At 64.9% G+C, this 113662-nt stretch carries 104 protein-coding genes, 5 tRNA genes, 1 pseudogene and 1 riboswitch (1 of these 111 running past the window's edge); of the genes and pseudogenes, 47 read left to right on the forward strand and 63 right to left on the reverse strand.

Annotation, left to right across the window (positions count from 1 at the left end; genetic code table 11):
• Positions 1–73: 73 nt before the first annotated feature.
• Both LK540_RS05100 and LK540_RS05105 read left to right on the forward strand, forming a co-directional pair.
• A complete protein-coding gene (locus tag LK540_RS05100) occupies positions 74–2446 on the forward strand; it encodes a M28 family peptidase (RefSeq protein ID WP_229435973.1) in 2373 nt (790 codons plus the stop codon).
• A gap of 50 nt (positions 2447–2496) precedes the next feature.
• Positions 2497–4131, forward strand: a complete 1635-nt coding sequence (locus tag LK540_RS05105; RefSeq protein ID WP_229435974.1) for a M28 family peptidase — start codon at positions 2497–2499, stop codon at positions 4129–4131.
• 164 nt (positions 4132–4295) lie between these two features.
• Here the strand turns inward: LK540_RS05105 and sodC are convergent, their stop codons facing one another.
• The 7 genes and pseudogenes from sodC to LK540_RS05140 form a co-directional block, all read right to left on the reverse strand.
• Positions 4296–4823, reverse strand: a complete 528-nt coding sequence (sodC, locus tag LK540_RS05110) for a superoxide dismutase family protein (RefSeq protein ID WP_229435975.1) — start codon at positions 4821–4823, stop codon at positions 4296–4298.
• A gap of 88 nt (positions 4824–4911) precedes the next feature.
• Positions 4912–6255 (reverse strand): type II toxin-antitoxin system HipA family toxin, encoded by a 1344-nt coding sequence (locus tag LK540_RS05115; RefSeq protein ID WP_229435976.1) that lies wholly within the window; start codon positions 6253–6255, stop codon positions 4912–4914.
• Positions 6255–6479: a type II toxin-antitoxin system Y4mF family antitoxin gene (locus tag LK540_RS05120; protein ID WP_229435977.1), complete on the reverse strand. Its 225-nt coding sequence runs from the start codon at positions 6477–6479 to the stop codon at positions 6255–6257. Before LK540_RS05120 ends, LK540_RS05115 begins: the two co-directional genes overlap by 1 nt.
• 241 nt (positions 6480–6720) lie before the next feature.
• A complete protein-coding gene (locus tag LK540_RS05125; protein WP_229435978.1) occupies positions 6721–6900 on the reverse strand; it encodes a hypothetical protein in 180 nt (59 codons plus the stop codon).
• A 51-nt stretch (positions 6901–6951) separates the two neighbouring features.
• The gene (locus LK540_RS05130; RefSeq protein WP_229435979.1) at positions 6952–7134 is read right to left on the reverse strand and encodes a hypothetical protein; all 183 of its coding nucleotides are present in this window, start codon (positions 7132–7134) and stop codon (positions 6952–6954) included.
• 316 nt (positions 7135–7450) lie between these two features.
• Positions 7451–8131 carry a phytanoyl-CoA dioxygenase family protein gene (locus LK540_RS05135; RefSeq protein WP_229436564.1) on the reverse strand — a complete coding sequence of 227 codons (681 nt, stop codon included), beginning with the start codon at positions 8129–8131 and terminating at the stop codon, positions 7451–7453.
• A 3-nt stretch (positions 8132–8134) separates the two neighbouring features.
• Positions 8135–8638 (reverse strand): annotated as a pseudogene (locus LK540_RS05140) (arsinothricin resistance N-acetyltransferase ArsN1 family B); the annotation flags it as partial.
• A gap of 131 nt (positions 8639–8769) precedes the next feature.
• On the opposite strand from LK540_RS05140, the gene LK540_RS05145 reads away from it, so the two are divergent.
• Positions 8770–9252, forward strand: a complete 483-nt coding sequence (locus LK540_RS05145; RefSeq protein WP_229435980.1) for a hypothetical protein — start codon at positions 8770–8772, stop codon at positions 9250–9252.
• Positions 9253–9719: 467 nt separating this feature from the next.
• On the opposite strand, the gene rpoC is transcribed toward LK540_RS05145, so the two are convergent.
• From rpoC to LK540_RS05210, 13 genes are all read right to left on the reverse strand, one after another.
• On the reverse strand, positions 9720–13964 hold the full coding sequence (rpoC, locus tag LK540_RS05150; RefSeq protein WP_229435981.1) for a DNA-directed RNA polymerase subunit beta': 4245 nt from the start codon (positions 13962–13964) through the stop codon (positions 9720–9722).
• Between the two features lie 136 nt (positions 13965–14100).
• Positions 14101–18210, reverse strand: a complete 4110-nt coding sequence (gene rpoB / locus LK540_RS05155) for a DNA-directed RNA polymerase subunit beta (RefSeq protein WP_229435982.1) — start codon at positions 18208–18210, stop codon at positions 14101–14103.
• Positions 18211–18482: 272 nt separating this feature from the next.
• Positions 18483–18857 (reverse strand): 50S ribosomal protein L7/L12, encoded by a 375-nt coding sequence (gene rplL, locus LK540_RS05160; protein ID WP_229435983.1) that lies wholly within the window; start codon positions 18855–18857, stop codon positions 18483–18485.
• A 63-nt stretch (positions 18858–18920) separates the two neighbouring features.
• The gene (gene rplJ / locus LK540_RS05165; RefSeq protein ID WP_136222033.1) at positions 18921–19451 is read right to left on the reverse strand and encodes a 50S ribosomal protein L10; all 531 of its coding nucleotides are present in this window, start codon (positions 19449–19451) and stop codon (positions 18921–18923) included.
• Positions 19452–19725: 274 nt separating this feature from the next.
• A complete protein-coding gene (gene rplA, locus LK540_RS05170) occupies positions 19726–20421 on the reverse strand; it encodes a 50S ribosomal protein L1 (protein ID WP_229435984.1) in 696 nt (231 codons plus the stop codon).
• Positions 20421–20852, reverse strand: a complete 432-nt coding sequence (gene rplK / locus LK540_RS05175; protein WP_020653552.1) for a 50S ribosomal protein L11 — start codon at positions 20850–20852, stop codon at positions 20421–20423. Before rplK ends, rplA begins: the two co-directional genes overlap by 1 nt.
• A gap of 111 nt (positions 20853–20963) precedes the next feature.
• The gene (gene nusG / locus LK540_RS05180; RefSeq protein ID WP_229435985.1) at positions 20964–21602 is read right to left on the reverse strand and encodes a transcription termination/antitermination protein NusG; all 639 of its coding nucleotides are present in this window, start codon (positions 21600–21602) and stop codon (positions 20964–20966) included.
• On the reverse strand, positions 21602–21991 hold the full coding sequence (gene secE / locus LK540_RS05185; protein WP_229435986.1) for a preprotein translocase subunit SecE: 390 nt from the start codon (positions 21989–21991) through the stop codon (positions 21602–21604). Before secE ends, nusG begins: the two co-directional genes overlap by 1 nt.
• 36 nt (positions 21992–22027) lie before the next feature.
• Positions 22028–22103, reverse strand: a tRNA-Trp gene (locus tag LK540_RS05190).
• A gap of 108 nt (positions 22104–22211) precedes the next feature.
• Complete coding sequence (tuf, locus tag LK540_RS05195) at positions 22212–23402, reverse strand: elongation factor Tu (protein ID WP_229435987.1); 1191 nt, start codon at positions 23400–23402, stop codon at positions 22212–22214.
• Positions 23403–23480: 78 nt separating this feature from the next.
• Positions 23481–23555 (reverse strand) — tRNA-Thr (locus tag LK540_RS05200).
• A 35-nt stretch (positions 23556–23590) separates the two neighbouring features.
• Positions 23591–23664: transfer RNA gene (locus LK540_RS05205), tRNA-Gly, on the reverse strand.
• Between the two features lie 39 nt (positions 23665–23703).
• A tRNA-Tyr gene (locus tag LK540_RS05210) sits at positions 23704–23788 on the reverse strand.
• 219 nt (positions 23789–24007) lie between these two features.
• On the opposite strand from LK540_RS05210, the gene LK540_RS05215 reads away from it, so the two are divergent.
• Complete coding sequence (locus LK540_RS05215) at positions 24008–27262, forward strand: EAL domain-containing protein (protein WP_229435988.1); 3255 nt, start codon at positions 24008–24010, stop codon at positions 27260–27262.
• Here the strand turns inward: LK540_RS05215 and LK540_RS05220 are convergent.
• The 4 genes from LK540_RS05220 to LK540_RS05235 all read right to left on the reverse strand — a co-directional run bounded on the left by LK540_RS05220 (position 27225) and on the right by LK540_RS05235 (position 32830).
• A complete protein-coding gene (locus LK540_RS05220; RefSeq protein WP_229435989.1) occupies positions 27225–28793 on the reverse strand; it encodes an HDOD domain-containing protein in 1569 nt (522 codons plus the stop codon). The two genes, LK540_RS05215 and LK540_RS05220, sit on opposite strands and share 38 nt — an antisense overlap.
• A gap of 6 nt (positions 28794–28799) precedes the next feature.
• The gene (locus tag LK540_RS05225; RefSeq protein WP_229435990.1) at positions 28800–30434 is read right to left on the reverse strand and encodes a response regulator; all 1635 of its coding nucleotides are present in this window, start codon (positions 30432–30434) and stop codon (positions 28800–28802) included.
• Between the two features lie 178 nt (positions 30435–30612).
• A complete protein-coding gene (locus LK540_RS05230) occupies positions 30613–31563 on the reverse strand; it encodes a J domain-containing protein (protein ID WP_229435991.1) in 951 nt (316 codons plus the stop codon).
• Positions 31564–31681: 118 nt separating this feature from the next.
• Positions 31682–32830 carry a class I SAM-dependent methyltransferase gene (locus LK540_RS05235; protein WP_229435992.1) on the reverse strand — a complete coding sequence of 383 codons (1149 nt, stop codon included), beginning with the start codon at positions 32828–32830 and terminating at the stop codon, positions 31682–31684.
• Positions 32831–32893: 63 nt separating this feature from the next.
• Between LK540_RS05235 and LK540_RS05240 the strand changes: the two genes are divergently transcribed.
• The 3 genes from LK540_RS05240 to ttcA are packed head-to-tail and all read left to right on the forward strand — an operon-like array spanning position 32894 to position 35031.
• On the forward strand, positions 32894–33679 hold the full coding sequence (locus LK540_RS05240) for an SDR family oxidoreductase (protein WP_229435993.1): 786 nt from the start codon (positions 32894–32896) through the stop codon (positions 33677–33679).
• 27 nt (positions 33680–33706) lie between these two features.
• Positions 33707–34105 carry a dihydroneopterin aldolase gene (locus LK540_RS05245; protein WP_229435994.1) on the forward strand — a complete coding sequence of 133 codons (399 nt, stop codon included), beginning with the start codon at positions 33707–33709 and terminating at the stop codon, positions 34103–34105.
• Positions 34102–35031, forward strand: coding sequence for a tRNA 2-thiocytidine(32) synthetase TtcA (ttcA, locus tag LK540_RS05250; protein WP_229435995.1), 930 nt, complete (start codon positions 34102–34104; stop codon positions 35029–35031). The genes LK540_RS05245 and ttcA overlap by 4 nt, the downstream gene beginning before the upstream one ends.
• Here the strand turns inward: ttcA and LK540_RS05255 are convergent.
• Positions 35018–36271, reverse strand: coding sequence for a YbfB/YjiJ family MFS transporter (locus LK540_RS05255; RefSeq protein ID WP_229435996.1), 1254 nt, complete (start codon positions 36269–36271; stop codon positions 35018–35020). The two genes, ttcA and LK540_RS05255, sit on opposite strands and share 14 nt — an antisense overlap.
• Before the next feature lie 80 nt (positions 36272–36351).
• On the opposite strand from LK540_RS05255, the gene LK540_RS05260 reads away from it, so the two are divergent.
• Positions 36352–36873, forward strand: coding sequence for a histidine phosphatase family protein (locus LK540_RS05260; RefSeq protein ID WP_229435997.1), 522 nt, complete (start codon positions 36352–36354; stop codon positions 36871–36873).
• A gap of 131 nt (positions 36874–37004) precedes the next feature.
• Here the strand turns inward: LK540_RS05260 and LK540_RS05265 are convergent, their stop codons facing one another.
• Positions 37005–38765: a M14 family metallopeptidase gene (locus LK540_RS05265; RefSeq protein WP_229435998.1), complete on the reverse strand. Its 1761-nt coding sequence runs from the start codon at positions 38763–38765 to the stop codon at positions 37005–37007.
• A gap of 132 nt (positions 38766–38897) precedes the next feature.
• Between LK540_RS05265 and LK540_RS05270 the strand changes: the two genes are divergently transcribed.
• A complete protein-coding gene (locus tag LK540_RS05270; RefSeq protein WP_229435999.1) occupies positions 38898–39293 on the forward strand; it encodes an MAPEG family protein in 396 nt (131 codons plus the stop codon).
• Between the two features lie 87 nt (positions 39294–39380).
• Here the strand turns inward: LK540_RS05270 and LK540_RS05275 are convergent, their stop codons facing one another.
• Positions 39381–41063 (reverse strand): S41 family peptidase, encoded by a 1683-nt coding sequence (locus tag LK540_RS05275; protein WP_229436000.1) that lies wholly within the window; start codon positions 41061–41063, stop codon positions 39381–39383.
• A gap of 200 nt (positions 41064–41263) precedes the next feature.
• On the reverse strand, positions 41264–44836 hold the full coding sequence (locus tag LK540_RS05280) for an indolepyruvate ferredoxin oxidoreductase family protein (RefSeq protein WP_229436001.1): 3573 nt from the start codon (positions 44834–44836) through the stop codon (positions 41264–41266).
• A gap of 244 nt (positions 44837–45080) precedes the next feature.
• On the opposite strand from LK540_RS05280, the gene LK540_RS05285 reads away from it, so the two are divergent.
• Entirely contained in the window at positions 45081–45596 is a 516-nt protein-coding gene (locus tag LK540_RS05285; protein ID WP_229436002.1) for an Lrp/AsnC family transcriptional regulator, read from the forward strand.
• A gap of 306 nt (positions 45597–45902) precedes the next feature.
• On the opposite strand, the gene LK540_RS05290 is transcribed toward LK540_RS05285, so the two are convergent.
• The 6 genes from LK540_RS05290 to LK540_RS05315 all read right to left on the reverse strand — a co-directional run bounded on the left by LK540_RS05290 (position 45903) and on the right by LK540_RS05315 (position 53214).
• Entirely contained in the window at positions 45903–46583 is a 681-nt protein-coding gene (locus LK540_RS05290; protein WP_229436003.1) for a GNAT family N-acetyltransferase, read from the reverse strand.
• Positions 46584–46600: 17 nt separating this feature from the next.
• A complete protein-coding gene (locus LK540_RS05295) occupies positions 46601–48142 on the reverse strand; it encodes a diguanylate cyclase (RefSeq protein ID WP_229436004.1) in 1542 nt (513 codons plus the stop codon).
• 218 nt (positions 48143–48360) lie between these two features.
• Positions 48361–49503 carry a multifunctional CCA tRNA nucleotidyl transferase/2'3'-cyclic phosphodiesterase/2'nucleotidase/phosphatase gene (locus tag LK540_RS05300; protein ID WP_229436005.1) on the reverse strand — a complete coding sequence of 381 codons (1143 nt, stop codon included), beginning with the start codon at positions 49501–49503 and terminating at the stop codon, positions 48361–48363.
• Between the two features lie 2 nt (positions 49504–49505).
• Positions 49506–50225 (reverse strand): glutathione S-transferase family protein, encoded by a 720-nt coding sequence (locus LK540_RS05305; RefSeq protein WP_229436006.1) that lies wholly within the window; start codon positions 50223–50225, stop codon positions 49506–49508.
• 25 nt (positions 50226–50250) lie between these two features.
• The gene (locus LK540_RS05310; protein ID WP_229436007.1) at positions 50251–51213 is read right to left on the reverse strand and encodes a complex I NDUFA9 subunit family protein; all 963 of its coding nucleotides are present in this window, start codon (positions 51211–51213) and stop codon (positions 50251–50253) included.
• Positions 51214–51249: 36 nt separating this feature from the next.
• The gene (locus LK540_RS05315) at positions 51250–53214 is read right to left on the reverse strand and encodes a transglycosylase SLT domain-containing protein (RefSeq protein ID WP_374041335.1); all 1965 of its coding nucleotides are present in this window, start codon (positions 53212–53214) and stop codon (positions 51250–51252) included.
• A 136-nt stretch (positions 53215–53350) separates the two neighbouring features.
• On the opposite strand from LK540_RS05315, the gene LK540_RS05320 reads away from it, so the two are divergent.
• The 3 genes from LK540_RS05320 (at position 53351) to LK540_RS05330 (ending at position 57764) form a co-directional block, all read left to right on the forward strand.
• On the forward strand, positions 53351–53944 hold the full coding sequence (locus tag LK540_RS05320) for a 5-formyltetrahydrofolate cyclo-ligase (RefSeq protein WP_229436009.1): 594 nt from the start codon (positions 53351–53353) through the stop codon (positions 53942–53944).
• Between the two features lie 192 nt (positions 53945–54136).
• Positions 54137–56593, forward strand: a complete 2457-nt coding sequence (locus LK540_RS05325; RefSeq protein WP_229436010.1) for a hypothetical protein — start codon at positions 54137–54139, stop codon at positions 56591–56593.
• A 64-nt stretch (positions 56594–56657) separates the two neighbouring features.
• Complete coding sequence (locus tag LK540_RS05330) at positions 56658–57764, forward strand: hypothetical protein (RefSeq protein ID WP_229436011.1); 1107 nt, start codon at positions 56658–56660, stop codon at positions 57762–57764.
• 105 nt (positions 57765–57869) lie between these two features.
• Here LK540_RS05330 and metF read toward each other — a convergent pair whose 3' ends face one another.
• The 4 genes from metF to metK form a co-directional block, all read right to left on the reverse strand.
• Positions 57870–58712: a methylenetetrahydrofolate reductase [NAD(P)H] gene (metF, locus tag LK540_RS05335; protein ID WP_229436012.1), complete on the reverse strand. Its 843-nt coding sequence runs from the start codon at positions 58710–58712 to the stop codon at positions 57870–57872.
• A complete protein-coding gene (locus LK540_RS05340) occupies positions 58699–59052 on the reverse strand; it encodes a phage holin family protein (protein ID WP_229436013.1) in 354 nt (117 codons plus the stop codon). The genes metF and LK540_RS05340 overlap by 14 nt, the downstream gene beginning before the upstream one ends.
• A 160-nt stretch (positions 59053–59212) precedes the next feature.
• A complete protein-coding gene (ahcY, locus tag LK540_RS05345; protein WP_229436014.1) occupies positions 59213–60625 on the reverse strand; it encodes an adenosylhomocysteinase in 1413 nt (470 codons plus the stop codon).
• 29 nt (positions 60626–60654) lie between these two features.
• Positions 60655–60726, reverse strand: a riboswitch (S-adenosyl-L-homocysteine riboswitch).
• A gap of 318 nt (positions 60727–61044) precedes the next feature.
• Entirely contained in the window at positions 61045–62211 is a 1167-nt protein-coding gene (gene metK, locus LK540_RS05350) for a methionine adenosyltransferase (RefSeq protein ID WP_229436015.1), read from the reverse strand.
• Between the two features lie 184 nt (positions 62212–62395).
• On the opposite strand from metK, the gene LK540_RS05355 reads away from it, so the two are divergent.
• From LK540_RS05355 to dapF, 3 genes are read left to right on the forward strand one after another with little or no spacing between them, the layout of a single operon-like run.
• Positions 62396–63247: a lysophospholipid acyltransferase family protein gene (locus LK540_RS05355; protein WP_229436016.1), complete on the forward strand. Its 852-nt coding sequence runs from the start codon at positions 62396–62398 to the stop codon at positions 63245–63247.
• Complete coding sequence (locus LK540_RS05360; protein ID WP_229436017.1) at positions 63244–64110, forward strand: lipid A biosynthesis acyltransferase; 867 nt, start codon at positions 63244–63246, stop codon at positions 64108–64110. The genes LK540_RS05355 and LK540_RS05360 overlap by 4 nt, the downstream gene beginning before the upstream one ends.
• Complete coding sequence (dapF, locus tag LK540_RS05365; protein WP_229436018.1) at positions 64111–64974, forward strand: diaminopimelate epimerase; 864 nt, start codon at positions 64111–64113, stop codon at positions 64972–64974.
• 49 nt (positions 64975–65023) lie between these two features.
• Here dapF and LK540_RS05370 read toward each other — a convergent pair whose 3' ends face one another.
• Entirely contained in the window at positions 65024–66637 is a 1614-nt protein-coding gene (locus LK540_RS05370) for a tetratricopeptide repeat protein (RefSeq protein WP_229436019.1), read from the reverse strand.
• Between the two features lie 467 nt (positions 66638–67104).
• Here LK540_RS05370 and LK540_RS05375 point away from each other — a divergent pair, with 467 nt between their 5' ends.
• The 10 genes from LK540_RS05375 (at position 67105) to LK540_RS05420 (ending at position 76740) form a co-directional block, all read left to right on the forward strand.
• The gene (locus tag LK540_RS05375) at positions 67105–68151 is read left to right on the forward strand and encodes a porin (protein ID WP_229436020.1); all 1047 of its coding nucleotides are present in this window, start codon (positions 67105–67107) and stop codon (positions 68149–68151) included.
• 175 nt (positions 68152–68326) lie between these two features.
• On the forward strand, positions 68327–68989 hold the full coding sequence (locus LK540_RS05380; protein ID WP_229436021.1) for a DUF484 family protein: 663 nt from the start codon (positions 68327–68329) through the stop codon (positions 68987–68989).
• Between the two features lie 2 nt (positions 68990–68991).
• The gene (locus LK540_RS05385; protein ID WP_229436022.1) at positions 68992–69918 is read left to right on the forward strand and encodes a tyrosine recombinase XerC; all 927 of its coding nucleotides are present in this window, start codon (positions 68992–68994) and stop codon (positions 69916–69918) included.
• Between the two features lie 118 nt (positions 69919–70036).
• Positions 70037–71101 (forward strand): GTP-binding protein, encoded by a 1065-nt coding sequence (locus LK540_RS05390; RefSeq protein WP_229436023.1) that lies wholly within the window; start codon positions 70037–70039, stop codon positions 71099–71101.
• 197 nt (positions 71102–71298) lie between these two features.
• Positions 71299–71751: an RNA polymerase-binding protein DksA gene (gene dksA, locus LK540_RS05395; protein ID WP_229436024.1), complete on the forward strand. Its 453-nt coding sequence runs from the start codon at positions 71299–71301 to the stop codon at positions 71749–71751.
• Positions 71752–72025: 274 nt separating this feature from the next.
• Positions 72026–73453, forward strand: a complete 1428-nt coding sequence (locus LK540_RS05400) for a hypothetical protein (protein WP_229436025.1) — start codon at positions 72026–72028, stop codon at positions 73451–73453.
• Between the two features lie 124 nt (positions 73454–73577).
• Positions 73578–74114 carry an ATP-dependent protease subunit HslV gene (gene hslV, locus LK540_RS05405; RefSeq protein WP_229436026.1) on the forward strand — a complete coding sequence of 179 codons (537 nt, stop codon included), beginning with the start codon at positions 73578–73580 and terminating at the stop codon, positions 74112–74114.
• A 14-nt stretch (positions 74115–74128) separates the two neighbouring features.
• Entirely contained in the window at positions 74129–75466 is a 1338-nt protein-coding gene (hslU, locus tag LK540_RS05410; protein WP_307729160.1) for an ATP-dependent protease ATPase subunit HslU, read from the forward strand.
• An 11-nt stretch (positions 75467–75477) separates the two neighbouring features.
• A complete protein-coding gene (locus LK540_RS05415; RefSeq protein WP_229436028.1) occupies positions 75478–75681 on the forward strand; it encodes a hypothetical protein in 204 nt (67 codons plus the stop codon).
• Between the two features lie 327 nt (positions 75682–76008).
• Positions 76009–76740, forward strand: a complete 732-nt coding sequence (locus LK540_RS05420) for a helix-turn-helix domain-containing protein (RefSeq protein WP_229436029.1) — start codon at positions 76009–76011, stop codon at positions 76738–76740.
• A 309-nt stretch (positions 76741–77049) separates the two neighbouring features.
• Here the strand turns inward: LK540_RS05420 and LK540_RS05425 are convergent, their stop codons facing one another.
• From LK540_RS05425 to gpmA, 16 genes are all read right to left on the reverse strand, one after another.
• The gene (locus LK540_RS05425) at positions 77050–77763 is read right to left on the reverse strand and encodes a type II secretion system protein N (protein ID WP_229436030.1); all 714 of its coding nucleotides are present in this window, start codon (positions 77761–77763) and stop codon (positions 77050–77052) included.
• Between the two features lie 10 nt (positions 77764–77773).
• Positions 77774–78994 (reverse strand): type II secretion system inner membrane protein GspF, encoded by a 1221-nt coding sequence (gene gspF / locus LK540_RS05430; RefSeq protein WP_229436031.1) that lies wholly within the window; start codon positions 78992–78994, stop codon positions 77774–77776.
• A gap of 4 nt (positions 78995–78998) precedes the next feature.
• A complete protein-coding gene (gene gspE / locus LK540_RS05435) occupies positions 78999–80420 on the reverse strand; it encodes a type II secretion system ATPase GspE (protein WP_229436032.1) in 1422 nt (473 codons plus the stop codon).
• 6 nt (positions 80421–80426) lie between these two features.
• Complete coding sequence (gene gspD / locus LK540_RS05440; protein WP_229436033.1) at positions 80427–82727, reverse strand: type II secretion system secretin GspD; 2301 nt, start codon at positions 82725–82727, stop codon at positions 80427–80429.
• A complete protein-coding gene (gene gspN / locus LK540_RS05445) occupies positions 82727–83500 on the reverse strand; it encodes a type II secretion system protein N (protein ID WP_229436034.1) in 774 nt (257 codons plus the stop codon). Before gspN ends, gspD begins: the two co-directional genes overlap by 1 nt.
• Positions 83497–84018, reverse strand: coding sequence for a type II secretion system protein GspM (gene gspM, locus LK540_RS05450; RefSeq protein WP_229436035.1), 522 nt, complete (start codon positions 84016–84018; stop codon positions 83497–83499). The genes gspN and gspM overlap by 4 nt, the downstream gene beginning before the upstream one ends.
• The gene (gspL, locus tag LK540_RS05455) at positions 84015–85235 is read right to left on the reverse strand and encodes a type II secretion system protein GspL (RefSeq protein ID WP_229436036.1); all 1221 of its coding nucleotides are present in this window, start codon (positions 85233–85235) and stop codon (positions 84015–84017) included. Before gspL ends, gspM begins: the two co-directional genes overlap by 4 nt.
• A 16-nt stretch (positions 85236–85251) precedes the next feature.
• Positions 85252–86400: a type II secretion system minor pseudopilin GspK gene (gene gspK, locus LK540_RS05460; protein ID WP_229436037.1), complete on the reverse strand. Its 1149-nt coding sequence runs from the start codon at positions 86398–86400 to the stop codon at positions 85252–85254.
• Positions 86400–87017 (reverse strand): type II secretion system protein J, encoded by a 618-nt coding sequence (locus LK540_RS05465; RefSeq protein ID WP_229436038.1) that lies wholly within the window; start codon positions 87015–87017, stop codon positions 86400–86402. Before LK540_RS05465 ends, gspK begins: the two co-directional genes overlap by 1 nt.
• 8 nt (positions 87018–87025) lie before the next feature.
• Entirely contained in the window at positions 87026–87397 is a 372-nt protein-coding gene (gspI, locus tag LK540_RS05470) for a type II secretion system minor pseudopilin GspI (protein ID WP_229436039.1), read from the reverse strand.
• Complete coding sequence (locus LK540_RS05475; RefSeq protein WP_229436565.1) at positions 87394–87936, reverse strand: GspH/FimT family pseudopilin; 543 nt, start codon at positions 87934–87936, stop codon at positions 87394–87396. Before LK540_RS05475 ends, gspI begins: the two co-directional genes overlap by 4 nt.
• A 9-nt stretch (positions 87937–87945) precedes the next feature.
• Positions 87946–88398: a type II secretion system major pseudopilin GspG gene (gspG, locus tag LK540_RS05480; protein WP_229436040.1), complete on the reverse strand. Its 453-nt coding sequence runs from the start codon at positions 88396–88398 to the stop codon at positions 87946–87948.
• A 132-nt stretch (positions 88399–88530) separates the two neighbouring features.
• Positions 88531–89292, reverse strand: a complete 762-nt coding sequence (locus LK540_RS05485; RefSeq protein ID WP_229436041.1) for a HesA/MoeB/ThiF family protein — start codon at positions 89290–89292, stop codon at positions 88531–88533.
• A gap of 131 nt (positions 89293–89423) precedes the next feature.
• Positions 89424–90926, reverse strand: coding sequence for a S41 family peptidase (locus LK540_RS05490; protein WP_229436042.1), 1503 nt, complete (start codon positions 90924–90926; stop codon positions 89424–89426).
• An 8-nt stretch (positions 90927–90934) separates the two neighbouring features.
• Positions 90935–92335, reverse strand: coding sequence for a murein hydrolase activator EnvC (locus LK540_RS05495; RefSeq protein WP_374041336.1), 1401 nt, complete (start codon positions 92333–92335; stop codon positions 90935–90937).
• Between the two features lie 42 nt (positions 92336–92377).
• Positions 92378–93124: a 2,3-diphosphoglycerate-dependent phosphoglycerate mutase gene (gene gpmA / locus LK540_RS05500; protein ID WP_229436043.1), complete on the reverse strand. Its 747-nt coding sequence runs from the start codon at positions 93122–93124 to the stop codon at positions 92378–92380.
• A gap of 97 nt (positions 93125–93221) precedes the next feature.
• Between gpmA and LK540_RS05505 the strand changes: the two genes are divergently transcribed.
• From LK540_RS05505 to LK540_RS05525, 5 genes are all read left to right on the forward strand, one after another.
• Complete coding sequence (locus LK540_RS05505; RefSeq protein ID WP_229436567.1) at positions 93222–93623, forward strand: rhodanese-like domain-containing protein; 402 nt, start codon at positions 93222–93224, stop codon at positions 93621–93623.
• A 22-nt stretch (positions 93624–93645) separates the two neighbouring features.
• Complete coding sequence (gene grxC / locus LK540_RS05510; RefSeq protein WP_056342617.1) at positions 93646–93909, forward strand: glutaredoxin 3; 264 nt, start codon at positions 93646–93648, stop codon at positions 93907–93909.
• Positions 93910–94131: 222 nt separating this feature from the next.
• Positions 94132–94590 carry a protein-export chaperone SecB gene (gene secB, locus LK540_RS05515; RefSeq protein WP_229436044.1) on the forward strand — a complete coding sequence of 153 codons (459 nt, stop codon included), beginning with the start codon at positions 94132–94134 and terminating at the stop codon, positions 94588–94590.
• A 122-nt stretch (positions 94591–94712) separates the two neighbouring features.
• On the forward strand, positions 94713–95156 hold the full coding sequence (locus LK540_RS05520) for an SH3 domain-containing protein (protein ID WP_229436045.1): 444 nt from the start codon (positions 94713–94715) through the stop codon (positions 95154–95156).
• Positions 95157–95183: 27 nt separating this feature from the next.
• Positions 95184–96197, forward strand: coding sequence for an NAD(P)H-dependent glycerol-3-phosphate dehydrogenase (locus tag LK540_RS05525; protein WP_229436046.1), 1014 nt, complete (start codon positions 95184–95186; stop codon positions 96195–96197).
• 355 nt (positions 96198–96552) lie between these two features.
• Here the strand turns inward: LK540_RS05525 and LK540_RS05530 are convergent, their stop codons facing one another.
• The 4 genes from LK540_RS05530 to mscL are packed head-to-tail and all read right to left on the reverse strand — an operon-like array spanning position 96553 to position 99294.
• Positions 96553–96927, reverse strand: a complete 375-nt coding sequence (locus tag LK540_RS05530; protein WP_229436047.1) for a cupin domain-containing protein — start codon at positions 96925–96927, stop codon at positions 96553–96555.
• Positions 96928–96939: 12 nt separating this feature from the next.
• Complete coding sequence (locus LK540_RS05535) at positions 96940–97626, reverse strand: DUF2461 domain-containing protein (RefSeq protein ID WP_229436048.1); 687 nt, start codon at positions 97624–97626, stop codon at positions 96940–96942.
• A 20-nt stretch (positions 97627–97646) separates the two neighbouring features.
• Positions 97647–98834 (reverse strand): Do family serine endopeptidase, encoded by a 1188-nt coding sequence (locus tag LK540_RS05540; RefSeq protein WP_229436049.1) that lies wholly within the window; start codon positions 98832–98834, stop codon positions 97647–97649.
• A 10-nt stretch (positions 98835–98844) separates the two neighbouring features.
• Positions 98845–99294, reverse strand: a complete 450-nt coding sequence (mscL, locus tag LK540_RS05545; RefSeq protein ID WP_229436568.1) for a large conductance mechanosensitive channel protein MscL — start codon at positions 99292–99294, stop codon at positions 98845–98847.
• Positions 99295–99549: 255 nt separating this feature from the next.
• Between mscL and petA the strand changes: the two genes are divergently transcribed.
• The 16 genes from petA (at position 99550) to LK540_RS05625 (ending at position 110883) form a co-directional block, all read left to right on the forward strand.
• Positions 99550–100164, forward strand: a complete 615-nt coding sequence (gene petA, locus LK540_RS05550; protein WP_229436050.1) for a ubiquinol-cytochrome c reductase iron-sulfur subunit — start codon at positions 99550–99552, stop codon at positions 100162–100164.
• A gap of 1 nt (position 100165) precedes the next feature.
• A complete protein-coding gene (locus LK540_RS05555; RefSeq protein ID WP_229436051.1) occupies positions 100166–101581 on the forward strand; it encodes a cytochrome b N-terminal domain-containing protein in 1416 nt (471 codons plus the stop codon).
• A 23-nt stretch (positions 101582–101604) separates the two neighbouring features.
• On the forward strand, positions 101605–102366 hold the full coding sequence (locus LK540_RS05560; RefSeq protein ID WP_229436052.1) for a cytochrome c1: 762 nt from the start codon (positions 101605–101607) through the stop codon (positions 102364–102366).
• A gap of 99 nt (positions 102367–102465) precedes the next feature.
• Positions 102466–103077 (forward strand): glutathione S-transferase N-terminal domain-containing protein, encoded by a 612-nt coding sequence (locus tag LK540_RS05565; RefSeq protein WP_056342583.1) that lies wholly within the window; start codon positions 102466–102468, stop codon positions 103075–103077.
• Between the two features lie 183 nt (positions 103078–103260).
• Positions 103261–103752 carry a ClpXP protease specificity-enhancing factor gene (locus LK540_RS05570; protein WP_229436053.1) on the forward strand — a complete coding sequence of 164 codons (492 nt, stop codon included), beginning with the start codon at positions 103261–103263 and terminating at the stop codon, positions 103750–103752.
• Positions 103753–103779: 27 nt separating this feature from the next.
• Positions 103780–103855 (forward strand) — tRNA-Thr (locus LK540_RS05575).
• Positions 103856–103993: 138 nt separating this feature from the next.
• Positions 103994–104542 (forward strand): DUF2939 domain-containing protein, encoded by a 549-nt coding sequence (locus LK540_RS05580; protein WP_229436054.1) that lies wholly within the window; start codon positions 103994–103996, stop codon positions 104540–104542.
• Between the two features lie 171 nt (positions 104543–104713).
• Positions 104714–105574, forward strand: coding sequence for an urease accessory protein UreD (locus tag LK540_RS05585; RefSeq protein WP_229436055.1), 861 nt, complete (start codon positions 104714–104716; stop codon positions 105572–105574).
• 9 nt (positions 105575–105583) lie between these two features.
• Positions 105584–105886 (forward strand): urease subunit gamma, encoded by a 303-nt coding sequence (gene ureA, locus LK540_RS05590; protein ID WP_229436056.1) that lies wholly within the window; start codon positions 105584–105586, stop codon positions 105884–105886.
• A gap of 9 nt (positions 105887–105895) precedes the next feature.
• Complete coding sequence (locus LK540_RS05595; protein WP_229436057.1) at positions 105896–106216, forward strand: urease subunit beta; 321 nt, start codon at positions 105896–105898, stop codon at positions 106214–106216.
• Positions 106213–107916, forward strand: coding sequence for an urease subunit alpha (gene ureC / locus LK540_RS05600; protein WP_229436058.1), 1704 nt, complete (start codon positions 106213–106215; stop codon positions 107914–107916). The genes LK540_RS05595 and ureC overlap by 4 nt, the downstream gene beginning before the upstream one ends.
• A 10-nt stretch (positions 107917–107926) precedes the next feature.
• The gene (gene ureE / locus LK540_RS05605) at positions 107927–108427 is read left to right on the forward strand and encodes an urease accessory protein UreE (protein ID WP_229436059.1); all 501 of its coding nucleotides are present in this window, start codon (positions 107927–107929) and stop codon (positions 108425–108427) included.
• Complete coding sequence (locus LK540_RS05610; protein WP_229436569.1) at positions 108427–109116, forward strand: urease accessory protein UreF; 690 nt, start codon at positions 108427–108429, stop codon at positions 109114–109116. The genes ureE and LK540_RS05610 overlap by 1 nt, the downstream gene beginning before the upstream one ends.
• 15 nt (positions 109117–109131) lie before the next feature.
• On the forward strand, positions 109132–109749 hold the full coding sequence (gene ureG / locus LK540_RS05615; protein ID WP_229436060.1) for an urease accessory protein UreG: 618 nt from the start codon (positions 109132–109134) through the stop codon (positions 109747–109749).
• 31 nt (positions 109750–109780) lie between these two features.
• On the forward strand, positions 109781–109987 hold the full coding sequence (locus LK540_RS05620; RefSeq protein ID WP_229436061.1) for a hypothetical protein: 207 nt from the start codon (positions 109781–109783) through the stop codon (positions 109985–109987).
• A 131-nt stretch (positions 109988–110118) separates the two neighbouring features.
• Positions 110119–110883 (forward strand): GIN domain-containing protein, encoded by a 765-nt coding sequence (locus tag LK540_RS05625; RefSeq protein WP_229436062.1) that lies wholly within the window; start codon positions 110119–110121, stop codon positions 110881–110883.
• A 9-nt stretch (positions 110884–110892) separates the two neighbouring features.
• Here LK540_RS05625 and LK540_RS05630 read toward each other — a convergent pair whose 3' ends face one another.
• From LK540_RS05630 to LK540_RS05645, 4 genes are all read right to left on the reverse strand, one after another.
• On the reverse strand, positions 110893–111204 hold the full coding sequence (locus tag LK540_RS05630) for a BON domain-containing protein (RefSeq protein ID WP_229436063.1): 312 nt from the start codon (positions 111202–111204) through the stop codon (positions 110893–110895).
• 96 nt (positions 111205–111300) lie between these two features.
• Entirely contained in the window at positions 111301–112401 is a 1101-nt protein-coding gene (locus LK540_RS05635) for a LytR C-terminal domain-containing protein (protein WP_229436064.1), read from the reverse strand.
• Positions 112402–112420: 19 nt separating this feature from the next.
• Positions 112421–113359: a type II secretion system F family protein gene (locus LK540_RS05640; protein ID WP_229436065.1), complete on the reverse strand. Its 939-nt coding sequence runs from the start codon at positions 113357–113359 to the stop codon at positions 112421–112423.
• 9 nt (positions 113360–113368) lie between these two features.
• Positions 113369–113662, reverse strand: the final stretch of a protein-coding gene (locus LK540_RS05645) for a type II secretion system F family protein (RefSeq protein WP_229436066.1). It continues 684 nt past the right edge of the window; 294 of the gene's 978 nt are visible here — the last part of the coding sequence; its start codon lies beyond the right edge, outside the window — the gene reads right to left on this strand; the stop codon is at positions 113369–113371.

Below are 113662 nucleotides of genomic sequence, written 5' to 3' on the forward strand. Positions count from 1 at the left end.
CCCTCTTTGCCCGCCACTCCTCAGCCTGGCGGGGTTTTTTTGCGCCTTTTTTCGCCTTTTCCTGGAAGCCTGGATGATGTCCGATCACGCATACGAGCACAAACACGAGCACGCACGCGAGCACAAACGGCGGCGCACCGGCCCCGGCGCCCTGGCCGGCCTCATCGCCTTCCTGTTCCTTGCGCTCCTGGCCTGGCTGGCGCTGCGCGACCACGGCGCGGCCGAGCGCGAGCGCCAGCAGCAGCCGCTCGCACGCGATGCGCCGGCGCAGCGCTTCTCGGCCGCGCGCGCCCTCGACCAGCTGGCCGCCATTGCGCAAACGCCGCGCCCGATCGCAAGCAGCGCCAACCGCCGCGCGCGCGAGCACATCGTGGGGCAGCTGCAGGCGCTGGGCTATGCGCCGCAGGTGCAGCGCGCCGTGGTGCAGAAGAACTACGTCGACTACAACGCCAACTACGAGGCGGTCGTCGGCGTGGTGCACAACGTGCTGGTGCGCGTCCAGGGCACAGGCGGCAGCAACGCTGGCCACCCCCGCCCTGCCCTGCTGCTGGCGGTGTACTACGACAGCGAGCGCGGCAGCCTGGGCGTGGCGCGCGGCGGCATGCCGGTGGCGGCCAGCCTGGAGATGCTGCGCGCCCTGCGCCACGGGCCGGCGCCGGCCAACGATGTGATCGTGCTGTTCGCCGATGGCGAACGCGCCGGCAGCCTGGGCATGCAGGCCTTCGCCGAACAGCACCCGTGGGCACGCGATGTGGGCCTGGCGCTGCGCTTCGATGGCGGCGGCAGCGGCGGGCCGCTCATCCTCTACAACACGCGCAATGCCAACAGCGCGGCCATCGCCGGCTGGCGCCGCGCCGTGCCCGACGTACGCGGTTCGTCGCTGATGCACGAGGTCCACCAGCTGGCGCCGGGCGCGCTGCGCATCGGCGCGCTCGACAAGCTCGGGGTGCCGGTGCTGCAGTTTGCGAATACCGGCTTGCCGCTGGACCGCGCGGGCGAACTGGATACGCTGGCGCGCCTGCAGCCGGCCACGCTGCAGCACATGGGCAGTGCGATGCTGCGGCTGGTGCATCACTTCGGGCAGGCACCGCTCGATCCACGCACCAGTGGCAGCCAGGTGTACTTCGCACTGCCCTTCGGCGCCACCGTGCACTACAGCGCCGCCCTGGCCTGGCCGCTCGCTTTTTTTAGCTGCCTGCTGCTGGCGGGTGCGGGCCGCCTGGCCTGGCGCCATGCCGGCATGCGCTACACGCCCTTCCTGCAGGCGGCGTTCGTGGTGCCGGCGCTTGCGGTGGTGCTGGGCATCGGCGCCTGGCAGCTGTGGATGCACGTGCCCGCGCTGCACCGCGCCTGGAATCCGGCCGCGCCGCTGCACGCGCTGGCCTACCTGCTGGGCGTGTGTGCGCTGGCGGCGGCCTTTTACCTGGTCGCCCAGCGCTGGCTGCAGCGCCATACCGGCGCCATGGCCGCGGCGCTGGCCGCGCTCGGCGCATTGACGGCCGTGCTGCTGCTGGCCAGCTGGCTCGCGCCCGGCGCCAGCTACCTGCTTGCCTGGCCGCTGCTGGCAGCCCTGGCCTGCTGCGCCGGCCTGCATGCGCAGCGCGTGCAAGCCTGGCCGCCGGCCGCGCGCCTGGCTTTGCTGGTGCTGGGCGTGGCGCCCGCCGTGGTGCTGGTGCCGCCGGCGCTGCGCGACAGCTTCCTGGTACTCTCGCCGCAGCGCATGAACCTGCCGGTGGCGATGCTGGCCCTGCTGCTGGGCGTGTCGACCCTGCTACTAGCGGCGCATGCGCGGCGCTACGTGGCGCGCACCCTGCTGCTGTTCGGGCTGGGCGGGCTGGCCCTGGCCGGCAGCGCCGACGAAGCGCGCGAAGCGCCCTCGATGCGCGCCAACAATCTCGTGTACTACAGGGACATGCCGAGCTGGGACGCCTACTGGCTGAAACCCGCTGGCCCGCTCGACGACTGGGAGCGCTCCTTGTTCGCCAACCTCACGCGGCCACATTATTTCGTGAGCGTGTTCGGCTGGAGCGAGCCGGAACAGTGGTATGCCTGGGCGCCGCGCAAGGGCCTCGAATTCCCGTTCATCCGCGTGCTCAGGAATGGCAAGGCGCCGGACCGCCATGCCGACTTCACGCTGGCCTCGAAGAACCGCGCACCCGAGATCACGCTGGACGTGATCAATGCCCGCGTGCTGCGCGCCACCATGAACGGGCGCACCCTGCTGGACAAGGAAGCCAAGACCCTGAAGATCATCGCGTATGGCATGGAGGACGAGACGCTGCACTTCCAGATCCGCGTGAAAGACGATCCGATCTTCGGCGTACAGGTGAAGGAGATCGTACCCGGCCTGCCCGAGCACCTGCTGCCGCCGCGGCCGGCGAACGCGCCGGCCCTGATCCCGGGCAGCGGCACCTCGGTGGCGGCGGACATGCTGTGGTTTTACTAGGGAGTGCTCTACAATGGGCGCTCCTCTATTAACTATCGCAGCAGGATTCCATGCAAAAGATCGTCTCCTCCGTTGTCGTTACCGCCCTCGCCAGCAGCCTGGCGCTCGCCTTCCCCGCCCACGCGGCCAACAAGGCGCAAGCCGCCACCGTCCAGGAAGCACCGCTGCGCGGCCACCTGGCCTTCCTCGCGTCCGACGCCATGGAAGGCCGCGGCACCGGCCAGCGCGGCGGCGAACTGACCGTCACCTATCTCGAGAGCCAGGCAATGGCTGCCGGCCTGAAGCCGGCCAACGGCAACAGCTTCCGCCAGGAGGTCAAGATCGCGGGCGTGCGTCCGCTGCCGGAAAAGAGCAACGTCGGCGTGGTCGCCGGCGGCCAGGCCCTGCCCTTGAGCTTCGGCATGGACTGGGTATGGGCGCCGGGCGATGCCAAGCCCGACCACAACATGGATGCGGAACTAGTTTTTGTGGGTTACGGCATCACCGCGCCGGAAGAAGGCTGGGACGACTTCAAGGGCCTGGACGCCAAGGGCAAGGTGCTGGTCATGATGGTCAACGACCCGGCCCCCACCGCCGCCGAGCCGAAGCGTTTCAACGGCGCCGGCCTGACCTACTACGGCCGCTGGACCTATAAACTGGCCGAAGCGGCGCGCCAGGGCGCGGCCGGCGTGATCCTGATCCACACCGACGCCTCGGCTTCCTACGGCTGGAGCGTGGTGCAGAACAGCTGGGCCGCCGCCGAGCGCTTCCAGCTGGCCGACGCCGACCTCGGCACCGGCATGCAGGGTTGGATGACCGATGCCGCCGCCCGTAAACTGTTCACGGCTGCCGGCCAGGACCTCGATAAGCTGCGCGCCGCCGCCGAGGACAAGTCCTTCAAGCCGGTCACCCTGAACGCACGCGTGAAAGGCGAAGCGCGCGCCGCCGTGCGCACGCTGAACGAATACAACGTGGCCGGCGTCGTGCCCGGCACCGATCCGAAGCTGAAGGACGAAGTCGTCATCTACAGCGCCCACTGGGACCACATGGGCAAGCAGGGTACCGAAGGCGACACCATCTTCAACGGCGCCGTCGACAATGCCTCCGGCACCGCGGGCCTCTTGGCGATGGCGCAGGAAGCCGTGCGCCATCCGGCCAAGCGTTCGCAGATGTTCCTGTGGGTGGCCGCCGAAGAGCAAGGCCTGCTGGGCAGCGCCGCCTACGCCGCCAAGCCGCTGTGGCCGGCCGATAAAACCGCCGCCAACCTGAACCTCGACAGCCTGAACTTCGTCGGCGCCGCGAAAGACATCGGCGTGCAGGGCAGCGAGCGCACCGAACTGGGCGCGATGGCCGCGGCCACCGCGAAAGCGATGGGTCTCGTGATCGCCCCGGCCAAGCCGGACCTCGCCGGCGGCTACTTCCGCAGCGACCACTTCAGCTTCGCGAAAGCCGGCATCCCGGCCTTCTCGGTCGGCGGCGGCAGCGCCTGGGTATCGAACGTGGAAGCGAACAACGCCAAGGCCAAGGCCTACCGCGCGCGCTACCACCAGGTGAGCGACGAATACGACCCGAGCTGGGACTTGGCGGGCATGGTGCAGCAGGCCCAGTTCACGCTGAACCTCGGCCGCATGATCGCCGACAGCCCGAAGATGCCGGCCTGGAAAGCCGGCGACGCCTTCGGCAAGATCCGCGCCGCCGCCAAGTAATCGCCGCGTCATAACGCAAAAGCCCGATCAACGATGATCGGGCTTTTGCTTTTGTAGGGTGGGCACCTGTGCCCACGCGGTACGGCGTATGCAAATGGCACGCTTCGCAATGCCTATCTGCGGTGAAATATTCTTTCACCCCATGCGGTAAATGAAATTTTATTTCACTCAATAATCCCGCAAACAATCCTCGCCCCGCCACCACCCAACGGCGCCGGATGATCCGCATGATTATCCCCACCCGCATGCACCATCAGCGCCTTGCCCTTCACATCGGCCAGCTTCAAGCGCGGCGCCAGCACCGGATTCATGGCCGCCCCCGAGCTCTCGACATACAGCGCCGGCAAATCGCCAATGTGCCCATCGCCCCACGGCAGCCCGTGCTTCTTGCTGCCCGTGGTATCCAGGTGCCCGCCCGCCGCGCCCGCCGGCACCGGCTTGCCATCCTTCTGGTTCGTGTCGCAGCTCTTGTTCTCGTGAACGTGGAAGCCATGCACACCCGGCGGCAGCCCATCCAGCTTCGGCGTGAACACCAGCCCGTATTTGGTTTCGCTGATGGTGACCGTGCCGGTCGACTTGCCGACACCGGCATCCGACACCGCATTCATCGTCGCGCGCATTTCGGCGGCGTGCACGGCCGCGCCGGCATAAGTGGAGCACAGCAGCGCTGCGACAATCCATTGAGCTTTCATGGCATTCCCTTTCATTGGACAGTATTTGAACGAGACAACGCGCATGAGTGTAGAGGATTCGCGCAATCGGGAGCGCTCGGCCGGAACGTCAATGCCCGGGCCGGTCGGCGCCCTGCTCCGGTGCCGCGTCAGGCTCCGGCTCTTGCCCCAGGAAGCGATTGCCAAGCCTGGTCGAGATCGACGTGATTTTGAACACCAGCCGCTCCACCATGATGCGCTCCTTGTGCGCCAGGTGCGGCTTGATCTCTTCGGCGGCCGCGGCAATGTTGGGACCGATCTGCCGTGCCATGTCGACGGCCAGCTTCTGGAGAAAACGCCTCCCAATGCCGAGCTGCCTGGCAAGTTCGACCAGATGGTCCTGCGTGAGTTTTCCGGGTTCCGATTCGCCTGCGATGTCGAATGCAAACTGTGGAGACAGCCCGGCATACACGCGAGTGCACATCATGTCGTAGAACGGCGCCAGGCGCAGCCCGCCCGGGGTCGCCAGCAAAGACAGGTTCTTTGCATGGGAATCATTGTTCCCGACGCACAAATTGAAAAACAGCCAGCGCAACAGGTTACGCCGGTCCGGTGCAGGCTGGACCGACAGGGACAGTCTTTCGTAGCAGTCCTTGAAGCTCGGTCCTCCTTCATATTCATATTTGGCTCCAGATTGCACGCCCAGCAACTGGCACAAATCGGCTTGCCACAGCCGGCGCAAGGAGCCATCCTGCTGGCGCACCCGGTCGTAACGCTCGACGAGACAGGCCTGTGCAATCGGCTGGTAATGAACGCGCGCAGTGGGCAGCCCGCACAGCGCCGCCGCGCGCATCACGATCGTTTCGTTGACGGACGAGGCGAAGGTCTTGATGTCAGGACGCCCGATGTCCGGCTTGAGGATATGGGTGGCGGGAGCATTCCCCAGGGGACGCGACGGCATGCCCTGTTCGTCCAGACAGAGCAGTATCTTGAACTGCGCGCCGGACATCGACATGCGCGGCTTGGGCATGTCTTTCACCGCTTGCTCGATGGCTTCGCGCTCGGCCGACTGGGCGCTATCGGCATGCACCAGCACCTTTACCTGTTCCCAGGTCAAGGGTTGGTAGACGGGCGGCTGCGGCGTCTCGCCTTCCGGTAGCAGCGTATAGGCGCCGGCACTCTCGCCGCCGATGCGCGCCAGCATGCCGAACACCGTGCTGACCTGTTCACGCAGGCCGATCACGGTGCGCTGCTCGCCTTCTGGCAAGAGGTTTTCAAAGAATGCGCCGATATAAGGCGTATCGATGGTTCCGGCTTGCAGCGGCACGTCGGGATGGATGGCTTCGGCTCCGCTCTTGCGCAACCATTCTTCGCTGTAGCTGAATGACAGTGGATCGGTATTGTGCAAGGTTCCGATCAAGCCATCGGGACCGTAGACCCACAAGGCAGAGGGAATGGGAAGCCGCGTTGCCATCACGATTTCCTTCTGGCCGTCAGCTCCAGTCCCAGGAGGGACAGCACATCGAACACCTTTTGTACGTGCAAAGTTTCTTTGCCTCGTTCGAGATCGATGATAAAGCGGTTGCTCAAGCCGGCCAATCCAGCAACGTCGAGTTGCGTCAGGCCTTGTTCCTTACGTACATGCCGGACCAACTGTCCAAGATGCGCCATGGTCGAGACGATTTCAGATGTGCTCATGTCGGCCTCAATGTGATACATCGCTCACATTTTAGCATTCATGCTTCTAAAAAGCTTAAAAAGTGAGTTTACGCTCACATTTTATTCTAACGGGTCGTTTGGATGACATAAAGTGAGTGATCGTACACTTTTCAGCATTGTCGATGTCTCTCGCGTCATAAAGTGAGTGATCGTACACTTTATAAGCAAAAATGGACCGGCATGTACCGGTCCATCGCGGGTCAAAGCATGAAGCAATAACTTATGGGTAATAAACCCAGCAAAGACGCTTGAAGGTCGTGCACTCGCCGGTTTCCTCGCAAATCATGCGCATGTCTTCGCACGATTCGAAGCTCGGCAAGGCAAATGCCGGCGCCATGGTCGACAGGCTGACACCCGATGCCACGGCGACGCAGAAGACTGCCTTCTTGAAGAAATTCATGATCCCTCCCCTTTTTATAGTCTGCTTGTGCGGCTGGTCTGCCTTTGCGGATTAATCCAGGCCGTAGATGCTGCACAGGCGGCGGAAGGTGCCGCAGTCGCCGCCTGCGTAGCAAGCTTCTTGCATCGCCAGGCAGGTTTCATAGGTAGGACGGGCCCAGGCTGGACCCATCGACGAGACCATGACGCCAGCGGCTACAGCAGCAGCGAAAACAGTTTTCTTCAATTTATTCATTACGCTTCTCCAGGTAGGTAGAACAGGTATGCGAATAGAATTTCATGAACTGCGCCATCAAAATAACGGCCATTGATGCTATCACTGCGGTTTTTTGATGGCAAAATATATTTTCAACCGCCTTGCATTTTGTATTTACTGATTTATGCTGAATAAATATCAGTCACGTGCCATGCATATTTTCTGGCCTATTGTCGTGTTATCGGATTAACGACACACGACAAATCACGCTGTATCCAACATGCCTTTCTTTTTCGATCCAAAGCCAGCGCGCCGAGTGCGGTGACAAACGTGTTTGCGCAATCTTGTCGCGCTATCAGTTCTCCCAACGCAAGCCATACGGCAGAGTGGCCGGTCCGAATACAAAGTGCAGTACGCGGCGCCGACCGGTGCCGGATGCTTTCGATGAGGCATGCAGGACCAGCGGACGCATGACCAGGGCGTCGCCCCGTTCGAGCACGCAGGACTCTAGCGGCTGTGCCTGACGCAATGCCGCTACCTCATCGGTTGTCAGCCTGCCCTGGAGGTGGCTACCCGCGACGAACTGCAGCGGCCCATCAGCTTCCCGGCAAGGATCGAGATGCAGCCGCACCGCCACCAGTTGCGCAAGCACCTGCGCCGGCGGCTGGACAAAGACACTGCCTTCCTTCTCCGACCATCCCTTCAAGGCAGGATGGTCGACGCGCTGCGTCACCGGGATACCGAGATCCTGGTGCATCGGCACCAGCCAGTTGCGCTCCTGCGATTTCTCGAAATAGGTGCACTGAGCAGCAACGTGGTCATCTGGCAGCAGGCTTGCAATATCGGGATGGCCGCGCAGGCGCGCAACGAGGGCCTGGCACCAGTCCTCGTGCAGGAGGCGGCGTGAACCGGCGGCATTCGGCGCCAGTTCGGCAATGGAAGACAATGCCCAGTCGCATTCGGCCGTGGTGAGGACGTCGGTCACTGCCGTGAAACCCTTGCAAGCAAATGCCTGCTTGATGCCTGGAATGCTCATGCGATCATTCAGTTTCAGCTGCCAATAACCGACATCGATCCAGCGGCCGAATTTCAGTCCGACTTCGCTGAAATGCGCAACCTTCTCGAACCCCATGCGCTCATGCAGGCGTACGCTCGCTTCGTTCGGCTGCGCGATGCCGCCAATGACGAGGTGCAGGCCGCGCTCGCGCAGTTCCGCCAGCAGTGCTCCGTATAGTTGGCGCCCTGCTCCCTGGCCCGCATGCTCCGGCGCCATATAGATTGAGCTCTCGACCGAATAACGATACGCCGCGCGGACCCGCCATTTCGTCGCGTAGGCATAGCCGGCCAGCGTGTCGCCTTCCAGCATGACCAGCCAGGGCAGCCCGGCTTCCACGACAGCGGCAATGCGTTGCGCCATCTCTGCGGCTGTCACTGGCACTTCTTCGAAGCTGATCGTGGTGGTGGCGATGTAATGGTTATAGATGGCACAGATCGCGTCGGCATCGGCAGCGCGTGCGGGACGGATGATGCGTTGTGGTGTCATGGGTCAGGAACCGTTCGGGTGGGTACACTCGGCAATTATGCCTGCTTCGGCCTTATCTCTCTGGATGGGTCTACAGCAGGTGAGAAACCGCGTCTTGCGATCTTTGCGCTCTGCCAAATCATGGAGCGAGCGTGAAAGAGAGAATCGAAAGTTGTATGCATCTCAGTGCGGGTAACGAGACCCGTATTGGGAGGCCACGACGATTACTTTTACGTCGGCATAAGGACGGCGACAAAATGAGCATACGTGTACTACTGGCATTTTGGAGCATGTGTGCCGTCACAACATCCAGCGCCCAGGACAAGGCCATTTATCCTGCACCTGCCAAACCTCTCACTGCCGAGTACACGATTTATTCAGGTGGCATTGGGGATGAGCAGCCTCCGACCATGGACGACCGCAAGCTCGCTGTCGAGGTGAAGGGCAAGGCTGCGAAAGACATCTTCGATTCGCTTTATCCGGACGTGCACGGAGTAAGTTGCGGCGATGAAAAAGGAGAGCGGCTGCGTAGGAAGAGGAAGATATGGTGTACGTATTCACCACATGGAGGTTACCGATGCTTTTTGGGTTTCAATCTGCGAACGGGTGAAAGCATTTCAGGGGGAGCTTGCTGATATTCATTCAAGCACGACCTCGGAGAACTACCCGAATGTTACGTCCGTATTACCGTTTAATATTAGCGCAGCTAGCGCTCGTCATCCTCCTGCATCCCGGTGCTGCGCTGGCCGAGGTCAGCGACAAGGAGCCGACATCCGGCCTTTTCTGGACAGTGGGGATCGGGGCAGCCATGTTATGCCTGTTGGGAACTCGCATCAAACCCTGGCTGGGAGCCGCTATCTTTGTTCTGGCTGTGCTCTGGTTCATCAGCTTGTTCGCAGAGATTCATTCTCCGGACGTTGGTCCTCATCTCCTGGGGAAACAAGGGGCTGGCTATTATTGGCAAGCGTACGCGGCATTCAGCGTAGTCGTAGGCGGATTCGTTACCGGCTATTTCTGGCATAGACGAATATCGTCCTGAATTCGAAGGGCAAAAAAAACGGCACCCGAAGGTGCCGTTCTTGTCCAGCTAGCGAAGAAGAGATTACTCCGCGTCGCCGTGATGCTCCGTGGTTTGCGCCTGAGCCTGATCTTCCATCGCCTGCAGCTCGGCAGCCATGTTGGCCTTCTCCTGCTGCAGCAGCGCCTGACGCTCTTCCGCTTCCCACACTTCCTTCTCCTTGCGGGCGCGGTGGAATGCCAGACCGGTACCGCCAGGAATCAGGCGGCCGACGATGACGTTCTCTTTCAGGCCGCGCAGACCGTCGCGCTTGCCCATGATCGCCGCTTCGGTCAGCACGCGGGTGGTTTCCTGGAACGATGCGGCCGAGATGAACGAATCGGTCGACAGCGATGCCTTGGTAATACCCAGCAGCACGTTTTCGTAGGTCGCTTGCAGTTTGCCTGCGGCTTCCATGCGGTCGTTCTCTTCCAGCAGCTCCGAACGTTCCACCTGCTCGCCGACGATGTAGTCGGTGTCGCCGGCTTCCACGATCTGCACGCGGCGCAGCATCTGACGAACAATCACTTCGATGTGCTTGTCGTTGATCTTCACGCCCTGCAGACGGTAGACGTCCTGCACTTCGTCGACGATGTAGCGGGCCAGTGCTTCGATACCCAGCAGGCGCAGGATGTCTTGCGGATCGGCCGGGCCGTCCACGATCATCTCGCCCTTGTTCACCACCTGGCCGTCGTGCACCAGCACTTGCTTGTCCTTGGTAATCAGGAACTCGTGCTTGTTGCCGTCCATGTCCGTGATTTCCAGACGCTGCTTACCTTTGGTTTCCTTACCGAAGGCAACCGTACCGGTGACTTCCGCCAGCATGCCCGCGTCTTTCGGCGAACGTGCTTCGAACAGTTCGGCAACGCGCGGCAGACCACCGGTAATGTCACGGGTCTTCTGCGATTCGGTCGGGATACGTGCCAGCACTTCACCCACCGACACCGTCTGTCCATCCTTGACCATGATCAGTGCGCCAACCTGGAAACCGATCGTCACGGCGTGTTCGGTGCCGGCGATCTTGACTTCCTGGTTTTCGTCGTTCAGCAGCTTGACCTGCGGACGCAGCACCTTGCCCGAACCGCGGCGCTTCGGATCGATCGCGACCAGGGTCGACAGACCGGTCACTTCGTCGACCTGGCGAGCGACGGTGACGCCCTCTTCCACGTTCTCGAAGCGGATCGTGCCGCCGTATTCCGTAATGATCGGACGGGTCAGCGGATCCCAGGTTGCCAGGGCGGTGCCGGCTTTCACCGTCAGGCCGTCCTTGACGATCAGGGTCGCACCGTACGGCACCTTGTGGCGCTCGCGCTCGCGGCCGTGGTCGTCCGTGATCAGCACTTCGCCGGAACGCGAAATGACGATCTGGGCGCCCTTGCCGTTGGTGACGTAACGCATGGTCGCGGTGAAGCGGACCGTGCCGTTCGACTTGGCTTCGACCGACGAGGCCACTGCCGCACGCGATGCCGCACCACCGATGTGGAAGGTACGCATGGTCAGCTGGGTACCCGGCTCACCGATCGACTGTGCCGCCACGACGCCGACTGCTTCGCCGCTGTTGACCAGCATGCCGCGGCCGAGGTCACGGCCGTAGCACTTGGCGCACAGGCCGTAGCGCGTGTCGCAGTTCAGCGGGGTGCGGACCTTGACTTCGTCGATGCCGACGCGTTCGATCTCTTCGACCATGTCTTCGTCCAGCAGCGTGCCGGCTTCGTACAGGGTTGCCTGCGTTTCCGGATTGACGACGTCGGTACCGGTCACGCGGCCGAGGATACGGTCGCGCAGCGGTTCGATGACTTCACCGCCTTCGACCATCGCCTTCATGTGCGTGCCGTTGGTGGTGCCGCAATCGTCCTCGATGACCACCAGATCCTGGGTCACGTCGACCAGGCGGCGGGTCAGGTAACCCGAGTTCGCGGTCTTCAGTGCCGTATCCGCCAGACCTTTACGAGCGCCGTGGGTCGAGATGAAGTACTGCAACACGTTCAGGCCTTCGCGGAAGTTCGCGGTAATCGGCGTTTCGATAATCGAACCGTCCGGTTTCGCCATCAGGCCACGCATACCCGCCAGCTGGCGGATCTGGGCTGCCGAACCACGGGCGCCCGAGTCGGCCATCATGTAAATCGCGTTGAACGATTCCTGGGTGCCCTCGGTGCCGTCGCGCTTGGTGACCGGCTCGACTTTCAGCTGGTCCATCATCGCCTTGCCGACTTCGTCCGAGGTCTTGCCCCAGATGTCGACGACCTTGTTGTAACGCTCGCCGGCGGTGACCAGACCCGAAGCGTACTGCTGCTCGATCTGCTTCACTTCCGCTTCGGCGGTCGCGATCATGCCCTTCTTGACGTCCGGGATCAGCATGTCGTCGACAGCGATCGAGATACCGGCGCGGGTTGCCAGGCGGAAGCCCGACTGCATCAGCTTGTCGGCGAAGACGACGGTGGCACGCAGACCGCACTTGCGGAACGACGTGTTGATCAGCTTCGAGATTTCCTTCTTCTTCAGGGCACGGTTCAGCACGCTGAACGGCAGGCCCTTCGGCAGGATTTCCGACAGGATGGCGCGGCCGACGGTCGTCTCGTAACGGGTGACCGTACGCTCGAACTCATCGGTGCCGCCCACGCGTGGGTACTCGACGATACGCACGGTGATGCGGGTCGCCAGTTCGACTTCCTTGTTGTCGTACGCGCGGATGACTTCCGACACGTCCGGGAACATCATGCCTTCGCCCTTGGCGTTGATCGCCTCGCGGGTCGCGTAGTACAGACCCAGCACGATATCCTGGGACGGCACGATCGACGGTTCGCCGTTCGACGGGAACAGGATGTTGTTCGAAGCCAGCATCAGGGTGCGGGCTTCCATCTGTGCTTCGATCGACAGCGGGACGTGGACTGCCATCTGGTCACCGTCGAAGTCGGCGTTGAACGCCGCGCAGACCAGCGGGTGCAGCTGGATTGCTTTGCCTTCGATCAGGACCGGCTCGAACGCCTGGATACCGAGACGGTGCAGGGTTGGTGCACGGTTCAGCATGACCGGGTGTTCTTTGATGACATCTTCCAGGATGTCCCAGACCACCGGTTCCTGGATTTCGACCAGTTTCTTCGCCGCCTTGATGGTCGTAGCCAGACCCATCAGTTCGAGCTTGTTGAAGATGAACGGCTTGAACAGTTCCAGGGCCATCAGCTTCGGCAGGCCGCACTGGTGCAGTTTCAGCTGTGGACCGACCACGATGACCGAACGGCCCGAGTAGTCGACGCGCTTGCCCAGCAAGTTCTGACGGAAACGACCGCCCTTACCCTTGATCATCTCGGCCAGCGACTTCAGCGGACGCTTGTTGGCGCCGGTCATCGCTTTGCCGCGACGGCCGTTGTCCAGCAGCGAGTCGACCGCTTCCTGCAGCATGCGCTTTTCGTTACGCGTAATGATTTCCGGCGCGCGCAGTTCCATCAGGCGCTTCAGGCGGTTATTACGGTTGATGACGCGGCGATACAGGTCGTTCAGGTCCGAGGTCGCGAAACGGCCGCCGTCCAGAGGGACGAGCGGACGCAGCTCCGGCGGCAGGACCGGGAGCACTTCCATGATCATCCAGTCAGGCTTGATGCCCGAACGCTGGAATGCCTCGAGCACTTTCAGGCGCTTGGCGTATTTCTTGATCTTGGCTTCGGATTTCGATTCCTTCAGTTCCACGCGCAGGGCTTCGGCATCGCGGTGGATGTCGATCGAGCGCAGCAGTTCACGGATACCTTCGGCGCCCATGTAGGCGGTGAAGTCGTCGCCGTACTCTTCGTACTTGGCGGCGTAATCGTCTTCCGACATGATCTGGCACTTCTTCAGCGGGGTCATGCCAGGATCGGTGACCACATATGCTTCGAAGTACAGCACGCGTTCGATATCGCGCAGGGTCATGTCCAGGACCATGCCCAGACGCGACGGCAGCGACTTCAGGAACCAGATGTGCGCGGTTGGCGAGGCCAGTTCGATGTGGCCCATGCGCTCGCGGCGCACTTTAGCGAGCGTGACTTCGACGCCGCACTTTTCGCAGATGACGCCGCGGTGCTTCAGGCGCTTGTACTTGCCGCACAGGCATTCGTAATCCTTGATCGGGCCAAAGATCTTGGCGCAGAACAGGCCGTCACGCTCAGGCTTGAAGGTACGGTAGTTGATGGTCTCGGGCTTCTTGACTTCACCGAACGACCACGAACGAATTTTTTCGGGCGACGCCAGGCCAATCTTGATGGCGTCGAAGCTTTCATTTTGCTGTACTTGCTTGAATAGATCGAGCAGTGCTTTCATGTATCACTCCAGAGGTGACTAAATTTCAATGCGAAACGCGCTGACTACAGCGCGTCTCAAACCAAGCGGCATTTTGAAAGGGGAACGGGAGTAGTTGGGGACTCCCGCTCGTAAAACAAGCCCTTTCGTCTGCTTCTTAGTTACGCTCGAGGTCGATATCGATACCCAGCGAGCGGATTTCCTTGACCAGCACGTTGAACGATTCAGGCATACCAGCGTCGATCACATGGTCGCCTTTGACCAGGTTTTCGTACACTTTGGTACGGCCATTCACGTCATCCGACTTCACAGTCAGCATTTCCTGCAGCACGTACGACGCGCCGTAGGCTTCCAGTGCCCACACCTCCATCTCACCGAAGCGCTGGCCACCGAACTGGGCTTTACCGCCCAGCGGCTGCTGCGTCACCAGCGAGTACGGACCGGTCGAACGGGCGTGCATCTTGTCGTCGACCAGGTGGTGCAGCTTCAGCATGTGCATGAAGCCAACCGTGACCTTGCGCTCGAACGCTTCGCCGGTGCGGCCGTCGTACATCGTGACCTGGTTCTTCGACGGCGTCATGCCCAGGTGGGCAGCGATGTCGTCCGGGAACGCCAGGTCCAGCATGCGGCGGATATCTTCCTCGTGGGCGCCGTCGAAAACCGGGGTCGCGAACGGCACGCCGTTCTTCAGGTTTTGCGCCAGGCTCAGGATTTCTTCATCGCTGAAGTTGTCCAGGTCTTCCTTGCGGCCGGTTTCGTTGTAAATCTTGCCCAGGAAGGTACGCAGGTCTTGCGCCTTCGCTTGCGCCGCCAGCATTTCGCCGATGCGCCAGCCCAGGCCCTTGGCCGCCCAACCGAGGTGGGTTTCCAGGATCTGGCCGACGTTCATACGCGATGGAACGCCCAGCGGGTTCAGCACGACGTCTGCCGGACGGCCATCGGCCATGAACGGCATGTCTTCGACCGGCACGATACGCGAGACCACACCCTTGTTACCGTGGCGGCCCGCCATCTTGTCGCCCGACTGCAGGCGGCGCTTGACGGCCAGGTAGACCTTGACCATCTTTTGCACGCCAGGCTGCAGCTCGTCGCCTTGGGTCAGCTTCTTGCGCTTTTCTTCGAAGGCCAGGTCGTACTGGTGACGCTTCTCGTTGATCGATTCCTTGATCGCTTCCAGTGCGTTCGCCGATTCGTCGTCCGCAGGGCGGATGTCGAACCAGTGGAACTTGTCCAGGTCGGCCAGGTATTCGGACGTGATGACCGCGCCCTTCGCCAGCTTCTTCGGACCGCCGTTCACGACTTTACCAACCAGCATACGCTCCAGACGCTGGAAGGCGTCGCCCTCCACGATACGCATCTGGTCGTTCAGGTCCAGGCGGAAACGCTTCAGCTCGTCGTCGATGATCTGCTGGGCGCGCTTGTCGCGCTGGATGCCTTCGCGGGTGAAGACCTGCACGTCGATCACGGTGCCGACCATGCCCGAAGGCACGCGCAGCGAGGTGTCTTTCACGTCCGACGCTTTTTCGCCGAAGATCGCGCGCAGCAGCTTCTCTTCCGGAGTCAGCTGGGTCTCGCCTTTCGGGGTGACCTTACCGACCAGCACGTCGCCGGCGGTGACTTCCGCGCCGATGTAGACGATGCCGGATTCATCCAGGCGAGCCAGCTGGTTCTCGGCCAGGTTCGAGATGTCGCGGGTGATTTCTTCCGCGCCCAGTTTCGTATCACGGGCAACCACCGACAGCTCTTCGATGTGGATCGAGGTGTAGCGGTCGTCCTTGACCACGTTTTCCGAGATCAGGATCGAGTCTTCGAAGTTCAGGCCGTTCCACGGCATGAAGGCCACCAGCATGTTCTGGCCCAGTGCCAGCTCGCCCAGGTCGGTCGATGCGCCGTCGGCAATCACGTCGCCACGGGCAACGCGGTCGCCAACCTGCACGATCGGACGCTGGTTGATGTTGGTGTTCTGGTTCGAACGGGTGTACTTGATCAGGTTGTAGATGTCGACACCGACTTCGCCGGCTTGCGCCTCGTCGTCGTTGACACGAATCACCACACGGCCGGCATCGATGTAGTCCACCACGCCGCCGCGGACGGCTTGCACGGTGGTGCCCGAGTCGACCGCCACGGTGCGCTCGATACCGGTACCGACGACAGCTTTTTCCGGACGCAGGCAAGGCACAGCCTGGCGCTGCATGTTGGCGCCCATCAGTGCACGGTTCGCGTCATCGTGCTCGAGGAACGGAATCAGCGAGGCTGCAACCGACACGATCTGGCCTGGAGCCACGTCCATGTACTGGATGCGTTCCGGCGAGACCAGGATGGTTTCGCCGGCTTCGCGTGCCGACACCAGTTCGTCGATCAGCTGGCCTTCTTCGTTGATCTTCGCGTTGGCCTGGGCAATGATGTAGCGGCCTTCTTCGATCGCCGACAGGTAGTCGATCTTGTCGGTGACCTTCGAACCTTCGACCTTGCGATACGGGGTTTCCAGGAAGCCGTATTCGTTCAGGCGGGCGTACAGAGCCAGCGAGTTGATCAGGCCGATGTTCGGGCCTTCAGGCGTTTCGATCGGGCAGACGCGGCCGTAGTGGGTCGGGTGCACGTCGCGCACCTCGAAGCCTGCGCGTTCGCGGGTCAGGCCGCCAGGGCCGAGGGCGGAAACACGGCGCTTGTGCGTGATTTCCGACAGCGGGTTGGTCTGGTCCATGAACTGCGACAGCTGCGACGAACCAAAGAATTCACGGATCGCAGCAGAAATCGGCTTGGAATTGATCAGATCGTGCGGCATCAGGTTGTCCGCTTCGGCCTGGCCGAGGCGTTCCTTGACGGCGCGTTCCACACGCACCAGGCCGGCGCGGAACTGGTTTTCGGCCAGTTCGCCGACGCAACGCACGCGGCGGTTACCCAGGTGATCGATATCGTCGACTTCGCCGCGGCCATTGCGCAGCTCGACCAGGATCTTGATCACGGACAGGATGTCTTCGTTCGACAGGGTCATGTCGCCGGTCAGTTCATCGCGGCCGATACGGCGGTTGAACTTCATGCGGCCGACAGCCGACAGGTCGTAGCGTTCCGGGCTGTAGAACAGGCCGTTGAACAGGGCTTCGACCGATTCTTCGGTTGGCGGTTCGCCAGGACGCATCATGCGGTAGATCGCCACGCGCGCGGCCATCTGGTCGGCGGTGTCGTCGGTGCGCAGGGTGGTCGAGATGTAGGCGCCCTGGTCCAGGTCGTTCGTGTACAGGGTCTGGATCGACTCGATGCTGGCGTCGCGCAGCTTGCCCAGCAGCTCGTCGGTCAGCTCGTCGTTGGCGTTGGCGATGATTTCGCCGGTGTCGCCGTCGACGACGTTGGTCGCCAGCACGCGGCCTACCAGGTAGTCTTCAGGCACCGAGATCGACTTGATGCCGGCGGCTTCGATGTCGCGCACGTGCTTGGCATTGATGCGCTTGTCCTTGGTGACGATGGTCTTGCCCGACTTCGGATCGACGATGTCGAAGCGCGCGACTTCGCCGCGCAGGCGTTCGGACACGAACTCCAGCTCGCCGCCTTCGGAGCGGAGATTGAAATTGTCGAAGACGAAGAAGTTCGCCAGGATCTGTTCCGGCGTCATGCCAATGGCTTTCAGCAGGATCGTTACCGGCATCTTGCGGCGGCGGTCGACGCGGAAGAACAGGATGTCTTTCGGGTCGAACTCGAAGTCCAGCCACGAGCCGCGGTAAGGAATGATGCGGGCCGAGAACAGCAGCTTGCCCGACGAGTGCGTCTTGCCGCGGTCGTGTTCGAAGAACACGCCCGGCGAACGGTGCAGCTGCGAGACGATCACGCGCTCGGTGCCGTTGATGACGAAGGAACCGTTGGCGGTCATGAGCGGCAGTTCGCCCATGTACACTTCCTGCTCTTTCATTTCCTTGACGACCGGCTTGGTCGGCGATTCCTTGTCCAGGATCACCAGGCGCACCTTGGCGCGCAGCGGGGAAGCGAAGGTCAGGCCACGTTGCTGGCATTCCTTGACGTCAAAGGCAGGGTCGCCCAGCACGTAGGACAGGAATTCGAGACGGGCGAAGCCGTTGTGCGACACGATCGGGAAGATCGAGCTGAAAGCCGATTGCAGGCCTTCGTTCTTGCGTGCCGACGGCACGCCGTCTGCTTGCAGGAAGTTCTCGTAGGATTCGAGCTGGGTAGCCAGAAGATATGGAACGTTGTGAACGTTGGCGCGCTTCGCGAACGACTTGCGAATGCGTTTCTTCTCAGTAAATGAGTAGTGCATGGACACTCCGTGAGTGACAGAAAGGATGAGAATTCAGGGATTGCCAGTGGCGGCGTGCCACATACAAGGCCTCAAGTCTCTTCGTGTTCCGCCGGATGAAAAGGACAGGCTACTGCTGTGTTACGATTTAAACTGTGTTGCCGATACAGCCATGCAGGTGTTGCGTTTGCCGCAGGGACGACAAAAGAGCCAAAGCCGCAACCCCACCTTGCGGCGGGGTTTGCAAGCTTTGACTCCGGCTCCGGGTACCTTGCGGTACCCATTGCTTTTTATTACTTGAGCTCGGCCTTGGCGCCAGCTTCTTCCAGCTTCTTCTTGGCAGCTTCTGCGTCGGCTTTCGGCAGGGCTTCCTTGACGGTCTTCGGTGCGCCATCGACCACGTCTTTGGCTTCTTTCAGGCCCAGACCGGTGATTTCGCGGACGGCCTTGATGACGCCGACCTTGTTCGCGCCGACTTCGGTCAGAACGACGTTGAATTCGGTCTGCTCTTCAGCAGCGGCTGCGGTTGCGCCGCCGCCAGCTGCCGGTGCTGCCATTGCAGCTGCCGACACGCCGAACTTCTCTTCGAATGCCTTGACCAGTTCGTTCAGGTCCATGACGGACATTTCGCTAACTGCGTTCAGGATATCGTCTTTGCTAATTGCCATTTGAAACTCCAGGTATGTAGTGTTTGTAGTACAGGTTTAGTTCTTGAGAAAAGAGACGTGCGCTTACGCTGCAGCGGTTTCTTCGGCTGCAGGAGCAGCTTCCGAACCTTCGCCTTTTTTCGCTGCCAGGGCAGCCAGACCACGTGCGAAGCCCGACACCGGAGCCAGCATGACGCCCAACAGCTGCGAAATGAGGACTTCACGGGAAGGAATGCTTGCCAACGCGGTAACGCCAGCTACGTCGAGCTGCTTACCTGCGTAGTTACCGGCTTTCACGACCAGCTTGTCGTTGGTTTTGGCGAAGTCGTTGATGACTTTCGCTGCTGCAACGGCGTCGTCCGAGATCGAGTAGATCAGCGGACCGGTCATGGCGTCAGCCAGAGGGGCAAACTGCGTGCCTTCGACAGAGCGGCGTGCCAGCGTGTTCTTCAGAACACGCAGGTACACACCCTGCGAACGCGCGGCTGCACGGAGTTTCGTCAAGTGACTAACCTGGATGCCACGGTACTCGGCCACGACGATCGTTTGCGCGGTTGCTACTTTTGCGCTAACTTCTTCGACGACGGCCTTTTTGTCATTCAGATTAAGACCCACGGTCAATCTCCTTAAATGATGCGAACGACATGTCCGCATCGGTTCGAACACACGGCGTCCGAAGTTAAGAAGTCAAACCAGCGTGGATGTTTTCACGCAGCATGAACTACAAAACTTGTTCGGGTACACCATCTGCGTTGGGTGGTCTATTAACCGATCGCTCAACCTCTGCTTTCGGCCCAACGGTCTTTGACTGCCTGCCGGGGCGGTGCTTTGCCCCGGCAGCCCAAAGATGCGCCTCGCTAGTGTTTTGCGAGGACTTGATTCTTGAAACTTAAGCGGCGACCGAAGCGTGGTCGACACGGACGCCGGCGCCCATGGTCGACGAGATCGCGACCTTGCGCAGGTACACGCCCTTCGAGGTGGCCGGCTTGGCCTTGTTCAGTGCGTCGATCAGTGCAGCCAGGTTGGCTTGCAGGTCGGCGTCGCTGAACGACTTGCGACCGATGGTCGCGTGGATGATGCCTGCCTTGTCGGTACGGTACTGGACCTGACCGGCTTTGGCGTTCTTGACGGCTTCAGCGACGTTCGGGGTCACGGTGCCGACTTTCGGGTTTGGCATCAGGCCACGTGGGCCCAGGATCTGGCCCAGGGTACCGACGATACGCATGGTGTCAGGCGAAGCGATGACGATGTCGAAAGGCATGTCGCCGGCTTTGACGCGCTCGGCCAGGTCTTCCATACCGACGATGTCGGCGCCGGCTGCTTTTGCAGCTTCAGCCTTGTCGCCCGAAGCGAAGACAGCGACGCGCACGGTCTTGCCGGTGCCTGCTGGCAGGACGACCGAACCACGAACGACCTGGTCCGACTTCTTCGGATCCACGCCCAGCTGAATCGACACGTCGATCGATTCGTTGAACTTGGCGGTTGCGAATTCCTTGACGATCGACACTGCGTTGTCGAAGGCGTAGACCTTGTTACGGTCGACTTTCGCTTTCATTTCTTTGACGCGCTTGGACAGCTTAGCCATTACACACCCTCCACCGTGATGCCCATCGAACGTGCCGAACCGGCGATGATACGCACTGCTGCGTCCATGTCGGCTGCGGTCAGGTCCGGCTGCTTGGTTTTTGCGATTTCTTCAGCCTGGGCGCGGGTCAGCGTACCGACTTTGTCGGTATGTGGCTTCGGCGAACCCTTGGTGATGCCAGCGGCTTTCTTGATCAGGTAGGTTGCCGGTGGGGTCTTCATCACGAAGGTGAAGGACTTGTCGGCGAACGCGGTGATCACGACAGGAATCGGCATGCCCGGCTCGAAACCCTGGGTCTGGGCGTTGAACGCCTTGCAGAATTCCATGATGTTCAGGCCGCGCTGACCCAGTGCTGGGCCGATCGGTGGGGATGGGTTTGCTTTACCAGCTGCCACTTGCAGCTTGATAAAACCAATAATCTTCTTGGCCATGGAGTGCTCCTAAATTGGCTTTGAGTAGTAGCGCCCCACCGCGACTACTCGCTCGGCGGGGCTCCTCTTACCGGATTCCGCCTGCCTGCTGCGACGCTCCGATTAAAGCGTTTAAACCTTTTCTACCTGCCCGAACTCCAGTTCCACCGGAGTTGCGCGGCCGAAGATGGTGACAGTCACACGCACCTTCGATTTTTCGTAGTTCACTTCCTCGACGTTGCCGTTGAAGTCGGTGAACGGGCCTTCCTTGATGCGGACTTGCTCGCCCACTTCGTACAGCACTTTCGGCCTTGGCTTCTCGACGCCTTCCTGGACCTGCTGCATGATCTTGTCGATCTCGCGCGTCGGAATCGGGGTTGGCTTGTTCGACTTGCCGCCGATGAAACCAGTGACCTTGCTGGTATTCTTCACCAGGTGCCAGGTTTCGTCGGTCATTTCCATCTCGACCAGCACGTAGCCAGGGAAGAAGCGGCGCTCGGTAACCGATTTGCTGCCGTTCTTGACTTCCACGACTTCTTCGGTCGGGACCAGGATCTGGCCGAATTGTTCTTGCATGCCGGCGCGCTCGACGCGCTCGGTGAGCGCACGCATGACGCTCTTTTCCATGCCGGAGTACACATGCACGACATACCAGCGCTTGTTGCTGACCGGGACACTCACGGGAGCTGCAGGCGTCGTACCGGCATCGGCTTCCGATGCGCCGATCGCCGGAATCTCTTCCGGCTGATTGTCTTGTACGTTATCGCTCATTATTGTTTCCATCCCAGGACCAGGTCGTACAGCAGGAATTCCAGCAACTTATCCGTGCCCCACAGGAAGATCGCCATCACGACGACAAAGGCAAACACGATCATGGTGATGGTGCGTGCTTCCTTGCCGGTAGGCCAGACAACCTTTTTGGTTTCGCGTACGGACTCTTTGGCGAAGTTCAGGAAATCACGGCCGGAAGTGGAGGTCCACAAAAGCAGGACAGCAAAAACTAAACCAGCCACGAGGGCGCCGGCGGCGACCAAGGCTGGTTTGTTCTGGCCTTTCAGGTAAAAGAACCCGACTACGCCTGCAATCGCGGCAACCACCGCCAGGGCCACCTTAAACTTGTCATTCGAGGTGCTAACGGTTTGCACGGATTGATTAGACATTCTTCTTTACTTTCGGTGCTGCGCACCAGAATTCGGTGGCAGGGGCGGAGGGAATCGAACCCGCGACCTTCGGTTTTGGAGACCGACGCTCTGCCAATTGAGCTACACCCCTACGAAGACTTCAGCTGAATCGCGCATTCTACACCATGTGCGCACATGGTGGGAATGTTTTTGAAGAGGTAGTTGGCACTACCCCTTCGGTACTACAACTTCTAATTACTTAGGCAATGATCTTTGCAACCACGCCGGCGCCGACGGTACGGCCACCTTCGCGGATTGCGAAGCGCAGGCCTTCTTCCATCGCGATCGGGTTGATCAGCTTGACGGTGATCGACACGTTATCGCCTGGCATGACCATTTCCTTGTCCGCTGGCAGCTCGATCGAGCCGGTCACGTCGGTGGTACGGAAGTAGAACTGCGGACGGTAGTTGTTGAAGAACGGGGTGTGACGGCCGCCTTCATCTTTCGACAGAACGTAGATCTCGCCGGTGAAGTGGTTGTGCGGCTTGATCGAGCCTGGCTTTGCCAGAACCTGACCACGTTGCACGTCTTCACGCTTGGTGCCGCGCAGCAGCAGGCCGACGTTGTCGCCAGCTTGACCCTGGTCCAGCAGCTTGCGGAACATTTCCACGCCGGTGCAGGTGGTCTTCACGGTGTCGATGATACCGACGATTTCGATCTCTTCGCCGACCTTGATGATGCCGCGCTCGACACGACCGGTCACCACGGTACCGCGGCCCGAGATCGAGAACACGTCTTCGACTGGCATCAGGAAGGCGCCGTCAACGGCACGTTCCGGGGTTGGGATGTAGGTGTCCAGGGCTTCGGCCAGACGGACGATGCACTCTTCGCCCATTTCGCCTGGCTGGCCTTCCAGCGCCATACGTGCCGAACCCTTGATGATTGGCAGGTCGTCGCCTGGGAACTCGTACTTCGACAGGAGTTCGCGGACTTCCATTTCAACCAGTTCCAGCAGTTCTGCGTCGTCGACCAGGTCGCACTTGTTCAGGAACACGATGATGTACGGAACGCCAACCTGACGCGCCAGCAGGATGTGCTCGCGGGTCTGTGGCATTGGGCCGTCGGCGGCCGAGCACACCAGGATCGCGCCGTCCATCTGCGCTGCACCGGTAATCATGTTCTTGATGTAGTCGGCGTGGCCTGGGCAGTCAACGTGAGCGTAGTGACGGTTTTCGGTTTCGTACTCGACGTGCGCGGTGTTGATGGTGATGCCGCGTGCTTTTTCTTCCGGAGCCGCATCGATCTGGTCGTATGCCTTGGCTTCGCCGCCGAATTTCTTCGACAGAACGGTTGCGATTGCAGCCGTCAGGGTGGTTTTGCCGTGATCAACGTGACCGATGGTGCCGACGTTGACGTGCGGCTTGGTCCGTTCGAATTTACCTTTTGCCATTTGAGACTCCTAACGATATTTTGAGAATTACCAGGCACACCTGACGGACGAGTACTAACGGACTGCCGCTTTAAATTCTGGTGCCCTTGACGTGGATTGAACACGTGGCCTCTCCCTTACCAAGGGAGTGCTCTACCACTGAGCTACAAGGGCTGATTGTTTGCAGTGCACAGCTGCACCACAATAACTGGAGCGGGTGAAGGGAATCGAACCCTCGTCGTAAGCTTGGAAGGCTTCAGCTCTACCATTGAGCTACACCCGCGAGGTACAACTTCAATTCGACTTCACGACTTCTTCTTTTTGGTGGTGGGGGCTGGATTCGAACCAGCGTACTCAGAGAGGGCAGATTTACAGTCTGCTGCCTTTAACCACTCGGCCACCCCACCGCGAAGAACCGCAGAGTATGAAGCAAGCTCAACGTACTGTCAACTATTTTTGCCATCACTACGAACCTGGCTCAATAGCAGCGTTGCTTCGGGGCGTGATTGTAACCGTAGCATCGGCAAACCTGCAAGGGTCTTTTTTCAAGTCGATGCGCAAGGAGTGCGCTGCGCGCTTTTGGGCTGCGGTACTGTACGCCTAAAGCATCTGTAAATACGGGGCGCATGGACACCAAGAAGCCTGCTTATCCCCGCTGGCGTTGGCGGCCGCTGCTGCTGGCCAACCTGGCGATCGTCGCAGCCTACGTGGCCACGCGGCTGGTTGCGGACGCGCTCGCGCTGCCGGCCGGCTACGCCCTGCCCCTGTTCCCGCCTGCCGGCGTGGCCCTGGCCCTGGCCACCGCCGCGGGGGTGCGCGTGCTGCCCGGCATCGCGTTCGGCATCCTGGTCGCGATCCTGCCGCGCCACCTCGACAATCCGGCCATGTCCCTGGCGCAGGCCCTGCTGGCCACCTTCGCCGAGCTGGTGGGCGCCACGCTGCAGGCCTGGCTCGGCGCACGCCAGTTCCGGCGCCGCATGCGCCCGGCCATCGACTCCGGGCGCGACGTGTTCGCCTTCCTGCTGCTCACGCCCGTGATCTGCCTGGTCAGCGCCAGCGTGGCGGTGCCCTCCCTGTACCTGCTGGGCGCGATCACCGAACCGGAACGCGTGCTGAACTGGCTGGGTTGGTGGGCCGGCGACACCATCGGCGTGCTGCTCGCCGCGCCGCTGTGCTGGATCGTCTGCGGCCAGCCGCGCCGCCTGTGGCGCCAGCGCGCACCTATTGTCGGCTTTCCCCTGCTGCTGGCCAGCGCGGCGGTGGTGACGATCTACCGCCTCACCCTCGGCTGGGAGCACGAGCAGCACCTGCAGCCCTACCGCCTGAAGGCCCAGCAGACGGCCGACGTGCTGCAGGCCGAGTTCAACGAGCACGTGCGCTTCGTCGGCACCTTTGCGCGCACCCTGGCCGACACCGAGCACATCCTGGCGCGCGACAAGTTCCTGCGCGTGGCCAGCGGCTACGTCGACGGACGCCCGGAAATCCAGGGCGTGAACTGGGCGGTGCCGGTGAAGGGCACCGAGCGCGCCGGCTTCGAGGACTGGGTGCGCAGCACGCTCGACGCTTCGTTCACCGGCATCCAGGACGTCACGCCCGGCCTGCGCCGGCAGCCGGCCGCGCAGCGCGCGCTCTACCTGCCGGTGCTCTATACCTGGCCGCCCTCGAACACCGCGCTGCGCGGCGTCGATTTCCTCACGGCGCCCGGACGCGCAGAGGTCGCGGCTCAGACGCTGACCTCGCGCACGCCGATGGCGACCGAACCCTTCCGCCTGGTGATGAGCGGGGAAATGGGCATCGGCCTGTTCCGCTCGGTGGGCGACCCGGATGCGCCGGCCACGGGCGCCGTGATGTTCGTGCTGAATGCCGAAGCCCTGCTCGAACAGGCGATCGCGCGCGCCGGCTTCGACGGCTTCCATGCTGCGCTGGTCGACGTTACCGGCGGCGCCGTGCTGCCGCTGGTCGGCAACCTGGACAGTGTCCACCCCGACGAATACCGGGTCGGCCTGTCGTTCGCCGGACGCAGCTACGTGGTCGCCTTCCACCCCACCGCCGCCTATGCCGCCAGCGAGCGCGGCGTGGCCAGCTGGACCGTGCTGTCGGCCGGCCTGCTGCTGACCGGCCTGCTGGGCGCCCTGCTGCTGCTGGTGAGCGGCGAGCGCGCCGCGGTGGAAGCCCAGGTGCAGGACCGCACCGCGCGCCTGCGCGACCGCGAGGCGCGCCTGGAGGCCATCCTCGACAACGCGGCCGACGCCATCCTCACCGTCGATGCGAACGGCATGGTGGTGTCGGCGAACGCCGCCACCGCGCGCCTGTTCGGCTACCCGGCCCAGCACCTGGTCGGCCTGTCCTTCGGCTCGCTGGTGCCGGCCGGCGTCGACGGCGACGCCAGCGCCCAGCTCACGCGCCTGTCGCAGTCCACGCCCGACGAATGCGTACTGGAAGGGCGCAATGCGCGCGCCGAGGTGTTTCCGCTGTCGATCTCGGTGGCGCCGGTCCAGCTCCAGCGCGAGCAGTTTTTCGTGTGCATCCTGCGCGACCTGACCGAACAGCAGCGCTCGCAGGAACACATCTACCGCCTGGCCCACCACGACGTGCTCACCGGCCTGGAAAACCGCGTCGCCCTGAACGTGCGCCTGGAGCAGCAGCTGGCCTCGGCGCGCCGCCACAACGAGCCGGCGGCGGTGCTGTTCATCGACCTCGACCACTTCAAGAAGATCAACGATTCGCTCGGCCACGCGGCCGGCGACAAGCTGCTGGTGGGCGCCGCCGAGCGCATGAAGGACCTGCTGCGCGACGTCGACACCCTGGCGCGCCTGGGCGGCGACGAATTCATCATCGTGCTGGCCGGCCCGCTGACGCCCGACAGCGTGACCGGCGTGGCGGTGCGCCTGGTCGAGTCGCTGTCCCAGCCCTATCAGCTGGCCGGGCATACCGCGCACAGCGGCGCCAGCGTCGGCGTGGCCCTGTTCCCCGACGACGGCGAGGATGCCGCCACCCTGATCCGCCACGCCGACATGGCCATGTACGCGGCCAAGCGCGAGGGGCGCGGCAACTTCCAGTTCTTCTCGCCGGCGATGAACGCGGCGACGCACGAGCACCTGCTGCTGGAAAACCGCATGTGGAGCGCCCTGAACGCCGAGGGCTTCAGCCTGCACCTGCAAGCCCAGGTAGCGCTCGATACGGGCCGCGTGATCGGCGCCGAGGTGCTGCTGCGCTGGCAAGACAGCGAACTGGGAAGCGTAGAGCCGAGCCGCTTCATTCCGGTGGCCGAGGAAAGCGGCATGATCGTGCCGCTGGGCGACTGGGTGCTGGCCCAGACCATGGCCCTACTGGCCGAATGGCAGCGCGAGGGCCTGGACCACCTGCGCCTGGCGGTGAATTTGTCGGCGCGCCAGTTCTCGGGCGGGGCGCTGCTCGAACGGCTCGACCAGCTGGTGGCGCGCTACGGCATCGACCCGGCCCGGCTCGAACTCGAGATCACCGAAACGGCCGCCATGCGCGACCCGGAAAACACGCGCCAGCTGCTGCGCGAACTGCGCACGCGCGGCTTCAAGCTGGCGATCGACGACTTCGGCACCGGCTACTCGTCGCTCGCCTACCTCAAGCTGTTCGCGATCGACCGCATCAAGATCGACCGTGGCTTCGTGAAAGACATCGAGCACAATCCGAACGATGCGGTGATCGTCGCCGCCACCATCGGGCTGGCGCATGCGCTGGGCCTGGCGGTGGTGGCCGAAGGGGTGGAAACCCAGGCCCAGTGGGGCTTCCTGCGCGACAAGCTGGGCGACGAAGCCCAGGGTTACCTGTTCGCGCGGCCGATGCCGGCCGGGGAATTTCGCGAATTCATCCGGCGGCAAGCGCAGCCAGTACCTGGCGCTTGAGGGCGCGGATCAGCGCCGTTTCGTCGGGCGGCACGCCTTCCGGCGCGGTGGCCGCGCGGTCGGCATAGAAGAAGCCCAGCCGGGCCTTGCCCACCACCAGCGGCAGTACGATGAAGCTCTTCGCGTCCGGCAGCAGCGTACGGTGCCAGCCCGGGAGCAGCTCGCGGATCTTGGGTGCGGCGGCGTCCGAGATCATCAGGTCGGCGTCGTTTTCCAGCGCCAGCAGGAACAAATCGCGCCCCGGTCCGGTGGCGCTCACCGGGAAGCTGAAACCGGCCTGCAGCCGCGCATGCTCCTCGCCGAACGAGACGCGGGCGCGGTACAGGTTCTGGCGCGCATCCTTCAGGCAGACGGTGGCGAAGCGGAAGCCAAGCGCGCTATACAAGGTTTCGAGCACGGCGAGGATCACGTCGTTCAGGCGCGCCGTGCCGCCGGCGCGCAATTGCGTCACGTCCTGCACGCCGGCCAACAGCAGCTCGCGCGCATTCTTCGGCTTGCCGCTCGGGTGGGCGCCCGCTTCTTCCTCGCCGGCGTCGAGGGTGGCCAGCAGCAGCACGTTCGGCAAGCCCTCGCCTGTCTCGAGCTCGGGAGCGGCCAGGGGCTGCAGGTTCATGCTCTCCATCAGTCCCTGCATGCCCTCGGCGACGTTGGCGAACAGTTTGTCCAGCGCCGCCGCATCGAGTTCGAAGGCGGCGCCATAGCGCGCCAGCAGCGCGCGTGCTTCGGGCGAGGCGCCCGGCTCCGGCACCTTTGCCAGCAGGCGCGCCACGTCCAGGCTGAACGAGGCCACCTGGCGCATCCATTCGCCGCGGTTCGCCGCCACCTTCAGGGTGCCGGCCGGGAGCGCCGCCTGGGCCCGCACGATGACGTCGGGGATCTTCCATTCGGCCAGCACGGCGGCCGACAGGGTGTCGTAGCTGCAGCCGAGGATCAGCTGCGAGGCCTGGCTGGGCGTATGCTTGCCGGCCGCGGCGATCTGGCGGATCTCGCGGTAGCGCTCGTGCTCGTGCGAGGCCACCAGCAGCGCGCCCAGGTTCTTGAACAGCGCGCCAATGGCCGCTTCCTCGGCGCCCTGGTAGAACGACAGGCGCGCCATCTCGCGCCCGACCAGGCTGGCGCACAGCGAGGCCTCCAGCTCGGCGCGCACCGCTCCCGCGTGGGCGCCGTTGTCGAGGGTGTCGACCAGCAGCATCGCCAGCGCCGTGGTCTTCACGTTGTCGAAGCCGAGCAGCGCGATCGCGCGCGAGACCGTGGTGACCACGGTGCCGGCCACGGTGCGGTACTGCACCGTGTTCGACAGGCGCAGGATGCGCTGGGTCAGCGCCAGGTCGGACAGCACGAAGTAGGCGAGATCGTGGGTGCCCTGGTCGTCCGAGGACGCCAGCTCGATCACGCGCGCCACCGCGCTGCCGAGGGCGAACATCTCTTCTTCGCCGCACACCTTCTGCATCAGGGCCGCGCGCACGCGGCGCGTGGCCTGTTCGTCCTGGACCGGGGATGCCGCCGACGCGGCTGGGGGGACTGCTGCCATGCTTTGTTACCCGGCTTTCCTGGCGCGTGCGCCCTTGTCGTATTTCTTGAGTACCGCCTGGTGCAGCGCGCTCAGCGCCGGCAGCTTGGGGTTGCGCGGGTCGAGCCGGCGCACCGCCGCCATCTGGGCCAGGGCCTGCTGCCCGAGCTTGTCGTCCCAGCTGGTGTGCTCCAGGCAGCGCAGCAGCGCCAGCGCGGCATTGAAGGCGACCTGCGGGTTGCCCGGCATGCGCAGGGCCGCTTCCTGCATCAGGCTGACGGCGCCGATGTAGTCGCCGCTCTTGGCGCGCTCGGCGCCGCCGGCCACCAGGTCGACCACGTGCTGGCGCGCTTCCTGGGCCAGGCTGGCGCCCAGTTCCGCCTGGCCGGCCTGGGCCATGACGCTCATCGCGCGGTCCATGGCGGTGGCGTCGCTGGCGTTGCGCATCACGTCGCGCACGATGCTGGCCGCGCCTTCGGCCATGTTGTGGTCGAGGCAGCTGCGCGCCAGCTCCAGCTTCAAATCCGGGGACATCGCCGGGATGTCGCGGCTGGCGGCCACGGCGGCCGTCAGGGCTTGCGCCAGGCGCTCCTCGTTGCCGGTGTATTCGTGCAGCAGGGCCGAGGAGATCGCGCTGCAGGCGTCGGCGTGCTGGCGTCCGCCCATCGAGCGGTCGAGTTCGCGGATGACCGAGGCCGCCGCCACCGGGTCGCCCTTGCGCACCAGGGTGCGCACCAGCTTCACGTGGTCTTCGGGGTCGCGGAACTCCGAGTACTTGGCTTTATGGACCACCTGCTTCAGCACCTTTTCGGCGGTGTCGTTGTCGCCCGCTTCGAAGGCCACTTCGCCCAGCGTGCGCAGGCGCCGCACCGCATGCGGCGACACCGCCACCGCTTTCGTCAGCACCTGCTGCGATTTCTCCAGTTCGCCCATCGCCGAATGGGTGCGCGCCAGCCAGTCGTAGGCGTCGACGAAATTCGTGTTGGTCTGCACCAGTTCGGTCAGCAGGCTGCCGGCTTCCTCGTATTCCTCGCGCAGGTACAGGGTTTTCGCCAGGCCCAGGCGCGCCCAGGCAATCGCGCGGCTTTCGGCCAGCTTGCGGTAGATCGGCTCGGCCTGGGCCGCTTCGCCCAGGAACAGGTGCAGTTCGGCGCGCAGGCGCAGGAAGTCGACGGCGTAGCGCGGATGCACGGTCTCGCCCTCGATGCAGGCTTCGATGGCTTCGTGCTGGGCCCCGGCTTCCATCAGGCGGTAGACCGGCAGCAGCACGTTGCGCCGCTCCAGGGCGCGCGCGATGCGGTCCAGCAGGCGGTCGGCCGTGAAGGGCTTGAGGATGTAGTCGGTGGGCGCCAGCTCGGCGGCGCTGACCACCTTGCCGTAGTCGCCCTCGGCGGTGACCATGAAGAACATGGTCGAGAGCGAGATCAGCTTGTGGTGGCGCAGGTCTTCCAGCAGCTGCTGGCCATCCTGGCCGCCTTCCAGGTCGTATTCGCACAGCACCAGGTCGAAGCTCTTCAGGCCGAGCTGCTTGACGGCCAGGTTGGCGCTGCTGGCGTGGTCGATGCGGGTCAGTCCGCACATGGCGAGCATGCTGTGGATGTTCGCACGCATCCCGGCATGGGGCTCGATCAGGAGTGCGGTGAGGCCGTCTAGTTCATTCATGAGAATTGTTTTCCGTTCGGCCCGGGGGCCTGTCTGCATGCCGGCTCGGCAGGCCGGCGCGACTACGTTGGCCGCTGCGCAACCAAGTATATTACGGCAGGGAAAAGAATTAGTTAAATCGGGTCAGGGCCTGCCATAAAAGCGGGCGGTCGATGGGGAAATGCGACAGAAGCTTGTTCTAAAGACCAGTCGCAGCTTGACGCAGAGGCGCAGCGCTGGCGCAGGCGGCGTGCGCGGCCTCGGTGACCACGTTCTGGTAGCGCACTTCGTAGCGGCCGGCGGCCAGTGCGTCGATGGTGAGGGTGGCGTGCGACTCCACGTAGGCATGGCGCACGTTCGAGCGGCGGTCCAGGTCGTGGATCTTGACGAAGACCGGCGACTCGTTGGCGCTGTTGTCGACCACCACCGACATTTCCTTGCCCTGGTTACCGACCGGATAGCCGGCGATGTAGCCGGAATCGGCCGGCCAGGGTTCGCCGTTCGGCGCGCCCGGCGTGGCGAGGTCGGTGGCGCAGTCGGGCTGGCGCGGCGGCACCACCAGCTGGGTCACGGCCAGGGCTTTCACCTGGCTGGCCGGCAGGCGCGCGCCATCCAGTCCGGCCCAGGCGTCGGGTTCGGCTTCGGAGACCGGGGCGGGGGTAGGCGCGGACGGCGCGCCCTCGATCCTGGAGGCGGCGGCCGGCTTGGCATTGAAGGCGAGGGCCGACGGCAGCACGCCCGGCGGCTGCAGCAGCAGGAAGACGGCGCCGGCGCCGGCGGTGACGCCGCCCAGGATGCCGAGCCACCATTTCGGGTCGCGCAGCAGGCTGGGACGCGGCAGGGCCGGCGCCGGCGGCGCTTCCCAGCCACCCTCGCGCGTCCGCCCGCCCTCTTCGCCGCTGCTTTCCAGCCACTCGACTTCCCACTCCTCGGCCGCGATCCACTCGTCGTGCTCCTTGCGGCGCACCGGGTCGGACAGGGTGTTGTAGGCGGTGTTGACGATCGCCATGATGCGGGCGGCCTTTTCGTCGCCCGGATTCTTGTCGGGATGGTATTTCTGGCTCAGCGCCTTGTAGGCCGCACGCACGACTTCCTGCGGCGCACCGCGCGCCACCTTCAGGTTGTCGTAATGGGTGTGGATCTTGGCCATGGTCTGCGCTGGGGTCGGTAATGCGGAAGCGTCCGTTAGTTCCGAATGATAGCCGAAACAAGGGCCGGCTCATCGGCACAGCATAGCCGGATTTGTGTCTCTAAAGCAAGATTTAGTCTTACAACCTGTGGCTGCGGTCAGCCTGCAGGAGCGCCGCCGGCAGTTCCACATCCCGGCCCACGGCCAGCACCTTGAACAGCTCGCCCATTTCGGCCGGCGACACCAGCTTCTGCACCGCCTTCGACTGCGGCAGGAAGCGCACCGCGTCTTCCGGATCGGTGCGCATCAGCAGCTCGCCGATGCCGTAGCCGAGCAGGAAGCCGGCCTGGCTCATGTAGCCCAGCACTTCCAGGCCGGCGTCCTGGGCGGCCAGCGCCATGGCCGTGAAATCGACGTGGGCGGTGATGTCCTGCAGGCCCGGCAAATAGAAGGGTTCCGGATGCGCATGGTGGCGGTAATGGCACATCAGGGTGCCGCCGCTGCGCTGGTCGACATAGTATTCGTGGGCCGGGAAGCCGTAGTCGAACAACAAGGCCGCCCCCTTGCCGCTTTCGAACATGCGCGCCAGCGAGGCCATGAAGCCGCAGGCGACCGGATGGATCTCGGTCAGGTAGCCTTCCGGCAGCGTGTCGGCGCCTGGTACCTGGCGCGCCAGCTGCTCCATCAGTGCCGCATCGAATTCGTGCTGCACGTAGGCAAAGCGCCCCCCCTCCACCGTCACCATCTGGCGCCGCCAGCCGCCGGCGGTCTTGACGACCAGCTCGATCGGCATGGCGTCGAGCACCTCGTTGGCCAGCACCACGCCGCTGAACGCATCCGGGAAGCCGTCGAGCCAGCGCACCTGCGGGAAATCCTTCAAGGCTTCCTGCTGGCGCGCACGCAGTTCGCCCGAGAGTTCGATGATGGTGTAGCTCTCCACCGCCACGCCGTCGGCTTGCAATGCCGTCAACACGTCGCGCGCCAGCTTGCCGGTGCCGGCCCCGAATTCGATGATGTTGGGCGCGCTTTGGGCGATAATAGCGGCTGCCGCGCGCGCCAGCGTCGCGCCGAACAGGGGCGTGATCTCGGGCGCGGTGGTGAAATCGCCATCGGCGCCCAGCTTGGCCGCGCCGCCGCTGTAATAGCCGAGCCGGGGCGCATACAGCGCCAGCTCCATGAAACGCGAAAAGGCAATCGCGCCGCCCTGCTGTTCGATCTCAGCGGCAATCAGTTGCTGCAAGGCGTGGGACGCGGCCAGCGCGTCGCTGTCGGGAAGGGGTAGGGACATCCCGGCATTGTAGCCAGATCGGCAGGGATCAACAATTTCAGGCACGCCACACCGCTCGTATCCATGACTATGCATGACACAACGCCGCATCACCCGACACGGACTGCGCTCGTCACCGGGGCCGGCCGGCGCATCGGCCGCGCGATCGCCCTCGGCCTGGCCGCCGCCGGCTGGGACGTCGCCGTCCATTACCGCCATTCCGAACGCGAAGCCGAGGAAGTCGCCGCGGCGATCCGCGCGCTCGGCCGGCGCGCCGCAACGCTGCAATGCGACCTGGCCGACGAAGCGGCGGTGCGCGCCCTGCCCGGCCGCGCGGCCGAGGGCCTGGGCCGCCTAAGCTGCATCGTCAACAATGCTTCGTTGTTCGAATACGACAATGCCACGACATTTTCTCCGGCTTTATTGAGCGCCCACATGAGCGCCAACCTGGCCGCGCCCCTGCTGCTGGCCCAGGCCCTGCACGCGGCCACGCCGGAAAACGAACAGGCGGTGGTAGTCAACCTGCTGGACCAGAAACTGTACAATCTCAACCCGGATTTTTTGTCGTACACGCTGTCGAAGGCGGCACTGGATACCGCCACAAAAATGCTGGCCCAGGCGCTGGCGCCGCGCCTGCGCATCGTCGGCGTGGCGCCCGGCATCACCATGGTGTCGGGCGACCAGAGCGAGGCCGGTTTCGCCCAGGCGCACACGGCCACGCCGCTGGGAAGCTCCTCGACCCCGCAGGACATTGCCGATGCCGTCGTGTACGCGGCCTCGGCGCGCGCCCTGACCGGCACCACCCTGGTGGTCGACGGCGGCCAGCACCTGGTGCCTTCGGTGCGCGACGTGATGTTCCTTACCAAATAACTTACCCAGAACTTAACAAGGCTTCTTATGCTGTCCGCCCTGACCCACCCGAGCTTGCGCGATTGCCGCCGGCTGTTCCTGCGCAATTACGAAGTGATGATCAACATCGGGGTCCACGACTTCGAGAAAAAGGGCGAACAGCGCGTGCTGATCAACGTCGACCTGTACATCCCGCTGGCCGAATCGACGCCGACGGCGGACCAGCTCGACGAAGTGGTCGACTACGATTTCATGCGCGAGACGGTGGCGAAACGCATGGCGCAGGGCCACGTGCACCTGCAGGAAACCCTGGTCGACGACCTGGTGCAGGCCCTGCTGGCCCACCCGCGCGTGCGCGCCGTGTGCCTGTCGACGATGAAGCCGGATGTGTATCCCGACTGCGAAGGCGTCGGCGTGGAAGTTTTCAAGATCAAGGATGAAGCATGAATGCAGCAGTAATGAATGAAGCGCCGGCGCAGGACGCCGCCAGCGACCCGAAACTCGACAAGGTCGCGCGCGAAAACAACAAGCTCCACAAGCGCCTGTGCCGCCTGGTCGGCCAGGCCATCGGCGACTTCAACATGATCGAGGACGGCGACAAGGTGATGGTCTGCCTGTCTGGCGGCAAGGACAGCTACGCCCTGCTCGACATCCTGATGACGCTGCGCGAGCGCGCACCGATCCACTTCGACATCGTCGCCGTGAACCTGGACCAGAAGCAGCCGAACTTCCCGGCCGACATCCTGCCGGCCTACCTCGACAAGCTGGGCGTGCCGTACCACATCGAGAACCAGGACACCTACAGCATCGTCAAGCGCCTGATCCCGGAAGGCAAGACCACCTGCTCGCTGTGCTCGCGCCTGCGGCGCGGCATCCTGTACCGCGTGGCCGATGAACTCGGCTGCAACAAGATCGCCCTCGGCCACCACCGCGACGACATCCTCGAGACCTTCTTCCTGAACATGTTCTTCGGCGGGAAGCTGAAGGGCATGCCGGCCAAGCTGGTGTCGGACGACGGCAAGCACATGGTGATCCGCCCGCTGGCCTATGTGAAGGAAGCCGATACCGAGCGCTATGCCGAGGTGAAGGGATTCCCGATCATTCCTTGCGACTTGTGCGGCTCGCAGGAAAACCTGCAGCGCAAGCAGATCAAGGCCATGCTGCGCGACTGGGAAAAGAAGCACCCGGGGCGCGTGGAGAACGTGTTCTCGTCGCTGTCGACCGTGGTGCCGTCGCACCTGCAGGACCGCAACCTGTTCGGCTTCGTCGATTTGAAGACCGATGGCGTGCCGAATCCGCTGGGCGATATCGCTTTCGACGAAGAGCCTTGCTCGACGCCGGTGGCGAACACGATTTCGCTTAGTCAGCTCTGAATGCAGCTGTCATCGATGATAGGGGCCGCTGGCGCGATGCCAGCAGTGCCCCGGCAAACAGCGCCAGCGCGGAAAACACCAGCCCGCGCTGCAAGCCGCCGGGACCGTCGGCAATCCAGCCGATGACCGACGGGCCGACGATCTGGCCCAGCGCGAACACGATCGTAAAGGCACTGATCCCGGAAGACCACGCATGCTGCGGCAGGTTGTGCCGCACCAGGGCCGTGGTCGAGGCCACCACCGACAGGAAGATCCCGCCGAACATCAGGCCCGAGACGAACATCAATGCCGGCGCGCTGGTGAGTGCAGGCAGGATCGTCGCCACGCCCAGTAAGCCATTCAGGATCGCCATCGCCTGCCCGCCCTTGAAGCGGTCGAGCATGCGCGCCCAGATGCGCGACGACGCCATCACGGCCAGGCCCAGCATGGCGTAGAACAGCGTGATGGTGGCGGCGCCCATGCCCTGCTCGCGCAGCAAAGCGATCACGAAGGTCATGTAGCCGATGTAGCCGACGCCGAACATCAGGTAGCCGGCCAAGCCGAATCCGAAAGGTTTCACACTGAAGCCGCCCTGCCCGCCCGCCTTCGAAGGCGCACCGTCGACCTGGCGCGCGGGCTTGAGCATCGCCAGCGTCGCCAGCAAGCAGAGCGCGGCGAGCCCGATCCAGGCCCATTGCCAGGCATGCGGTGCGCCCTGGGCGGCAGCCGCATCCATCGCCAGCGGCACCAGCAGCGCGGAGGCGACGATGCCCAGGCCGGTGCCGCCGTAGTAGATCCCCAGCAGCAGGCCGGAACGTTCCGGATGCAGCAATCCCAGCCTTGCTGCCAGCAGGCCGCCGGAAACGAAGATGAAGGCGCTGGCGATGCCGGCCAGGACGCGCTGGCCGATCAGCAGGCCTGCGTCCACGACAAAGCCCGAGAGCAGCATGAACAGGCTGGCCAGGATTGCTCCGCCGACAAGAGCGGCCTGTGCCCCGTAACGCCGCATCAGCGCCGGCGTGGCCAGGGCGCCGAGCAGGTAGCCGAGCGCATTCCCGGTATTCATGGCGCCGGACAGGAAATAGGACCAGCCCAGATCGGCGCGCATGGGCGGCAGAAGCAGCGCATACGAAAAGCGCGTCAGGCCCAGCGACACGGCGGCGCCGAGCGACAGGGCAAAGGCGGTGAGAAAAGGGCGCCGCGCCGCGAGCGAACGCGGGCCGGGTGGCAGGGTCGATCCGGTGTGGGCATGGCGGTCCATGCTGCGATTGTAAGTTCAAAACGCGGCGTATCGGGCGTTATCGGTATTACAATCTGCTGAATCCAACACAAGGTGAATCCATGCCCCTGCTGCCACGCCTGTCCGCCGTCTTCGCATTCGCGATTGCCATGATGTCATCCACCGCTGCCCTTGCCGACCCCGCCGCCATCTATCTGGTGCGCCACGGCGAGAAGGAAGCGGCTGGCCAGGACCCAGCCCTCACGGCGCAGGGACGGCAGCGTGCGCAGAACATCGCGGTCATGCTGCACAAGGCGGGCATACGGCACATTTTCAGCACCCCGACCGCGCGCACGCAGCAGACGGCGCAGCCGCTGGCCGAACGCAGCAAGCTGGAGGTGCAGCTCTACGACCCGCGCAAGCCGCAGGCGCTGGTGGCGCAGGTGAAGGGCTTGAATGGGCCGGTGCTCGTAGTCGGGCATTCGAACACGCTGTCGGAGCTGGTGCGGCTGTTCGGCGGCCAGCCGGGAGCGGAGATCGCGGACAACGAGTATGACCGGGTGTACCAGCTGGTGCCCGGCGCAAACGGCAGCGTCGGGACTGTGGTGTTCACCTCGCTGCCGGAGACCGGTGCGGCGCCGTAGGGTGGGTTCTCCGAACCCACCATTGTGGGAATGGTGACGGCGCCTTCCGAACCCACCATTGTGGGAATGGTGACGGCGCCAGGTGGGTTCGAGAACCCACCCTACAACGGCCGGGATGACCCGGCCTTTTTTTATGGCGCCACGTTCGCGCGCAGCACCGGATACAGATTCAGGCGCTCGTCCCACGACGCATGGCGGCGCGCGAAGAACTCCAGGCGCGCATGCGGGTTCTTGGCAAACGCCGGGTCGCTGTCGATGCGGCGCTTGAACTCGGCGGCGACGGCCGGGTCGGCCGCCATCTGCTCGCGCGCCACGTCTTCGGCCACGTACTCTTCCATGTATTCCTTGGCCTCGAAGGCATTGTTGAACATGCCCCAGGCCAGCAGCGAGTCCGGCGCCTGCGGCTCGAAGATCGCCATCACCAGGCGCGCCTTCGGTTGGGCGATCGGTACGAACAGGGCGCCGCGGCCCACGCTACGCGCTTCGGCTTTCCAGTTGCCCTCCACCGTCAAACGCTGGTGCGATTCCAGCGACCTGGCGCTGAAGGTCACCTTGTCGGCGCGGAAGGTCTCGGCCTCGAAGCGGGCTATGCCCTTGTCGAGTTTACGGAAGGCGATGCCGTGCTGGGTCAGCTTCGTCGCCACCATTGCCGCATGCGCGGCCGGCACGATGTAGCCGGCGCGCGGCGCCGCCACCTGCAGATCGGCCACCACTTCATCCCGCAGCGGCACGCGCCAGACCTGCGGCTTGGTTTCGTCGTAGCGCGTCATCAGGATGCCCGACACGTCCGACGGCGTGCGCGTGTATTCGTAGCCGTTGAAGTCGACCATCTTCGATTTTTCAAGCGTTTTCCAGGTCAGCGGCACCGGCGTGCCGGCCAGCTGCAATGCACGGGCGTCGGCGGCGCGCGCGGCCTGCTGCCATTCCTTGCCGTGCTTCGCCACCTGCTCCAGCACCGAAACGAAGCTGTTGTGGGTGATGCGCACGCGAGTCGGGTAATCCTTCCACGAATGGGTCTCGACCAGCATCGCCATGCGGTTACGCAGCTGGAAGTAGCCGGTCGAGAAGCGCGGGTCCGACACGCCGTCCATGAAGCCCGACATCGGATCGTCGGTCTTCACGAAGGACATGTAGTAGGACTGCGGGGTCGAGCCCTGCTTGGCGATGTCGGCGATCACGTTGTCGCGCAGCGCCAGGCCGGCTTTGCGGAATTCCGGGTCGCCCGAGTACACCGGCTCGACCTGGATCGACACATCGTGCTGGAACTTGGCGCCGTCGGTCACGTGCAGGTCGACGTAGGTGAGCGGGTCCCAGGCATTCACCAGCGCCAGCATGGCCTGCATCTCGGGCGCGTCGGCTTTCACGTAGTCGCGGTTCAGGTTGAAGTTCTGGGCCGTGGTGCGCCAGCCCATCTCGACCGGGCCGCGCTGGTTCGGGCGGTTCCACTGGCCGAAGCGCTCGTGGCCGTCGACGTTGAAGACCGGGACGAACAGCAGCACCTGCTTGTCGAGCGCGCCCTTCGCCAGGCGGCCTTCGAGCATTTCGCGCAGCGCCAGGAAGCCGGCGTCCTTGCCGTCGATCTCGCCGGCGTGGATGCCACCCTGGATCAGCGTGACCGGCAGGTTGGCTTTCGCCGCCGCCTGCGCGGTAAAGGCGCCGCTATGGGTCACGACCAGCGCCAGCATCGGGCGGCCTTCCGGCGTGCGGCCGAATTCGATGCACTTCACCGCCTTCGGGTAGGCCTTCTGGAAGTCGGCGCACAGCTTGACGACTTCGTCATAGCGGCCGGTGGCCTGGAAGCCCGAGCGCTCGGAGATGGTGGTCAGGTCCGGGGCGGCATGGACCAGGGGAGAAGCGGCAAGCAGGGCAAGCAGTAACGCAGAACGGATCATCGATGGGGCTCCGGCGAAAGGAAGAGTCAAGAAAGATGCAAAGAAGAAAATTATAGTCGTGTTCGCGTGCCCACAGATGCGCGGTGTGCGCTTTGCTATCGTCGGCCGTATTGACACCCACTGGAGAAAACGATGACGACCGAACTGACGATCCTGGCCTGGACCCTGGTGCTGGCGCTGGTGCAGATCCTGCTCACCGCGCAGATGCGTACGCAGGAAACCGGCTTGAGCTACAGCATGAGCGCGCGCGATGGCGAAACGCCGCCGCCGCGGCCCATCACCGCGCGCCTGCAACGCGCGCAGAGAAACCTGTTCGAGACCCTGCCGCTGTTCGCCGCCGCAGTGCTGATCGCCGATGCCGCCGCGGCCGAAGGTGCGCTGACGCTGTGGGGTTGCTGGCTCTACCTGGTTGCGCGCGTGGTCTACCTGCCCTTGTATGCGTTCGGCGTGCCGGTGCTGCGTTCGCTGGTGTGGGCCGTGTCGCTGGTGGGCCTGGTCATGGTGATCGCGGCGGTGCTGACCAATTAAGGCAGACACTGGCGAAAAAAAATGCGCCACCCGAAGGTGGCGCATCGTTGTGCCCTACCAGGAGCGCGGCAGGCGCCGCGCTCTCGATTAACGAGCCTTGTGGTAGACCGCGATCTGCGATGGCGCGGACTGGATCGGGTAGCGTGCCTTCATCGCCTGTGCCGAGCTGCGGGCCTGGGCCGGGCAGACGCCGTTGGCGCGGTAGCTCAGGGCGGTTGCCAGCATGGCTTCGTTCTGGTCGCCCAGTTCGCGGGTCAGGTCGTCGGCCACGGCGCAGGTCGGGGCGATGCCGTTCGCGTAGTCGCCGAAGCCCTTCGCGTTCACGCCCTGGAACTCGACCGAGAAGTAGGTCGTGCCGCAGTTCGGGACCGGGGTGAAGCCATACGGCTTGCCGCAGGTCTGGCCGCCGATGACGTTGACTTCGACGTCGATGCCGCGCAGGCCGTTGATCACCGCTTCGCTGGCCGAGCAGGTGCCCGGCGAGGTCAGGATGGTGACGCGGCGCAGGCCCAGGAAAGGCAGGGCCGTTCCCTTCGCCACGGTGTCCGCGCCGGCGGCGAAGCCGTACGCGGTCGGCTCGAAGCGGATGACTTCGGAAGACTGCTTGGCTTCGATCTTGTTGTTGTACACCAGGCGCTCGAACACCTGGCCTTGCGACGTCGGGCCCGCCACCATGTAGGCCAGCTCGCTGGCGATGTTCAGCAGGCCGCCGCCGTTGTAGCGCATGTCCAGCACCAGGTCGTTCACGCCTTGCGCTTTCAGCGTGTTGAACGAATTGATCAGCTGGCGCTCCGCCACGGCGTTGTGGTTCTCGAAGCTCAGGTAGCCGACCTTGCCGGTCGCGGTCTCGATCACCTTGGTGTTCTTCACCGACAGTGCCTGCACGTCTTGCGCAGTCAGCGTGACCGTCATCTCGACACCGGCGCGCTTGACCGTCATGGTGTGCTGTTCGCCGACGGCGGACGGGAACAGGCCGGCGTTCAGGGTTGCCACCTGTGCGGTGTCGGTGGCGTTGACGAGGTCGACACCATCCACCCGGATCACCTGGTCGCCGCGGCGCAGGCCTGCCCGGCTGGCCGGCGAATTCGCTTCGACGATGGTCAGCATCCAGTTGCGCGGCGCCTGGGCCTGGTCGATCGCCAGGGCAAAGCCGTAGCCCAGTTCGATGCCGGAGTTGCTCAGCTTATCCCACTCGGCCGACGGATACGTGAAGTGGTAGGCGTCCTTGTCGCGTGCCGAGCGCAGCTTCGTGAAGTAGTCGACCGGATTGGTGAAATCGGCCATCTTGAAATCGGTCGGGATTTCGTTGTACCAGAGGTAGTACTGGTCCGACCAGGCGCGCAGGAAGGTCAGCTCGTCGCGCAGGGTACCCTGCTTGTCCGGGTAAGCCTTGCCGGTGTAGGGATCGGTACCCTGGCGCGGCGTGGCGCAGTAGTTCCAGTAGGTGTCGAAGGCGTCGCCCAGGGTCGCGATATCCGGATCCGGCGCGGTCGGGTTGGCCGGGCCGGTCGGATTGCTGGCAACCGGCGGATTCGTCACGGGCGGATTCGTTACCGGCGGATTCGTTACTGGCGGATTCGTGACGGGTGGGTTCGTTACCGGTGGATTCGTTACCGGTGGGTTCGTGCTGACCGGCGGATTCGTGGTCGAACCACCGCCGCCACCACCACCGCCACCGCAGGCGGCAAGCGCGGATGCGGCCATGACGGCGGCGCAGATCAGGCGTAGCGAAGAGGTCATCTGACCCTGGGAAGAGGTTGTCGTCTTCATGGCATTCGTTAAGTAATGGACAAGTTTGTTAAGAAAGAGTAAGACAAGCTTGTCAGTTTGAGAAGAGCGCACGATTGCTTTTTTTAAATTTATTTTGCACAACTTTTCACATGCTGGCGTATTCCCGGACGAAAAAAAACGCCGGGCTGGCATAGAGCCAGCACCAGCGTTTTCAGGCGATCAGCGCAGCGATCGGCGGGTCAGGCAGCGCGGCTGCTCGGCGCCGGGTTGTGGAAAGCCGACAACAGATTCGCTTCCTTCTCCTTGGCTGCCTTCAGGTGGCGCGCCTTCACGTGGCCATAGCCGCGGATGTCTTCCGGGATGCTGGCAATCGCCACTGCCTGGGCCAGGTTTTCGCCCGAGAGCTTGGGCAGCAGCGCCGCCACGGTGGCGCGGTACTCGGCGATCAGCGCCCGCTCCACCTTGCGCTCCTCGGTATAGCCGAACACGTCGAACGGGGTGCCGCGCAGGCCTTTCAGCTTGGCCAGCACACCGAAAGCCTTTGCCATCCACGGGCCGTATTCCTGTTTCAGGGCGCGGCCTTCCTTGTCGTGCTTGGCCAGCAGCGGCGGCGCCAGGTGGAATTTCACGGTGATGTCGCCCTCGAACATGTTGGCGATCTTTTCGCGGAAGGCCGGATCGGTGTGCAGGCGCGCAACCTCGTACTCGTCCTTGTAGGCCATCAGCTTGTGCAGGTAGCGCGCCACCGCCTCGGTCAGGCGCGTGCCCTTGCCCAGCTTGGCTTCCTGCTCGCGCACGCCGTCGACGAAGGCCTTGTACTGCGCCGCATAGCCGGCATTCTGGTAGGCGGTGAGCAGCTCGACGCGGCGGGCGATCAACTCGTCCAGCGTTTGCGTGCGCTTGAACTCGACCACCTTGGCCGGCGTAACCAGCCTGGTTACCGATGCCAGGTCGTGCGCGGCCGTGCGGCCCCAGTTGAAGGCTGCCTTGTTGAAGGGCACCGAGACGCCATTCAGTTCGATGGCCTTCATCAGCGCCGCTTCCGTCAAAGGCACGCGGCCTTTCTGGAAGGCGTAGCCGAGCATGAACATGTTGGTGGCAATCGCGTCGCCCATCAGCGCGGTGGCGATGCGGCCGGCGTCGATGAAGTCGACGTTGCCTTCGCCGCAGGCCTGCACGATCGCACCGCGCGAACCTTCGGCTGGGAATTGCCAGTCCGGGTTCTTCACGAAAGCGGCGGTGGTGGCGCCGGTGCCGTTCACGGCGGCCCAGGTGCGGCCCTCGCCCATGCGGCTCAGCGCGTCGCGGCTGGCGGCGACGATCTGGTCGCAGCCGATCACCAGGTCCGCACTGCCGGTGCCGACGCGGGTCGAGTACAGGTCGGACTGGTATTGGGCCAGGCGCACGTGCGACATCACCGGGCCGCCCTTTTGGGCCAGGCCGGACTGGTCGAGCACGATGGCGCCCTTGCCCTCGACGTGGGCCGCCACCGCCAGGATCTGGCCGACGGTGACCACGCCGGTGCCGCCGATGCCGGCCACCAGGATGCCGAAGGGCGTGCCGATTTCCGGGATGCGCGGCGCCGGCAGGCTTGGGGGCGCGCTTTCAGTTCCATTCGCGGTCGCCGCCGCGGCTTTCTTGGGCTTCTTCAGGCCACCGCCTTCCACCGTGACGAAGCTCGGGCAGAAGCCGGAGACGCACGAGAAGTCCTTGTTGCACGAGGACTGGTTGATCTGGCGCTTGCGGCCCAGTTCCGTTTCCAGCGGCTCCACCGACAGGCAGTTCGACTGCACCGAGCAGTCGCCACAGCCTTCGCACACGGCCTCGTTGATGACGGCGCGCTTGGCCGGGTCGGGGAACTCGCCTTTCTTGCGGCGGCGGCGCTTCTCGGAGGCGCAGGTCTGGTCGTAGATCACGGCGGACACGCCCGGCATCTCGCGCAATTCTTTTTGCACGTCCATCAGCTCGGAACGGTGGCGTACGGTCACGCCTTCGGCCCAGGCATAGTCGCTTGGGTACTTGTCCGGCTCGTCGGTGACGACGATGATGGGCTTCACGCCTTCGGCGGCGATCTGGCGCGTGATCATGCCCGGGTCGAGCGGGCCGTCGACGTTCTGGCCGCCGGTCATGGCGACCGCGTCGTTGTAGAGGATCTTGTAGGTGATGTTCACCTTGGCCGCCACCGACGCGCGCACCGCCAGGATCCCCGAGTGGAAGTAGGTGCCGTCGCCCAGGTTCACGAAGACGTGCTTCTCGCTGGTGAACGGCGACTGGCCGATCCAGGTCGTGCCCTCGGCGCCCATGTGGGTAAAGGTCGAGGTTTCGCGGTCCATCCACAGCACCATGTAGTGGCAGCCGATGCCGGCCATGGCGCGCGAGCCTTCCGGCACTTTCGTGGAACTGTTGTGCGGGCAGCCCGAGCAGAAATAAGGAATGCGGTCGGTTTCCGGATTGGCCTTGGCCGGGATGTTCTTCAGCACCAGCTCTTTCGCCTCCAGGAAGGCGATGCGTTCGCGCACGCGCTCGGCCACCGGATGGCCGGCGCAGTAGTGCGTGATGCGCGAGGCAATCGCCCGCGCGATCTGGGCCGGATTGAGTTCATAGGTGGCCGGCAGCAGCCAGTCGCCGTGGCCCTTGCGGTCCTTGTTGCTCCATTCGCCGGTGTCGTCGAACTTGCCGACCACGCGCGGACGCTCGCCGTCGGGCAGGTTGTACAGCGCTTCCTTCAGCGCGTATTCCATCACTTGCCGCTTTTCTTCGACCACCAGGATCTCGTCCAGGCCGCGCGCGAATTCGTGCACGCCTTCGGATTCGAGCGGCCAGGTCATGCCGATCTTGTACAGGCGGATACCGATGTCGCTTGCTGCCTGCTCGTCGATGCCGAGGTCGGCCAGGGCCTGGCGCGTGTCGACATAGCTTTTACCGGCGGTGATGATGCCGATCTTCGGCATCGGGCTATCCCAGATGATCTTGTTCAGCTTGTTCGCACGGGCATAGGCCAGGGCCGCATACCATTTGTGGTTGTTCATGCGGACTTCCTGGTCCAGCACGGCGTCGGGCCAGCGGATGTTCAGGCCACCTTCGGGGACTTCGAAGTCGGTCGGGATGACGGTCTGCACGCGGTCCGGGTCGAGGTCGACCACGGCGCCGGATTCGATCACGTCGGTGACGCACTTCATCGACACCCACAGGCCGGTGTAGCGGCTCATGGCCCAGGCGTGCAGGCCGTAGTCGATGTATTCCTGCACCGACGACGGGTACAGCACCGGGATGCCGCAGGCAGTCAGGATGTGGTCCGACTGGTGCGCGGTGGACGAGGACTTGGCCGCATGGTCGTCGCCGGCCAGCACCAGCACGCCGCCGTGCTTGGCCGAGCCGGCGTTATTACCGTGCTTGAAGACGTCGCCGCAGCGGTCCACGCCCGGGCCCTTGCCGTACCACATGGCGAACACGCCGTCGTAGTTGGCATCCTTGTACAGATTGGTCTGCTGAGTGCCCCAGACGGCGGTGGCCGCCAGGTCTTCGTTCATCCCCGGATGGAACTTGACGTGGTGGGCGTCGAGGTGCTTCTTGGCCTTCATCGCGGTCTGGTCGACGGCGGTGACCGGCGAGCCGCGGTAACCAGTGATGTAGCCGGCGGTGTTCAGGCCGGCCTTGACGTCGCGCTCGCGCTGCAGCATCGGCAGGCGGATCAGGGCCTGGGTGCCGGTCATGAAGGCGCGGCCGCGCTCGAGCGTCCATTTGTCGTCGAGGGAAATGGCGTGGTCGGGCTGGGATGGCTGCAGCTGGGAGGGGTCGAGGGGTGCGTTCATGGTGTCTCCGTCATCGTTGTGCAGGACGCAAGGCAGCGGGGCCGCCGTCCTGGCAAGCCCCGCTACCCCGATATACGTCCTTCGAATTTGGCGCCGTTTTTATTATTGGGAGCGCCACGGAGATGTCTCCTCCGCGTTTGGCGACAGTATAGTCCCGTGTCCCCGGCATTAAATACCAATCAATTCCCCACGCGGAATCAAATGCGCAATAAAATTGCGGCTGTATAGAACGGAAGGAAAATTTATGTCAAAGATCGAGCTCGATAAAACAGACCGCAAGATCCTGGAAATCCTCCAGGCCGATGGGCGCCTGTCGAACCAGGACGTGGCCGAGCGCGTGAACCTGTCGCCCTCGCCCTGCCTGCGCCGCATCAAGCGCCTGGAAGAAGCCGGCGTCATTCGCCAGTACGTGGCCCTGGTCGACCCCGACAAGATCGGGCTGGGCCTCTTGGCCTATGTGAACGTGCGCCTGGAAAAGCACAGCGAAGGCCCGGCCAACTCGCGCGTGCCGGCGACTTCGCCGCGTTTCGAATTCGCCCAGGCGGTGGCGGCCTGGCCGGAAGTGGTGGCCTGCTATGCGATGACCGGAGAGATGGACTTCCTGCTGCGCGTGCACGTGGAAGACATGGACCACTTCTCGCGCTTCATGATGGCGACCTTGCTGCGCCACCCGTCGGTGCTGGATGTGAAGTCGAGCTTTGCGCTGCAGCGGATCAAGGAGACGACGGCGCTGCCGATCGAGGCGCCGCCGACGCGGTAATCACGGTTGCGTCGATTTTCGTGGGTTCGTAGGGTGGGCTCTCGAGCCCACGCGGTTCAACGCATGATCTATCGACAATCTCGCAAAACGGTTGCTTCTGCTTCCCTCTCAGGATATTTTTCAATGCTCAACCGTGGTACTGGGTGTTCGTAGGGTGGACACCTGTGTCCACGCGGTAGGACGCATGATTGGTCGAAAAGGGTCGCGAAGCGGCCGTTTTCGTCGCCTACCGGGCAGCTTTTCGAGGTGCACCTGTGGTACCGCGTGGGCACAGGTGCCTGCGCGGCCCGGCCCACCCTACCAACCCTATTTGCCGCGTTTCCTTGGCGTGAACCACTTCACCGCCGCGCGCGCATTCGCCTTGAGCGTGTAGTCGATCACTGCCAATTGTTCGTCCAGCGCCTCGCGCATCACGCTGCCCGGGCTGGGCGGCGGCAGGTGCAGGTAGGCGTCGGCTTCGCCGTACTCGCGCTTGATCTCCATCCCCGCCTTCTTCGCGATGTGCATCATGGTGCGGTTGGTCGACAAACACTGCATGTATAACGTGTCGATGTCCGAATTGCGGCAGTGGATCGAAGCGCGCTGAAACAGGCGCGTGCCCACGCCCTGCCCGCGCGCACTGCTTGAGACCGAGACGCCGAATTCGGCCACGCGCTCCTTGCTGGTATTGGCCGCACGTCCCGGTTCGGCCGGACCGAAGGCCAGGTGGCCGACGCCGACCAGCTGGAACACGTTGCTGAACACGCCGAACACGATGTCGCGCGAAAAATCGATCTTGTTCACATAGGCGTGGACCTGCTCGTCGGGCAGCACGGTGCCGAAGCGCAGCAGGCGGTCGTTCGTGTCGAGCGCCAGGAAATGCTTGAGCATGCGGCGGCGGTCGCGCTTGCCCAGCTCCTTGACCAGGACGGCCGGACGGTCGGTCTTGCCGGCCAGGCTGGCCAGCCAGTGGGTGATTGGGTTTGCGCGGCGCGGGTTCTCGGACATGCGGACATTCTAGCCCATCAGCCGCCCTGATCCGCCTGCGCGGCTTCATTGGATTCCGGGCTGCCCCACTGCGCGTTCGGGCTGATGACGAAGGTGCCCTTGCCGGCTTGCTTGGCCGCGTACATCGCCTTGTCGGCATCGGCCAGCAGCGCGGCCGCGCCATGCTCGGCGCCGGCGCGGCCGCGCGCGCTGGCGATGCCGATGCTGGCCGAGATCCGCACCGGATTGCCGTCGGCTTCCACGATGCCTTCGATTTCATTGAGCACCGTCTGCGCCACGCGCAGCGCCCCGTCCGGCATGCCGACGCCTTCGAGCATGATCACGAATTCGTCGCCGCCCAGGCGCGCCAGCACGTCCTCGGCGCGCAGCACCTTCTGCACGCGGCGCGCCACCAGCTGCAGCACCAGGTCGCCGGTGGCATGGCCCCAGGTATCGTTCACGCCCTTGAAGCCGTCGAGGTCGATGAACATCGCCGCCACGTTGGTATCGCGGCGCGCGGAGCGCACCAGAGACAGCTCCAGCAACCGGGTCAGCTGGCCATAGTTCACCAGCCCGGTCAGGCTGTCGTGCTGGGCCAGGCGCGCCAGCTTCTTCGACTGCTCTTCCAGCTCGGCGGTGCGCTCGGCCACGCGGTGTTCCAGGGTGTCGTTCGCCGCCTTCAGGCGGTGGTTGACGTCGTTGATGATGCGGTAGCTGCGGCGCAGGCGCCAGCCGGCATAGGCCAGGAGCGCCAACAGCAGGATCGAATAGCCGAACAGGAAGCCACGGTAGCGCTGGCGCTCCAGCACCTCGGCCTGGAAGGCACGGTCGAATTCGCGGCCCAGGCGCGCCATCGCCTCGCCGGTGTCGAGCGCGGCGATCTGCGTTTCGAGCGCGTTCTCGCGCGGACGGTTGGCCAGGATGGTGCGGGTATCGCGCGCCAGGGCGTCGATCTGGTCCATGATGGCCTGCGAAAAGCGCGACTTCTGCGGCTCGATCTGGGCCAGGGTGATCTCGATGCGCCTGGCCAAACCGGGGGTCGGCGCCAGGTTGTAGCGCAAGGTGTCGGCCAGCAGGTCGTTGAGCAGTGCGTCGATGCGCACCACCACGCGGCCCGGCGCCAGCGCGCCTTCGATGCCGCCAAGTTCCGTCTTCAGGTCGGCCAGCGCCGGCGGCAGCGACTGCAGGGCGGCGCGCAGCGGCGGGTTCAGGGTGCGGAATTCGGCCACCAGGTCGGCCTTCATGCGCAGCGACGCCGCCAGCGCCGTATGCGCCTGGCGCGCAGCGCGGTCGCGCCTGGCCGGCAGCGCGTCTTCCAGGTCGCCCATCAGTTCGCGCATCTGCGCCACCGGCGCGGCCAGGCGCGCGTCGGCCAGGCCGCTGCCGATGTGGGCGCGCAGCAGGTCGGCGTCCCATTCAGCGTCGAGCTGCTGCAGTTCGTGCAGCTGGAACATCACGCGATTCTGGTTGTCGACATCGACCCCGGTGGTGCGCGTGTACAGCACCGCCAGCAGTGCGATCAGCACCGCCGCCGCGCCCGCGACGTACTGCAGCCGCCGGCGCGGATGCAGCGCTTCCATCCGGCGCATCGTGCCTGCAAACGCCTGGTCCGACCAACGTAACAATTTACCCATAGTGCGATGAGCATAGCGCAAGCGTGGGGCCGTTCGCGCACGCGCTTGTAACAAGAGTTAACGGACGAGTGAAGCGACGCGTCAAGAGACGAGGCAAGCGCCGAATCAGGCGGCGAGTCAGGCAAGGAACCGCGCGGCGATTCAGCCCGGCCGGAGGCGGGCGTTCATGGCGGCGTCGAAGGCGCTTGCCCCATCCACGTGCGCGCCGCCGCCACGCGCGCGGCCAGCACGGCTGCCGGAATGCCGGCCTTGTCGGCGCCGCAGCGGGCGGCGACCTCGCCGGCATTCACGCCGCGCGCCGCGCCCAGGGCGCCGAGCAGCCAGGGGCGCTGCGGATAGTCGCCGCCCAGCGTGGCGCACTCAAGTGCCAGCAGCATGTCGGCGAAGCGTTCCGGCTTGCGGTAGGCGTCGCAGCGCGCGAACAGGGCGGCCAGGCTCTCGGCCGGCTCGCCCAGAACGGCGCCGATGCCGCCAAGTTCGCGCGCCGTCATCAGGGCCAGGTCGCGGCAGTCGTTCGGCACCTTCAGGCGCGCACACAGGCCGTCGATGGCCGCTACGTCCAGCACCAGCGCGGCGAAGCGCACCGCGAGCGTGTGCCCGCCCGCGGCGGCATGGTCGACCACGCGCATGGCGCGGACACCGCTGTCCGCTTCCTGCGGGTGCGGGCGGCCCCAGAGCGCGTCGAGCTCGGGCATGATGCGCGCCAGCGCGCCGCAGTCGCGCAGCACCGCGAACATGCGCGAGGGACGGCGCTCCATCAGGCCGCGCGCGACCTCTTGCCAGACGCGTTCGGGCACCAATGCATCGGCTTCGCCCGCCTCGACCATGCCGCGCATCAGCGCGTTCGTCTCGTCGGCCACGCGAAACTCCGCAAAGCGCGCGGCGAAGCGCGCCACGCGCAGGATGCGCACCGGGTCTTCGGCAAAGGCCGCGGAGACGTGACGGAACAGGCGCGCCTCCAGGTCGCGCTGCCCGCCATAGGGGTCGACGACGATGCCGTCATCGCCACGGGCCATGGCGTTGATGGTCAGGTCGCGCCTTACCAGGTCGTCTTCCAGCGTGACGTCGGGCGAGGTGTGGAACACGAAGCCGTGGTAGCCGGGCGCGGTCTTGCGCTCGGTGCGGGCCAGGGCATACTCTTCCTGCGTCTTCGGGTGCAGGAAGACGGGGAAATCCTTGCCGACCGGGCGGAAACCGGCGGCGGCCATCTGTTCCGGGGTGGCGCCGACCACGACGTGGTCGTGGTCCTGCACCGGCAGGCCAAGCAGCGCGTCGCGCACGGCGCCGCCAACAACGTAGATCTTCATCGTCAGGCGCGCGGCAAATCCGCATCGTGCAGCGGGGTCGGGTCGGTTTCCAGCATGGCTTCGCGCACCCAGCGCGCCACCGCCGGATGGGCCAGCACGCGGTCGCAATACGCCTGCAGGGCCGGCGCCAGCGCCACGCCATAGGTCTTGAAGCGCGTGACCACCGGCGCATAAAAGGCGTCGGCAATCGAGAAGTCGCCGAACAGGTACTCGTGGTGGCCGAAGCGCGCCAGGCATTCTTCCCAGATTTCGCAGATGCGGCCGATGTCGGCCTGGGCGCCCGGCGTGCGGCCACGGCCCGGCAGGCTGGCCTGGATGTTCATCGACATGTCGTTGCGCAGGGACGCGAAGCCCGAGTGCATCTCGGCAGTGATGGAGCGCGCCATGGCGCGCGCGGCCACGTCCTGCGGCCACAGGTGCTTGTCGGGAAACTGCTCGGCCAGGTATTCGCAGATCGCCAGGCTGTCCCAGATCGTCATCTCGCCGGCCAGCAGCACCGGCACCCGGCCCGCCTGCGAATAGTTGGCGATGTTGGTGGCGGTGTCGGGCTGGTCGAGCAGAAGGCGCACTTCGGTGAACGGAATGTTGAACGCGACCGCCGCCACCCAGGGCCGCATCGACCACGACGAGATGTTCTTGTTGCCGATGACGAGCGTGAGGCCGGGCTGGCGCGCCTTGTTCAGTGCATCGCTGAGGGTCGGGTCGAGTTCCGTGGTCTGCATGGCTTTCCTGTCGAGGGGTAATGGATCAGCGGCCGGCGCGGGCGCGCAGGCGGTCGAGCGGCTCGCCCGGCGCCAGGTAATGCGGGGCGACCGACTCGAGCGCAGTGAGCTTGATTCCCAGCGCGGCCGCTGTCAAGTCCTGGACCGCCGGGTCGATCACGTTATCGACGCGCATCGAGTCGAGGTTGTCGCGGGTGAGGATGGGTTCGCCCGGCAGCCGCTCGAACAGGCGTGCCTGGAGCCGCGCCAGCCGCTCCGGCAACTCGACGATGGGACGCTCGCAGCCGGCATAGCGCCCGGCCAGGCGCACCAGCTCGGCCAGCGTGTAGACGTTCGGCCCGCCGAGCTGGTAGACCTGCTGGCGCGTGGCCGGGTCGCGCAGCGCGTGCAAAAAGGCGCGCGCCACGTCGCACACGTAGATCGGCTGGAACACGGCGTTCGCGCAGGCCAGGGGAAGCACCGGGAAGCGCCGCTGCAGGCGCGCGAACACGGTCAGGAAATGGTCGCCCGGGCCGAACACCACGGACGGGCGGAAGATGGTGGCGGCAACCTCGGGCCGGCTGCGCGCGGCCAGTTCGCCGTCGGCTTTCGAGCGCGCGTACATCGAGGGGCCGTCGATGTTGGCGCCCAGGGCGCTCATGTGCAGGTAGTGCCCGACCCCGCTTACCGCGCAGGCTTCGGCGATGCGGCGCGGCAGGTCCACGTGCAGGCGCTGGAATTCGGGGCCGTAGGGACGGCCGCGGCTGCCGTGCAGGATGCCGACCAGGTTGATCGCGCTCGTATGCCCGGCCAGCAGGCGGCGCAGGGTGGCGTCGTCGTGGATGTCGGCCTCGACCACGTCGACCCCGGGCAGCATGGTGAGATGACGCACGCGCTCGGGGTGGCGCGCGGGCGCCAGCACCGGGATGCTCTCCTCGGCCAGCAGCGCCAGCAAATGGTTGCCGATGAAACCGGTACCGCCGAATACCACCACCGACAGGTCGCGCATGGGGGCCTCGCCAGAAAGGCAATGCAGGTAAATCGATCAGGGCAAGGCGCCCGAGCCTCCCCGCGGTGCGATGGTGCCCAGGCGCGCCTTGAGCGACTGCGGCCGCTTGTCGAACAAAGCGGCATAGTTCGTCGCATTCGACATCACATTGCGCACATAGGTTCGGGTTTCCGAGAACGGAATCGACTCGACGAACACCGCGCCTTCCATCGGCGCGTCGAGCACGCCGCGCCAGGTGCGCGAACGGCCAGGGCCGGCGTTGTAGGCGGCGGTGGCCAGCACCTGCGAGCCGCCGTTATTTTCCAGCACCATGTTCATGTAATTGGTGCCCAGCGTGATGTTGGTGCGCGCGTCGTGCAGCATGTCGTGCACGAAGTCGGTCAGGCCGATCTTCGCCGCCACCCACTTGCCGGTGGCCGGCATCACCTGCATCAGGCCGGCCGCGCCCACGCCCGAGCGCGCATCGCTGACGAAACGCGATTCCTGGCGGATCAGGCCGTAGACCCAGGCCGTGTCGAGCGAGAGGTTTTTCGCTGCCGGCTGCAGGATGTCGTTGTGCGGGGCCGGGAAGCGCTGGTTGAAGTCGAGCTCGTTACGCGTGCGCAGCGAGGTTTCGACCATGCGGTCGAGCAGCTCGTTGCGGCGCGCATACTCGGCGGCGGCCAGCAGCTGGCGCTCCGACAAATTGCGCAGCGCCCAGTTCCATTCGCGGTTGCCCTCGGCGCGCAGGCGCAAGTCGTAGAACTTCATGGCCTGGCGCATTGCCGGCAGCGCCGCCACGTAGGCCACTTCGCCCGGCGAGGGCGGTGCGGCCAGCGGCGGCGTGCTCACCAGTTCGCCCAATTCTTCGGTTGCCAGCTGGCCATAGAAATTGTTCGGGGTCGCGATGCGGCGGTACAGGGCCTGCGCATCTTCCTTGCGGCCCTGGGCGTCGTGCGCGCGGCCGCGCCAGTAGATCCAGCCCGACTCGGCGGCCAGCGCCGGCGGCATGGCGTCGATGGTGGCCGCCACCGTCGCCCAGTCGCCGCGGCGCAGCGCCATGCGGGTTTTCCATTCGAGCTGAAAATTGGTCAGCGGGGCACCGGCGGCGCGCTTCCAGTAGTCGTGGGCATCGTTCGACAGGACGATCGAGGCGGCCAGCGCGACATTCGCCCAGCCGATCGCTCTTTCTTCCGCACTCAGTTTGCTGCTGTTCTTTTCCAGGGCGACGGTGGCCAGCTTCAGGCTGGTGCGCGCCATGCGGCCCAGGGCCACCAGGTAGATTTCGTGTTCGACGCGGTTTGCGCCGATGCCGCGCGCCATGGCCACGGCCGGCACGTCGACCGCCTGGGCGGCGCGCGTATCGGAAGCGCCGAGCAGGGTGGCGATGCGGCGCGAGGGGCCGGTAGCGCCCATTTCGCCGGCCAGGCGCAGCTGGGCCAGCAAATCGGCCTCGCCGAACCCGTTCAATTGCGACAGCTGGGTCATGAGTGCCGCGCAGCCTTCGCCGTAGGCAGGCGGATTGACCAGCAAGGCACGCGCCTCGGCCGCCACCCGCTCGCCACGCAGGGCGCGCGCCAGCAAGGCATAGCAGCGCACCTGCAGGTCGTCGCTGCGCGTGAGCAGGGCCATCTCGCGCTCGAACAGATTCCATTCGCGCTGGCGCCCGAGTTCGAGCAGCCAGTCGGTGCGCAGGCGGTCGGCCACGGCGCTGCCCTCGAAGCGGCGCAGCACGTCGAGCACCTCGTCCTGCGTGGCCTCGCGCAGGCGCGGTTTCAGACGATAATACTCGACATAGCCGGGCAGCACGTAGTTCGGCAGGCGCGAGGCCAGGGCATTCGTGCGGGCGGCGTCGTTCTGGCGCGCGGCTTCGCGCAGCAGCAGGAAGGTGTCGTCGTCGGCCCGGGATGCCTCGCTGGCCGGCGTGGCGGCCAGTGCGGTGACCGATGCGGTGGCCGGCGCGGCAGGAACGGTGGCGGCTCCCGTTACGGGAGGCGTTGCCGCCGGCGGCGCTTCGGCCATGGCGGCAAGGCTGGTGGATGCAACACTGGCAGTGGCGAGCACTGCACCGGTGATCAATTTCCTTGGAAGCAAAAACACAGCAGTTCTACCCTCATTCGATAACATGACCGGCAAATCAAGAATACCATGCGGCCCTGTGCCCCAGCCAGCTTCAGGCGGCGTTCCCGCAACACCGTCGAGCCCGGCTGCCAAGACCGCCCTGCGCGCCACGCTCAAGGCGCAGCGGCGCAGCCAGGATGCCAGCCTCAAGGAAGAATGGGACCGCCGCATCGGAGCGCACCTGTTGCGCTGGTGCCACGCGCACCGGCCGGCGGCGCTGGGCGTGTACTGGCCCCTGTCCGGTGAACCCGACCTTCATCCAGCCTACTGTGAATTGGCCGATGCCGGCGTACGCCTGGCGCTGCCGGTGGTGGTCGCGCGCGACACGGCGCTGGCGTTCACGGCCTGGACGCCGGGCGAAGCCATGGTCAAGGACACGATGGGCGTGGCCGTGCCGGCCGAGCTGCGGCTGGTAGAGCGGCCGCCGGTCCTGCTCGTGCCCTGCCTGGGTTTCAATGCCCTGCACTTCCGGCTCGGCTATGGCGGCGGCTACTACGACAGGACCCTGGCCGCCGCGCCGCGTCCCCTTGCGCTGGGGATTGCCTACGCGAACCAGGAGGTACGTTTCGATGCCGACATCCACGATATTCCCTTGAATGGGATCATTACCGAGCATGGCAGTCCAGACTGATGTTTGTATGGACAAATATGGTGATAATTGGTGAGAATTACGGCGTTGTCGCATTTTAACCATACAATCTTCTGTCGTATTCCTGTTTCTGATTGCGATTCATTTCTCTGATGCATTAGTATTGCACCTCGGCAACTATGTCTGCCGACATGCGCCTGGGCTTGGCGCCAATACAAGAATGGACAGAGAGAAATGCACGGAATTCAAGGAGCAGTAGTAAAAGCAGGCGCGGTCGCGATTGCGCTGGCACTGAGCGGATGCGGCGGTGGCGGCGGCGATAGCGCCGGCGCCAATCCGCCGGTCTCGGTGTCGCCGGCCCCCCAGCGCATCGTGCAAGGCACGGCGGCCAAGGGCCTGATCAAGGGCGCCAAGGTCAGTGTCTACGAGATCGACGCCCAGGGCGTGCGCGCCGCCGCTGCGCTGGCGACCGGCACCACCGGCACCAACGGCGGCTACAAGCTGCAGATTCCTGCTTCCGTGCGCAACTTCGTGATCGTGGTCAGCGCGGCGCAGGGCGCCGTCATGGCCGACGAAGTCAGCGGCACCGACCTGCCAATTCCCGACAGCATGACCTTGCGCAGCGTGGTGACGCTGGCCGAGGCCGCCACCGGCGCCTATGAAGGCAGCGTGACCCCGCTGACCGAAATGATCGTTCGTACGGCAGAGACCGCCGACGGCAAGCTGACCCAACAGGCCGTTGCCCAGGCCAAGGTCAACGTGCGCACCATGCTCGGCTTCGACCCCGAGACCGTGAAACCGGTGAACTCGAACAGCGCCGCCGCGGCCAGCGCCAGCGAAGACGAGAAGAACCAGAGCCTGGCCCTGGCCGCCATCTCGAAGATGGGCAACACGGTCAGCGCCGATTGCGCCCAGAGCACGCCGGGCGAACGCATTTCCTGCGTCGTCGGCAAGCTGGCTTCCTCGGTCACCCTGAAGGATGGCCAGCCTGGCCTGGAACAAACCCGCCTGGCGCAATTCCGCGAAGCGGTGCAGACCGTTGCGCTGGACCAGAACGTGAACCGCACCGGCAAGGTCAAGGTTGTCGGCATTCCCGTGCTGACCCCGGCGCCGACCACGGGCGTGACGGATCCGACCACGCCGACCGCGCCAACCACGCCGACGACGCCGACCAATCCGGCCAACCCGGAACCGGCGCCTACCACGCCGACCACCCCAAGCACGCCTGAGCCGGTCCCGACGACGCCGACCACGCCAACCACCCCGGCCACCCCGCCGGTGGGCGCGACGCCGACCCAGCTCGAAGCGACCAAGGTCCTGTTCGGCAGCCTGCGCACCAACCTGAACGTGCTCGGCGCCGCCGACGGCTTCCGTGCCACGGCCGATGCCGTCAAGGCCGACCTGAACAACAACATCCTGCCGCTCGGTAACGATGCCAGGGACCTGGCAACGCTGGCGGTCAGTGCAGTCGACCTGCTCGACCAGATCCGTGCCAGCAGGAACTGGTTCAAGACCTACGGCCGTGTGGTCAACAATGTCGTGACCATCTCCCCCGTTCCTTACAATATCGCGAACGGCGATGGCGGCTGCGCAATTGTCGTCAACCCGCTCAGCCTGACCTGCACCGTCGTGCGGAACAACTACCTGCCGGGATCGGTTGCAACGAGCTTTACGGCCGGCACCCAGGTGTACGCGACGCGCGTCTTCAAGATCGAGCCGAAGGCGGGCAGCACCACCGACTACACCTACAGCGCCTGGTTCGAAAGGAATACGGCCCGCTACGAGGGCTGGACCATCGTCGGCGAGCCGGTGAAGGAAACGATCGGCACCACCCAGACCGGCACCCTGACGCTGGCACGCGGCGCCAACCTGATGCAGCTGGCCGTCAACGGCCGCCTGCCTGGCCGCCTGAACGCCGGCGGCGCCCTGGACAGCGACTTTGAGGACTGGAAACTCGACGTCACCCGCACCGAGGAAGCCGGCGGCCTGGCCCTGTACAAGTTCGGCGGCGAGTTCAGCGCGACCAAGGCGGGCCAGCCGGCCGGCAAGGTCTCGATTGCGAACACCTCCTTCCTGCGCATGGCGCTGCCGCAAGACAGCAGCAAGGTCGCCGTGAACGAGGCCAACGAACTCGAAGTGACCCTGAACGGCACGGTGGGCAACACCCGCGTCAGCGGCACCTTGCGCGCCGCGGGCGACAAGCTGGACAAGAGCCAGACCAAACGCATGCCGACCAACGTGCTGTTCGAGGGCTGGCTCGAGCACCAGGGCGAGATCGCCTTCAGCGGCAGCGCCGGGCTCACCCGTCTCGACTACGACAAGTTCGATGCCTCGATTCCGGAGTCGGACAGCAACTTCGCGCTCGACATCATGGAGATCCGCGGCGTGCTGACGCTGCCGAACCGTCCGCGTTTCGGCCTGGTGCTGGGCGCCACCCGCACCGGCGCCGACAGCGCCAACATCAATGCCCAGTACCGCGACGGCACTTCGGTCATCAATGCCAAGGTATCGGCCAGGGTTGGCGAGCGTCATCCGCTGGTGAAGGTGTCGAGCGCGGAAGGCGTCGCCTTCTCGTTCACGGATACCTCGTCGCCGGTGCCGGTGACCAAGGACGGCGCGGTCGTGGCCCAGCTCGACCTGGCCAAGGGCATCATCACCTACAGCGACGGCAGCACCGAATCGCTGAAGTAACCGGAACGCAAGGCGTTTCCTTCAAGCCTGGCGCCATGCGCCAGGCTTTTTTATCACCTTTATCATGCGATCAATCCTCTTGACCGGCGTCCTCGCCTGCGGTGCCGCCGGCGCCCAGGCCCTGCCCGCGCCAACCGCACCGGCGCCGGATGGCTGGACCGTGTATTCCGACCTCGCCGTCTGGCAAGCCAGCGACGCCGTGCCGATCAGCCAGATCGACGGCGACTGGACCAGCTACACGCCGCGCGCCGGACGCAATACCGCCCTGATGCGCAACCGGGCCGCGCTCGGCGTCCGGAAAGGGCGCTGGCGCCTGGGCTGGGAACTGCGCCAGGATGCCTTCCTGGTCACCGACCGCGCCTCGCTCGACGCCTTCTACCTGTACCAGCAAAAACACAAGCCGGCGCCACCGGCCAGCTTCGCGCTCCAGGCGCGCTATTTCTCCTGGAAGGCGCAAGGCTTGCGCATCGGTTACACCCTGGACGCACCGGGCTTTGGCGGACGCAGCAGTACGGTCGAGATCAGCGGCGCCGTGTACGGCAAGCAGCGCCTGCGCGCGCGCAGCGTGGATGGCACGCTCAGCTACCCGCAGGCGGAAACCTATGCCTTTGCCGCCAATCACACGGATGCCGACAGCCGCATGACGTACCCGTTCATGAACGAGATGCCGAGCGCCTCCGGGGCCGGGCTGTCGCTGGCGGCCACGGTGCCGCTGGCCGAGGCCTGGACGCTGCGGCTGCAGGCCGACGACCTGGCCAGCCGCCTGCGCTGGAAACACCTGCCGGTGAATGCCGAGTCGCTCAGTTCCAACGTCACGTCCTACGACGCAAACGGCTACGTCAACTACCGCCCTATGCTGCGCGGACGCAAGCAGCAGCTCGAACGCGACTTCAAGGTGCCGCGCTATACGGCCGCCGCCCTCGACTACCGCTACGAGGACTGGGGCGCCGGACTGCACCTTGCGCGGTATGCGGGCGAAACGATCCCGACCCTGTCGCTGTCGCGCCGCTTCGGCTGGCTGACCGTGCACGGCAACCTGGAAACGCGCTTCGACAGTGCCGGCATCGGCCTGGAGGCGGGCAATTTCCGCTTCCAGCTGCAATCCGACAAGCTGGACCTCGACGACGCGAAAGCGCGCTCGCTGCAACTGCACTATCACCTGGTGTTCTGAACCGCGGACCGGTCCCGTACCGGGCTGCGGCGCAGGAATAAAAAATCCCGGCAACGCGTGGGCGCTGCCGGGATTCTTGTCGTGTACCGCCCGCGGGCGGACCGTTTACCGGGTCGACTGGCCGGTCAGGCGTTGCCAGATGGCGGTGGTGGCCGCCGCCTGGTTCATGCTGTAGAAGTGCAGGCCGGGCGCGCCGCCGGCCAGCAGGCGTTCGGCCAGGTCGGTTACCACGTCCAGGCCGAAGGCCTTGATCGAGGCGCTGTCGTCGCCGAAGCTGGCCAGCTTCAGCCGCACCCAGCGCGGAATCTCGGCGCCGCACATGTCGGAAAAACGCATCAACTGCGTGTAGTTCGTGATCGGCATGATGCCGGCCACGATCGGCACCTCGATGCCCAGCTTGCGCACGTTGTCGACGAACTGGAAATAGGCGTCGGCATTGTAGAAGTACTGGGTGATCGCGGCATTTGCGCCGGCGCCGATCTTGCGCGCGAAGTTCTGCAGATCGTCGTGCGGCGAACGGGCCTGCGGATGCATTTCCGGGTAGGCCGCCACCTCGATGTGGAACCAGTCGCCGGTTTCCTGGCGAATGAATTCCACCAGTTCATTGGCGTAGCGCAGTTCGCCAGCGCCGCCATAGCCGCTCGGCAAATCGCCGCGCAATGCCACCAGGCGCCGGATGCCTTGCTGCTGGAACTGCTGCAGGATGGCGCGGATCGACGCGCGCGTGGCGCCGATGCAGGACAGGTGGGGCGCCGCGGCGTGGCCATCGGCCATGATGTCAAGCACGGTGTCGAGGGTGCCCTGCTGGGTCGAACCGCCGGCGCCGAAGGTCACCGAGAAATACGTCGGGTTCAGTTCGGCCAGCTTGCGGCGCGTGACGCGCAGTTTTTCCACGCCCTCGGGAGTCTTGGGCGGGAAGAACTCGATGCTGAAATTATGCGTTTCCATCGTCTTTCAGGAGCAAGGTAGAAAGCGCCCACGAAATGATGCTGTACAGGATAGCCGCCAGGAAGGCCGACCAGAAACCCGCCACCTCGAAACCGCTCACCCAGTGCGACACCAGCCAGAACAGCAAGGCATTGATGACCAGGATAAACAGCCCCATCGACAGCAGCGTGACGGGTAAAGTCAACAATACCAGCAGGGGCCGGATCAGCGTGTTGACCAGGCCCAGCACCAGCGCGGCGATCAGGGCGGTGCCGACATTGCTGACGGCGACGGAGTGCATCAGGTAAGGCAGGGCCATCAGCGCAGCAGCGTTGATCAGCCAGGTCAGGAGCAGGCGCATGTTCAACTTCTTTCGTGGTGCGTTTCTTGTTATTGGGTAGGAAGACACGGATCATGCCAGCGCCATGTGACAAGGGCATGATCCGTCATGGGCGGCCATGCCTGCCCATGCGCGGGCGCACGCGGCGCCAGCCTAATTACTACACGGATTGCCGCGCTAATTAATAGCGGTAGTGATCCGGCTTGTACGGACCGTCCTGGCTCACCGAGATGTAGGCAGCCTGCTCTTCGGTCAGCGTGGTCAGCTGGGCGTTCAGCTTCTTCAGCTGCAGGCGCGCGACCTTTTCGTCCAGGTGCTTCGGCAGCGTGTAGACGCCGACCGGGTACTTGTCGGTGTTGGCGAACAGCTCGATCTGGGCGATGGTCTGGTTCGCGAACGACGAGCTCATCACGTACGACGGGTGACCGGTGCCGCAGCCCAGGTTCACCAGGCGGCCTTCGGCCAGCAGGATGATGCGGCGGCCCGACGGGAAGATCACGTGGTCGACCTGCGGCTTGATGTTTTCCCACTCGTACTTCTTGAGCGCGGCGACTTCGATTTCGTTGTCGAAGTGACCGATGTTGCAGACGATCGCCTGGTCCTTCATCTTGAGCATGTGCTCTTCGGTGATGACATGGTAGTTGCCGGTGCAGGTGACAAAAATGTCGCCGTGTTCGGCAGCGTAGTCCATGGTCACGACGCGGTAGCCTTCCATCGCCGCCTGCAGTGCGCAGATCGGATCGATTTCGGTGACCCACACTTGCGCCGACAGGGCGCGCATGGCCTGGGCCGAGCCCTTGCCGACGTCACCGTAACCGGCGATGACGGCGACCTTGCCGGCCACCATCACGTCGGTGGCGCGCTTGATGCCGTCGACCAGCGATTCGCGGCAGCCGTACAGGTTGTCGAACTTCGACTTGGTGACCGAGTCGTTGACGTTGATCGCCGGGAAGGCCAGTTTGCCTTCCTGGTGCATCTGGTACAGGCGGTGCACGCCGGTGGTGGTTTCCTCGGTCACGCCCAGGATGCATGGCAGGCGCTTCGAATACCACGACGGGTCTTTTGCCAGGCGGCCCTTGATGGCGTTGAACAGGCAGATTTCTTCTTCCGAGCCTGGGTTGGCCAGCACGGAGATGTCTTTTTCGGCGCGGGTGCCCAGGTGCAGCAGCAGGGTCGCGTCGCCGCCGTCGTCGAGGATCATGTTGGCATGGTTGTCGCCCGGCCACTCGAAGATGCGGTGGGTGTATTCCCAGTATTCGTCCAGGGTTTCGCCCTTGATGGCGAACACCGGCGTGCCGACCGACGCGATGGCGGCGGCGGCGTGGTCCTGGGTCGAATAGATGTTGCACGACGCCCAGCGCACTTGTGCGCCGAGGGCTTCCAGCGTGCGGATCAGCACGGCGGTCTGGATGGTCATGTGCAGGGAACCGGCAATGCGCGCGCCCTTCAGGGGCTGGGTCGCAGCGTATTCCTCGCGGATCGCCATCAGGCCCGGCATTTCGGTTTCGGCGATGCGGATTTCCTTCTCGCCCCAGGAGGCCAGGGAGATGTCTGCAACGAGGAAGTCTTGGGTGTCTTTCAGTACGGCGCTCATCACGCCCTCCTTTCAATGTTTAGAAAAAAGTAACGTGAGCGCGGTGTTGATGTCCGAGCCTGGCGAAAAGGAATCTTTTCGTCGCAACGCTCCTCGGAACGGAGTAGTTTAGCACGGATGACGGTTTGAGGAACCTCAGCGGAGCTGGATTTGCTGCACCTGCAACATGAGTCGGGAATATGGCTCCGGAATTGATCTTCGCGATGCGTCTCGATTTTCGTAGGGTGGACACCTGTGTCCACGCGGTATGGCACCGTTGAGTATTCGGGCATGACCGAAGCCATTAGAGCATCAGCCTTCTAAGCTGAGGGTCGAACTATCAGGCAATCGTCAACGCCAGTGGTATGCACGAGTACCATACCGCGTGGGCACAGGTGCCCACCCTACCAAAGCAGCCAGGCTCCTGGCCGTTTCATCTTTTACGACAGGCCGGCTTCCGCGCGCAGCAGCGCCGCCTTGTCGGTGCGCTCCCAGCTGAACTCCGGCTCTTCGCGGCCGAAGTGGCCGTAGGCCGCGCTTTTCTGGTAGATCGGGCGCAGCAGGTCGAGCATCTGGACGATGCCTTTCGGGCGCAGGTCGAAGTGTTCCATCACCAGCTTAGCGATCTTCTCGTCGGAGATCACGCCGGTACCTTCGGTGTACACGGTGATGTTGATCGGACGCGCCACGCCGATGGCGTAGCTGACCTGCACCTGGCACTGGCGCGCCAGGCCGGCGGCGACGATGTTCTTCGCCACGTAGCGTGCGGCGTAGGCGGCCGAGCGGTCGACCTTCGACGGGTCCTTGCCCGAGAACGCGCCGCCGCCGTGCGGAGCTGCGCCGCCGTAGGTGTCGACGATGATCTTGCGGCCGGTCAGGCCGCAGTCGCCCTGCGGGCCGCCGATGACGAAGCGGCCGGTCGGGTTGACCAGGTACTTGGTGCCCTGCAGCCACTCGCGCGGCAGGATAGGCTTGATGATTTCCTCGATCACCGCTTCCTCGATCTGCGAGTGGGTGACGTCCGGGTGGTGCTGGGTCGACAGGACCACGGTGTCGACCGCGACCGGGCGGCCGTCGACGTAGCGCAGGGTGACCTGCGACTTGGCGTCCGGGCGCAGCCATGCCAGGCGGCCGTCCTTGCGCAGCTGCGACTGGCGCTCGACCAGGCGGTGGGCGTAGTGGATAGCGGCCGGCATCAGCTCGGCGGTTTCGTCGCAGGCGTAGCCGAACATCAGGCCCTGGTCGCCGGCGCCCTGGTCGAGGTCGAGGCCCGCGCCTTCGTCGACGCCCTGGGCGATGTCCGGCGACTGCCTGTCGTAGCAGACCATGACCGCGCAGCCCTTGTAGTCGATGCCGAAGTCGGTGTTGTCGTAGCCGATGCGCTTGATGGTGTTGCGTGCCACGCCGATATAATCGACGTTGGCGTGGGTCGTGATTTCACCTGCCAGCACGACGAGGCCGGTATTGCACAGCGTTTCGGCGGCGACACGCGCGCGCGGGTCCTGCTCGAGGATGGCGTCGAGAATCGCGTCCGAAATCTGGTCGGCAACTTTGTCGGGATGGCCTTCCGAGACGGATTCGGAAGTAAAGAGGTAATCGTTGGACATGAAGGCTCCTGTTACTGTTCATAAAACTGCCGCAGCAACATGCCTGCGACGCTTTAGCGACATTTATATTCCGCTTCGCAAGTTGTCTATTAACTCGGCGGATCCTGCGTAAAGTGGTATTTTACGCTCCTTTAAGAAATTTTTGGCGGAGGGGGCCGTCTCGTCCTCAACCCCGATCAAACGCATGCTAGTTATTTTATTCAGAGTCTTGTCAATTTTTCCCCTGCGCATGCTGCACGCCCTGGGCGCGGCGCTGGGCTGGCTGGTCTATCTGCTCTCCCCTTCCTACCGCCGCCGCCTCGACGCCAACCTGGCCCAGGCCGGCTATAGCGCCTATCGGCGCGCCGCTGTCGCCGAGGCCGGCAAGGCCATCGTCGAGCTGGCTTTCGTCTGGTGCGGCAAGCCGGAACGCGTGGCGCGCCATGCCACCGTCGAGAACTGGGACATGGTCCAGCGCGTGCTCGATGCCGGCCGCGGGATTGTGTTCCTGACGCCACACTTGGGCTGCTTCGAGATGACGGCCCAGCAAATCGCCCTGCACACGGCCTTGACGGTCATGTATCGCCCTCCGCGCAAGGACGCCCTGCGGCCGCTGGTCGAAGGCGCGCGTGCACGCCATAACCTGCACTTGGCGCCGGCGAACCTGTCGGGCGTGCGCATCCTGGCAAAGACCCTGAAAAGCGGCCAGCCGATCGGCCTGCTGCCCGACCAGGTGCCGCAGGAAGGCGAAGGCATTTGGGCGAAGTGGTTCGGCCGCAACGCGTACACGATGACCCTGCCCGCAAAGCTGGCCCAGCTGGGCAAGGCCGACATCCTGCTGGTGTATGCCGAGCGCCTGCCGAAGGGACGCGGCTACGTGGTGCGCTTCGTGCCCTTCGAGGGCGAACTGAGCGGCGGCCCGGCCGAGCAGGCAGCCAGCATCAACCGCGCCATGGAACAACTCATTGCGCGTGCCCCGGCCCAGTATTTCTGGAGCTATAACCGCTATAAACAACCGCAGGGTGTCGATGCACCGCAAGCCGAGGCCGTCGCATGAGGGTCCTGATTGCTTTCCTGTGGCTGCTGCATTGGCTGCCACTACCCATCCTCGGTCGTTTCGGCGAAACGGTAGGCAGCCTGATGTTCCTGATCCTCGGCAAGCGCCGCAGGATCGCCCTGACCAATTTGCGCCTGTGCCTGCCGGAACTGAGCGAAAAAGAGCGCCATGCGATCGCGCGCCAGCATTTCCGCGGCTATTCGCGCAGCATCTTCGAGCGTTCCATCCTGTGGTGGGCGCCGGAAGCGCGCGTGCGCAAGCTCATCCACGTCGAGCCGGCGGTGCCGCAGGCCGAGATGGAAGCCGGCCCGACCATCCTGTTGTGCCCGCACTTCGTCTGCCTGGACGTGGCCGGCGTTGCTTCGCGGGTGATCCCGGTGTGCAGCATGTACGTGCCGCAAAAGAACGCCGCCTTCGACAAGCTGCTGCGCCACGGCCGCGAACGCTATGGCCCGGTGCGCCTGGTAACGCGCAAGGAAGGCATCAAGCCGATCTTGCGCGCGCTGCGCGACGGCCTGCCCTATTTCATGCTGCCGGACATGGACTTCGGTGAAAAAGACGCCGAGTTCGTGCCCTTCTTCGGCGTGCCGGCGGCCACGCTGACCGCGCTCGGCCGCATCGCCGCGACCACCGGCGCCAAGGTAATCCCGGTGGTGGCGACTTTCCTGCCGAACTACCGGGGCTGGCGCGTGCGCTTTTATCCTGCCTGGGAAAACTATCCCGGCACCGACATGGTCGAAGCGACGCGGCGCATGAACGCCTTTATCGAGGAGCGCGTGCGCGAGGCCCCGAGCGAATACTTCTGGACCCATAAGCGCTTCAAGACGCGTCCACCCGGCGAACCTTCCTTGTACGACGAATAAATGAAACTCAAGTTCACCAAAATGCACGGCGCCGGCAACGACTTCGTCGTGATCGACGCCATCCACCAGGACATCGATTTCAGCACCGAACAATGGCGCAAGCTGGGCGACCGCCGCTTCGGCATCGGCGCCGACCAGATCCTGGTGGTCGAACGGCCGACGGAGCCCGGCTGCGATTTCCGTTACCGCATCTTCAATAGCGATGGCGGCGAAGTCGAGCAGTGCGGCAACGGCTCGCGCGCCTTTGTCCGTTTCGTCAGCGAAAAGGGCCTGACCGACAAGCGCAGTATCCGCGTGCAGACCATGGCCGGCCTCATCGAGCCGCGCCTGGAAGACGATGGCAGCGTGACGGTCGACATGGGCGCCCCTGTGCTGGATGCACCGGCCGTGCCCTTCGACAGCACCGGCCTGGCGGGGCAGCCAGAAGGCCGCGACACGCTGTGGCCGCTGGACCTGACGCTGCGTGGCGCGGAGCACACCGTGCTGGTGTCGGCGGTGTCGATGGGCAATCCGCATGCGGTGCAGGTGGTCGAGGATGTGGAAACGGCCCCGGTGGCCGAGCTCGGCCCGCAGATCGAACACCATCCACGCTTTCCGAAACGCGTGAACGCCGGCTTCATGCAGGTGGTCGAACGCGGTCACGTCAAGCTGCGCGTGTTCGAACGCGGCGCCGGCGAAACCCTGGCCTGCGGCACGGGCGCCTGCGCGGCAGTCGTTGCCGGCATCCGCCGTGGGCTGTTGGACTCGCCGGTACGGGTATCGGCGCGCGGTGGCGAGCTGTCGATCGCCTGGGCCGGCGAAGGCCAGCCGGTGTATCTGAGCGGTCCCGCCGTCACCGTGTTCGAAGGCGAGATCGATTTGTAATGCAACTCAACAAGCCACGCTATAACAGTGGACACGGCCCCTTGCCGCTTCAGGCCGCCAGGCCGTAGGGGGCGCCATTGCGCCCAGCGCCCGGCCCACCGGGGTTGAGCCCGGGTCCGGCTTCGGCCACCACGGTGCGCAGCCGGTACAGGCGCTGGCGGTAATTGCCTTCCGGCCCGCCAGGGCCGCAATCGACGTTCTCGAACAAGGCCACGATGCGGTCGAGCGCCTGGCGTTCCTGGGCGGTGTCGATCATGACCAGGCGCCGCTTGCTGCGCCCGTAACTGGCGCGGATGTCGATGACCAGGCAGTGCCCCTGGTCGGCGGCGTGCAGGTCGACCAGCAGGGCCTCGGCGCGGCTGAGGCCAAAGAGCGCCGCCAGTTCCAGGCGCGCAGCCAGCAAGGGATGGCTGGAGAGGTCGATCGCACAGCCCAGCAATGCACCGGTTTCGGTGTGCACGGCGTCGAGCAGGCGCGGAGCGATCTTCTGCAGCGCCTCGGCAGCCTCGGGACAGCCGCCGGCCGCCGCCTGCTGCAGCCAGTACACGGCGCGCACGTCGTTGCTTTCGTTTTCGCGGCGCGCACGCCAGGCATTGTTGCCGCATTCGAGCTGGGCCACCCGGTATCCCATCTCGGCCGCCCTTTCCAGGTAGCGCTGGGCATCGGCGACATTGCGCTGGGAGAATTCTGGCTTAATGTAGATACGCGACAGGGCGTACCAGGCCGCGGCCAGGCCCTGCTCGCCGGCCAGCATCAGCCAGCGGATCGCTTTCTTGAAATTGGCCGCACCGGCGCCGCCGGCGACCCGGGTGCCGTCGACCTGCATGCGCGCATACCACAGGCCCATGGCAAGCTGGGCATGCCGGTCGTGTTCGGCCGCGGCGAGTTCCCAGAAGGTGTGCAGCTCGGCTTCACTGGCGCCATCGGCGCCATCCGTTCCTTCACCCTGCTCGAGCAGGCGCGCCACCCGCGACAGCAGGCCGACTTCGCCCGGGGTCAGGCGCTGGGCTTGCTCCTTACCGCCCTTGGCCAGCGCGCGCGCCAGGGGCAAGGCGCGTTCGAGGTAATCCGCCCAGCGCCCGGCTTCCCAGCTTTGCTCGAGCAGAGCGAACTGGGCCTCGGCCAGGCCATTGTCGGCGGCGCGGCGCAGCCAGGGCTGGCCGGCGCCGGCCGTGCCCGCACCCGCGCCGGGCGTGCTGCGCACCGACGGGCCGGATGCCTGCGCCACGCCGGCGCCGGCGGCGGCTTCGGGCTGGCGCGCCAGCAGCCACTGGGCCTCGGCGAAGCCGGCGCGGGCCGCGTCTTCCAGGGCGCGCAAGGCTTTCGCGCGCAGCGTGGGCGTGGCCGTGCCCGGCTCTTCGAGCAGCAGCTGGGCCAGCACCAGGCCGGCGCGCGTGTTGCCGGCGTCGTAGGCGCGCTCGTACCAGGGCGCCAGCGGCCCCGCGTGCTGGCGCGCCAGCTCGACCGGCACGTGATTGCCGATCAGCTGGCAGGATTCCAGGCAGCCCTGGTGGGCGGCGCGGTCGAGCCAGTGCAGCGCGGTGGGCAGGCTCTGCGGCAGGCCGGCGCTGCCGAACAGGTAGCGCTTGCCGAGCGCGAGCTGGGCATCGGCGCGGCCGGCGCGGGCGCCGCGGATGATCGCCAGTTCTTCACGATTAGCCATCGTTCGGGTCTTTACTAGTGGGATGGGGGCAGCAGGAGCGCGATCAGGACCGGCAAGGCGGTGACCGGCGGCTCGGTGCCGCGGCCAAAGTTGCCAATATACAAGAACCGCTCGGATCGCGCCCACACTGCATCGGTTTGGGAAAAGTCTAAGCCAGCACCGGGCCCGGCATGTCCCGAACCGTCCAATGATTGATATCGAACAAGGGCACCGAAAGGAAGCGGAACTCAGCCACATTGCAGTGCGGCAAGCACTCCAGTGGTGCAAAAAGGCGAACTCGGCGTTTCGAAAATACAACAGCACGATTGGTTAAATTGGCTTTCCACCAAGTCCAGCACGCATAATTAACCAATCCGACAACCTTGACGCATTAAGCAATTACTGTTCACTCGTCCGAGTGTTCAGCAAACCAATAAAGTCTCAATGCTCTCTGGATCCCGATTCACCTATAAGAAGGATACGAATAAATGAAAAAGTCACTGATGGCAGTCGCTCTTGTTGGCGCTTTCGCCGGCGTTGCCCATGCACAAACCGCCGTTCAGATCTACGGCACCCTGGACGCTGGCGTCCAGAAGAGCAGTGGTAACACCCTGTCGATCGGCAAGCGCGCCGCCAACACCCTGGGCTTCAAGGGCACCGAAGACCTGGGCAACGGCCTGAAAGCCCTGTTCCAACTGGAAATCCGCTACGAGTCGGACACCGGCACCGTCGAAAACGGTTCGCGTCCGCTGTTCCAGGGCCAGAGCCGCGTCGGCCTGCAGGGCGACTTCGGTATGGTCCGCATCGGCCGTGGCCTGACCCCGTACCAGGAAACCATCGGCGCCTTCGAGCCATGGCACGCACTGCCAAACCAGGGCGGTTTCTATACCGACCTGGCAGTCGCCGGCTACAACTCGGCGCCGCTGGAGCCGAACAACTCGTCGAACAACCGCTGGTCGAACGCCTTCTGGTACAACTCGCCGGTCACCAGCGGCTTCCAGGTGAACGCCGCCATCGCCACCAAGGAAGGCGCGGGCGCCAACGGTCGCGCAGTCGGCCAGTACGCTGCCGGCGCAGAAGCCTCGGCCAACCCGTTCTCGATCTCGACCACCTACAACAACGGTCCTGCAGCCCTGATGCTGGGTTACGAGCGTAACGCTGTCGAAACCAAGGTCTGGTCGGCCGCCGGTTCGTTCATGGCTACCCCGGCACTGAAGCTGATGGCCCTGTACACCCGCCAGGACCAGGACAACACCGCCTTCTTCGCCGGCCTGCCAGGCTCGAAGACCAACGCATGGGTGCTGGGCGCCAACTACACCATGGGTCCGGGCAAGGTCCTGGTCGGTTACGGCCAAAAAGATCCGGACAACTGGGTCAAGACCAAGCAGTTCTCGCTGGGCTACGAGTACAGCCTGTCGAAGCGCACCTACCTGTACATCGACGCATCGCGCAAGAAGGGCCCGCAAAACGCCACCACCCTGCGTGACGAGCGTTCGGTCAACTACTACGACCTGGGCATCAACCACTCGTTCTAAGCTGATGCGGGCTCCGGCCCGGCAGAATGGATAAGGAAGGCGGACACCGGCAACGGTGTCCGCCTTTTTTCGTTCCGGTCCTGGCGTTGCCGCGGGAGCGCCCGGGCCGTTTTTCTGCCCGCCGCCCTGCTCCGCTCGGGTAAAATTGGGCACACACCATTACCGCAAGCCTGAGATGACCGCCACCCTGGATTCCGCCGCTGTCGCCCAATACCTGGCCGACCACCCCCGCTTTTTCGAAGAACATGCCGGCCTGCTGGGCGAAGTTAAACTGTCGAGTCCGCTGACCGGCAAGGCGGTCTCGCTGCAGGAACGGCAAATGGAAGTGATGCGCGCGAAATACAACGCGCTGGAGCTGCGCATGGCCGAGCTGCTGCGTACGGCCACCGACAACACCACGATCCTGAACAATTTCCACGAATGGCATCTGACGCTGTTGCGTTCGGAAGGCGGCGCGGCGATGGCGCGTGACCTGGTCGACGGCCTGCGCGCACACTTCGGCGTGCCGCAAGCCACCCTGCGCCTGTGGAACGTGGCGCCGGAACATACCGACGCTCCGTTCGCGGCCGGCGTGGCCGAGGATGCGCGCCTGTTCGCGTCAAGCCTGCGCGCCCCCTATTGCGGCCCGAACAAGGATTTCGAAGCGGTGCGCTGGCTCGACGACCCGGCCGCGGTACGCTCGACCGTGCTGCTGCCGCTGGTGGCCGACGGCAAGACCTTTGGCCTGCTGGTGCTGGGTTCGCCGGATGCCGAACGCTTCAGCCCGGTAATGGCCACCGATTTCCTGGTCCAGCTGGGCAAGAGCGCCAGCACCGCGCTGGCCCCGCTGCGCGCCTGAACATGGACAGCGGCGCCGACTGGTCGCAGCGCTACCTGGGTGAACTCCTCACCCAGCGCCAGCTGTCACCGCATACGATCGCCGCCTATCGGCGCGACCTGGCCGAACTGGCGCAGCTGGCCGGCCACACCGACTGGCCCCGTCTCAGCCACGCCGACATGCGCCGCTTCGCCGCGCGCCTGCATGCCGCCGGCCAGAATCCGCGCTCGATCGCCCGCAAGCTGTCCGGCTGGCGCGGCTTCTATCAATGGCTGTCGCTGCACGCCGCCCTGCCGACCAACCCGGTCGACGGCGTGCGTGCCCCGCGCCGCGCCAAATCGCTACCGAAGGCGCTGGCCGTCGACGACGCGGTGCAATTGCTGGAAGCAAACCGGCACGGCCATCCCGAACCGGACGAACTGTGCAACCGCGCCATGTTCGAACTCCTGTATTCGAGCGGGCTGCGGGTATCCGAACTGGCCGGCCTCGACCTGGCGTACACCGACCATGCGCACGGCGCCTCGCTCGGCTGGTTCGATGCCGCCGCCGGCGACGTGGTCGTGACCGGCAAGGGCGGCAAGATGCGCCGGGTGCCGGTGGGCGGGCCGGCGCGCGAGGCGCTGGCGGCTTGGCTGGCAGTGCGTCCGCCGGCAAGCGACGGCAGCGCCGCCCTGTTCCTCTCCAGCCGCGGCACCCGGATCACGCCGCGCGTGGTACAGCACCGCCTGAAACAGCATGCCCTGAAGGCCGGCACCCCGGTGCACGTGCACCCGCACGTGCTGCGCCACTCGTTCGCCTCGCACCTGCTGCAATCCTCGGGCGACCTGCGCGCGGTGCAGGAACTCCTGGGCCACGCCAGCATCACATCGACCCAGGTGTATACGGCGCTCGACTTCCAGCATCTTGCCGCAGTGTATGACCAGGCCCATCCGCGCGCGAAAGCGAAATAGCCAAGGATTCGCCTGAGCTGGCGCAAGGGCAGGCACGGTTGATGGTGGCAGATTGCAAATTACGGCATAATCTTTCGATTCTCCGCGCCCAAACCGGGCTGAACGCAACGTAAAGACCATGTCACTGATCCCTGCCACCATCCTGACCGGCTTCCTCGGCGCCGGCAAGACCACCCTCCTCAACCGCATCCTGCGCGAGGAGCACGGCCTGCGCATCGCCGTCATCGAAAACGAATTTGGCCAGGAAAACATCGACAACGAAATCCTGGTCCAGGACAGCGGCGAACAGATCGTCGAGATGAACAACGGCTGCATCTGCTGCACCGTGCGCGGTGACCTGATCGTGGCGCTGACGAACCTGGCGCAAAAGCGCGAGGCCGGCGAACTCGCTTTCGACCGCGTGGTCATCGAAACCACGGGCCTGGCCAACCCCGGCCCGGTGGCGCAGACCTTCTTCGTCGACGAGGAAGTTGGCGCTCACTACCTGCTCGACGCCGTGGTAACCGTGGTCGACGCGCGCCATGCGATGGACCAGCTGGACCGCCACGAGGAAGCCCAGCGCCAGGTTGGCTTTGCCGACAAGATCCTGCTCTCGAAGCTGGACCTGGTCGACGCCGCCGCCATCGAGGCCCTGAAGGCGCGCCTGGCACGGATCAACCCGCGTGCGCCGATCTCGACCTCGGACTTCGGCAGTGCGCCGCTGAGCGAGGTGATGGACCTGCGCGGCTTCAACCTGAACGACAAGCTCGAGCTCGACCCCGACTTCCTGCGCGCCGACGAGCACGAGCACGATCACGAGCACCACGGTCACGACCATGCGCACTGCGGCCACGACCATGCCCACGGCGAAGCCTGCAGCCACGACCACCACCATTCGCACCACAGCGACGACATCGCCGCCTTCGTGTTCAAGAGCGAGCGCGCCTTCGACCCGGAACGCCTGGACCAGTTCCTCGGCAGCCTGGTGCAGGTGTTCGGTCCGAACATGCTGCGCTACAAGGGCGTGCTGTCGATGCAGGGCGCCGACCGCAAAGTCGTGTTCCAAGGCGTGCATCAAATCATGGGCAACGACCTGGGCGCAAAGTGGGAAGAGAACGAAGCCCGTGGCAGTAAAATGGTGTTTATTGGTAAAAATTTACCAAAAGACGTATTTATCCGCGGATTGGAACAATGTTTGGTATAAACTATCCCGGTTTTACGGTACCCGTTGCGCTTTTTGCCACGGCGTGACAGGCACCGTCGAGTAGCCGCCGCCGGCCAGTCCGGGGGCGAGGACGGCAGATTGCAGCGCCGTCATGGCAGCTGGTAGCGCTCACTGTTGGTAACCCAGTGCTGATGAGCCAGCTGATAAAATGAAACCTCTGTCGTATCGAAGGCAACATGACTAAAACAACGAAATCGAATACCGCCGCGCAGTCCGAAGACCGACTCATTTCGGAAGAGGAAATTCGGGCGATGGGCGACGAGGACTACATGAACCCGGCCCAGCTCGCGTTCTTCAAGGACCGCCTGCAACAGCTCGAGAAAGAGCTGCTGAAAAATGCCGGTGAGACCACAGAGCACCTGCGCGAAACCGTCCTGGTCCCGGACCCGGCCGACCGCGCCACCATCGAGGAAGAGCATGCGCTGGAACTACGCACCCGCGACCGCGAGCGCAAGCTGCTGAAAAAGGTCCAGCAATCGCTGGCCGCCATCGAAGCCGGCGAATACGGCTGGTGCGAAGAAACCGGCGAGCCGATCGGCATCCCGCGCCTGATCGCGCGCCCGACCGCCACCCTGTCGCTGGAAGCCCAGCAGCGCCGCGAACTGAAGCAAAAGCTGTACGGCGACTGATCGCTTCCAGCCCCCACCGAAAAAGCATGCGCGAAACCGCATGCTTTTTTCTTTTCTACCTACCCGGCGGCCTCAAGCGTGCCGTCGAAATCTTTCCTATGGGATACACTGGTACGGATACGGGTACTGGCCTGCAGCGGGTTTGCGCCTGCGCACGTGTGCGCAGGGCGTGCCGCGGGCGTCCGTGCTACCGTCATGGATGAGCGCTCCGGACCCAGGGGGCGCTACCGCGCATCAAGCAATAAACACGGGGCAAACGATAGGCGGAAACGACGTGGGCTTATTTTCCTTCCTGAAGAAAAAGAACGAACAGGTAGCCGAAGCGCCGGCCACGCGCCTGCGCGCGGGCGAGCCTTCGCGCCTGTCCGCCGAAGCCGAACGCGAGCGCCAGCGCGAAATCGCCCGCGCCACCGCCGCGAAGATCGACGCCATCGAACTGGCCATGACCACCGACCTGCTCGACGACGGCGACACCGGCTGGGGCAGCGGCCACCGCCCGCCGGCCGCCGCCGCCGCGCCGCTGGCCTCGGACGCCGATACCGAACTCGGCCCCCTGGACGGCCAGCCGGAAGCCGACCTCACGCCGGCGAATGCGCCCGTGGTCGAGGAAAGCGCCATTCTCTACGCCAACGGCCAGGCCGACCTGGCCGAAGGCATGCTGCGCGATTGCCTGGCCGAACTCGGACGGTCCGAACGCCTGCCCTGGTGGATGCTGTTCGACCTCTACCAGGCCCAGGGCCGCGAGCAGGAATTCGACAGCATCGCCATCGATTACGCCAGCCATTTCGAAACTTCCCCGCCCGCCTACACCGACCGCCTGCCGCGCCAGGCGCAAGAAGCCTTTGCCGGCGTGGCACCCACCCTGCGCCTGCCGGCCACGCTCGACGCCAGCCTGGGCGCCCACCTGCCGGCCCTGCATAAGCCGGCGCCGCCGGGCACGCCGGTGCGGCTCGACTTCGGCGCCGTGCGCAGCGCGAATGCCGCAGGCTGCGCCGCCCTGCTCGCCAGCCTGCAAGCCTTGCGCCGCGCGGGGCGTCCGGTGGTGCTGGCCAGCGCCGATGCGCTGCTGGCGGTGCTGCGGCCGATGCTGGCGATCGGCGAACGCGGCAGTGGCGAAGCACCCTGGCTGCTCCTGCTCGAACTGCTGCAGCTGCTGGACCGCGAGAAGGACTTCGAGGAAACCGCGATGGACTATTGCGTGACCTTTGAAGTCTCGCCGCCTTCGTTCGAGACGCCGCTGCGCGCCGCGGACGGCATTGGCGGTGCGGCCGATCCGGGCAACGCGGCGCCTTCCCTTGCGGCAGCGCCCGGGGCCGAACAACGTTTCCTGTTGCCGCCGCTGGTCGATGGCGATATCGGCGCGCTGCTGGCGGCCATCGATGCGTATGCGTCGGCACAGGCGGCATCCGTCCAGACGGCAGGTGCAACGGCAGTCCCGGCGCTGGAGCAGGCCGCAGGCGCCAGTCCTGGCGTAGGCCAGCCGGATACCGGTGTCCCCGCCCTTGCGGCGCCGGTCGTGCTCGACTGCTCGCGCCTGGCGCGCATCGGGTTCAGCGCGGCCGGCGCCCTGCACGTACGGCTGCGCAGCCTGGCCGGTGCGGGGCATCCGGTCGAGCTGCGCGACCTGAACCACATGGTGGCGGCTCTGCTGCGCCTCCTGAACTATGGCGACTGCGCGCGCCTGTATGCGCACAAGTATTGAACGGCATACTGAACGGCGTCCCGGACCAGGGCTGCGCGAATACTGCTGAGCTTAAGTGTCATCCTGTCTTGCAATTTTGTGCAACAGCCCCACTTGCGGAGGGCTAGTTAACCACGAGGCAGATATGGAACAATTTCACGGCACCACCATTGTGAGTGTACGTCGCGGCTCGCAAGTCGCATTGGGCGGCGACGGCCAGGTCACCCTGGGGAACGTCGTCATGAAGGGCTCGGCGCGCAAGGTGCGCAAACTCTACCAGGGCAAGGTCCTGTGCGGTTTCGCCGGCGCCACCGCCGACGCCTTTACCCTGCTCGACCGCTTCGAAGCGAAGCTGGAAAAGCATCAAGGCAATTTGCTGCGCTCCTCGGTCGAGCTGGCCAAGGACTGGCGCACCGACCGCATGCTGAGCAGGCTCGAAGCCATGCTGCTGGTGGCCGACAAGGAAGTGACACTGATCATCACCGGGAATGGCGACGTGCTCGAGCCGGAAGACGGCATCGGCGCGATCGGCTCGGGCGGCATCTACGCCCAGTCCGCGGCCAAGGCGCTGCAGGAAAACACCGAGCTGCCGCCCGCCGAGGTCGTCAAGAAAGCGCTGACGATTGCCGGCGAGCTCTGCATCTATACGAATTTGTCCCACATCATTGAAACGCTGGACTGACCGGCATGCATATCATGAACATGACTCCTCTCGAAATCGTGTCGGAACTGGACAAGCACGTCGTCGGCCAGGGCAAGGCCAAGCGCGCCGTCGCCATCGCCCTGCGCAACCGCTGGCGCCGCCAGCAGGTGGCCGAGCCGCTGCGCCACGAGATCACGCCGAAAAACATCCTGATGATCGGCCCGACCGGCGTCGGCAAGACCGAAATCGCGCGCCGCCTGGCGAAGCTCGCCGACGCGCCCTTCATCAAGATCGAAGCCACCAAATTCACCGAGGTCGGCTATGTCGGCCGCGACGTCGACACCATCATCCGCGACCTCATCGACATCGGCGTCAAGCAGACGCGCGCATCGGAAATGAAAAAGGTGCGCCAGCGCGCCGAAGACGCGGCCGAAGACCGCATCATCGACATCCTGGTGCCGCCGGCGCGCGACTTCGGCTTCAACGTCAGCGCCGCGGCCGAGGCAAAGGAAGGCGACAGCACGCGCCAGACCTTCCGCAAGCGCCTGCGCGAAGGCTCGCTCGACGACCGCGAAGTGGAAATCGAAGTGGCCGACGCTGCGCCGCAGATGGAAATCATGGCGCCGCCGGGCATGGAAGAAATGACGGAACAGATCAAGTCGATGTTCGCCGGCGTCGGCAACACGCGCAAGAAGGCGCGCAAGATGAAGATCAAGGAAGCGATGAAGGTGCTGGCCGAGGAAGAAGCGGCGCGCCTGATCAACGAAGACGAGATGAAGCAGAAGGCGATCCACAATGTGGAGAACAACGGCATCGTCTTCCTGGACGAGATCGACAAGATCGCCACCCGTTCGGAACACGGCGGCGCCGATGTCTCGCGCGCCGGCGTGCAGCGCGATCTGCTGCCGCTGGTCGAGGGCACGACCGTGAACACCAAGTACGGCATGATCCGCACCGATCACATCCTGTTCATCGCTTCGGGCGCCTTCCATCTGTCGAAGCCGTCGGACCTGATTCCCGAGCTGCAGGGTCGCTTCCCGATCCGCGTGGAGCTGGAATCGCTGTCGATCGACGACTTCAAGCGCATCCTCACCAGCACCGACGCCTGCCTGACGACCCAGTATGAAGCACTGCTGGGCACCGAAGGCATCAAGGTCGACTTCACCGAAGACGGCATCCACCGCCTGGCCGAGATCGCCTTCTCGGTCAACGAACGCACCGAGAACATCGGCGCGCGCCGCCTGTACACGGTGATGGAAAAGCTGCTCGAGGAAGTCTCGTTCGGCGCCAGCGACATGCAGGACAAGCTGGTCACGGTCGACGGCGCCTACGTGAACGAGCGCCTGGACGTGCTGTCGGCCAACGAAGACCTGTCGCGCTACGTGCTGTAACGGAGGCGAGCATGGCAAACAAGGCACTCGCAACCCGGCAAAAGATGCGGCTGCGCGTCGAACCGTCGCAGCAGTTCGGCAAGCCGCGCAACCCGCTCGCCGCATTGGCCAAGGCCCGCTCGGCTGGCGCGCACGCCAAACCCTTGTCGAGCGAGCGCCAGGATGCCAAGCGGCAGTTGAAGAAGGTGAAGCTGACGGCGGACGAGGACGAGTGAGGTCGAGGAGCCGTGGCTCCCTGCCTGGTTCGTTTCAACCTGTCGGGTTTGCATCGACACGAAAGACCGCGTGGACTCGGGAGTCCACCCTACGTGCATCGCTTTTGTAGGGTGGACGCCTGTGCCACTACGTTAATCGCTTTTGTAGAGTGGGTCATTGATGCTGGGAGCATCGATGGACGTGTCCACGCGGTCTCATCACATGAACCAAGGCGCGTTAAACTCCGACCGCCGCTGGCATCGCCAACGTTCTCGCCCACCCATCTTGCCTGTCTAACAATTCACCTGTACATTGTGCGGCGCTAACCGCCATCCAACAGGATTCCCATGAGCTCACCCGAGCTGATCGTCGACGTGCTGCGCGCCGAGCTGCGTGCGGCGAATCTCACCTATAAAACCCTGGCCGAGCGCATCGACATGAGCGAGTCGAGCGTCAAGCGCCTGTTCGGGCAGAAGGACATGCCGCTGTCGCGCCTGGCGCAGATCTGCCAGGCGGGGGGCATTGCCCTGGAAGACGTGCTGCGCCGCGCGGCCGATGCGCGCCCCCAGGCCGATGCCCTGACCCTGCCCCAGGAAACCGCCCTGGTCGCCAAGCCCCACCTGCTGCTGGTGGCGATCTGCTGCCTGGGACACTGGACCTTCGAGCAAATCGTCGACAACTACCGCCTGACCCAGCCCGAATGCATCGCCGCCATGGCCGAGCTCGACCGGCTGGGCCTGATCGAGCTGCGTCCGCTGAACCGCTACGGCATGCGCGTTTCGCATGCCTTCCACTGGCTGCCGGATGGACCGGTGCAGCAATTCTTCCGCGAGCACATGGTGCCGGATTATTTTGCTGGCCGTTTCGACGGGCCGGGCGAGACTCTGATGTGCTTGCCTGCGCGGCTGTCGGCGGCCAGCGCCGCCGAGGTGGCGCAGAAGATCGCCCAGCTGGCGGCCGAGCTGGCGCGGCTGCACAAGCACGACCGCAGGCTGCCGGCCGAGGAGCGGGATGGGATGAGCCTGGTGGTGGGGTTCAGGTCGTGGGAGTTTGCGGCGTTTACGGCGCTGCGGCGGTAATTGCCTGCAAGGTAATGCGCTGGAACTGGCCGGCAAATGCGACCGTAGGGTGGGCACGCTGTGCCCACGCGGAAGCTTGCGGCGATGCGCCGCCGGAGCTTGCTGAGGACGTGGTGAGGTGTTGGCGGGTGAAGAGATCAGCGCTAACGTGTCGCTTTCGAACCTGATCAACAAGTTTCTGCCAACCCTCGTGCAGGAGACAACGATGACGCGGCGTTCCGCGTGGGCACGGAGTGCCCACCCTACGGTTGCGGCTGCTGGCCGGGTGCACGTTCGCGGGGGCGCGACTTCCTGCCGGCCCCGCTATCCTTACTGCGTCGGCTGGTCGCTGGACGGCTGCCCCATCACCCGCGTTGGCGGCGGCATTTGCGGCTCGGCCGGTGGCGGTGGCACGTTGTTGTTGCCCTGCATTACCTGGTTGTAGTTGGCTGCAGCTGGCGATGGCGGGGTTTCCTGCGGCGGTTCTTCGTTCGGCCCCACCACGGGGTCGACTTCGCCCGGCGGCGGCGGGCCGCGCACCACGGCGCCAGGCGCGGTTTGCGGTTCGACCGCGGGCATGGCGCCGACCGGGGCGGCCTGCATCGGTGGCGCCTGCGGCGGCATGGCCGCGCCCGACAAGGGAATCGCCGGCTTGGTGTCGGCCATCAGTTCCACACGCTTCATGACGCCGCCGTCGGACAGCATCACGTAGCGCGGATGCACTTCGCTGATCGTCACGCCCGGGGCGAGTTCGCGGCCGACCTTCAGGGCTTTCGGCGGCTGGCCGTCGGCGACGATGATGGCCACGCTGTCGCGCCCGGCCGAGACGATGCCGGTCAATTGGTAATTGGTGACGACGGCCGTGGCGGCCTGGCCGCCGAACAGGGTGGCGGCGGCATCGGGCGCCGGTTCGGGGATGCCGGCCGGCGGCGCAGCGGCGATCTGGCGCTGCTGCGGCTTGTACAACTGCATGCCCCAATAGGTGGCGGAGACCGCCAGGAAGACCAGGGCAAGCAGGGTGAGAAGGAGAGGCAAACGCTTCATGATGTCCTTGTTAGCGCACCAGCTGGTTGATTTCAATGATCGGCATCAGGACGGCCAGCACGATCAGCAGCACGACCAGGCCCATGGCCAGGATCAGCACCGGTTCCAGCAGGCCGGCAATGGTGAGGGTGCGGCGCTCGAGGTCGGCCTGCTGCGAGTTGGCGGCGCGTTCCAGCATGGCCGGCAGTTCGCCGGTGATCTCGCCGGCGCGGATCATGTGTACCAGCATCGGCGGGAAATGCTTTTGCGCCGACAGCGCCCGCGCCAGGCTGACGCCTTCGCGCACGCTGCCCGTCGCCTGTTCGACCAGATCACGCATCGCAACGTTCGATAAAGTTTCGCGGCTGGTGTCGAGGGCGCGCAGGATCGGCACGCCGGAGCCGGTGGTAATCGCCAGAGTGCTGGCGAAGCGCGCCGTGTTCAGGCTGCGCTCGAACTTGCCGTAGACGGGCGCCGTCAGCAGCCAGGTATGCCAGCGCCGTTTCAGCACGGGATTTTTCAGCGCGTTACGCCAGGCAAACCAGGCGCCGACCAGGGCCAGGCCCAGCACGATACCCCAAGCCCGCATGAAGTCGGACACGGCCAGCATCACCACCGTCAGGAAGGGCAGCTTCTGCTTGGTATTCGCGAACACCGAGACGATCTGCGGCACCACATAGGTGAGCAGGAAGATCACGATGGCGAATGCGACCACGGTAACGATGGCCGGATAAGTGAACGCCAGCCGCACCTTTTGCACCAGCGCATTGCGGCGCTCGATGTAGTCCGCCAGGCGCGACAGCACCTTGGCCAGCTGGCCGATCTGTTCGCCGGACGCGACCAGGGCGCGGTAGATTTCGGCGAAGTCGCGCGGGTGGTGCGACAGCGCGGCCGAAAACGAAATACCGCCCATCACTTCCGAGCGGATCGAGGCGATCAGGTCGCGCAAATACGGCTTTTCGGCCTGTTCCAGCAGCGCCGTAAAGGCTTGCTCGAGCGGCAGGCCGGCTTCGAGCAGGCTGGCCAGCTGGCGCGTGAACAGCGCCAGTTCGTTTTGCGACAGGCGCTCGCCGATGCCGCGCGCGCGGGTGGCGCCGGAGGCATCGACCTGGGCCGCGATGGCTTCGACGCTCAACGGCGTCAGCCCCTGGGTGCGCAGGTCGGCACGCGCGGCGCGCGGGCTGTCGGCATTGACCACGCCCTTGCGCGTGGCGCCGCCCCCATCGACGGCTTCGTAACGGAATGCCGGCATCGCCTCAGTCCTTGGTCACGCGCAGCAGTTCCGCCTGCGTGGTGACGCCTTCGCGCAGCCAGCGTTCGCCGTCTTCGCGCATGGTTTTCATGCCGCTGGCCTGGGCCGCCGTGCGGATGTCGGCTTCGGACGCCTGGTTGTGGATCTGGGCGCGGATCCGCTCGTCGGTTTCCAGCAGCTCGTAGACGCCGACGCGCCCCTGGTAGCCGGTGTGGCCGCAGCGCTCGCAGCCGACCGCATGCCATTGCACGCCGTCGCTTTTCTTGCACTGCGGGCAGAGTTTGCGGACCAGGCGCTGCGCCATCACGCCCAGCAAGGATGACGACAACAGGAACGGTTCGATGCCCATGTCGAGCAGACGCGTGACGGCGGCGGCGGCATCGTTGGTGTGCAGGGTCGCCAGCACCAGGTGGCCGGTGAGCGAGGCCTGGACCGCGATCTGCGCCGTTTCCAGGTCGCGGATCTCGCCGATCATGATCACGTCCGGGTCCTGGCGCAGGATGGCGCGCAGGGCCTTGGCGAAGGTCATGTCAATGCGCGCATTCACCTGGGTCTGGCCGACGCCGCTCAGGTCGTACTCGATCGGGTCTTCCACCGTCATGATGTTGGTGGTCGAGGCGTTCAGCCGCGACAGCGCCGCGTACAGCGTGGTGGTTTTACCCGAACCGGTCGGGCCCGTGACCAGCACGATGCCGTGCGGCTGGTTGATCAGCTTGTCGAACTGCGGCAGCAAATCCGGGCTCATGCCCAGGTGCGACAGATCGAGGCGGCCGGCTTCCTTGTCGAGCAGACGCAGTACGGCGCGCTCGCCGTGGCCGGTCGGCAGGGTCGAGACGCGCACGTCGACGGGCTTGCCGCCGATGCGCAGCGTGATGCGGCCATCCTGGGGCAGGCGTTTTTCGGCGATGTCGAGCTGCGACATGATCTTGATACGCGAAATCAGCGAGGCGTGGATGCCCTTGCGCGGACGCACGATGTCGCGCAGGGCGCCGTCGATGCGGAAACGTACGACCGAGGTTTGCTCGAAAGGTTCGATGTGGATGTCGGAGGCGCCTTCGCGCAGCGACTGCGTGAGCAGTGCGTTGATCATGCGGATGACCGGCGCGTCGTCGGAGGATTCGAGCAGGTCTTCGATGGCCGGCACGTCCTGCAGCAGGCGCGTCAGGTCGAGGTCGGCGTCGAATTCGTCGGCCACCTGGTTGGCGTCGCCGCCGGCCGAGGAGTAGGCGCTGGCGATGGCGTCGTCGAGTTCGCTGCGCTCGAGGCGGCGCAGGGCGATGCGCCCGAAGCGGCGCGACACTTCGGCGATCGCCGCCGGCGGCGTGGCGTTCGAGATCAGCACTTCGATGCTTTGCGCCGGGTCGTCGCCGGCGCGCGCCAGTACCCCGTGGTCGCGGGCAAAGGCGTAAGGCAACAGATTAGTCATGGCTCATCAATTCTGGTTCGATGGCTGCACCGGGCGGTACTCGGGCACAGGCGCCTGCTGGCCTGCCGGCTGGGTCGGCTGGGCCGTTCCGGTACCGGTTGCGGCGCCTGGACGGACCGGCGGCGGTGCCGGCGGCGGCAGGGTTGCCATGTCGCCGCCTGCCGGTGGCTGGCCATTGTTCAAAGGAGGCAGGACCGGCGCGCCCAGGTTGCGCATCAGGATCGTATCGTCCTGCGGCTGCGAGGAAATACCCAGGGCGCGCATGTATTCGTAGCGGTCCATCGAGATACTGTTGTTCTGTTCCTTACTGCGCACCACGACCGGGCGCAGGAACACCATCAGGTTGGTCTTGTCGCGGGTACGCGAGCGATACTTGAACAGATTGCCCAGCACCGGGATGTCGCCCAGCCCACGCACTTTTTCCTCGCCGGTATTCGAGTTGTCCTGGATCAGGCCACCCAGCACGATGATCTGGCCGTCGTCGGCCAGGACATTGCTTTCGATGGCACGCACCGTGGTCACGATGCCTTCGGTCCGCGTGATGGAGCTGTCGATGCCCGAATTCTCGTGGTAGATCGACAGCTTGACGACGCCGCCCTCGGAAATCTGCGGGCGCACTTTCAGCAAGAGGCCGATGTCCTTGCGGTCGACGGTCTGGAACGGGTTGTTGGCGCCGCTCGTGCCCGTGGTGAACGAACCCGTGATGATCGGGATGTTCTGACCTACCTTGATGGTCGCCAACTCGTTGTCGAGGGTGATCATGTTCGGTGTGGACAAGATGTTGGCGTTGCCGCCGTTTTCAAGGGCGCTGGCCACGGCGCCCAGGCCCAGCTCGCCATTCACCTGGCGGAACACGCCCAGCGTCAGGCCCGGCAGTGAAGGGATGGCGGCGTTTTCGCCGCTCAGTCCGCCGCGCGCCGCGGCGGCCAGGTTGATCAGGTTATTCGTGCCGGTGCCATTGAAGGACTGGATGCCGCCGACGCGGTACTTGCTGGCATTGTCGCCCGACAGACCGAGCCACTGGACGCCGAATTCCGACGCTTTGCTGGAGGTCATTTCCACCACCAGGGCTTCGATATAGACCTGGGCGCGGCGTACGTCGAGCTGGTCGATGACGCCGCGCAGGTTGCGGTAGATGGCGTCCGGCGCCGTGATGATCAGGCTGTTGGTCGAGGCGTCGGCCTGGATGAAGCCGGAGCCCTGGCCGCCGCCGGCGCCGGTTGCCGTGGCCTGGCCCTGCTGGGCGTAGGTGTTGCCGGTGCCGCCCATGCCGATGCTGCTCTGCTGGCCCTGCTGGCCGCCGAGGTTGCCGCCGGTGCCGCCCTGGGCGCCGGCCTGGATATTGCCGCCGGACGTGCCCTGCTGCTGCACCGGGACCGCCGAGGCGTCTTGCGAGACCACGGCGCGCAGGGTTTGCGCGACACGGCTGGCGTCGGCGTTCTTCAGGTAGACCACGTGGATGTTGCCGCGCTCGGTGGTCGGCTGGTCGAGCTTGGCGATCAGCGACTTGGCCAGGTTGGCGCGTGCCTGCGACGGCGCGCGCACCACGATCGAGTTGGTGCGCGGATCGGCCAGCACGGCCACGCGGCCGGAATCGCCGCCGGCGGCCGGCTCCATCAGGCGCCCGACCAGGGTGGCGATGTCGCTGGCGATGCCGTTACGGATAGGCACGACGTCGAGGTCGGCCGCCACCGGCGCGTCGAGCGCGGCGATGATGCGCGACAGGCGGCGCAGGTTATCGGCGTAGTCGGTGATGACCAGGCTGTTGTTGCCCGGGTTCGCCATGATGGAATTGTTCGGCGAAATCAGCGGACGCAGCACGGCGACCAGGTTGGCGGCCGACTCGTATTGCAGGTGGTAGATCTGGGTGGCGATCTGGTCGCCCTGGACGCGCGAGCCGCGGGTGCCGACCTGGGTCGGCGAGGATTGCAGCTTGGCCTCGGCTTCCGGCACCACCTTGGCGTACCCCTCGCCGGTGGTGACCACCGCATAGCCCTGCAGGCGCAACGCCGAGGTGAGCAGGCCGAAGGCCTGGCTCTTGGTCAGCGATTTTTCCGACTGCAGCGTGAGCGTACCCTTGACGCGCGGGTCGACGATGAAGGTCATGCCGGTGTAGTGGCCGACGGCCTTGATCACCGATTCGATGTCGGCGTTCACGAAGCTGAGGGCGGCCGAGTTTTCCTGCGCGAACACAGGCACGGGCAGGGCCGTGAACAGCGTGCAGCACAGCATGGCGCCGGCGGCGATGCGGTGCAGCGCCGGGGTGGTGGAACTGCTGGCAGGGGTGCGACGGAAGGATGTTTTCATTATCTGAACTCGAGTGCGATTATGTTTTTACCGTTCACCATGCGTCGCTGTCCCAGCAGGTTCAGCATGTTGCCCAGCGTGTCTTCGTAGCCGTCCGCGGCCGATGCCTGCCCTGAAAAGCGCAGGCGTCCGTTCTGTAACTGCCCCGATCCCGACAGCAGCAGCGCGCCACGCACCGTGGAGAGCACCAGGTCGGCCTGCGGGCCGCGCCAGTCCATCGCCATCTGGTAGCTGCCCAGCGGCCGGATCGGCGCCATGCGCGAGCCCATGTCGTCCATGCTCAGGACGGTACGGCCCGTGACCCTGACATTGTTGACTTCGCGTACCAGGTCGAGCTGGTTCCAGGAAAGCCGGATCTTGCCCGAGGGCGCCAGCGTGTTTAGCGGCGCGCCGAGCCCGGCCAGCCCTTCCGCCGGCAGCAGCAATTGCCCGGCACTCACCTGCCATGCGCTCCAGCTGCCTTCGACCAGCACCGGCTGGGCCAGGGCCTGCGGGTTTTCCAGCGTCATGTTCACCTGCCCGAACAGCACCAGCGGCGACAAACGCCAGCTGAAACGCCCCGGCAGCAGCGGCGTGACCGCCCCGCCCGGCCCCGGCGCGCCACCCACGAAAGCTGAGCCGTTCCAGAGCGTACCCGTGGCGTCCCCGAGAGTCAAACGGCCGCCGGTCTGGCGCTCGACGATGTTGCCCAGCCAGCTCGCCGGCAGGAACACCAGCACCGTAACGGCCACTGCAAGCGCAACGACGCCTGTCCACAACAGGATACGCCTCATCGGGCACCGGCCCCGGTGTCCTGGCGCAGGGTCAGGCTGGCATCGACCTGCCCGGCGGGGTCTTGTGCGGTAAACGTGGCTTCTTGCACTGCAACGCGGTTTTCGCGGCGCTGGGCGTCGAGCCAGACCAGCAGGTTGGCGAACGAGGTGTTGTTGATCTGCATGCGCGCGTATTCGCCGGTGAGCGAGAGCGAAGCCGGCTTGATGCCGCGCGCCGTGAGGCTGGCATTCAGTGTTTCCTGGGTCATGGGCGTGACCGGCACCGGGGCCTGCCCGGCCAGGCCGCGCGCCTGCTCGGCCATGCCGGCCAGCTCGGCGGCCTGCTGGCGCAGCGCCGGCAGCGAGCGCTGGAGCTGGGCGCGGCCTTCGACGGCCGGCTCGACGAGCACCATGTAGAGCAGCGCCAGCACCACGACGCCGAAGCCGGCCGCGAGGAAGCGCCGTTCCTGGCCGGTGCGTGCGATCCAGTAGGCCTGGGCGCGTTCGCGCACCCCGCCGATTGTGCTGCCCAGACTCATGGCTTGGCTCCCGTGCTGCGCACCGTCCAGTTGGCGGGCGCGGTTTCTTCCAGATTCAAATTGCGTGCTGACAAGGATGCGCGCAGCTGCTGCAGCCCGCCAGGGTCAACCGTTTCCGGTTTGACGCGCAAATGCAGTGCCCGTTCCTTGTACTCCATTGATGTAATTCCGGGCGGACGCGGCATTTCCCGTGTTGCGTCGCCCACGGCGCCGGCTAAGTACAGGAATTCGTCGGCGCCGATCTGGCCGCTGCCGGCCTGGGCCAGGCGGATATGCTGGCGCATCTGCGCCACCGGATCGGAAATCGGTTCGTTCGGGTAGACCGAGCGGTAGGTTTGCGTCATCTGCTGGCGTACCGCGTTCGATTCGCCGCGCAGGCGCAGCCATTCGATGTTCATGCCGGCCAGGTTCACCGCCACGGCCAGGAAGGCCAGTGCGATCGGCACGCGCCAGCGTCGCCAGTCGCGCTGGCGGGCGCCGGCCGCACCCAGCGCCGGGACCAGGTCGAAACCGGTGCTCTTCGCCCCGTTCACCCAGTGCGCCCAGTCGTCGGCCTCGAGCTGGGTGGCGGGGCCGGCCTCGGCCAGCAGCACGCCGTACTCGCCCAGCTGCTCGCGCGGCACATACAGGGTGAGCGGCGCGTCGCCGGCGAGGGCGCGCGCGGTCTGCAGGGCGGCGGCGGGATTCGCATCCAGCGCCAGGCCCAGGCCGCCGTACTGGCTCGTGCGCAGCAGCAGCTCATTGCTGCCGATCGTGCCGCCGATGGCGGCGCTCACGCCGCCCGGCTGCAGCGGCAGGCACAGCTGGGCAGGCAGGACCACCACGGCGCGCGCGCCCTGCCCCAGCAGGATGCGCACCAGCGGTTCGATCCACTCGCGCTGCACCACCGCCACCGGGCGGGTGCCGTCACCGGCCGGCGGCCCGGCCATCAGCACGCAATCGAGCGGGTCGCCCAGGATGTGTTCCTCGACCAAGCCGGGCAGCGCCGCGCGCAGCTTGTTGCCGGACAGCGGAGGCGCCTGCACGGAAATCAGGTTGACGTCGGCGCCGGCCAGCAGCAGCACCACGCGGCGGCTGGCGGCGACCAGGTCGGTCAGGTTGCGCAGCGTGCCTTCGCCCTGCTGCTCGATGGCGCCGGCGTCGCCCACGACGGCAAAGCGGCACGGGGCGCCTTCGCCTTCGGCGCGCGCGGGATGCCGGATATAAAGTGTAGTCAAACCGTCTCGCTTTCTTCTAGTTTTGACGAACCCAGACCACCGTGATGCTGCCCGGGCCGAAGGACGCGGCGCGCTTGATCAGCGCGTCGGCGTTCAGGGCGCCCCGGTCGAGCCGGATGCGGCTGGACACGATGAAATAATCGCTGTGCACGCTCACGGAGCCCGGCACCGGCGTATTGCCGCCGAGCTCGGTCATGAAATACTGCAGGTCGCGCCAGGGCGCGCTCCTGCGCCGCTGCACCAGCGCGTTCGCCTCGGACAGCGAAAAATTCGGGATCACCGCCGCCAGCACTTCGGGCGGCGCGGTGTTCACGTTCACCGGCGTCGCCTCCGGCAAGACCGTCACGAAGGGACGCAGCTTTTCCACCATCTCCGGCGTAAAACCTTTTACTGCCAACAAATCCTCGACTTCGAGGAAGCGGATCGGCGTGCCGATGCCTTCGCGCGACACGGCCTGGGTCTGCGGCGGCACCCCGGTCGTCCCGCCCAGGCCGCCACTGCCATCGTCGACACCGCCGTTATTGTCCACGCCGCCCTGGCCGCCGTCTTCGGCATTGTTGACCTGGGTCGGCCCGCCGCCCTGCTTGCCGACCGTATCCCCCACTTCCTGGCCGGTGATGGGATCGACCATGCCGGTGGTGACCGCCGGCGGCGCCCCGGCCGCGACCAGGTTGGCGGTGGTCTTCGCCAGCGCCGGATTCATCTGCAGGTTGGTCATCAGGCGCGCCAGGATCGCCATCTGCGCCAGGTCGATCCGCCCGTTGTTGGTCAGGTTGGTGAGATTGTAGCGCGAGGTGGCATCGGTGATGTTGCCGGACAGGGTGGCGTCGAATACTTCGCCTTCGACCCGCTCGCGCTCGATGTACTGGTCGAGCCGGGTTTCGGCCAGCGGCGTGGCCCAGACGTGGGTCAGGGCGGTATGGTCGCGGTGGTCGATGGCGTCCTGGCGCAGCACCACGCTCGACCAGTCGAGCGCGCCGCGCAGGATCCAGCGCGTCTGCAGGTTCAGGCGCTGGTTTTCCATCGAGCGCACCTCGACCTGCTGCTGCCAGAACAGGCTGGCCACGATGGTGATGGCGAGCGTGGTCAGGAGCAAGGCGGTGATCACGGCGACGCCGCGCTGGCGCTGCTGGTAATTGGGGTAATGGGGGCGACAAGGCCGCATCAGAGGCTCCCCAGCAGGAAGGATTTGGTCAGCGGCTGCGGGTAGCCGCGCGTGCGCAGCACCACTTGCAGGCCGGTCACGGCCAGGGCCGAGGCGCTCGTGACCGGCGCCGGCGGATTCGTTTCGACCTGGGCGCGCCAGGCGCCGTTCTGCCAGACCAGCACGCCCATCGCCTCGATGCCGCCCTGCAGCAGCACCGGCGGGGTGGTGTCGGCGTCGGTGATTGCGGCCTGCCACAGCCCGTCGAGCTGGACCAGGTCGCGGGTGGCAATCGATTCGCGGCGCAGCAATTGCCCGTTCACCAGGCGATAGGCGATGACCTGCAGGCGCGCCGGCTCGTTTTCGTTGAACACGGTGCGCACCAGGGTGATGCGGCCCTCGTTCTGGAGCAGGAAGGGGCGGCGCCCGAGGATGCTGGCGTCGGCCGCGTGTTCGCAGTCGCTTTGCAGCTGGGCAAAGGCAAGCTGCATGCCGCGCGTGGACTCCATCTGCTCGGTCAGCGACGAGCGCGCACGCACGATGCCATCCAGGCCGCGCCAGCCGAGCACGGCCACCATGGCCAGGATGCCGATCGCCACCAGCAGTTCGATCAGCGTGAAGCCGCGCGTCTTGTGCATGCCGGGTGTCATCGCCTCAGGACCAGCTGGACCAGTTTCAGGATGCGGCGCTCGGGGTTGGCCTTGTCGTACACCGACACCTCGACCCGGCGCAGCAGCGGGTTCGGGCTGACCAGCACTTCTTCCTGGCAGGTGAGGTTCAGGTCGCCCTGGCCGCAGTCGAAATTGCGCTTGCCGACTTCCGGGAATTCGCGGTTCAGGCGGATCTGCACCAGGCGGTTCTCGGCCGACCAGGTGGCCATCATGGAGGCGCGCAGGCCGGCGCTGTTCTGGGCCAGGCTGCCGATGGCGCGCAGCCCGGCGCCGAGCGCGGTGCCGACGATGACTAGCGCCACCAGCACTTCGAGCAGGGTAAAGCCGCGGTCGGTACGGGTGGTCATGGGGCGCCTTCGCTGCCAGGATCGACGACGGTGAAGTGGCCGACGCCGTCGGCCTGGATCGCCACGCTGTAGTTGCCAGTAGCAAGGGTAAGGCGAAAAGGCTTGTGCACGGGTTCGCGCCCGAAGGTAATGCGCAGCAGGTCGCCGCCGCCGAGGTTGCCGTTGGCGGCCACGGGCGGGTCGAGCAGCAGGCGCAGCGGCGCGTTGCGGAAAGGCCGTTCGCGCAGCAGGTCGTCCTGGTTCATGGCCATCCAGCCGGTGTCGTTGCGCACCATGAAGCGGTAGCGTTCGGGCGTGGCCTCGAAGGCCACTTCGCGGTTGCGTACGATGGCTTCGTCGCGCGCCAATTGCAGCAGCAGGGTCAGGCGCTTGGCCTCGTTGTCGAGGTCCTGGCGCGGGCTCGGGATGGCGTTGAGCGACGCCATCCCCAGCGTGATGCCGATGATGACCATCACGACCAGGATTTCCACCAGCGTAAAGCCGGCGCCGGCAGCATTCCTGCGGCCGGTGCCCCTGCGCGGCGCCGCGACGGCAGCCATGGTCAAGCTTTACTGCTGCCAGGAACCGACGTCGGCATCTTCGCCTTCGCCGCCAGCCTGGCCGTCGCCGCCGAACGAGAACACGTCGATCTCACCATGCAGGCCCGGTTGCAGGTACTGGTAAGGGTTGCCCCATGGATCTTTCGGCAAGCGCTCGACGTAGCCGCCTTCCTTCCAGCCATTCGCGGACGGGCCCGAGGTCGGTTTCGTGGTCAGGGCTTGCAGGCCCTGCTCGGTGGTCGGGTAGCGCTGGTTGTCGAGCTTGTAGAGCTTGAGCGCCTGCATCAGGGTGGCGATGTCGGTCTTGGCGGCCACCACGCGCGATTCGCCGGTACGGCCCAGCACCTTCGGCAACACCAGGGCGCCGAGGATGCCGATGATGACCACGACCACCATGATTTCAACGAGGGTGAAGCCGCGCGCGAAACGGCGGCCAACTGCACGGTGCGAAACGATCTGCATAGTCAATCTTGGATAAGTGGATCGGAACAATCGGCTTAGTATAAGGCGGATTGCTGGCAGCGGCCATCGTGAATGTGTCGCGGTGCGCCGGCAGGGTGACGCATTGTATTGCAGAGCTTCAGGGCGCGCACCTCAAACGTGTACGGCGCGTCGGGCGCAGACTGGACAAGCCGGATTGCGGGCGGCGCCGATGCTGGTCCACTCCATCGCGCGGCCATCGAGCATGAGCAGCCTGCCGGCCAGGGGCTGGCCCACGCCCATGATGAGTTTCAATGCCTCGGCCGCCTGGACCGCGCCGACGATGCCGACCAGCGGGGCAAACACGCCCATCGTACTGCAGGCAACATCCTCGAAACCGCTGTCTTCGGGGAAGACACAAGCATAGCAGGGGCAGTTTTCCTGACGCATGTCAAACACCGACAACTGGCCATCGAAACGGATGGCGGCGCCGGCGACCAGGGGTGTGCCGGTGGCGACGCAGGCGCGGTTGACGGCATGGCGGGTGGCGAAGTTGTCGCTGCAGTCAAGCACGACGCTGGCTTCGCGGGCCAGTTCCAGCAGGCGTGCCGCGTTTGCGCGTTCCTTGAGCGCGACGACCTCGACCTCGGGGTTGATGGCATGCAGGGCGGCGCGGCCGGACTCGACCTTCGGAATGCCGATGCGTTCGGTCGTGTGCATCACCTGGCGCTGCAGGTTGGTAAGGTCGACGGTGTCGTCGTCGACCAGGGTGATGCGGCCGACGCCGCTGGCGGCCAGGTACAGGGCGGCCGGGGAACCGAGGCCGCCGGCGCCGATGATGACGGCGTGTGCCGCCAGCAGGCGTTCCTGGCCTTCGATGCCGATGTCGTCGAGCAGGATGTGGCGCGAGTAGCGCAGGAGTTGGGTGTCGTTCATGGGGATGGAAATTTTCGGGCAGGCAATCGGAGCCAGGAGTGCAGACCGTACGGTGGGGTGTTTGAGGTCCCCGGCCTCAAACACCCCACCGTACGGTCACCGTTCCGGGCCCTAACGCGGCCGGGACGACGTTACTTCTTGCCGCCCTTGATCTCCGGTGGCTTGGTCTCGGCGCCCGGCAATTCCTTCGGCTCAGTCGAGGCCGCTTCCTTCGCCTCCTGCTCCTCCGCCTTGACCGTCTTCACCGGCAAGCCCTTGAAGTGGTTCAAGGCCTGGGCCAGCTGGAAGTCGTCCTTGCCGCCCAGTTCCAGCGGCTGGCGGTTCTTCAATGCAGCCAGCGCTTTCTGGCGCTGCTCGGCTTCGTCGCGGGCCTTGGCGGCGTCGGGCTTTTCGTTTTCGCCAGTTAAATGCCGCTGCAGATCGGCTTCGCGCACGCGCAAGGCATTCAGGCCGTCGCCTTCGGCGGTTTCTTCCACCGCCAGGTCGGGCACGATGCCGGTGGCCTGGATCGGCCGGCCCTTCGGCGTGTAGTAGCGCGCCGTGGTCAGCTTGATCGCGGTATCGGCCGACAGCGGACGCAGGGTCTGCACCGAGCCCTTGCCGAAGGTCTGGCTGCCCATCACGATGGCACGCTTGTAGTCCTGCAGGGCGCCGGCGACGATTTCCGAGGCCGAGGCCGAACCGCCATTGACCAGCACCACCATCGGCACGCTTTTCAGTTCGGCCGGCAATGTCGCCAGCGGATCGGCGCCGCGCGGCGCATAGAATTCGCGGCGGCCGTAGAAGGACGCATTCGAATCGGGCAATTGCCCCTTGGTCGAGACGATCAGTTCTTCCTTCGGCAGGAAAGCGGTCGAGACGCCGATCGCGCCTGGCAGCAGGCCGCCCGGGTCGTTGCGCAGGTCCAGCACCAGGCCCTTGATGCCGGGATTGTCCTTGTACAGCGCGGCGGTCTTGCTGGCCAGTTCTTCCAGCGTGGCTTCCTGGAACTGGCTGATGCGCACCCAGGCATAGCCCGGCTCGACCATCTTCGCCTTCACGCTCTGGACGCGGATCTGCTCGCGCATCACCGGCACCACCCAGGGGCGGTCCTCGCCGCGGCGGGCGATGGTCAGCGTCACCTTGGTGCCCGGCTTGCCGCGCATCTTTTTCACAGCGTCATCGATCGACAGGCCCTTGACCGGGGTGTTGTCGATGCGGGTGATCAGGTCCCCGGCCTTGATGCCGGCGCGGTAGGCCGGCGAATCCTCGATCGGCGAAACGATCTTCACGTAGCCATCTTCGGCGGCGACTTCGATGCCGACACCGACGAACTTGCCCTGCACGCTTTCGCGCATCTCGCGGTAGGCCTTCTGGTCGAGGTAGACCGAGTGCGGGTCGAGCGAAGCGACCATGCCGGAGATGGCTTCGGACAAGAGCTTCTTGTCCTCGACCGGCACCACGTAGTCGCTCTTGATCAGGCCGTACACGTCGGCCAGCTGGCGTAGTTCTTCCAGCGGCAGCGGGCTGCCCTCGCCTTTCTGGGCCCAGGCCGAGACCTGCACCGTGAGAGCGACACCGGCCACCAGTCCCAGGCCGACCAGCCCCGCGCTCTTCGCTTTGTTACCCGCGCTTTTACCCGCTTTGTTACTCATCGCTACCCCTAGAAGTTGATCCAGCTCGACGGATCGAATGCCTTGCCAAGATGCCTGAGCTCGAAGTATAGACCCGATTCTTCGTTACCGCCGGTATTGCCCGCGCTGGCGATTGGCTCGCCGGCGCGCACGGCGTCGCCCACGCGTTTCAGCAATGTCTGGTTGTTGGCGTAGATCGACAGGTAGTCGCCGCCGTGGTCGACGATGATCAAATTGCCGAAGCCGCGCATCCAGCCCGAATGCACCACGCGGCCGACGGCCACGGCGCGCACCTCGGTGCCTTCCGGCGCCTTGATGAACATGCCTTTCCAGCTCGGGCCGTCACCGCCGCGCTTGGCGCCGAAGCGCGCCGCGATGGTGCCGCTCAATGGACTGCTCAGGCGTCCCTTCATCTTGGCAAAGGCCCCGGCCGGTGCGGCTGGCGCCAGGGAAATATCCGGCGTGCGTTCCTCGGCCTTCGGCTGCTCGGCCACCTTCGGCTCTTCCGGCTCGGGCAAGGGTTTCGGCGCCGGCTTGCCGGCTTTCTTCGCCTCGCGCGCCAGGCGTTCGCGCTCGCGTTCACGCTCGGCCTTGGCGGCAGCGCGCGCTTCGGCGCGGGCTTTCGCTTCGGCAGCGGCCTTGGCGCGGGCGGCGGCCAGGGCTTCCTGGCGCTTGCGCTCGGCTTCGGCCTGCTGGCGGATCAGCACGGTCAGCTTGTCGACTAGGCCGCTCATGCGCTGCTCGTCGCGCTGCAGGGTGTCGGCCTGCTTGCGCTGGGCCACCAGCTTGCTCGACAAGTTGCTGAGCAGGGCGGCGCGCTTGGCCTTTTCTTTTTCCAGCACCGATTTCTGGTCGCGCTGTTCCTGGGCGATTTCTTCCAGCTCGGTCTTGGCGTTCTCGACCTTGTCGCGGTTTTCCTGCACCTGCGCCAGGTTCGCGTTCAGCGAATCGATCAGGCGTGCCTGGGCCTGCGACACGTAGGCCATCATTTGCAGGTCGCGGTTGATGCGGTTCGGATTGTCGCCCGAGAGCAGCAGCTTGATGCGGTCCTCATTGCCCGCAACATAGTGCTCACGCAGCAGGGCCGACAATTGTTTTTTCTGCGAAACAATTGTTTGTTCGAGACGCCCATGTTCGGTGGCCAGGTCAGCCAGGCGCGTATTCGTTTCGTGCTGCTCGGTGGCCAGGTCACGCAGGGCGCGGTTGGCGTTCGAGATCGCCGCTTCCGATTCGGCCAGGTCGTCGGCCACGTCTTCCTTCTCGTCCTCGGTACGGCTGATTTCTTTCTTCAGCACCGACAATTGCTTCTGGATGCCGGCGCGCTTGGCTTCGGCGGCGGCCTTTTGACGGCTGCGTTCGGTAGGTTTACCGGCGGCCAGCGCCGAACCTGCCAGCGGCAGGGTCAGTGCTGCGGCCAGCAGGCCGCACAGCAGCGCGCTGCCGGCCGACTTCTTGACTGGAAAACGCAAGACTTACTTTGCCTTCCCTTGGTTGGCCACGGCCGCCATGGCGGCATTGATGGCGTCCTGGTCGCCCAGGTAGTAATGGCGGATCGGCTTCAGGTTCTCGTCGAGCTCGTAGACCAGCGGCTGGCCGTTCGGGATGTTCAGGCCGACGATGTCGGTGTCGCTGATGTTGTCGAGCATCTTGATAATGGCGCGCAGGCTGTTGCCGTGGGCCGAGATCAGGATCTGCTTGCCGGCGCGGATGGCCGGGGCGATTTCCTCGTCCCAGGCCGGCATCACGCGCGCCACGGTGTCTTTCAGGCATTCGGTGAGCGGGATTTGCGCCTTGTCGAGGCCGGCATAGCGCGGGTCCTTGAAGGACACGCGTTCGTCCGACTCTTCCAGGCTCGGCGGCGGCGTGTCATAGCTGCGGCGCCAGACCAGCACCTGCTCGTCGCCGAACTTGGCGGCGGTCTCGGCTTTATCGAGGCCCTGCAGGGCGCCGTAGTGGCGCTCGTTCAGGCGCCAGTCGTTGATGATCGGCAGGTACATCTGGTCCATTTCGTCGAGCGCCAGCCAGAGGGTGCGGATGGCGCGCTTCAGGACCGAGGTGTAGGCCAGGTCGAAGGCGAAACCGGCTTCGCGCAGCACGCGGCCGGCGGTGCGCGCTTCGTTGACACCCTTTTCGGTGAGGTCGACGTCGGTCCAGCCGGTGAAACGGTTCTCGAGGTTCCAGGTGGATTCGCCATGGCGCATGAATACGATCTTGTACATAAGCTCTTCTTTAAAAAGTCTGCAAAAAGTTTCAACCGATGCCCGGCCCGGCTTCTATTTTATAATGCGCGGATTGACTTCAACCAATGGAAGCCTTGTGAAATTCATCCTCGATAATATCTTCATTGTTGCAATTGCTGCCATTTCCGGTGGCGCGCTGCTGTTCCCGGCACTGATGCCCAAGGGCCGCCGTGCTACCGCGCTGCAAGTGACCCAGTTCATCAACCGCGGCAAGACCCTGGTGCTGGACGTGCGCAGCGCCGACGAGTTCGCTGCCAGCCACCTGCGCGACGCGAAAAACATTCCGCTGGCAGACTTGGGCAATCGCATCGGTGAACTTGAAAAATCGAAAACCCGCACCATCGTGGTCGTATGCCAGAGTGGCGCCCGTGCCGACAAGGCAGCGCGCCAACTGAAAGCGGCCGGCTTCGAAGACGTGGTCAGCCTGGAAGGCGGCATGACCGCCTGGACCGCGGCTGGCTTGCCGGTCACCAAGTAAACTAGCATTGGAAGGAAGAATGATGAGCGCCCATGTTGTCCTGTACCACACCGCCAGCTGCCCCTACTGCGTCCGTGCCGAGCGCCTGCTCGAAGCCAAGGGCGTGACCGAGATCGAACGCATCCGCGTCGACCTCGACCCGGAACAGCGCCAGATCATGATGCAAAAGACCGGCCGCCGTACCGTGCCGCAGATTTACGTGGGAGAAACCCACGTGGGCGGTTTCGACGACTTGTATGCGCTGGATCAGGCAGGACGCCTGGACCCGCTGCTCAAGGGCGAATAATCGGGTCTAACCGGGGCTGATGGCACCTGGCGGCACGTGGTTTCCTTGGTGGGGATGCGTCCCCACCCTACGAAGCCGGCTCCGGCGTAGATGGCCACAAAATGGCCCGCCGCCGGAGCTATTGCATCCAAATTGATTTTGATACAATTGCCGGTGCGTTTGACTCCAAGCCCATCGGGGCGGCGCGTTGCCGTCCCTTTTACTTCACCACGAAAGCGTTCCATGTCTGACGAAAACCTGCAACCAGTATTCCAAATCCAACGCGTCTACCTGAAAGACATGTCGCTGGAGCAACCGAATTCCCCGGCGATCTTCCTCGAGCAGGAAGCCCCGACCATCGAGGTATCGCTGGACGTTGGCGCGGAAGCCATCGCCGACGGCATCTACGAGTCGACCGTCACCATCACCGTGACCGCCAAGGTCAAGGACAAGGTCGCTTTCCTGGTCGAAGGCAAGCAAGCCGGCATCTTCGAGGCACGCAACATCCCTGCCGACCAGATGGACCCGCTGCTGGGCATCGGCTGCCCGAACATCGTTTACCCTTACCTGCGCAGCAACATCGCCGACGTGATCACCCGTGCCGGCTTCCCGCCTGTGCACCTGGCCGAGATCAACTTCGAAGTGTTCTACCAGCAGCGTCGCCAGGCAATGGCCGAAGCCGCTGCCGCACCGGCAAACTAAGCAGTCCAGTAGTAGCGCTGCCGCCCGCACGGGTGGCGGCAAGATCCTCGACGGGCAGCCGCCATGATGCGGTTGCCCTTCCTGCCATATTGGCGTCTGGTTTTACCACCCGGGGCCCCGCGATGACCCTTTCCCGATCCTGTGCAAGCGTGCTGCTGATGCTGGCATGCGGTACCGTATCCGCCTTCGAGTTCCGTTCGGTCGGCCAGCCCTCGGTGGTGCTGTACGACACGCCGTCCGCCAAGGGCGTCAAGCGCTACGTCGCGCCGCGCGGCATGCCGCTCGAAATCGTGGCGCGCTATGGCGACTGGGTCAAGGTGCGCGATGCCGAAGGCGAACTTTCCTGGACCGAAGCCAGGGGCCTGGTGGCGCAGCGCAATGTCGTCGTCAGGCTTGCGGCGGCCAGGGTACGCGCCTCGCCCGACGACAGCGCGGCGGTCGTGATGACCGCCGACAAGGGCGTCCTGCTGGAACTGATCGACACGCTGGGCACCGGCTGGGCCCAGGTGCGCCATCGCGACGGCATCGTCGGCTTCGTACGCATTACCGATGTCTGGGGCAACTGAACGGATACCATGCAAGAACTCAAGAACATGAACAAGATTACCGTGCTGGGCGCGGGTGCCTGGGGCACCGCGGTCGCGATCGCCGTGGCCGCGCGCCACGACGTGCTGCTGTGGGGCCGCAACGCCGAACAAATGGCCGCGACCGAGGCTGCGCGCGAGAATACCCATTACCTGCCGGGCCAGCCGCTGCCCGCTGCGCTGCGCATGACCGCCGATTTCGACGCGGCGCTGGCGCATGTCTGCGATGCCTCGGACGACGACGCGCCGCTGCTGATTGCAGCCTGCCCGGTGGCCGGCCTGCGTCCGCTGCTGGAAAGCCTGAAAGGCCGCCGCATTCCAAACGTGGTCTGGCTGTGCAAGGGTTTCGAATACGGCACCGGCTTGCTGCCGCACCAGGTGGTGCGCGAAATCCTGGGCGACGGCGTGCCGGGTGCGGCGCTGTCGGGTCCGTCGTTTGCGCAGGAAGTGGCGAAGGGGCTGCCTTGTGCGCTGACGGTGGCGTCGTCCTCTGCCGAACTGCGCGAGCGCGTGGTCAGTGCGGTGCACGGCGGTAACCTGCGCGTGTATGCCTGCGACGATCTGATCGGCGTGGAAGTGGGCGGCGCGGTCAAGAACGTGCTGGCAATTGCCACCGGGACGGCCGACGGGCTGGGCCTGGGGCTGAATGCGCGCGCGGCGCTGATCACGCGCGGGCTGGCGGAAATTACCCGCCTCGGTGAAGCGCTGGGCGCGCAGGCCGGCACCTTCATGGGGCTGACCGGGATGGGCGACCTGATCCTGACGTGCACCGGCGATCTGTCGCGCAACCGGCGCGTGGGCCTGGCGCTGGCCGAGGGCAAGCCGTTGGCGACCATCGTGGCCGAGCTCGGTCATGTGGCCGAGGGCGTGCCTTGCTCGAAGGCGGTACGCGAACTGGCGGCCAGGCTGGGCGTGGATATGCCGATCACGAATGCGGTGGCGGCGGTGCTGTTCGATGGCTACGACGCCAAGGAAATGGCGGCGCAGCTGTTGGCGCGTGATCCGAGGAATGAGTTGGCGTAAAGCGCCAGAAAAGCCGCAGCCAGATCGTGGCCTGCGGCTTCAACCGTTGGCTCGCGGCTGCAACCGTATGGTGGGCACGCTGTGCCCACGCGGAACGTCGATCATTGTTGGGCTAAACGACGGTCCGCGGCGTGATCATATCGAAACGTACCGAATGATCATTTTGGAAGCATCGCCATCATGCATATCGCGCGGCATAAAGACGGCCAACACCATGCAGGTATTCGCGTGGGCACGGGGTGCCCACCTTACAGTCAACGCCGCAGGCCCAATAGTCGACGCCGCAGGCCCTAATAGTCAACGCCGCATTCTCCAATGGTCGACGCCGCAGGCCCGAATCAAACCAGGGCTTGAATCAGCTACCCTGCCCGCGCGGATCGTTTGTCGGGCCACCGGTGCGCACCGGACCCAGCAGGATGGTCATCAAGGCCACCGCATCCGTGTTCGCACGGATCGCATGCGGTTCGCCGCCCGCCAGATACACCATTTCATTCGGGCGTAGCACGATGGTGCGGCCGTGGGCGTCGAAGGCGATCTCGCCTTGCAGGCACAGCAGCGTCATCTCACCCTCGACCCGGTGCTCCGGCATCGGCTTGTCGACCGGCACCACCAGCCGGATCAGTTCCATGTGTTCGGTCTTCGCCAGCGCGATCGACGTGAAATTGGCGATGTCGTCTTCGCCGCGTTCCAAGGCGATCCGTTCGCCCGATGCTGCGTGTTGCAAGGCCATGTCGCCTCCTTTCTACTCTTCGTTGGTATAAGGCACGCCGCGCAGCCAGGTGACGAGCGCAAACGCATCCTCGAATCCGCGCGCCAGCTGCGGCACCAGCTCGTCCGGCTTGTTCAGGGCCAGCGGCACCTCGGTCCAGGCAAAAAAGCTCTTCAGCTTGATGTACTCGATGTGCTCGTGGCTGGCATCGAAGCTTTTCGGCGGCCGCTGCAGCCGGTCTTCCTCGAGCAGGCTGCGGTAGGTCGCGCGCAGGTGTTTATTCTTTAATATTTTCGCAAATCCTGTCGCATCGTTGACGATGTGCTCGCGGATCGCTTTTAGCCGCGGGCTCGGCGGCAGGTATTCGCCGGCGCCGAAGCCCAGCGTGCCGTCGCCCTCGATCTGGAAATAATAGGTAGGACCGGCGCCGGCGCTCGGACGGCGCTTGTCGTTCGGTGCGATGCCGGCCGAAAAACGCGTTTTATACGGCGTCTTGTCGTTGGAAAAACGGATGTCGCGGTTGATGCGGAACATCGCCTTCTTCGGGTCGCAAGCGGCCACCTGGCGGTCGAATTTCGCGAGTTCACGGATCAGTTCGCTGACCACGGCATGGAACTCTTCGCGCAGGATGTCGTAGCGCGGTTTGTTCATGATGAACCAGGGGCGGCTGTTGTTCTCTTTGAGTTCGGTGAGGTATTGGGTCAGGTCCCGCAGGTGCATGGAAAGTCCGGAAAAGTAATTTATTGGCGCTGGCGCGGGCGTTTGCCGACGGTCACGTCGACCGTGGATTCGCGGTTCTCGCGCATCAGCTTGAGTTTGGCCTTGGCACCGGGTTCGAGCTGGGCCACCAGGTTCAGCATGTCGCCGGTGTTCGCCACCGGCTTGCCTTCGACCGCCAGCAAAATGTCGCCGGGGCGCACGCCGGCACGGTCGGCCGGGCCGTTGCGCACCACGCCGGCGATGATCGCCCCGCTCTGGCGCCCGAGGCCGAAGCTGGTGGCCAGTTCCGGCGTGATGTCCTGGGATTCGATGCCGATCCAGCCGCGCACGACTTGCCCGTGCTTGATGATCGACTCCAGCACCGTGCGCGCCGTCGAGACGGGAATGGCGAAGCCGATGCCGATCGAGCCGCCGGTCTGGGAATAGATGGCCGAATTAATGCCGAGCAGATTGCCGTGGGTATCGACCAGCGCCCCACCCGAGTTGCCGAAGTTAATGGCAGCGTCGGTCTGGATAAAGTTCTCGAAATGGTTGATGTGCAAATTATTGCGTCCCACGGCCGAGATGATGCCCATGGTAACGGTCTGACCGACACCGAAGGGATTGCCGATGGCCAGCACCACGTCGCCGACGCGCGCGTCATCGGGCTGGCCCAGCACCATCACCGGCAGATTGCCTTCCTTGATGCGGATCACGGCGAGGTCGGTCTCGGGGTCGGTACCGACGATCTTGGCCGCGGCCTTGCGCCCGTCAGCCAGGCCGACTTCGATGGCATCCGCCCCTTCGACCACGTGGTTGTTGGTAACGATATAGCCTTCGCCGCTGACGATCACGCCCGAGCCGAGGCTGGCCAGCTGTTCCTGGGGCGGCAGGCGGTCGCCGAAGAAGCGGCGGAAGAAAGGGTCTTTCAGGATGGGATGGGCTTCGCGCGAGGCTTTGCTCGTGAGGATGTTCACCACGGCAGGCATGGCGCGCCCGGCCGCCTCGCGGTAACTGCCTGAAGCCGGCACGGCCGGCGCCTGCAGCACCGGCACCGTTTTTGCGCCGGGGCCGACCGGCACCTGCATCGGCGCCGCGCGGCCCAGCCAGTCGGGGCGGAATACGGAGAGGACGAAATAGATCGCCAGCACGATCGTCACCGCCTGGGCGAACAGCAGCCACAGGCGTCGCGCCGTGCCCGGGGTGGTCGTGGTGGTGAGGTCTTTCACTGGGCGAGCGTCAGTTATCGGGTTTGTTCGGCAGGGCATCCCGGCGCAGGGAATCCCGGATTTCACGCAGCAGCAGGATGTCTTCGGGCGTGCTCGGGGCCTTGGCCGCTTCTTCGGGCACGATGCGCTGGCGTAAACGATTCATCAGGCGCACCATCTGGAAAATGATGAATGCGAGGATGATGAAATTCAGGAGAATCGTGAGGAAATTGCCGTAAGCGATAACGGCGCCGGCCTTTTTTGCTTCCGCCAGCGTCAATGCCGTGCTCTGGTGATTCAGTGGAATGTAGTAATTCGCGAAATCGAGTCCGCCAAATAACTTACCGATGGGCGGCATGATGACGTCCTGCACCAGCGAATCGACGATGCGGCCGAAGGCGCCGCCGATGATCACGCCGACGGCCAGGTCGACCACATTGCCACGCATGGCAAACTTCTTGAACTCTTCCATCATCGCCATTTCGGACTCCCGGTTTTTTTTTGAAAAAGCTGTTGGGATGATACCGCAAGGGCTTCGATGCCGTTCGCACGCCCGGGTTCCACCGCTTCTCACGCGAAACGCATATTCGTGCAGTGCAGCATGGACAAATCGTCCACCACACCCCTGTTTGCAATATTTTTTCTCCAATAAAGATTGCCATTCACATATAATTTTGTGTTGCTGCAAGCTCTTTATTGATTCTAAAGTTTCGTAATTTCACGGAGTGGGGTTGGTATGAGTAATGATAAGCAGGTCGATTCAAGCCGGCGTAACTTGCTGGTCGCGACGTGTGCGGCGGGCGGCGTCGTCGGCGTTGCCACGGCAGGCGCCCTGGTCAGCACGTTCCAGCCATCCGAGCGCGCCAAGGCGGCCGGCGCTCCGGTCGAAGTGGATATTTCCGACGTCAAGCCGGGCGAAATGAAAGTCGTGGAATGGCGCGGCAAGCCGGTGTGGATCTTGCGCCGTACGCCGGAAATGATGGCCAGCCTCCCCAAGAACGACGCGCAACTCGCCGACCCGAACTCCGAAAAAATCTACCAGCTCGACATGCCGGAGTACGCGAAGAACGAATTCCGCGCCCGCTCCGAGCACAAGGAAGTCCTGGTGACCGTGGGCATCTGCTCGCACCTGGGCTGCTCGCCCTCCTCGCGCTTTGCCGAAGGCCCCCAGCCGAATTTGCCGGATAACTGGCATGGCGGCTTCCTTTGCCCCTGCCACGGTTCGACCTTTGACCTGGCCGGCCGCGTATTCCAGAACAAGCCCGCCCCGACGAATATGGATGTTCCTCCGTACATGTACCTGTCGGATAACCGCATCGTGATCGGCAAAGACGAAAAAGGGGAGGCATAACATGGGCGGCCCGTTCAAGGAAACCAAACTGCCGGCCACCGCGCCGGTCGGCCACAAGGCGCTGGCCTGGGTCGACGACCGCTTCCCGCTGTCGAAACTCTGGAACGACCAGTGGGGCAAATACTACGCCCCGAAGAACTTCAATATCTGGTATTTGTTCGGTTCGCTGGCCATGCTCATTTTGGTCATGCAGATCATTACCGGCATCTTCCTGACCATGCACTACAAGCCGGACGCCAACCTGGCCTTCGGCAGCGTCGAATACATCATGCGTGAAGTGCCGTGGGGCTGGCTGGTGCGCTACATGCACTCGACCGGCGCCTCGATGTTCTTCATCGTCGTCTACCTGCATATGACCCGCGGGCTGATCTACGGTTCCTACCGCAAGCCGCGCGAGTTGATCTGGCTCTTCGGTTTCGCGATTTTCCTATGCCTGATGGCCGAAGCCTTCTTCGGCTACCTGCTGCCATGGGGACAGATGTCGTACTGGGGCGCCCAGGTGATCGTGAACCTGTTCGGTGCGATTCCCGTCATCGGCCCGGACCTGTCGCTCTGGATCCGCGGCGACTACGTGGTGTCGGATGCAACCCTGAACCGCTTCTTCGCCTTCCACGTCATCGCCCTGCCGCTGGTGCTGCTGGGCCTGGTGGCGGCCCACCTGATCGCGCTGCACGAAGTCGGCTCCTCGAACCCAGACGGCATCGAGGTCAAGGACAACATCGGCCCGGACGGCCATCCGGTGGACGCGATTCCGTCGCACCCCTACTATTCGACGAAGGACTTCTTCGGCGTCTCGGTATTCCTGCTGATTTTCTCGGCAATCGTGTTCTTCGCGCCTGAGATGGGCGGCTACTTCCTGGAGTACAACAACTTCATCCCGGCCGATTCGATGAAGACCCCGGCGCACATCGCGCCGACCTGGTACTTCACCCCGTTCTACTCGGTACTGCGCGCCACCACGGCCGACTTCATGTACGTGCTGATGGGCGCCATCGCCCTGTACGTGATCTTCATCTGGCTGAAGTCGCGCCTGGCTTTCCGCACCAAGGTCATCGTGGCCGCGATTGCCCTGCTGCTCATCATCGGCATGCTGCCGCAGGTGCTGGAAGCGAAATTCTGGGGTGTGGTGCTGTTCGGTTCCTCGGTGGTGATCATTGCCCTGCTGCCGTGGCTGGACCATTCGCCGGTGAAGTCGATCCGCTACCGTCCGGACTGGCACAAATGGGTGTATGCGCTGTTCGGTATCTCGTTCGTGGCGCTCGGCTACCTGGGCACCCAGCTGCCGACCCCGGCGTACACCATCATTTCGCAGGTGTGCACCCTGCTGTACTTCAGCTTCTTCCTCCTGATGCCATGGTGGAGCGCCGCCGGCCGGTTCAAGCCGGTGCCGACGCGCCTGACCTTCACGCCGCACTGATTGCCACCGGATAAAGGACAACCATGAACTTCACGAAGAAACTGATCGCGGTCCTGGCCCTGGTGCCGGGGCTGGTTTTCGCGGCCGAGGGCGGCTTCCCGCTCGACCGCGCACCGGAACGCAGCGACATGGCCTCGCTGCAAAACGGCGCCAAATTGTTCGTCAACTATTGCCTGAACTGCCACTCGGCGAACGCCATGCGCTACAACCGCCTGCGCGACCTGGGCCTGTCGGACGACCAGATCCGCAACAATCTGTTGTTCTCAGCCGACAAAGTCGGCGAGATGATGACGACGGCCATGCGCCCGGCCGATGCCAAGGCCTGGTTCGGCGCGGTGCCGCCGGATTTGTCGGTAATCGCGCGTGCCAAGGCCTCGCCGGCCGGCAGCGGCGCCGACTACCTGTACACCTACCTGCGCACCTTCTACAAGGACGACGCCCGCCCGACCGGCTGGAACAACATGGTGGTGCCGAACGTGGCCATGCCGCACGCGATGTGGCAGCTGCAGGGCATCCGCACGCCGAAAATGGAGGAGGCGCCGGATCCGCACGAGGCGGGCAAGACCGTGCACCGGTTCGCTGGCTGGAACCAGGTAGCGCCCGGCACCATGAGTGCTACCGAGTTCGACACCGCGACGGCTGACCTGGTTGCATACCTGAACTGGATGGCTGAGCCAGCGCAAGGAACCCGCAAGAAACTGGGTGTTATCGTGCTGATTTTTCTGTCGATTTTCGCGTTCCTGGCCTGGCGTTTGAACGAGTCGTACTGGAAAGATGTGAAGTAAATTCGTTTTCATTGCCCGCTTGGCTATAATACGGGCAATCATTTTTCGGGGTGAGTCGCTCGGCGCTTCACCCCTTTGTGTCTTAAGGAACGACAAACCATGATGGTTCTCTACTCCGGCACCACGTGCCCGTTCTCCCAACGCTGCCGCCTGGTCCTGTTCGAAAAGGGCATGGACTTCGAGGTGCGCGACGTCGACCTGTTCAACAAACCGGAAGACATTTCGACGATGAACCCGTACGGCCAGGTTCCGATTCTGGTCGAGCGCGAACTGATTCTGTACGAATCGAACATCATCAATGAGTACATCGACGAGCGCTTCCCGCATCCGCAGCTGATGCCGGCCGACCCGCTGATGCGCGCCCGTGCCCGCCTGATGCTGTTCAACTTCGAGAAAGAGCTGTTCGTCCACGTGCACGTCCTGGAAAGCGACCGCAACAAGACGAACGAAAAGGCCCACGACAAGGCCCGCGCCGAAATCCGCGACCGCCTGACCACGCTGGCCCCGCTGTTCCTGAAGAACAAGTACATGCTGGGCGACGAGTTCTCGATGCTCGACGTGGCGATCGCACCGCTGCTGTGGCGTTTGGACCACTACGGCATCGAACTGTCGAAGACCGCGGCCCCGCTGATGAAGTACGCCGAGCGCATCTTCTCGCGCCCTGCCTACATCGAAGCGCTGACGCCTTCGGAAAAGGTGATGCGCCGTTGATAGATGGGTAAAAGTTACAGCATAGTGGCGCGCTGCGCCCATATGCTGCAACTTCCTTGAAGCGCCAGCCTGCGACGCCGTTTGGCGAATCGCAGTAGACTGGCGCTTCGCGTATGCGCGCCGGGTAGATTTTTACTGGCGCCGTGTCCACGCGTCTCGCGGACAAACTGATTTCATTTGCACATGCCTGACATCTCCACCAAGCCTTATTTGCTGCGCGCCATCTACGAATGGTGCACCGACAGCGGTTTTACGCCTTATCTTGCGGTGAAGGTCGACGCGGCCACCACGGTTCCGATGGAATACGTGCGCAAGGGCGAGATCATCCTCAACATCAGCTACGGCGCCACATCCAGCCTGAAAATGGACAACGACGCGATCCATTTCCGCGCCCGCTTCGCCGGCGTGTCGCGCGAAATCTACGTGCCGGTGCAAAATGTCTTGGCGATCTATGCCAACGAGAATGGCCAAGGCATGGCCTTCGATGTGAGCACCACCGCGGCCGAGATGCCAGAAGCGGACGCATCCGCCCCTGCCCCGGCAACGGCGCCTGCCCTGTCCGCCGTGCCCGACGGCAGCCCGGACACTGCCCCGGAAGCGCCGCCTGCCCCCGACAACGGCGGCGACGAGCCTCCGAAAAAAGGCGGACGCCCAACGCTGACGCGGATTAAATAGCGGTATAATCCCAGCCGTACAGATTACGCCGGCTTAGCTCATTTGGTAGAGCAGTTGATTTGTAATCATCAGGTGGCCAGTTCGAAACCGGCAGCCGGCACCAGACATCAGTAAGAAACGAAAAGCCCAGCCTCACGGTTGGGCTTTTTGCTTTTTCGGGCGCCTGTTCGTGCAATTTTGTGTGAGCTTTGGGTATTTCTTAACAGATATACTCGTTCCAACATCACTTCATCCTTCGCTCATGAAAAAGACCCCTGCCCTTGCCGCTGTCGCCATCGCCGCCGCTCTCCTCGCCCTCAGCAGCTACGCCAGCCCTTACTGGACCCTGCACCAAATGAAAACGGCCATCGCCGAGAAAGATGCCGATGGCTTGTCGGAGCACATCGACTTCCCTGCGCTGCGCGAGAGCTTCAAGGGGCAGATGATGACGATGATGCAGAAGCGCCTGGGCTCGGCCGGGATGGCGAACAATCCCTTCGCCGCCATGGGGCAGATGATGGGCGCCGCCCTGGTCAACCAAGTGGTCGATGCCGCCGTGTCGCCGGCGGGTGTGATGGCGATGATGGAGGCGGGCAAGGTCAAGCCGGGCGCACGCCCGGCGCCGGCAGCGGATGCGGATGCTGCAATAGAAACCACCGACTATTCGGTCGATTACCGCGGCTGGAGCAAGGTGGCGATCTCGACGTCGCAACAGGACGCGGGCAAGTTCATCCTGAAACGCACCGGTCTCTGGAGCTGGCAGCTGAGCGCGCTCGAGTTGCCGGAATCGACCCTGAACGCGGCGGACTGACACCCATCTCCGCTAGCTGATCCGGGGCGGCCGACAACACCGCCCCGGCACCATCTTCAGGCGCCGTGCACACGCGGCGTACAGCCTGCACCAATTCCGGGCAGCGTTCCCCTCTTTTCCTTCCGAACGGGCGCTTCGACGCGCGGCACGCTTCTTGCTGACCTATCGGCAATGAACGATCGCCTGGCCCTGCCTTCCCTCTCCGCCGATTCCCGCACCCGCTGGGAGGCCAGCCTGCGTCTGGGTTTCATGGCGCGTGCGGGCGGCACGATCCTGGGCGAGCGCCGCCACACCGGACCGCTGCGCGTGCAAAAACCGCTGTATCCGGAAGGCGCCGAGGTTTGCCATGCCGTGATCGTGCACCCGCCCGGCGGCGTGGTTGGCGGCGACGTGCTCGATATCGGCATCGCGGCGGGCGACGGCGCCCATGCCCTGCTCACCACGCCCGGCGCCGGCAAGTGGTACCGCGCGAATGGGCATTCCTCGCGCCAGGACGTGCGCATCGAGGTGGCGGAAGGCGCGTCGCTCGAATGGCTACCGCAGGAAACCCTGTTCTACCGCGAAGCCGAGGTCGAGATGCGGCACGAGGTGACGCTGGCGGCCAACGCGCGCTACATCGGCAGCGAAGTGCTGTGCTTCGGGCGCAACGCTTCCGGCGAGACGTTCGACAGCGGCAGCATCCGGCAAAGCACGCGCATCCGGCGCGAAGGAACGCTGGTCTGGCACGAAGAGGGGAATATCGACGGCGCAGGCTCCGGCATGCACAGCCCGTTCGGCCTGGACGGGCATACCGTCTGCGCCACTTTCATCGCCTGCGGCGCCACGCTCGACGCCAGCCAGCTACGCCAGCTGCGCGAAGAGATCGGCGTGCATGGCCGGAGCGGCGCAACCCAGCTGCCGCAGATCGTGGTGGTGCGCCACCTCGGCCGATCGAGTCAAGCGGCACGTGCGGTGATGGTCGCGGCCTGGCGCCGCCTGCGTCCGGTGCTGATGAAGCGCGAGGCCGTCATCCCGCGCCTGTGGAATACCTGAAAGGACAGCATGGAACTCACCCCGCTCGAAAAAGACAAGCTGCTGATCTTCACCGCCGCCCTGCTGGCCGAGCGCCGCAAGGGCCGTGGCCTGAAGCTGAATTATCCGGAAGCCGTGGCCTATATCTCGGCCGCGATCATGGAAGGTGCGCGTGACGGCAAGACCGTGGCGGAGTTGATGAGCGAAGGCACGCGCATCCTCACACGCGACGAGGTGATGGAGGGCGTGCCCGAGATGATCCCCGACGTGCAGGTCGAGGCGACTTTCCCCGACGGCAGCAAGCTCGTCACCGTGCACCAGCCCATCGTCTAGGAGACGCGCATGATTCCGGGAGAACTGCTGGTGGAGCCAGGCGAGATCGAACTGAACGTCGGCCGTGCGACTGTCATGGTCGAGGTGGCGAACGGCGGCGACCGGCCGATCCAGGTCGGCTCGCACTACCACTTTTACGAGACCAATCCGGCGCTGCGTTTCGAGCGCCGACTGGCGTATGGCATGCGCCTGGATATTCCGGCCGGCACCGCGGTGCGCTTCGAGCCGGGCCAGGTGCGCACCGTGACCTTGATTGCCTTGGGCGGCGAGCGCATCGTCCACGGCTTCAATGCGCTGGTGGCCGGTCCCTTGCTGGAGGAGGCACCATGAGCCGCATCGGACGCCAGGCCTATGCCGAGATGTATGGCCCGACCACGGGCGACCGCATGCGCCTGGCCGATACCAGCCTGGTGATCGAGATCGAACACGACTTCGCCATCTATGGCGAAGAGGTGAAGTTCGGCGGCGGCAAGGTGATCCGCGATGGCATGGGCCAGTCGCAGCGCGTGCATGCGCAGGTGATGGACACGGTGATCACGAACGCGGTCATCGTCGACCACTGGGGCATCGTGAAGGCCGACATCGGCATCAAGGACGGCATGATCGCGGCCATCGGCAAGGCCGGCAATCCGGACATCCAGCCGGGCGTGACGATCGTGATCGGCGCGGCCACCGAGATTATCGCCGGCGAAGGCATGATCGTGACCGCCGGCGGCATCGACAGCCATATCCATTTCATCTGCCCGCAACAGATCGAGGAAGCGCTTATGAGCGGCGTGACGACGATGCTGGGCGGCGGCACCGGGCCGGCAGTGGGCACGGCGGCCACCACCTGCACGCCGGGTCCCTGGCATATCCACTCGATGCTGCAGGCGGCCGAGGCCTTTCCGATGAACCTGGGCTTTTTTGGCAAGGGCAATGCGAGCCAGCCGGAGCCGCTGGCCGAGCAGGTGCAGGCGGGCGTCATCGGCCTGAAGCTGCACGAGGACTGGGGCACCACGCCGGCTGCGATCGATACCTGCCTGGACGTGGCGGAACGCATGGACATCCAGGTGGCGATCCACAGCGACACCCTGAACGAAGCGGGCTTCCTCGAGCATACGCTGGCCGCCTTCAAGGGCCGCACCATCCACACCTTCCATACCGAGGGCGCGGGCGGCGGCCATGCGCCGGACATCATCGCCGCCGTCGGCCAGGCGAATGTGCTGCCGTCGTCGACGAATCCGACCCGGCCCTACACCGTCAACACGCTCGACGAGCACCTCGACATGCTGATGGTCTGCCACCACCTGGACGCCTCGATTGCCGAGGACATCGCATTCGCCGAGTCGCGCATCCGGCGCGAGACCATCGCCGCCGAGGATATCCTGCACGACCTGGGCGCGATCTCGATGATGTCGTCGGACTCGCAGGCCATGGGCCGCGTGGGCGAAGTGATCCTGCGTACCTGGCAGACCGCGCACAAGATGAAGCTGCAGCGCGGCGCCCTGCCAGGCGATAGCGGGCGTCACGACAATGCGCGCGTCAAGCGCTACATCGCCAAGTACACGATCAACCCGGCCATCACGCACGGCATCGCGCATGCGGTGGGCTCGGTTGAAGCCGGCAAGGTCGCCGACCTGGTGCTGTGGAAGCCGGCCTTTTTCGGGGTGAAGCCATCGATGATCCTGAAGGGCGGGATGATCGCGGCGGCCCAAATGGGCGACCCGAATGCTTCGATCCCGACGCCGCAGCCGGTGCATGCGCGGCCGATGTTCGGCGCCTTCGGGCGGGCGTTGGCCCGTTCCTCGTACACCTTCGTCTCGCAGGCGGCCTTCGATGCCGGCATCAAGGAACGCCTCGGCCTGGCCAAGCCGCTACTCGTGGCGCGCTGCATGCGTGGCCTGGGTAAAGCGGACATGGTGCACAACGACGCCACGCCGCACATGCAGGTCGATCCCGAAACCTATGAGGTGCGCGCCGATGGCGTGCTGCTCACCTGCGAGCCGGCGCGCGAGCTGCCGCTGGCGCAGCGCTATTTCCTGTTCTGAGAGGCCGACGATGCTCACCCTGCACACTAGGATCGATGGACCGGCGCCGGTGGACGGCGAACTGGTCCTGCCCTTCCACCTGCGCGAGAAAAGCCGGCTGCGCGCGGCATTGAAGAGTGGCGAAGAGGTAGCGGTGCTGCGTCCGCGCGGGACGGTGCTGCGCGGCGGCGACCTGCTACAGGGGGAAGATGGACGCGTTGTGCGCGTGGTCGCCGAACTGGAAGCCGTCTACCGCGTCGCGCACGGGCAGGAGAACGGCCTGCTGCGCTGCGCTTTCCACCTGGGGAACCGCCACACCCAAACCGAAGTCGGCCAGGGCTGGCTGCGCATCCGCGCCGACGCCGTGCTGCGCGAGATGCTGCTCGGCCTGGGCGCGCAGGTGACCGAAGAACGGGCGGCCTTCGAGCCGGAGGCCGGCGCGTATGGCGGCGGGCATCACCACGGCGAGTCGCATCCGCTGGCGCCGGTACCGCTGCGCCAGAAGATCCACCGGCCATCGGACTTGCCATGATCGCCGGCACCGCCCTGCTGCGCCTGCTGCAACTGGCCAGTCCTTCGCTGCCGATCGGCGCCTACAGCTATTCGCAAGGGCTGGAAAGCGCCATCGACGAAGGCGCGGTACGCGATGCGGCGGGTGCGCAATGCTGGATCACGGCGCAGCTGGTCGAGGTGGCCGGGCGCTTCGACGCGCCGCTGCAATGGCGCTTGCTGCGCGCCTTTGCCGATCGCGACATGGATGCGGCGCTGTACTGGAGCGAGCGCTGGCTGGCCGCGCGCGACACGGCCGAGCTGCGCGCCGAAACCCTGCAGATGGGCTATTCGCTGCGCCAGCTGCTGGCGGCGCTGCTCGAGGAGCGGCCGGATGCCGATCCTGTCCTGGTGCAGATGCTCGATGCGGGCGGGCTGTCGCTGCCGGCCGCCTATGCCTGCGCCGCCGCCGCGCTCGACGTGCCGCCGCCCGCGGCCCTGCTCGGTTCCGTGTTCGCCTGGGTCGAGAATCAGGTGCTGGTCTGCGTGAAGACGGTGCCGCTGGGCCAGGTGGCGGGCCAGAAGATGCTGCTGGCGCTGGGCGCGACGGTCGACGCGGTGGTGCGCCAGGCGCAGGAAATGCCGGACGCCGCGCTGTCGAACTGGGCGCCGGGGTTTGCCCTGCTGTCGATGCGGCATGAAGTGCAGTACAGCCGGCTGTACCGGTCTTAAACAGGAGACATCAACATGGAAAAAAACCTGCTGCGCGTCGGGATCGGCGGACCGGTCGGCTCCGGCAAGACGGCCCTGTGCGAAATGCTGTGCAAGGCGATGCGCGAACAGTATGAGATGGCGGTCATCACCAACGACATCTACACGCGCGAGGACATGGACATCCTGCTGCGCGCCGGCGCCCTGCCGGCCGAGCGCCTGATGGGTGTGGAAACCGGCGGCTGCCCGCACACGGCGATCCGCGAGGATGCCTCGATCAACCTGGAAGCGATCGCGCGCATGAGCGCCGACTTCCCGCAGCTGGACCTGATCCTGGTCGAGTCCGGTGGCGACAACCTGGCGGCCACCTTCAGCCCCGAGCTGTCGGACCTGACGATCTACGTGATCGACGTGGCCGGTGGTGAAAAGATTCCGCGCAAGGGCGGGCCGGGCATCACGCGTTCGGACCTGCTGGTCATCAACAAGACCGACCTGGCGCCGCATGTGGGCGCGAATCTCGAGGTCATGCGCGCAGACGCCGCCCGCATGCGCGGCAGCCGTCCTTTCGTGTTCGCCAGCCTGCGCCACGGCGAGGGCGTGGACGCGATTGTCGATTTCATCCGCCACGAAGGCCTGCTCGATGCAGGCCGCTGATTTCCTGTCACTATCAACCCGAGGAGCCGCCATGCCGTTTTCCCTGCGCCGTTTTGCCCCTGTTGCCGCCATCATGCTGGCGATCTGCGCCGCCGTGCTGACCTCCGGACCTGCCCAGGCCCACGACACCGGCGTGCCACACCTGATCCACGAGTACGAAGGCTGGGTTGCCCTGGGTGTGGTGGTGCTGGCCATCACCGGCGCCGGTTTGCTGGTAAGGCGTGCGCTGCACCGCTGAACCGGCGCCGGCTGGTCCGGCTGGCGTTTTCAGCGGTTCGTGACGCCGTTCGTGCAGCCTGTCGCACGGGCCGCGCCGCGCGTGGAGGACGGCATTACAGTGCCATCATCCAAACCCGCCCGGAGACGACCATGAACACATTCCTCGGCAGTACCCTGATGGCCACGGCCCTGTTGCTGGCTGGAGGCAGTGCCCTTGCCGACGACATCCGCGAAACACGCGCCGTCGATGCCCGCGTCAGCCGCATCAAGCTCGACGGCGTGGTCGACCTGGTGGTACGCCAGGGGCCCAGGCCGTCGCTCGTCATTGCAGGCGAACGCACCGACGTGGCGCGCGTGATTACCCGCCAGCACGGCGAGACGCTGGAAATCGACACCGAACGCCGCAACCACTACAGTACCGGACGCCGGCCCAAGCTGCGCGCCGAGCTGACCGTGCCGAACCTGGCCGAACTCAGTTCGGAAGGCGTGGGCGCCAGCACGGTCAGCGGCTTCGGCGGCGAGCGCATCGTGCTGAACCTGGACGGCGCCGGCGCCATGACCATGCAGGGCAATTACCGCAAGGTCGATGCGCGCCTCGGCGGCGTCGGCAGCATGAGCATCGACGCCGGCAAAGCCGAGCACATGGACCTGGAACTGGGCGGCGCCGGCCAGCTGGCCGTGTCGGGCCAGACCAGGGCCCTGCGCGCCACGCTGGCCGGTGTCGGCAATCTCGACGCTGAGAAACTGCGCGCCGAGACCGTCGACCTCGACCTCAGTGGAATGGGCGGCGCCACGGTGTACGCCAGCACGGCGGCAAACCTGAACCTGAGCGGCATGGGTTCGGCCACCGTGTATGGCAAACCGGCGCAGCGCAAGGCCAGCACCGACGGCATGGGCAAGGTCAGCTGGCGATAAGCGGCTGCGCTACTTGATGCTGGTATTGTTGTGCACCTCGCGCACACCCTGGACCTCGCGCGCCAGCTGCACCGCCTTCTGGGCGCTTTCGCGCGATTCGACAAAGCCGCTCAGCTGCACGGTGCCCTTGAACGTGTCGACCTTGACCTCGGTGGCCTTTACGGTGGGGTCGGCGGCAAAGGCGGCCTTGACCTTGCTGGTGATGACGGCGTCGTCGATGTATTCGCCGGTGCCCTGGCGGTGCGCAGTGGGTGCGCAGGCCGCCAGGCTGAGCGTGGCAACGGCGGCAAGAATGGAAATGAAACGCTGTGCAATTTTCATGGCAACGCTCCCTTGAATGAGACGATATCGTCCCATTTTCGGGTCGGCGTGCAAACTGCGTTTGATACGCAGCAAAGGTGCCGGAGGCTCGGCGTCTCAAGGCGCCTTGGCCAGGGCCACCAGCGCGGCCGGGGGTGCTTCGCGAGGAAGCGCCGGCCGCAGGACCAGCTTGCCGCGCGCCAGGTCCTGGCCGATGACCAGGCGTACATCGACGGGCTGGGTCGTGTCGACCTGCACCAGCGCGACGCCATCGAAACGCAGGGCCAGGCGCGCTGCCACGTCGCGGTAGGCAGCGCCGTGCTCGATGCGCGTGTGCCGCACCCTGAAGCCCGGCTCGTTGCTCAGGCGCGTGACCCGCAGGTCGTCGGCGCCGATCCGGCGCGACAATGCGCGCGCCATGCCGGTCACGCCATTTCCGTTGCGGATTTCCAGCAGCACCGCCTCGGGACGATTGCGTGGCCGCGAAGGCAGCGGCTGGGGCGGCAGCCCGGCCGGCAAGTCCTGGGCCAGCGCACGCAGCGACGGCAGGCGGCGCAGACTGAGGGTGCCGTCGGCCGCGGCCAGCACCTGGGTCGCGGCCCACTCGGGGTCGGGGCGAGGCGCCTCCACCGCGGCCTGGATCGCCGCCACGGCGCTGCCGCCCGCAGCCGTGTAATCGCTGCGGAAATCGTGCTCCTGCAGGGCGCTGGCCTGGCGGAACATCAGGTCGGCGCGCTCGTGCTGGCCCATGCGGCGCAGGGTTTCGCCCAGGTTGTTCCAGGCGCGGCCGTTCAGCGGGTCGAGCAGGCAGGCTTTTTCCAGCGCGGCGACGGCTTGCGGATAGTCGCCGCCGAGCAGGTAGGCGTAGCCGAGATTGGCGAACAGGTAGGCGCTGCCCGGGCCGGAGTCCAGGCTCAGCTCGGCGGTCAGGGCGCGCCAGATCGGGATCGCCTGCGCAAACTCGCCCTGGCGCGCATAGGCGGCGGCCAGGGCGTTGCGGGTGCGTACGTGGCGCGGGTCGGCGGCCAGCGCGGCGCGGTAGGCCTGCACGGCTTCCGGATAGCGGCCGGCGAGATGATGGGCGCGGCCCTGGCCGTAGGCGAATTCGGCATCCGGGCCGGCCTGCGTTTCCGGCTGGCGCTGCAAATCGGCGCAGGCGAGCAGCAGCGCGCCGGCGCAGGCGACCGAGATGTTCTTGAGAAGACTGCGAGGTGTCATGATCGTGCTCCTGGAGAAATCAGCGCGTGGCGGCGACCTGGGCAAGGGTACGGGTGAGCTGGATGACGGCCGGACCCATCAGCACCATCAGCAGCGTCGGGAAGATGCAAAAGATGAGCGGGAACAGCAGCTTGAGGCCGATCTTGGCAGCGCATTCCTCGGCCAGCACGCGGCGCTTGTTGCGCAGGTTTTCCGAGTACACGCGCAGCGAGTCGCCGACGCTGGTGCCGAAGCGCTCGGACTGGATCAGCATCGCCACCAGCGTGTCGACGTCGTCGACGCCGCTGCGCAGCGCAAAATTGCGCAGCGCCTTTTCCTTGCTGAAGCCGGCGCGCATCTCCATCAGCACGATCTGCAGCTCCTGGGCCAGGATCACGCTCTTGATGTGGATTTCACCGGCCACTTTCACGAAGGCCCGTTCCAGGCTCAGGCCGGCCTCGACGCAGACGGTCAGCAGGTCGAGGGCGTCGGGCAGGCTTTCGAAGATCTCGCGCTTGCGGCGTCCGGCGATGCGGTTCAGGATCATGTTCGGCAGGTAGTAGCCGACCGTGGCGGTGAGCAGCAGCAGGAACAGCAGCTTGCTGCCGGCCAGCGTGATGACCGAGAGCGCCACCAGCACGCCGATGATGGCTGGTCCGAGCAGTGCCAATGCGGTTTTCGACGCGAAGAACAGGGTCGGCGCGACCGGGTTGCGCCAGCCGGCATTCATGAAGCGGGTACGCAGCGCCGACTTTTCCCAGCCTTCTTCTGGAATCGAGAGTTTGGTCAGCGGCTGGGTAACCTTGGCCACTTTCTCGACCCAGCCGTTCGATTCGAGCTGGGTGGGTTCCGACTTGCCGATGAAGCGGCGCAGCCGGGTGCGCAGGGCAACCGGCGCGAACAGCGCCATGGCCAGTCCGGCCAGCGCGCAGACGATCGTGAAGACGACCAGGAGGAAAGTGAGTTGGGCGGCTTGCATGGCGGTTCCTCAGATGCGGATGCGGATGATGCGGCGCAGCCAGACCACGCCGAACAGGATCATCCCGGCCGCGTACCAGAGCAGGCGGATGCCGCTCGGATCGGTCCACAGCATGGACACGTATTTCGGGTTCACGATCGTCAGGACCAGGGCGACGCCGAACGGCAGCAGGCCCAGGATCCAGGCCGACATGCGCCCTTCCGCCGACAGCACGCGCACCTGGGCGGCGAGCTTCAGGCGGCCACGGATGATGTGGCTGATGTTGCCGAGGATTTCGGCCAGGTTGCCGCCGGATTCGCGCTG

Origin of the sequence: Massilia sp. IC2-278, from assembly GCF_020708045.1 — a bacterium.
GTDB lineage: Bacteria > Pseudomonadota > Gammaproteobacteria > Burkholderiales > Burkholderiaceae_D > Telluria.

What these genes read in the sequence shown, in the direction of transcription:
- LK540_RS05280 (WP_229436001.1), bottom strand. Translation starts at nt 44,836, where the DNA reads ATGAACGCACCCCTCGACCCCTCCCAGCTGCAGCCATCCCAGCCCGAC.
- LK540_RS05630 (WP_229436063.1), bottom strand. Translation starts at nt 111,204, where the DNA reads ATGAAAATTGCACAGCGTTTCATTTCCATTCTTGCCGCCGTTGCCACG.
- metK (WP_229436015.1), bottom strand. Translation starts at nt 62,211, where the DNA reads ATGTCCAACGATTACCTCTTTACTTCCGAATCCGTCTCGGAAGGCCAT.
- LK540_RS05265 (WP_229435998.1), bottom strand. Translation starts at nt 38,765, where the DNA reads ATGATCCGTTCTGCGTTACTGCTTGCCCTGCTTGCCGCTTCTCCCCTG.
- LK540_RS05305 (WP_229436006.1), bottom strand. Translation starts at nt 50,225, where the DNA reads ATGCAGACCACGGAACTCGACCCGACCCTCAGCGATGCACTGAACAAG.
- gpmA (WP_229436043.1), bottom strand. Translation starts at nt 93,124, where the DNA reads ATGTACAAGATCGTATTCATGCGCCATGGCGAATCCACCTGGAACCTC.
- LK540_RS05100 (WP_229435973.1), top strand. Translation starts at nt 74, where the DNA reads ATGATGTCCGATCACGCATACGAGCACAAACACGAGCACGCACGCGAG.
- LK540_RS05580 (WP_229436054.1), top strand. Translation starts at nt 103,994, where the DNA reads ATGAAAAAGACCCCTGCCCTTGCCGCTGTCGCCATCGCCGCCGCTCTC.
- LK540_RS05560 (WP_229436052.1), top strand. Translation starts at nt 101,605, where the DNA reads ATGAACTTCACGAAGAAACTGATCGCGGTCCTGGCCCTGGTGCCGGGG.
- tuf (WP_229435987.1), bottom strand. Translation starts at nt 23,402, where the DNA reads ATGGCAAAAGGTAAATTCGAACGGACCAAGCCGCACGTCAACGTCGGC.
- LK540_RS05355 (WP_229436016.1), top strand. Translation starts at nt 62,396, where the DNA reads ATGCTAGTTATTTTATTCAGAGTCTTGTCAATTTTTCCCCTGCGCATG.
- grxC (WP_056342617.1), top strand. Translation starts at nt 93,646, where the DNA reads ATGAGCGCCCATGTTGTCCTGTACCACACCGCCAGCTGCCCCTACTGC.
- LK540_RS05135 (WP_229436564.1), bottom strand. Translation starts at nt 8,131, where the DNA reads ATGAGCATTCCAGGCATCAAGCAGGCATTTGCTTGCAAGGGTTTCACG.
- LK540_RS05340 (WP_229436013.1), bottom strand. Translation starts at nt 59,052, where the DNA reads ATGCGCCTGCTCCTGACCTGGCTGATCAACGCTGCTGCGCTGATGGCC.
- gspF (WP_229436031.1), bottom strand. Translation starts at nt 78,994, where the DNA reads ATGCCGGCATTCCGTTACGAAGCCGTCGATGGGGGCGGCGCCACGCGC.
- LK540_RS05565 (WP_056342583.1), top strand. Translation starts at nt 102,466, where the DNA reads ATGATGGTTCTCTACTCCGGCACCACGTGCCCGTTCTCCCAACGCTGC.
- LK540_RS05295 (WP_229436004.1), bottom strand. Translation starts at nt 48,142, where the DNA reads ATGGAAGCGCTGCATCCGCGCCGGCGGCTGCAGTACGTCGCGGGCGCG.
- rpoC (WP_229435981.1), bottom strand. Translation starts at nt 13,964, where the DNA reads ATGAAAGCACTGCTCGATCTATTCAAGCAAGTACAGCAAAATGAAAGC.
- LK540_RS05105 (WP_229435974.1), top strand. Translation starts at nt 2,497, where the DNA reads ATGCAAAAGATCGTCTCCTCCGTTGTCGTTACCGCCCTCGCCAGCAGC.
- ureE (WP_229436059.1), top strand. Translation starts at nt 107,927, where the DNA reads ATGCTCACCCTGCACACTAGGATCGATGGACCGGCGCCGGTGGACGGC.
- LK540_RS05270 (WP_229435999.1), top strand. Translation starts at nt 38,898, where the DNA reads ATGACGACCGAACTGACGATCCTGGCCTGGACCCTGGTGCTGGCGCTG.
- secB (WP_229436044.1), top strand. Translation starts at nt 94,132, where the DNA reads ATGTCTGACGAAAACCTGCAACCAGTATTCCAAATCCAACGCGTCTAC.
- LK540_RS05315 (WP_374041335.1), bottom strand. Translation starts at nt 53,214, where the DNA reads ATGGCCGAAGCGCCGCCGGCGGCAACGCCTCCCGTAACGGGAGCCGCC.
- LK540_RS05625 (WP_229436062.1), top strand. Translation starts at nt 110,119, where the DNA reads ATGAACACATTCCTCGGCAGTACCCTGATGGCCACGGCCCTGTTGCTG.
- LK540_RS05380 (WP_229436021.1), top strand. Translation starts at nt 68,327, where the DNA reads ATGACCGCCACCCTGGATTCCGCCGCTGTCGCCCAATACCTGGCCGAC.
- ttcA (WP_229435995.1), top strand. Translation starts at nt 34,102, where the DNA reads ATGAATGCAGCAGTAATGAATGAAGCGCCGGCGCAGGACGCCGCCAGC.
- LK540_RS05530 (WP_229436047.1), bottom strand. Translation starts at nt 96,927, where the DNA reads ATGGCCTTGCAACACGCAGCATCGGGCGAACGGATCGCCTTGGAACGC.
- ureA (WP_229436056.1), top strand. Translation starts at nt 105,584, where the DNA reads ATGGAACTCACCCCGCTCGAAAAAGACAAGCTGCTGATCTTCACCGCC.
- LK540_RS05245 (WP_229435994.1), top strand. Translation starts at nt 33,707, where the DNA reads ATGCTGTCCGCCCTGACCCACCCGAGCTTGCGCGATTGCCGCCGGCTG.
- LK540_RS05635 (WP_229436064.1), bottom strand. Translation starts at nt 112,401, where the DNA reads ATGACACCTCGCAGTCTTCTCAAGAACATCTCGGTCGCCTGCGCCGGC.
- rplK (WP_020653552.1), bottom strand. Translation starts at nt 20,852, where the DNA reads ATGGCCAAGAAGATTATTGGTTTTATCAAGCTGCAAGTGGCAGCTGGT.
- LK540_RS05570 (WP_229436053.1), top strand. Translation starts at nt 103,261, where the DNA reads ATGCCTGACATCTCCACCAAGCCTTATTTGCTGCGCGCCATCTACGAA.
- LK540_RS05310 (WP_229436007.1), bottom strand. Translation starts at nt 51,213, where the DNA reads ATGCGCGACCTGTCGGTGGTGGTATTCGGCGGTACCGGTTTCATCGGC.
- hslU (WP_307729160.1), top strand. Translation starts at nt 74,129, where the DNA reads ATGAACATGACTCCTCTCGAAATCGTGTCGGAACTGGACAAGCACGTC.
- LK540_RS05595 (WP_229436057.1), top strand. Translation starts at nt 105,896, where the DNA reads ATGATTCCGGGAGAACTGCTGGTGGAGCCAGGCGAGATCGAACTGAAC.
- nusG (WP_229435985.1), bottom strand. Translation starts at nt 21,602, where the DNA reads ATGAGCGATAACGTACAAGACAATCAGCCGGAAGAGATTCCGGCGATC.
- secE (WP_229435986.1), bottom strand. Translation starts at nt 21,991, where the DNA reads ATGTCTAATCAATCCGTGCAAACCGTTAGCACCTCGAATGACAAGTTT.
- LK540_RS05330 (WP_229436011.1), top strand. Translation starts at nt 56,658, where the DNA reads ATGCGATCAATCCTCTTGACCGGCGTCCTCGCCTGCGGTGCCGCCGGC.
- LK540_RS05370 (WP_229436019.1), bottom strand. Translation starts at nt 66,637, where the DNA reads ATGGCTAATCGTGAAGAACTGGCGATCATCCGCGGCGCCCGCGCCGGC.
- LK540_RS05535 (WP_229436048.1), bottom strand. Translation starts at nt 97,626, where the DNA reads ATGCACCTGCGGGACCTGACCCAATACCTCACCGAACTCAAAGAGAAC.
- LK540_RS05490 (WP_229436042.1), bottom strand. Translation starts at nt 90,926, where the DNA reads ATGAGTAACAAAGCGGGTAAAAGCGCGGGTAACAAAGCGAAGAGCGCG.
- LK540_RS05325 (WP_229436010.1), top strand. Translation starts at nt 54,137, where the DNA reads ATGCACGGAATTCAAGGAGCAGTAGTAAAAGCAGGCGCGGTCGCGATT.
- gspD (WP_229436033.1), bottom strand. Translation starts at nt 82,727, where the DNA reads ATGAAAACATCCTTCCGTCGCACCCCTGCCAGCAGTTCCACCACCCCG.
- LK540_RS05225 (WP_229435990.1), bottom strand. Translation starts at nt 30,434, where the DNA reads ATGAATGAACTAGACGGCCTCACCGCACTCCTGATCGAGCCCCATGCC.
- LK540_RS05120 (WP_229435977.1), bottom strand. Translation starts at nt 6,479, where the DNA reads ATGAGCACATCTGAAATCGTCTCGACCATGGCGCATCTTGGACAGTTG.
- LK540_RS05485 (WP_229436041.1), bottom strand. Translation starts at nt 89,292, where the DNA reads ATGAACGACACCCAACTCCTGCGCTACTCGCGCCACATCCTGCTCGAC.
- LK540_RS05275 (WP_229436000.1), bottom strand. Translation starts at nt 41,063, where the DNA reads ATGAAGACGACAACCTCTTCCCAGGGTCAGATGACCTCTTCGCTACGC.
- LK540_RS05115 (WP_229435976.1), bottom strand. Translation starts at nt 6,255, where the DNA reads ATGGCAACGCGGCTTCCCATTCCCTCTGCCTTGTGGGTCTACGGTCCC.
- LK540_RS05415 (WP_229436028.1), top strand. Translation starts at nt 75,478, where the DNA reads ATGGCAAACAAGGCACTCGCAACCCGGCAAAAGATGCGGCTGCGCGTC.
- LK540_RS05230 (WP_229435991.1), bottom strand. Translation starts at nt 31,563, where the DNA reads ATGGCCAAGATCCACACCCATTACGACAACCTGAAGGTGGCGCGCGGT.
- LK540_RS05425 (WP_229436030.1), bottom strand. Translation starts at nt 77,763, where the DNA reads ATGAAGCGTTTGCCTCTCCTTCTCACCCTGCTTGCCCTGGTCTTCCTG.
- LK540_RS05520 (WP_229436045.1), top strand. Translation starts at nt 94,713, where the DNA reads ATGACCCTTTCCCGATCCTGTGCAAGCGTGCTGCTGATGCTGGCATGC.
- LK540_RS05390 (WP_229436023.1), top strand. Translation starts at nt 70,037, where the DNA reads ATGTCACTGATCCCTGCCACCATCCTGACCGGCTTCCTCGGCGCCGGC.
- LK540_RS05640 (WP_229436065.1), bottom strand. Translation starts at nt 113,359, where the DNA reads ATGCAAGCCGCCCAACTCACTTTCCTCCTGGTCGTCTTCACGATCGTC.
- gspI (WP_229436039.1), bottom strand. Translation starts at nt 87,397, where the DNA reads ATGACCACCCGTACCGACCGCGGCTTTACCCTGCTCGAAGTGCTGGTG.
- petA (WP_229436050.1), top strand. Translation starts at nt 99,550, where the DNA reads ATGAGTAATGATAAGCAGGTCGATTCAAGCCGGCGTAACTTGCTGGTC.
- LK540_RS05465 (WP_229436038.1), bottom strand. Translation starts at nt 87,017, where the DNA reads ATGCACAAGACGCGCGGCTTCACGCTGATCGAACTGCTGGTGGCGATC.
- rpoB (WP_229435982.1), bottom strand. Translation starts at nt 18,210, where the DNA reads ATGCACTACTCATTTACTGAGAAGAAACGCATTCGCAAGTCGTTCGCG.
- hslV (WP_229436026.1), top strand. Translation starts at nt 73,578, where the DNA reads ATGGAACAATTTCACGGCACCACCATTGTGAGTGTACGTCGCGGCTCG.
- ureC (WP_229436058.1), top strand. Translation starts at nt 106,213, where the DNA reads ATGAGCCGCATCGGACGCCAGGCCTATGCCGAGATGTATGGCCCGACC.
- LK540_RS05130 (WP_229435979.1), bottom strand. Translation starts at nt 7,134, where the DNA reads ATGAATAAATTGAAGAAAACTGTTTTCGCTGCTGCTGTAGCCGCTGGC.
- rplA (WP_229435984.1), bottom strand. Translation starts at nt 20,421, where the DNA reads ATGGCTAAGCTGTCCAAGCGCGTCAAAGAAATGAAAGCGAAAGTCGAC.
- ureG (WP_229436060.1), top strand. Translation starts at nt 109,132, where the DNA reads ATGGAAAAAAACCTGCTGCGCGTCGGGATCGGCGGACCGGTCGGCTCC.
- LK540_RS05290 (WP_229436003.1), bottom strand. Translation starts at nt 46,583, where the DNA reads ATGTCCGAGAACCCGCGCCGCGCAAACCCAATCACCCACTGGCTGGCC.
- LK540_RS05420 (WP_229436029.1), top strand. Translation starts at nt 76,009, where the DNA reads ATGAGCTCACCCGAGCTGATCGTCGACGTGCTGCGCGCCGAGCTGCGT.
- LK540_RS05385 (WP_229436022.1), top strand. Translation starts at nt 68,992, where the DNA reads ATGGACAGCGGCGCCGACTGGTCGCAGCGCTACCTGGGTGAACTCCTC.
- mscL (WP_229436568.1), bottom strand. Translation starts at nt 99,294, where the DNA reads ATGGCGATGATGGAAGAGTTCAAGAAGTTTGCCATGCGTGGCAATGTG.
- LK540_RS05125 (WP_229435978.1), bottom strand. Translation starts at nt 6,900, where the DNA reads ATGAATTTCTTCAAGAAGGCAGTCTTCTGCGTCGCCGTGGCATCGGGT.
- LK540_RS05285 (WP_229436002.1), top strand. Translation starts at nt 45,081, where the DNA reads ATGTCAAAGATCGAGCTCGATAAAACAGACCGCAAGATCCTGGAAATC.
- LK540_RS05300 (WP_229436005.1), bottom strand. Translation starts at nt 49,503, where the DNA reads ATGAAGATCTACGTTGTTGGCGGCGCCGTGCGCGACGCGCTGCTTGGC.
- LK540_RS05235 (WP_229435992.1), bottom strand. Translation starts at nt 32,830, where the DNA reads ATGTCCCTACCCCTTCCCGACAGCGACGCGCTGGCCGCGTCCCACGCC.
- LK540_RS05555 (WP_229436051.1), top strand. Translation starts at nt 100,166, where the DNA reads ATGGGCGGCCCGTTCAAGGAAACCAAACTGCCGGCCACCGCGCCGGTC.
- gspM (WP_229436035.1), bottom strand. Translation starts at nt 84,018, where the DNA reads ATGAGTCTGGGCAGCACAATCGGCGGGGTGCGCGAACGCGCCCAGGCC.
- LK540_RS05260 (WP_229435997.1), top strand. Translation starts at nt 36,352, where the DNA reads ATGCCCCTGCTGCCACGCCTGTCCGCCGTCTTCGCATTCGCGATTGCC.
- LK540_RS05475 (WP_229436565.1), bottom strand. Translation starts at nt 87,936, where the DNA reads ATGGCTGCCGTCGCGGCGCCGCGCAGGGGCACCGGCCGCAGGAATGCT.
- ahcY (WP_229436014.1), bottom strand. Translation starts at nt 60,625, where the DNA reads ATGAGCGCCGTACTGAAAGACACCCAAGACTTCCTCGTTGCAGACATC.
- dapF (WP_229436018.1), top strand. Translation starts at nt 64,111, where the DNA reads ATGAAACTCAAGTTCACCAAAATGCACGGCGCCGGCAACGACTTCGTC.
- LK540_RS05240 (WP_229435993.1), top strand. Translation starts at nt 32,894, where the DNA reads ATGACTATGCATGACACAACGCCGCATCACCCGACACGGACTGCGCTC.
- LK540_RS05585 (WP_229436055.1), top strand. Translation starts at nt 104,714, where the DNA reads ATGAACGATCGCCTGGCCCTGCCTTCCCTCTCCGCCGATTCCCGCACC.
- LK540_RS05215 (WP_229435988.1), top strand. Translation starts at nt 24,008, where the DNA reads ATGGACACCAAGAAGCCTGCTTATCCCCGCTGGCGTTGGCGGCCGCTG.
- gspG (WP_229436040.1), bottom strand. Translation starts at nt 88,398, where the DNA reads ATGCAGATCGTTTCGCACCGTGCAGTTGGCCGCCGTTTCGCGCGCGGC.
- LK540_RS05620 (WP_229436061.1), top strand. Translation starts at nt 109,781, where the DNA reads ATGCCGTTTTCCCTGCGCCGTTTTGCCCCTGTTGCCGCCATCATGCTG.
- rplL (WP_229435983.1), bottom strand. Translation starts at nt 18,857, where the DNA reads ATGGCAATTAGCAAAGACGATATCCTGAACGCAGTTAGCGAAATGTCC.
- dksA (WP_229436024.1), top strand. Translation starts at nt 71,299, where the DNA reads ATGACTAAAACAACGAAATCGAATACCGCCGCGCAGTCCGAAGACCGA.
- metF (WP_229436012.1), bottom strand. Translation starts at nt 58,712, where the DNA reads ATGGAAACGCATAATTTCAGCATCGAGTTCTTCCCGCCCAAGACTCCC.
- gspE (WP_229436032.1), bottom strand. Translation starts at nt 80,420, where the DNA reads ATGACTAATCTGTTGCCTTACGCCTTTGCCCGCGACCACGGGGTACTG.
- gspN (WP_229436034.1), bottom strand. Translation starts at nt 83,500, where the DNA reads ATGAGGCGTATCCTGTTGTGGACAGGCGTCGTTGCGCTTGCAGTGGCC.
- LK540_RS05220 (WP_229435989.1), bottom strand. Translation starts at nt 28,793, where the DNA reads ATGGCAGCAGTCCCCCCAGCCGCGTCGGCGGCATCCCCGGTCCAGGAC.
- gspK (WP_229436037.1), bottom strand. Translation starts at nt 86,400, where the DNA reads ATGCGGCCTTGTCGCCCCCATTACCCCAATTACCAGCAGCGCCAGCGC.
- LK540_RS05360 (WP_229436017.1), top strand. Translation starts at nt 63,244, where the DNA reads ATGAGGGTCCTGATTGCTTTCCTGTGGCTGCTGCATTGGCTGCCACTA.
- LK540_RS05255 (WP_229435996.1), bottom strand. Translation starts at nt 36,271, where the DNA reads ATGGACCGCCATGCCCACACCGGATCGACCCTGCCACCCGGCCCGCGT.
- LK540_RS05525 (WP_229436046.1), top strand. Translation starts at nt 95,184, where the DNA reads ATGAACAAGATTACCGTGCTGGGCGCGGGTGCCTGGGGCACCGCGGTC.
- sodC (WP_229435975.1), bottom strand. Translation starts at nt 4,823, where the DNA reads ATGAAAGCTCAATGGATTGTCGCAGCGCTGCTGTGCTCCACTTATGCC.
- LK540_RS05375 (WP_229436020.1), top strand. Translation starts at nt 67,105, where the DNA reads ATGAAAAAGTCACTGATGGCAGTCGCTCTTGTTGGCGCTTTCGCCGGC.